This is a genomic window from Streptomyces sp. BK340 (assembly GCF_007827595.1).
GTDB lineage: Bacteria > Actinomycetota > Actinomycetes > Streptomycetales > Streptomycetaceae > Streptomyces.
On sequence record NZ_VISR01000026.1, the window covers coordinates 56899 to 167294 of the forward strand.

General features: G+C 71.5%; 99 protein-coding genes, 1 tRNA gene and 3 pseudogenes (1 of these 103 running past the window's edge). 62 read left to right on the forward strand and 41 right to left on the reverse strand.

Annotation, left to right across the window (positions count from 1 at the left end):
* A protein-coding gene (locus FB157_RS34815) for a DUF6158 family protein (protein ID WP_145884680.1) crosses the window boundary here: on the forward strand, window positions 1-35 show its 3' end. The gene continues 253 nt to the left of window position 1, outside the view; 35 of the gene's 288 nt are visible here — the last part of the coding sequence; its start codon lies off the left edge, out of view; it ends in the stop codon at window positions 33-35.
* Between the two features lie 75 nt (window positions 36-110).
* On the opposite strand, the gene FB157_RS34820 is transcribed toward FB157_RS34815, so the two are convergent.
* The gene (locus tag FB157_RS34820; protein ID WP_145884681.1) at window positions 111-485 is read right to left on the reverse strand and encodes a DUF2795 domain-containing protein; all 375 of its coding nucleotides are present in this window, start codon (window positions 483-485) and stop codon (window positions 111-113) included.
* 226 nt (window positions 486-711) lie between these two features.
* On the opposite strand from FB157_RS34820, the gene FB157_RS47670 reads away from it, so the two are divergent.
* From FB157_RS47670 to FB157_RS34835, 3 genes are all read left to right on the forward strand, one after another.
* Window positions 712-1545 carry a hypothetical protein gene (locus tag FB157_RS47670; RefSeq protein WP_186581836.1) on the forward strand — a complete coding sequence of 278 codons (834 nt, stop codon included), beginning with the start codon at window positions 712-714 and terminating at the stop codon, window positions 1543-1545.
* 243 nt (window positions 1546-1788) lie between these two features.
* A complete protein-coding gene (locus FB157_RS34830) occupies window positions 1789-3045 on the forward strand; it encodes an aminotransferase class I/II-fold pyridoxal phosphate-dependent enzyme (RefSeq protein WP_145884682.1) in 1257 nt (418 codons plus the stop codon).
* Complete coding sequence (locus FB157_RS34835) at window positions 3042-4109, forward strand: MBL fold metallo-hydrolase (RefSeq protein WP_145884683.1); 1068 nt, start codon at window positions 3042-3044, stop codon at window positions 4107-4109. The genes FB157_RS34830 and FB157_RS34835 overlap by 4 nt, the downstream gene beginning before the upstream one ends.
* 202 nt (window positions 4110-4311) lie before the next feature.
* Here the strand turns inward: FB157_RS34835 and FB157_RS34840 are convergent, their stop codons facing one another.
* Complete coding sequence (locus tag FB157_RS34840) at window positions 4312-4944, reverse strand: DedA family protein (RefSeq protein WP_392282043.1); 633 nt, start codon at window positions 4942-4944, stop codon at window positions 4312-4314.
* On the reverse strand, window positions 4941-5714 hold the full coding sequence (locus FB157_RS34845) for an MBL fold metallo-hydrolase (RefSeq protein ID WP_145884684.1): 774 nt from the start codon (window positions 5712-5714) through the stop codon (window positions 4941-4943). The genes FB157_RS34840 and FB157_RS34845 overlap by 4 nt, the downstream gene beginning before the upstream one ends.
* An 85-nt stretch (window positions 5715-5799) precedes the next feature.
* Between FB157_RS34845 and FB157_RS34850 the strand changes: the two genes are divergently transcribed.
* The 6 genes from FB157_RS34850 to dnaK all read left to right on the forward strand — a co-directional run bounded on the left by FB157_RS34850 (window position 5800) and on the right by dnaK (window position 13879).
* Window positions 5800-6231, forward strand: coding sequence for a hypothetical protein (locus FB157_RS34850; RefSeq protein WP_145884685.1), 432 nt, complete (start codon window positions 5800-5802; stop codon window positions 6229-6231).
* A 95-nt stretch (window positions 6232-6326) separates the two neighbouring features.
* Window positions 6327-8444 carry a phage holin family protein gene (locus FB157_RS34855; protein ID WP_145884686.1) on the forward strand — a complete coding sequence of 706 codons (2118 nt, stop codon included), beginning with the start codon at window positions 6327-6329 and terminating at the stop codon, window positions 8442-8444.
* A gap of 79 nt (window positions 8445-8523) precedes the next feature.
* A complete protein-coding gene (locus tag FB157_RS34860; protein WP_145884801.1) occupies window positions 8524-9585 on the forward strand; it encodes an ATP-binding protein in 1062 nt (353 codons plus the stop codon).
* Window positions 9582-11384 carry a DUF2201 family putative metallopeptidase gene (locus FB157_RS34865; protein WP_145884687.1) on the forward strand — a complete coding sequence of 601 codons (1803 nt, stop codon included), beginning with the start codon at window positions 9582-9584 and terminating at the stop codon, window positions 11382-11384. Before FB157_RS34860 ends, FB157_RS34865 begins: the two co-directional genes overlap by 4 nt.
* A gap of 64 nt (window positions 11385-11448) precedes the next feature.
* Window positions 11449-11874, forward strand: coding sequence for an OsmC family protein (locus FB157_RS34870; RefSeq protein WP_145884688.1), 426 nt, complete (start codon window positions 11449-11451; stop codon window positions 11872-11874).
* Window positions 11875-12013: 139 nt separating this feature from the next.
* On the forward strand, window positions 12014-13879 hold the full coding sequence (gene dnaK, locus FB157_RS34875) for a molecular chaperone DnaK (protein ID WP_145884689.1): 1866 nt from the start codon (window positions 12014-12016) through the stop codon (window positions 13877-13879).
* Here dnaK and narI read toward each other — a convergent pair.
* From narI to FB157_RS34910, 7 genes are all read right to left on the reverse strand, one after another.
* Window positions 13876-14598 carry a respiratory nitrate reductase subunit gamma gene (gene narI / locus FB157_RS34880; protein ID WP_145884690.1) on the reverse strand — a complete coding sequence of 241 codons (723 nt, stop codon included), beginning with the start codon at window positions 14596-14598 and terminating at the stop codon, window positions 13876-13878. The genes dnaK and narI overlap by 4 nt on opposite strands.
* Window positions 14595-15089: a nitrate reductase molybdenum cofactor assembly chaperone gene (narJ, locus tag FB157_RS34885; protein ID WP_145884691.1), complete on the reverse strand. Its 495-nt coding sequence runs from the start codon at window positions 15087-15089 to the stop codon at window positions 14595-14597. The genes narI and narJ overlap by 4 nt, the downstream gene beginning before the upstream one ends.
* Before the next feature lie 9 nt (window positions 15090-15098).
* Window positions 15099-16694, reverse strand: a complete 1596-nt coding sequence (narH, locus tag FB157_RS34890) for a nitrate reductase subunit beta (RefSeq protein ID WP_145884692.1) — start codon at window positions 16692-16694, stop codon at window positions 15099-15101.
* Window positions 16694-20377, reverse strand: coding sequence for a nitrate reductase subunit alpha (locus FB157_RS34895; RefSeq protein WP_145884693.1), 3684 nt, complete (start codon window positions 20375-20377; stop codon window positions 16694-16696). Before FB157_RS34895 ends, narH begins: the two co-directional genes overlap by 1 nt.
* Before the next feature lie 108 nt (window positions 20378-20485).
* Window positions 20486-21307: an SAM-dependent methyltransferase gene (locus tag FB157_RS34900; RefSeq protein ID WP_145884694.1), complete on the reverse strand. Its 822-nt coding sequence runs from the start codon at window positions 21305-21307 to the stop codon at window positions 20486-20488.
* A gap of 52 nt (window positions 21308-21359) precedes the next feature.
* On the reverse strand, window positions 21360-22223 hold the full coding sequence (locus FB157_RS34905) for a helix-turn-helix transcriptional regulator (protein ID WP_145884695.1): 864 nt from the start codon (window positions 22221-22223) through the stop codon (window positions 21360-21362).
* Window positions 22224-22320: 97 nt separating this feature from the next.
* Complete coding sequence (locus tag FB157_RS34910) at window positions 22321-23169, reverse strand: helix-turn-helix domain-containing protein (RefSeq protein WP_145884696.1); 849 nt, start codon at window positions 23167-23169, stop codon at window positions 22321-22323.
* A 68-nt stretch (window positions 23170-23237) separates the two neighbouring features.
* Here FB157_RS34910 and FB157_RS34915 point away from each other — a divergent pair, with 68 nt between their 5' ends.
* Genes FB157_RS34915 through FB157_RS34930 form a run of 4 tightly spaced genes read left to right on the forward strand, consistent with a single transcriptional unit; the run spans window position 23238 to window position 26192 of the window.
* A complete protein-coding gene (locus FB157_RS34915) occupies window positions 23238-24332 on the forward strand; it encodes an ADP-ribosylglycohydrolase family protein (RefSeq protein WP_145884697.1) in 1095 nt (364 codons plus the stop codon).
* Between the two features lie 48 nt (window positions 24333-24380).
* On the forward strand, window positions 24381-24686 hold the full coding sequence (locus FB157_RS34920) for a 4a-hydroxytetrahydrobiopterin dehydratase (protein WP_145884698.1): 306 nt from the start codon (window positions 24381-24383) through the stop codon (window positions 24684-24686).
* A 5-nt stretch (window positions 24687-24691) separates the two neighbouring features.
* The gene (locus FB157_RS34925) at window positions 24692-25510 is read left to right on the forward strand and encodes a class I SAM-dependent methyltransferase (RefSeq protein ID WP_145884699.1); all 819 of its coding nucleotides are present in this window, start codon (window positions 24692-24694) and stop codon (window positions 25508-25510) included.
* Window positions 25511-25520: 10 nt separating this feature from the next.
* Window positions 25521-26192 carry a hypothetical protein gene (locus FB157_RS34930; protein WP_145884700.1) on the forward strand — a complete coding sequence of 224 codons (672 nt, stop codon included), beginning with the start codon at window positions 25521-25523 and terminating at the stop codon, window positions 26190-26192.
* A gap of 114 nt (window positions 26193-26306) precedes the next feature.
* Here the strand turns inward: FB157_RS34930 and FB157_RS34935 are convergent, their stop codons facing one another.
* The 3 genes from FB157_RS34935 to FB157_RS34945 form a co-directional block, all read right to left on the reverse strand.
* Entirely contained in the window at window positions 26307-27764 is a 1458-nt protein-coding gene (locus FB157_RS34935; protein WP_145884701.1) for a cell wall metabolism sensor histidine kinase WalK, read from the reverse strand.
* A gap of 172 nt (window positions 27765-27936) precedes the next feature.
* Entirely contained in the window at window positions 27937-28719 is a 783-nt protein-coding gene (locus FB157_RS34940) for a class I SAM-dependent methyltransferase (protein WP_145884702.1), read from the reverse strand.
* 102 nt (window positions 28720-28821) lie between these two features.
* Window positions 28822-29472, reverse strand: a complete 651-nt coding sequence (locus FB157_RS34945) for a DedA family protein (protein ID WP_261386724.1) — start codon at window positions 29470-29472, stop codon at window positions 28822-28824.
* Window positions 29473-29919: 447 nt separating this feature from the next.
* Between FB157_RS34945 and FB157_RS34950 the strand changes: the two genes are divergently transcribed.
* The 9 genes from FB157_RS34950 (at window position 29920) to FB157_RS34995 (ending at window position 39215) form a co-directional block, all read left to right on the forward strand.
* The gene (locus tag FB157_RS34950) at window positions 29920-30183 is read left to right on the forward strand and encodes a hypothetical protein (protein ID WP_145884703.1); all 264 of its coding nucleotides are present in this window, start codon (window positions 29920-29922) and stop codon (window positions 30181-30183) included.
* Window positions 30173-31924, forward strand: coding sequence for a ThiF family adenylyltransferase (locus tag FB157_RS34955; protein WP_145884704.1), 1752 nt, complete (start codon window positions 30173-30175; stop codon window positions 31922-31924). Before FB157_RS34950 ends, FB157_RS34955 begins: the two co-directional genes overlap by 11 nt.
* Before the next feature lie 10 nt (window positions 31925-31934).
* Window positions 31935-32363 carry a hypothetical protein gene (locus tag FB157_RS34960; RefSeq protein ID WP_145884705.1) on the forward strand — a complete coding sequence of 143 codons (429 nt, stop codon included), beginning with the start codon at window positions 31935-31937 and terminating at the stop codon, window positions 32361-32363.
* The gene (locus FB157_RS34965; protein ID WP_145884706.1) at window positions 32363-32851 is read left to right on the forward strand and encodes a hypothetical protein; all 489 of its coding nucleotides are present in this window, start codon (window positions 32363-32365) and stop codon (window positions 32849-32851) included. Before FB157_RS34960 ends, FB157_RS34965 begins: the two co-directional genes overlap by 1 nt.
* Window positions 32832-34328, forward strand: coding sequence for a hypothetical protein (locus FB157_RS47675; protein ID WP_186581830.1), 1497 nt, complete (start codon window positions 32832-32834; stop codon window positions 34326-34328). Before FB157_RS34965 ends, FB157_RS47675 begins: the two co-directional genes overlap by 20 nt.
* Window positions 34329-34363: 35 nt before the next feature.
* A complete protein-coding gene (locus tag FB157_RS34980) occupies window positions 34364-35008 on the forward strand; it encodes a Mov34/MPN/PAD-1 family protein (protein ID WP_145884709.1) in 645 nt (214 codons plus the stop codon).
* The gene (locus FB157_RS34985) at window positions 35005-37257 is read left to right on the forward strand and encodes an AAA family ATPase (protein WP_186581831.1); all 2253 of its coding nucleotides are present in this window, start codon (window positions 35005-35007) and stop codon (window positions 37255-37257) included. The genes FB157_RS34980 and FB157_RS34985 overlap by 4 nt, the downstream gene beginning before the upstream one ends.
* A 238-nt stretch (window positions 37258-37495) precedes the next feature.
* Window positions 37496-38398 carry a trans-aconitate 2-methyltransferase gene (locus FB157_RS34990; protein WP_145884711.1) on the forward strand — a complete coding sequence of 301 codons (903 nt, stop codon included), beginning with the start codon at window positions 37496-37498 and terminating at the stop codon, window positions 38396-38398.
* 115 nt (window positions 38399-38513) lie between these two features.
* Window positions 38514-39215 carry an SDR family oxidoreductase gene (locus FB157_RS34995; protein ID WP_145884712.1) on the forward strand — a complete coding sequence of 234 codons (702 nt, stop codon included), beginning with the start codon at window positions 38514-38516 and terminating at the stop codon, window positions 39213-39215.
* A 13-nt stretch (window positions 39216-39228) separates the two neighbouring features.
* Here the strand turns inward: FB157_RS34995 and FB157_RS35000 are convergent, their stop codons facing one another.
* Window positions 39229-39924, reverse strand: a complete 696-nt coding sequence (locus FB157_RS35000; RefSeq protein ID WP_145884713.1) for a glycoside hydrolase family 75 protein — start codon at window positions 39922-39924, stop codon at window positions 39229-39231.
* Between the two features lie 189 nt (window positions 39925-40113).
* Between FB157_RS35000 and FB157_RS35005 the strand changes: the two genes are divergently transcribed.
* Window positions 40114-40737 (forward strand): hypothetical protein, encoded by a 624-nt coding sequence (locus tag FB157_RS35005; RefSeq protein WP_145884714.1) that lies wholly within the window; start codon window positions 40114-40116, stop codon window positions 40735-40737.
* Between the two features lie 125 nt (window positions 40738-40862).
* Here FB157_RS35005 and FB157_RS35010 read toward each other — a convergent pair whose 3' ends face one another.
* Window positions 40863-41699 carry an aldo/keto reductase gene (locus FB157_RS35010; RefSeq protein ID WP_145884715.1) on the reverse strand — a complete coding sequence of 279 codons (837 nt, stop codon included), beginning with the start codon at window positions 41697-41699 and terminating at the stop codon, window positions 40863-40865.
* Between the two features lie 307 nt (window positions 41700-42006).
* Here FB157_RS35010 and pqqA point away from each other — a divergent pair, with 307 nt between their 5' ends.
* The 8 genes from pqqA to FB157_RS35050 are packed head-to-tail and all read left to right on the forward strand — an operon-like array spanning window position 42007 to window position 53830.
* On the forward strand, window positions 42007-42174 hold the full coding sequence (gene pqqA / locus FB157_RS35015) for a pyrroloquinoline quinone precursor peptide PqqA (RefSeq protein ID WP_145884716.1): 168 nt from the start codon (window positions 42007-42009) through the stop codon (window positions 42172-42174).
* Window positions 42171-42947, forward strand: coding sequence for a pyrroloquinoline-quinone synthase PqqC (pqqC, locus tag FB157_RS35020; protein WP_145884717.1), 777 nt, complete (start codon window positions 42171-42173; stop codon window positions 42945-42947). The genes pqqA and pqqC overlap by 4 nt, the downstream gene beginning before the upstream one ends.
* Window positions 42944-43276, forward strand: a complete 333-nt coding sequence (gene pqqD, locus FB157_RS35025; RefSeq protein WP_145884718.1) for a pyrroloquinoline quinone biosynthesis peptide chaperone PqqD — start codon at window positions 42944-42946, stop codon at window positions 43274-43276. Before pqqC ends, pqqD begins: the two co-directional genes overlap by 4 nt.
* Entirely contained in the window at window positions 43273-44409 is a 1137-nt protein-coding gene (gene pqqE, locus FB157_RS35030; protein WP_145884719.1) for a pyrroloquinoline quinone biosynthesis protein PqqE, read from the forward strand. Before pqqD ends, pqqE begins: the two co-directional genes overlap by 4 nt.
* Window positions 44406-45596, forward strand: a complete 1191-nt coding sequence (locus tag FB157_RS35035; protein WP_145884720.1) for a glycoside hydrolase family 105 protein — start codon at window positions 44406-44408, stop codon at window positions 45594-45596. Before pqqE ends, FB157_RS35035 begins: the two co-directional genes overlap by 4 nt.
* 4 nt (window positions 45597-45600) lie before the next feature.
* On the forward strand, window positions 45601-46383 hold the full coding sequence (locus tag FB157_RS35040; RefSeq protein WP_145884721.1) for a heparin lyase I family protein: 783 nt from the start codon (window positions 45601-45603) through the stop codon (window positions 46381-46383).
* A gap of 11 nt (window positions 46384-46394) precedes the next feature.
* Window positions 46395-51788, forward strand: a complete 5394-nt coding sequence (locus FB157_RS35045) for a glycosyl hydrolase family 28 protein (RefSeq protein ID WP_145884722.1) — start codon at window positions 46395-46397, stop codon at window positions 51786-51788.
* Window positions 51789-51799: 11 nt separating this feature from the next.
* Complete coding sequence (locus FB157_RS35050) at window positions 51800-53830, forward strand: PQQ-dependent sugar dehydrogenase (protein WP_145884723.1); 2031 nt, start codon at window positions 51800-51802, stop codon at window positions 53828-53830.
* Between the two features lie 7 nt (window positions 53831-53837).
* On the opposite strand, the gene FB157_RS35055 is transcribed toward FB157_RS35050, so the two are convergent.
* Window positions 53838-55664 carry a long-chain fatty acid--CoA ligase gene (locus tag FB157_RS35055; RefSeq protein WP_145884725.1) on the reverse strand — a complete coding sequence of 609 codons (1827 nt, stop codon included), beginning with the start codon at window positions 55662-55664 and terminating at the stop codon, window positions 53838-53840.
* 363 nt (window positions 55665-56027) lie between these two features.
* On the reverse strand, window positions 56028-56906 hold the full coding sequence (locus tag FB157_RS35060; RefSeq protein WP_145884727.1) for a LysR substrate-binding domain-containing protein: 879 nt from the start codon (window positions 56904-56906) through the stop codon (window positions 56028-56030).
* A 170-nt stretch (window positions 56907-57076) separates the two neighbouring features.
* Between FB157_RS35060 and FB157_RS35065 the strand changes: the two genes are divergently transcribed.
* Window positions 57077-58120, forward strand: coding sequence for a bile acid:sodium symporter family protein (locus FB157_RS35065; RefSeq protein ID WP_186581834.1), 1044 nt, complete (start codon window positions 57077-57079; stop codon window positions 58118-58120).
* On the opposite strand, the gene FB157_RS35070 is transcribed toward FB157_RS35065, so the two are convergent.
* Complete coding sequence (locus FB157_RS35070) at window positions 58061-59935, reverse strand: sialidase family protein (RefSeq protein WP_145884731.1); 1875 nt, start codon at window positions 59933-59935, stop codon at window positions 58061-58063. The genes FB157_RS35065 and FB157_RS35070 overlap by 60 nt on opposite strands.
* A 127-nt stretch (window positions 59936-60062) precedes the next feature.
* Entirely contained in the window at window positions 60063-60980 is a 918-nt protein-coding gene (locus FB157_RS35075) for a zinc-binding dehydrogenase (RefSeq protein ID WP_145884733.1), read from the reverse strand.
* 113 nt (window positions 60981-61093) lie between these two features.
* Here FB157_RS35075 and FB157_RS35080 point away from each other — a divergent pair, with 113 nt between their 5' ends.
* Together FB157_RS35080 and FB157_RS35085 are read left to right on the forward strand one after the other, a co-directional pair.
* Window positions 61094-61531 carry a MarR family winged helix-turn-helix transcriptional regulator gene (locus tag FB157_RS35080; protein ID WP_145884735.1) on the forward strand — a complete coding sequence of 146 codons (438 nt, stop codon included), beginning with the start codon at window positions 61094-61096 and terminating at the stop codon, window positions 61529-61531.
* A gap of 19 nt (window positions 61532-61550) precedes the next feature.
* Window positions 61551-62078, forward strand: coding sequence for an isochorismatase family protein (locus FB157_RS35085; protein ID WP_186581832.1), 528 nt, complete (start codon window positions 61551-61553; stop codon window positions 62076-62078).
* A gap of 4 nt (window positions 62079-62082) precedes the next feature.
* On the opposite strand, the gene FB157_RS35090 is transcribed toward FB157_RS35085, so the two are convergent.
* Window positions 62083-62802 carry an SDR family oxidoreductase gene (locus FB157_RS35090; RefSeq protein WP_145884736.1) on the reverse strand — a complete coding sequence of 240 codons (720 nt, stop codon included), beginning with the start codon at window positions 62800-62802 and terminating at the stop codon, window positions 62083-62085.
* Window positions 62803-62941: 139 nt separating this feature from the next.
* Here FB157_RS35090 and FB157_RS35095 point away from each other — a divergent pair, with 139 nt between their 5' ends.
* Window positions 62942-63769, forward strand: coding sequence for a LysR family transcriptional regulator (locus tag FB157_RS35095; protein WP_145884738.1), 828 nt, complete (start codon window positions 62942-62944; stop codon window positions 63767-63769).
* 71 nt (window positions 63770-63840) lie between these two features.
* Here FB157_RS35095 and fdhD read toward each other — a convergent pair whose 3' ends face one another.
* Together fdhD and FB157_RS35105 are read right to left on the reverse strand one after the other, a co-directional pair.
* The gene (fdhD, locus tag FB157_RS35100; protein ID WP_145884740.1) at window positions 63841-64689 is read right to left on the reverse strand and encodes a formate dehydrogenase accessory sulfurtransferase FdhD; all 849 of its coding nucleotides are present in this window, start codon (window positions 64687-64689) and stop codon (window positions 63841-63843) included.
* 7 nt (window positions 64690-64696) lie between these two features.
* Window positions 64697-64858, reverse strand: a pseudogene (locus FB157_RS35105) (Fe-S-binding domain-containing protein); the annotation flags it as partial.
* 141 nt (window positions 64859-64999) lie between these two features.
* Between FB157_RS35105 and FB157_RS35110 the strand changes: the two are divergent.
* The 3 genes from FB157_RS35110 (at window position 65000) to FB157_RS35120 (ending at window position 67348) form a co-directional block, all read left to right on the forward strand.
* The gene (locus FB157_RS35110) at window positions 65000-65947 is read left to right on the forward strand and encodes a beta-ketoacyl-ACP synthase III (protein WP_145884742.1); all 948 of its coding nucleotides are present in this window, start codon (window positions 65000-65002) and stop codon (window positions 65945-65947) included.
* Between the two features lie 142 nt (window positions 65948-66089).
* Complete coding sequence (locus tag FB157_RS35115) at window positions 66090-66767, forward strand: GntR family transcriptional regulator (RefSeq protein WP_145884744.1); 678 nt, start codon at window positions 66090-66092, stop codon at window positions 66765-66767.
* Between the two features lie 32 nt (window positions 66768-66799).
* Entirely contained in the window at window positions 66800-67348 is a 549-nt protein-coding gene (locus FB157_RS35120; protein WP_145884746.1) for a GNAT family N-acetyltransferase, read from the forward strand.
* A 41-nt stretch (window positions 67349-67389) separates the two neighbouring features.
* Here FB157_RS35120 and FB157_RS35125 read toward each other — a convergent pair whose 3' ends face one another.
* The gene (locus FB157_RS35125; protein WP_145884748.1) at window positions 67390-68607 is read right to left on the reverse strand and encodes a low temperature requirement protein A; all 1218 of its coding nucleotides are present in this window, start codon (window positions 68605-68607) and stop codon (window positions 67390-67392) included.
* 78 nt (window positions 68608-68685) lie between these two features.
* Window positions 68686-68859, reverse strand: a pseudogene (locus FB157_RS35130) (MFS transporter); the annotation flags it as partial.
* Window positions 68860-69218: 359 nt separating this feature from the next.
* Here FB157_RS35130 and FB157_RS35135 point away from each other — a divergent pair.
* Together FB157_RS35135 and FB157_RS35140 are read left to right on the forward strand one after the other, a co-directional pair.
* On the forward strand, window positions 69219-70760 hold the full coding sequence (locus FB157_RS35135) for an aldehyde dehydrogenase family protein (RefSeq protein ID WP_145884749.1): 1542 nt from the start codon (window positions 69219-69221) through the stop codon (window positions 70758-70760).
* Window positions 70761-70943: 183 nt separating this feature from the next.
* Window positions 70944-71031 (forward strand) — tRNA-Leu (locus FB157_RS35140).
* Here FB157_RS35140 and FB157_RS35145 read toward each other — a convergent pair.
* From FB157_RS35145 to FB157_RS35200, 10 genes are all read right to left on the reverse strand, one after another.
* A complete protein-coding gene (locus FB157_RS35145; protein ID WP_261386726.1) occupies window positions 71010-71570 on the reverse strand; it encodes an RNA polymerase sigma factor in 561 nt (186 codons plus the stop codon). The genes FB157_RS35140 and FB157_RS35145 overlap by 22 nt on opposite strands.
* Before the next feature lie 268 nt (window positions 71571-71838).
* A complete protein-coding gene (locus tag FB157_RS35150) occupies window positions 71839-72828 on the reverse strand; it encodes a cytochrome d ubiquinol oxidase subunit II (protein ID WP_145884753.1) in 990 nt (329 codons plus the stop codon).
* On the reverse strand, window positions 72825-74360 hold the full coding sequence (locus tag FB157_RS35155; RefSeq protein WP_261386727.1) for a cytochrome ubiquinol oxidase subunit I: 1536 nt from the start codon (window positions 74358-74360) through the stop codon (window positions 72825-72827). The genes FB157_RS35150 and FB157_RS35155 overlap by 4 nt, the downstream gene beginning before the upstream one ends.
* A 704-nt stretch (window positions 74361-75064) precedes the next feature.
* Window positions 75065-75679 (reverse strand): GAF domain-containing protein, encoded by a 615-nt coding sequence (locus FB157_RS35170; protein ID WP_145884755.1) that lies wholly within the window; start codon window positions 75677-75679, stop codon window positions 75065-75067.
* Window positions 75642-76265, reverse strand: coding sequence for an ATP/GTP-binding protein (locus FB157_RS35175; RefSeq protein ID WP_145884757.1), 624 nt, complete (start codon window positions 76263-76265; stop codon window positions 75642-75644). Before FB157_RS35175 ends, FB157_RS35170 begins: the two co-directional genes overlap by 38 nt.
* Window positions 76243-76629 carry a DUF742 domain-containing protein gene (locus tag FB157_RS35180; protein WP_145884759.1) on the reverse strand — a complete coding sequence of 129 codons (387 nt, stop codon included), beginning with the start codon at window positions 76627-76629 and terminating at the stop codon, window positions 76243-76245. The genes FB157_RS35175 and FB157_RS35180 overlap by 23 nt, the downstream gene beginning before the upstream one ends.
* A 3-nt stretch (window positions 76630-76632) precedes the next feature.
* A complete protein-coding gene (locus tag FB157_RS35185; protein WP_106960650.1) occupies window positions 76633-77025 on the reverse strand; it encodes a roadblock/LC7 domain-containing protein in 393 nt (130 codons plus the stop codon).
* Window positions 77026-77100: 75 nt separating this feature from the next.
* A complete protein-coding gene (locus FB157_RS35190) occupies window positions 77101-78585 on the reverse strand; it encodes a sensor histidine kinase KdpD (RefSeq protein ID WP_261386728.1) in 1485 nt (494 codons plus the stop codon).
* Window positions 78586-79102: 517 nt separating this feature from the next.
* On the reverse strand, window positions 79103-80017 hold the full coding sequence (locus FB157_RS35195; protein ID WP_145884808.1) for an RNA repair domain-containing protein: 915 nt from the start codon (window positions 80015-80017) through the stop codon (window positions 79103-79105).
* A 245-nt stretch (window positions 80018-80262) separates the two neighbouring features.
* Window positions 80263-81471 (reverse strand): Ig-like domain-containing protein, encoded by a 1209-nt coding sequence (locus tag FB157_RS35200; RefSeq protein ID WP_186581835.1) that lies wholly within the window; start codon window positions 81469-81471, stop codon window positions 80263-80265.
* A gap of 216 nt (window positions 81472-81687) precedes the next feature.
* Between FB157_RS35200 and FB157_RS35205 the strand changes: the two genes are divergently transcribed.
* The 4 genes from FB157_RS35205 to FB157_RS35220 all read left to right on the forward strand — a co-directional run bounded on the left by FB157_RS35205 (window position 81688) and on the right by FB157_RS35220 (window position 86569).
* The gene (locus tag FB157_RS35205; protein ID WP_261386730.1) at window positions 81688-82659 is read left to right on the forward strand and encodes a nucleotidyl transferase AbiEii/AbiGii toxin family protein; all 972 of its coding nucleotides are present in this window, start codon (window positions 81688-81690) and stop codon (window positions 82657-82659) included.
* Between the two features lie 361 nt (window positions 82660-83020).
* On the forward strand, window positions 83021-85078 hold the full coding sequence (gene fusA / locus FB157_RS35210) for an elongation factor G (RefSeq protein ID WP_145884762.1): 2058 nt from the start codon (window positions 83021-83023) through the stop codon (window positions 85076-85078).
* 271 nt (window positions 85079-85349) lie between these two features.
* On the forward strand, window positions 85350-85811 hold the full coding sequence (locus FB157_RS35215) for a carboxymuconolactone decarboxylase family protein (RefSeq protein WP_222440997.1): 462 nt from the start codon (window positions 85350-85352) through the stop codon (window positions 85809-85811).
* On the forward strand, window positions 85736-86569 hold the full coding sequence (locus tag FB157_RS35220; protein ID WP_145884764.1) for a class II glutamine amidotransferase: 834 nt from the start codon (window positions 85736-85738) through the stop codon (window positions 86567-86569). Before FB157_RS35215 ends, FB157_RS35220 begins: the two co-directional genes overlap by 76 nt.
* Before the next feature lie 377 nt (window positions 86570-86946).
* Here the strand turns inward: FB157_RS35220 and FB157_RS35225 are convergent, their stop codons facing one another.
* Window positions 86947-88236 carry an ROK family transcriptional regulator gene (locus FB157_RS35225; protein ID WP_145884765.1) on the reverse strand — a complete coding sequence of 430 codons (1290 nt, stop codon included), beginning with the start codon at window positions 88234-88236 and terminating at the stop codon, window positions 86947-86949.
* A 195-nt stretch (window positions 88237-88431) separates the two neighbouring features.
* On the opposite strand from FB157_RS35225, the gene FB157_RS35230 reads away from it, so the two are divergent.
* From FB157_RS35230 to FB157_RS35245, 4 genes are read left to right on the forward strand one after another with little or no spacing between them, the layout of a single operon-like run.
* Entirely contained in the window at window positions 88432-89748 is a 1317-nt protein-coding gene (locus FB157_RS35230) for a sugar ABC transporter substrate-binding protein (protein WP_145884767.1), read from the forward strand.
* Window positions 89749-89753: 5 nt separating this feature from the next.
* Window positions 89754-90740, forward strand: a complete 987-nt coding sequence (locus FB157_RS35235) for a carbohydrate ABC transporter permease (protein WP_145884768.1) — start codon at window positions 89754-89756, stop codon at window positions 90738-90740.
* Window positions 90741-90747: 7 nt separating this feature from the next.
* A complete protein-coding gene (locus tag FB157_RS35240) occupies window positions 90748-91587 on the forward strand; it encodes a carbohydrate ABC transporter permease (RefSeq protein ID WP_145884810.1) in 840 nt (279 codons plus the stop codon).
* A 38-nt stretch (window positions 91588-91625) separates the two neighbouring features.
* Window positions 91626-92990 carry a GH1 family beta-glucosidase gene (locus tag FB157_RS35245; RefSeq protein WP_145884770.1) on the forward strand — a complete coding sequence of 455 codons (1365 nt, stop codon included), beginning with the start codon at window positions 91626-91628 and terminating at the stop codon, window positions 92988-92990.
* 171 nt (window positions 92991-93161) lie between these two features.
* On the opposite strand, the gene FB157_RS35250 is transcribed toward FB157_RS35245, so the two are convergent.
* The gene (locus tag FB157_RS35250) at window positions 93162-94007 is read right to left on the reverse strand and encodes a hypothetical protein (RefSeq protein ID WP_145884771.1); all 846 of its coding nucleotides are present in this window, start codon (window positions 94005-94007) and stop codon (window positions 93162-93164) included.
* Window positions 94004-94324, reverse strand: a complete 321-nt coding sequence (locus tag FB157_RS35255; RefSeq protein WP_069782265.1) for a PadR family transcriptional regulator — start codon at window positions 94322-94324, stop codon at window positions 94004-94006. Before FB157_RS35255 ends, FB157_RS35250 begins: the two co-directional genes overlap by 4 nt.
* Window positions 94325-94937: 613 nt before the next feature.
* Between FB157_RS35255 and FB157_RS35260 the strand changes: the two genes are divergently transcribed.
* The 3 genes from FB157_RS35260 to FB157_RS35270 all read left to right on the forward strand — a co-directional run bounded on the left by FB157_RS35260 (window position 94938) and on the right by FB157_RS35270 (window position 96869).
* Window positions 94938-95363 (forward strand): hypothetical protein, encoded by a 426-nt coding sequence (locus tag FB157_RS35260; RefSeq protein WP_261386731.1) that lies wholly within the window; start codon window positions 94938-94940, stop codon window positions 95361-95363.
* 116 nt (window positions 95364-95479) lie between these two features.
* Window positions 95480-96094, forward strand: coding sequence for a hypothetical protein (locus FB157_RS35265; RefSeq protein ID WP_145884773.1), 615 nt, complete (start codon window positions 95480-95482; stop codon window positions 96092-96094).
* 58 nt (window positions 96095-96152) lie between these two features.
* Entirely contained in the window at window positions 96153-96869 is a 717-nt protein-coding gene (locus FB157_RS35270) for a YcnI family protein (RefSeq protein WP_145884811.1), read from the forward strand.
* 62 nt (window positions 96870-96931) lie between these two features.
* On the opposite strand, the gene FB157_RS35275 is transcribed toward FB157_RS35270, so the two are convergent.
* A complete protein-coding gene (locus tag FB157_RS35275; RefSeq protein WP_145884774.1) occupies window positions 96932-97696 on the reverse strand; it encodes a CDP-alcohol phosphatidyltransferase family protein in 765 nt (254 codons plus the stop codon).
* 108 nt (window positions 97697-97804) lie between these two features.
* Between FB157_RS35275 and FB157_RS35280 the strand changes: the two genes are divergently transcribed.
* The 5 genes and pseudogenes from FB157_RS35280 to FB157_RS35300 all read left to right on the forward strand — a co-directional run.
* On the forward strand, window positions 97805-98794 hold the full coding sequence (locus FB157_RS35280) for a zinc-binding alcohol dehydrogenase (RefSeq protein WP_145884776.1): 990 nt from the start codon (window positions 97805-97807) through the stop codon (window positions 98792-98794).
* Window positions 98795-98907: 113 nt separating this feature from the next.
* Window positions 98908-99306 carry a 6-carboxytetrahydropterin synthase gene (locus FB157_RS35285; protein WP_145884778.1) on the forward strand — a complete coding sequence of 133 codons (399 nt, stop codon included), beginning with the start codon at window positions 98908-98910 and terminating at the stop codon, window positions 99304-99306.
* Entirely contained in the window at window positions 99303-100484 is a 1182-nt protein-coding gene (locus tag FB157_RS35290) for a glycosyltransferase family 4 protein (RefSeq protein ID WP_145884780.1), read from the forward strand. The genes FB157_RS35285 and FB157_RS35290 overlap by 4 nt, the downstream gene beginning before the upstream one ends.
* Window positions 100481-101485: a class I SAM-dependent methyltransferase gene (locus FB157_RS35295; RefSeq protein ID WP_145884782.1), complete on the forward strand. Its 1005-nt coding sequence runs from the start codon at window positions 100481-100483 to the stop codon at window positions 101483-101485. Before FB157_RS35290 ends, FB157_RS35295 begins: the two co-directional genes overlap by 4 nt.
* Window positions 101482-102657: pseudogene (locus FB157_RS35300) on the forward strand (lysylphosphatidylglycerol synthase domain-containing protein); the annotation flags it as partial. The gene FB157_RS35295 and the pseudogene FB157_RS35300, both read left to right, overlap by 4 nt.
* A 101-nt stretch (window positions 102658-102758) precedes the next feature.
* Here the strand turns inward: FB157_RS35300 and FB157_RS35305 are convergent.
* The gene (locus tag FB157_RS35305; RefSeq protein ID WP_145884783.1) at window positions 102759-103535 is read right to left on the reverse strand and encodes a creatininase family protein; all 777 of its coding nucleotides are present in this window, start codon (window positions 103533-103535) and stop codon (window positions 102759-102761) included.
* A 38-nt stretch (window positions 103536-103573) separates the two neighbouring features.
* Between FB157_RS35305 and ribA the strand changes: the two genes are divergently transcribed.
* From ribA to FB157_RS35330, 5 genes are read left to right on the forward strand one after another with little or no spacing between them, the layout of a single operon-like run.
* Window positions 103574-104233 carry a GTP cyclohydrolase II gene (gene ribA / locus FB157_RS35310; RefSeq protein WP_145884785.1) on the forward strand — a complete coding sequence of 220 codons (660 nt, stop codon included), beginning with the start codon at window positions 103574-103576 and terminating at the stop codon, window positions 104231-104233.
* Between the two features lie 33 nt (window positions 104234-104266).
* Window positions 104267-105241, forward strand: coding sequence for an ornithine cyclodeaminase family protein (locus tag FB157_RS35315; protein ID WP_145884787.1), 975 nt, complete (start codon window positions 104267-104269; stop codon window positions 105239-105241).
* Complete coding sequence (locus FB157_RS35320) at window positions 105238-106383, forward strand: FAD-binding oxidoreductase (RefSeq protein WP_145884788.1); 1146 nt, start codon at window positions 105238-105240, stop codon at window positions 106381-106383. The genes FB157_RS35315 and FB157_RS35320 overlap by 4 nt, the downstream gene beginning before the upstream one ends.
* On the forward strand, window positions 106380-107444 hold the full coding sequence (locus FB157_RS35325) for a saccharopine dehydrogenase (protein ID WP_145884790.1): 1065 nt from the start codon (window positions 106380-106382) through the stop codon (window positions 107442-107444). The genes FB157_RS35320 and FB157_RS35325 overlap by 4 nt, the downstream gene beginning before the upstream one ends.
* Window positions 107437-108588, forward strand: coding sequence for a saccharopine dehydrogenase family protein (locus FB157_RS35330; protein WP_145884791.1), 1152 nt, complete (start codon window positions 107437-107439; stop codon window positions 108586-108588). Before FB157_RS35325 ends, FB157_RS35330 begins: the two co-directional genes overlap by 8 nt.
* Here the strand turns inward: FB157_RS35330 and FB157_RS35335 are convergent.
* The gene (locus FB157_RS35335; RefSeq protein ID WP_261386736.1) at window positions 108566-109267 is read right to left on the reverse strand and encodes an ATP-binding protein; all 702 of its coding nucleotides are present in this window, start codon (window positions 109265-109267) and stop codon (window positions 108566-108568) included. The two genes, FB157_RS35330 and FB157_RS35335, sit on opposite strands and share 23 nt — an antisense overlap.
* A 36-nt stretch (window positions 109268-109303) precedes the next feature.
* Window positions 109304-109639 (reverse strand): hypothetical protein, encoded by a 336-nt coding sequence (locus FB157_RS35340; protein ID WP_145884793.1) that lies wholly within the window; start codon window positions 109637-109639, stop codon window positions 109304-109306.
* Between the last annotated feature and the right edge of the window lie 757 nt (window positions 109640-110396).

Below are 110396 nucleotides of genomic sequence, written 5' to 3' on the forward strand. Positions count from 1 at the left end.
GCGAGGCGGTGACTCCGGGCACGTCCGGCACCTGAGGCGCTCCCCAGGTGCCGCCCGCGTTCGGCCGCACCTGCGATGCCCGGTGCGCTCACCGCTCCGGTCCCGGCTCGTCAGATGCCCACCAGCGCCTCGGCCAGCTGCTGCACGTTGGCGTACTGCCGCGAGCGCGGCAGCCCGGCCACCGCGTCGATCAGCGTGCCCGGTGCGTTGCCGCGGCGCAGGGCCCGGGCCAGCTCGTGCGCGTCGGCGGGGAAGGTGTGCCGGTTCAGGTTCCGGGCCAGGGCCAGCCGTACCCGTTCCAGCGACGCAGGGGATCCCAGACCGCCCACCGGCCCGCTCCAGACCTCGGGGTCGTCGTCGGCGACCGGCTCCGGATCGGCCCATTCCTCGGTGCGTGTCGGGTGCCCCGACCTGAGCAGTTCCTGCAGCTCGTGCTTCATCTCGTCGTCCCGGTGGACGCTCAGTCGGTCACTGCCTCGCTGCATGACTTCCTCCAGAGGGTCGAAGGTCAGCACCTACCGAGTCACCTGCGCCGGGGGCGGAAAACCTGTGCGGAGCCGTTCGGCCACAGCTGTCGTGGGGTCACCCGTCAGGCCGTTCGCGTCCCGCGAATGGGGCCCGGCCGCGCGCGCCGCGGCGCCGGGCGGGCTGTGATGGCAGCGAGGGCACGACCGCCGTGCCCCGTGGTCGTACCGCCGAGGAGCCAGCCCCATGCACCGCACCGTCCGTGCCCTGTCCGTCGCCGTCCTGGCCGGGGCCGCGCTCGTCATAGCGGGGCCGACCGTGTCCGCGGCCCCCGCTGACGGGGCGAGCCCCGGCACCGTCCGGCCCGGCGCCGGCCCCACCGCGTCCGTGCCCTGCGAAGCACTCACCGGACTGGTACCGGACATCCCCGACGACACACCGCCGGCCTTCGCGGACGGCACCGCGCAGTGTGACGAGGGGCAGGGCAAGGGGCAGGGGCAGGGGCAGGGACAGGGAGAGACACCGGGGCTGGCGCCGGGGCAGCGGGACGAGTCGGGGGCGGGGCAGGGGGAGCGGCAGGATTCGGGCGCCGGGCAGGAGACGGGGCAGTGGCAGGAGCCCGGGGCGGGGCAGGAGACGACGGGGCAGGGACGGGAACAAGGGCAGGGGCAGGGGCAGGGACAGCGGCCGGGGCAGGGGCAGGGACAGCGGCCGGGGCAGGGGCAGGGGCAGGGGCAGGGGCAGGGGCAGGAACAGGGACGGGAGTGCGAGGACTCCCATGGTTCGGCATGTTCCGGCGAACACGGCTGCCGCGACGAGGACGGCGGCAACGGCAACGGCAACGGCTACGACGGAGACAACGGCGGCAACGGCTACAACGGCGGGAACGGCTACAACGGCGGGAAGGGAGACGACGGCGACTGCGACCGGGCCACGGAACAGGGCGGGGTCGCGGCCGGGACGGGCGGCAGCTTCGACGACTCGGTTCCGGCGCTGGTCGCCGGCGGTGTGCTGATCGCTGCCTCCTGCGGAGGCGCCGTCTACCGGCTGTCCGGCCGCAGGAGGCCGGTGGACGGCTGACGCGGGGCGGCCCGGGCCGGGTCCGTGCCGGAGGGCAAATGCGGCCGACGGCCATGGAGGGCCGTCCGCCGGGTACACATCCCGAGGGCACCGACAGCAGAAACCGCACGCACCACCCACACACCCGGCACCACAGGAGCGGGCACGGGAACAGGCTCGAGAACAGGCAGCGGCACGGCCGACGAGGAGAGCACGGCCCCGACGGGAACACCACACGGCACCACGGACTGCGCGGAGGCGGACATGCGGCGGACGGACCCGGAGGGCCACGGGCCGGTCCGTTACGGGCCGCCCCTGCCCGGTGACGGCCTGCCCGTCCTCCCGGAGCTCTCCGCCGTCCTCGCCGCCGCGGCGGGCCGGGCCGACGCCCAGCCGGTCGGCGGCGCCCCCGCACTGCTGGAGGCCGCGTGCGGGTACTGGACCCGGCGCGGACTGCCCTGCGTCCCCGACCGGGTGGCCGCGGGACCCGGCGCCCCCGCGCTGCTGCTCGCGCTGACCGCCGCGCTCGCCGGTGACACCGGCGACGTGCTCGTGCCCCGCCCGTGCGCCGCCTGGTGGGCGCCCTGCGCCCGCCTCCTCGGCAGGCCCGTCTTCCACGTGCCGACCCCGGCCGAGGGCGGCGGTGTGCCCGATCCGTACGCCCTGCTGGAGACCGTCCGCAGGGTCCGTGCCGAGGGCGGCGATCCCCGGCTGCTGGTGCTGTCCGTCGCCGACGACCCCACCGCCACCGTCACGCCGCCCGAACTGCTGCACGAGACCGTCGAGGCGGCGGCCGCCGAGGGCCTGCACCTGGTCAGCGACGAGACCTGGCGCGACACCGTGCACGACCCGCGCGAGACGGTCCTGCTCAGCCCCGCCGAGATGGTGCCCGACGGGGTCACCGTCGTCACCGACCTGGCCGGCGCCCTGCTGCCGCCCGGCTGGCCCGCGGCCGTCGCCCGCTTCCCCTCGGGAGAGGCGGGGGAGCACCTCCACGCGCGCGTGCTCGACATCCTCACCGCGCTCGGCGCCCGGGTCGCCGCACCGGTCGCCGCGGCCGCCGGGTACGCCCTCGACGAACCCGCACCCGTCACCGAGCGCCGGGAGGCCGCCGTACTCCTGCACGCGCGCGTGGCGGCCGCCGCGCACGGCGCGGTCGTCGCGGCAGGCGCGCTCGCCCTGCCGCCGCGGGCCGGCCGCCATCTGTACGTCGACCTCGGCCCGTTGCGCGAGGTGCTCGCCGAGCAGGGCGTCGGGGACGCCCAGGAACTGGAGGACCTCCTCACCGCCCGGCTCGGCATGCCCACGCCCGGCGGCCACCGCTTCGGCGACGACCTCGGGGCGCTGCGGGTGCGGCTCGCCACGGCGTCCCTGCTGGGCGGCACGGACGAGGAACGCACGGAATGCCTCATGTCACCCTCACCGTTGGAACTGCCACAGGTGCAGCGCGCGTTGATCTCCTTGAGGTCGGCCTTCGAAGATCTCCGCGACGACGCTCAGCGACGGGAGCCTCCTCGATGACGCAGCAGACGCATGAGCCCGGGTCCGCCGGCCCTACGACGACCAGCGCAAAAGCCGGCGCCCCCACGGCCCCGGCCCCCCTCGCACCCCCGTTCCCGCCGCTGGCCGAGCCCCGTCCGCTGGGCGAACACCGGGTGTGGCCGCGGACCTTCCACGACCGGCTCACCGCGCCCCTGCCCGGTCTCAAGGCCCTCGCCCGCTTCGCCCGCGAGGGTTCCGTACGCCCCGGCCCCGAGAGCCTCGCCGACATCCCCCGGCTCCCCTACGCACCCGCCCCGCTGCCCCGCACGGGCGCCCGCACGCTCGCCGTCTCCTGGGCGGGACACGCCAGTTGGATCGTCCGGATCGGCGGGCTGACCGTCCTCACCGACCCCGTGTGGTCCCGCCGCATCCTCGGCACCCCGGCCCGCATCACCCCCGTCGGTGTCCCCTGGGAGGACCTGCCACGCGTCGACGCGGTCGTCATCAGCCACAACCACTTCGACCACCTCGACGCCCCCACCCTGCGCCGTCTCCCGCGCACCACACCCGTGTTCGTGCCCGCCGGGCTCGGCCGCTGGTTCCAGCGGCGCCGGTTCACCCGCGTCACCGAGCTGGACTGGTGGGAGGGTGCCGAACTGAACGGCGTCCGCTTCGACTTCGTGCCCGCCCACCACTGGTCCAAGCGCACCCTCACCGACACCTGCCACAGCCTGTGGGGCGGCTGGGTCCTCACCGATCGCGACGGACGGCGCCTCTACTTCGCCGGTGACACCGGCTACGGCCACTGGTTCTCCCGTATCGGCCGCCGCTACCCCGGTATCGACCTCGCCCTCATGCCCATTGGCGCCTACGATCCGCGCTGGTGGCTGAGCGACGTGCACTGCGACCCGGAGGAGGCGGTCCGGGCCACCCAGGACCTGGGCGCCCGAAGAATGGCTCCCATGCACTGGGGCACGTTCATCCTCTCGGCGGAGCCGGTCCTGGAACCGCTGACGCGAGTGCGGACGGCCTGGGAGAAGGCAGGCCTGGACCGGCAAGACCTGTGGGACATCCCGGTCGGCGGCTCGAGGACGCTGGACTGAACTCCCCGCTGCCGGCCGCCACCGGCGCTAGGTCCTGTCGTCAAATTCCCGTCGTCGCCCGAAGGGCGGCCTCGCGGCGTCTGGTGCGTGCTCTCGGCGTGCCGGGCGGAAGTCCTCGTACTGGACGTACTTGGGCTTTCGCCCGGTGCGGCGAGAGTGCGTGCCAGGCGTCGTGGGGCAGACGGGAATTTGACGACAGGACCTAGCGAGAAACGCGCCGCACCAAGCCCGGGACCACACTGATCAGGAGCGTCAGCCCCACCGCGGCCACCACCCCCTCCCACGGCTCCGCGAACAGCGAACCCCCGAGAATCCCGATCACCTGGTACGTCAACGCCCAGGCCAGACAAGCGGGCAGATTCCCCCGGCTGAACCGCCGCAGGGGCCAGTCGGCGACCAGACAGGCCAGCATCACCGGCAGCCGCCCGGCAGGCACCAGCCGGGACAGCACCAGCACAGTCACCCCGTGGTCGGCCAACTTCGTCTGCGCCTGCGCGAGCCGCTCCTCCGGCGCCCGGGCACGAATGGCCTCCAGCCACCGCGACCCGTTCCGCGACCGCATCCCCCGCCGCCCCAGCCAGTACAGCGTCGCGTCCCCGAGAAAGGCCGCCAGCGAGGCCGTGACGAACACCAGCGCCAGCGAGAACGGCTCCGTCTGATGAAACGCCACCACCGCGGCCGAACTGACCAGTGCCCCCGTAGGCACCACCGGCACCAACGCCCCGATCAGCACGAGCAGGAACAGGGACGGATACCCGAGCGCCCGCTGCGTGGACTCCGGAGGCGCAGTGGACGTGGAAGCAGCGGCCAGGACCACCGCGGCCGGCCATCTCACCGCGCGACCTCCAGGCGCACGCTCTCGCCGTGCCCGAGCTTGTGCACGGCCACCTGCGGCGCGGCCGCGGCCGCCAGGCGCACGAACTCGTCGCCCGGTGCGTGGAACTCGTGCGGGCGCACCGCGTCCATGCCGATCGGCCAGTACGTCCCGTAGTGCACCGGCACCGCGACCCGGGGTGCGAGCCGGGCCAGCGCCCGCGCCGCCCGCCCCGCGTCGAGGTGCCCCTCGCCGAGGTACGGACCCCAGCCGCCCACCGGCAGCAGGGCCACGTCCACCGGCCCGACCTGCTCCGCCATGTCGTCGAACAGCCCGGTGTCCCCGGCGAAGTAGGTCCGCGCCTCGCCCTCGACGACGTATCCCAGCGCGGGGGAGCGGTGCGGGCCCACCGGCAGCCGGCGCCCGTCGTGCCGAGCGGGCACCGCGCGGACCACGAGGTCCCCGATCCGGACGGCGTCCCCCGGGGCCACTTCGGTGATCTGCAGCTGTCGCAGCCGGCGCAGCCCGGGTACCGCCCGTGGTGCGCCCCGGGGCACGACCAGGCGCGTGCCCGGGGCGAGCGCGCCCAGCGAGGGGACGTGCAGATGGTCGACGTGCAGATGGGAGACGAGCGCCACGTCCGCGCGACGGGCCTCGGCGGGGGGCACCGCGCCCCGGCGGCGACGCAGATGCGCGAGCCTGTTCGCGAACAGGGGATCGGTAAGCACCCGTATGTTCGAATCCAGGAGCGCGCAGGTGGCGTGACCCCACCAGGTGATCTCCACCGGCACCTTCTTCGCCTCCTTCGCGCGACTCCCCCGAAGCCTACGGGCAGGAGTAGGGTCGGCGGCGAAACCCGGAGGTGAGGGGGACGCCATGGGACAGTCGCGGGGTGCCTCCGGCGGGCTCGCACAGGTGCGGGTCACCGCCATCGCGAGCCTGACGCCTCTGGAGGAACTGGAGGCCGACCCCTTCCTGGTCGACTCCCGCAGCCAGCACGCCATGTGCGCGCACTGGGCGGCGGAGCGCGGCTATGTGGTCGCGAGGGAACTTCTCGTCGGCGGGCTGCGTTTCGACCATTGCGCACTGTGGGACGGCGTCCGGCCCGGCGTGGACGTGTTCGTCGCACCCAGCCGGCGCGTGCTGGAGCGTGCGCTGTCCTCGGTGGAGGAGTTCACCGCCGAGTGCGCGCGGCGCGGGGTGCGGGTGGAGACGGTGGGGCGGGCCGAGCCCTCGTACGACGCGCAGATGAAGGCGCGGGTGCACCGCAGGCTGTCCATGCCGACGGCGGGCTACGACGGGCGCTGAGGGCCCGGCGCCCCGCCCGGCCCGGCTCCGCCCCGTGTGACAAGGTGGAACGAGGCCCGGTGATCGAGCGGGCCGGGACGCGAGGTGTACGGGGCGTGCGGGGCGTGCGGTGGCGGCGGATCGCCAGTCAGGTCGGACGGAGCGTCACGGTGTGGGCGGTCTCCACGCTCACCATGCTCCTGCTCGCCGGACTGCTGCCCGACTTCAGGCTCCAGTCCGCCGACGGCGACAGTGCCACGCGGATAGCCGTCACCGCCGCGCTGGGCGCCGGGGCCTTCGGTGTGCTCTCGGCCGTGGTGTGGCCGCTCCTCGTGCGGCTGCTGCTGCTCGTGCCCGCGTTCGTCCTCGGCCTGCTGGTCTTCTTCCTCAACGGCTCCCTGCTGCTGCTCGCCCTGCGCCTCAACCCCTCCGGGCAGGGCGAAGTCGCCCCGGAGACCGCCGTCATCGTGGCGGCCGTGATGTCCGCCGTCGCCTCGGCCACCGGCGCCGCCCTCGCCGTACGCGACGACGACGCCTACCGCCGTCGTCTGCTGCGCCTCGCCTACCGCCGCCGCAGAGCCGGCCCACCGTGCGCGGCCACGCCCGGACTGGTCTGCGTCCAGCTCGACGGCGTGGGCCACGACGTGCTCACGCACGCCGTCGGCAAGGGACTCATGCCGACCGTCGGCCGCTGGCTGGCGTCGGGCGACGGCGTACGGCCGACCCACCGGCTCGCCCCCTGGCGCACCGACTGGTCCAGCCAGACCGGCGCCAGCCAGCTCGGCATCCTGCACGGCAGCACCTTCGACGTGCCGGCCTTCCGCTGGTACGAGAAGGACCGGGGCGAGGTGATGGTGTGCAACCGCCCGACCAGCGCCGTCGAACTCCAACGCCGCGCCACGGCGCACACGGGCGACGGCGGACTGCTCACCGTCGACGGCGCCAGCCGCGGCAACCTGTTCGGCGGCGGCGCCGGAGAACTGGCCCTCGTGCTGTCCATCGCCACCCGCCGCCGCGGCCGGGACAACCGCTCCCGCGCCGGCTACTTCGCCTACTTCTCCGACCCCGCCAACGCGGTGCGCACCGCCCTGTCCTTCGTCGCCGAGGTCGCCCGCGAGATCGGCCAGTCCACCCGGGCCCGGATCCGGGGGCAGCGGCCACGGGTGAGCCGCGGCGGCCTCTACCCCTTCGTGCGCGCCTTCGCCACCGTCGTCGAACGGGACGTCGTGGTCGCCGCCGTGATGGGCGATCTGCTCGCGGGCCGCACCGCCGTCTACGCCGACCTCGTCGCCTACGACGAGGTCGCCCACCACTCCGGACCGTGCAGCCGGGACGCCGAGAAGGTCCTGCAGCGCCTCGACCGGTCCCTCGCGCTCATCGAGAAGGCCACGGAACACGCCCCGCGCCCCTACCGGATCGTCGTCCTGTCCGACCACGGCCAGAGCCCCGGCGAGACCTTCCGCGCCCGCTACGGCCTCACCCTCGCCGACCTCGTCCGTGCCGGGTGCGGACTGCCCGTGCCACGCCGGGCCGAACGAACCCGCAGCGGTGCCGAGGCCCGCACCGCCGTCCGCGCGGCCCTGCGCCGGCCCGTTGAGGAGAAGGGCGAGCGGCACCGGCCCGCCCCCGCCCTTCGGGCGGGAGGACCCCCGTCCCGCTCCGCTCCGGACTCCGGGCCGATCGTGCTGGCCTCCGGCAACCTCGGCCTGGTCTCCTTCCCGGACGTGCCGCACCGCATGACCAAGGAGGAGATCGAGGCCCGTCACCCCGCCCTGCTCACCACCCTCGCCAACCACCCCGGCATCGGCTTCCTGCTGGTGCGCAGCGAGGAACACGACGGCGTGGTGCTCGGTCCCTACGGCACCGAGATCCCGCTCGCCGAGCTGGACCACGAGCCCGGCCCGCTCGCCCGGTTCGGCCCCGGCGCCGCCGACGCCGTCCGCCGCACCCACACCTTCCCGCACACGGCCGACATCATGGTCAACTCCTTCCACGACCCCGCCGACGGCGAAGTCCTCGCCTTCGAGGAGCAGATCGGCTCCCACGGCGGCCTCGGCGGCGCCCAGTCCCACCCCTTCCTGCTCTCCCCGCTCACCCTGTCCGCCCCGGTCGAGGAGGGCGCGGAGCTGACCGGCGCCGAGCACGTGCACCGCGTCCTGCGCCGCTGGCTGCGCGAGGCGAACGGCCCCCAGGTGCCGATCGGCACGGAGGCCGAGGAGGAGCGGGCCGCCTGAAAATCGGCTGCGCGCCCGGGGACGTAGACCCACACTGTTCGAGTCGCACATCCTCGAACATCCCCAAGGAGCCTTGGCTTTGCAGGCTGCCGTCACGGTCACCCCGGCCCTTCTCCCCGAGCTGCTGCTCGGTCTCGCCACCGTCCGGCCCGTCTTCGTCTGGGGTGCCCCCGGCATCGGGAAGTCCTCCCTGGTGCGGGAGTTCGCCGCCTCGCTGGGCCTGGAGTGCGTGAGCCTGCTCGGCACCCAGCTCGCCCCCGAGGACCTGATCGGCGTGCCGCAGATCCGCGAGGGGCGCTCCGTCTTCTGCCCGCCGGAGACCATCGCCCGCGACGAGCCGTACTGCCTGTTCCTGGACGAGCTGAACGCGGCCACCCCGGATGTGCAGAAGGCCTTCTACTCGCTCATCCTCGACCGCCGCATCGGCAGCTACGAGCTGCCCGAGGGGTCCATCGTCATCGGTGCCGGCAACCGCGCCACCGACAACGCGCTCGCCCGGCCCATCGCCTCCGCCCTGGTCAACCGGCTGGCCCACGTCCACCTGGAGGCGTCCCCGAAGGACTGGCTCGCCTGGGCGACGGGCCACGGCATCCACCCGTGGATCCTGGACCACCTCACCGACCGGCCCGACCACCTGTGGTCCAAGCCGCCGAAGACCGAGGAGCCGTTCTCCACGCCCCGCTCCTGGCACATGCTCTCCGACGCCCTGCACTCCTTCGGAGCCGACCTCGACGAAGCGACCCTGAGCGTCCTCGCGCACGGCACCCTCACCCCGGCGCACGCCGGCGCCTTCTGCGGCTACGTCAAGATCGTCCGCAGCCGGTTCGGCATCGAGGCCATCCTCAAGGGCGACGCCCGCTGGCCGCACCGCCCGGAGGACCGCGACCTGCTGTACTACCTCGCCGAGTCCTTCCGCGGCCGCCTGGTCAAGGAGCTGCCGGTCGCCAAGGAGCACATGTCGGCGAACGGCCGGCAGACCGCCTACCGGGCCAAGTCCCTGCTGGTGCAGCTCGCCGAGATCTCCGTCGAGGTCGCGCAGAGCGTCATCGCCTCCGACACCGACGGCAACCCCGTCCTGCCCGCCTGGTTCCTCATCGAGGCCGCCCGGGACATGCCCCGGCTGGTCGAGGCCCGGCGATGAGCGGCCGCGGCGCGAAGAACAGGAAAAAGCCGGATCCGGCCGCCGAGGACTGCGCCAAGGGCGTCCAGCTGGTGTGGGCCAACCCGGCGCTCGCCGCGATCGAGGCCGACATGTGCCGCCGCGAGGACTGCTCCGCCTCGCCCCGCCAGGGCCTGGTCCGCATCGACTCCGGCGGCCGCGTCCACCTGCACCCCACCCGCCGGGCGGAGCCCGCCGAGTGGGCCTGGGCCATCGCCCACGGCCTGATCCACCTCGGCTTCGGACACGTACCCGCCGCCAAGGGCGAACGCGTACAGCCGGACCGCTACGACCTCGCCGCACGCTGCGCGGTCGTCAACCGCTTCCTGCTCACCTTCCCCGTCGGCCGCACCCCCGACGACCTGCCCGCGTCCTACCCCGGCGGCGACGAGGAACAGATCGCCGCCGGCTGGCGCCGCGACGAGCACATCCCGGCCGTGTACGAGCACTGCGGCACGGCCGGCAGCGAACCCGACCAGCTGCTCGTGCCCTGGACCGGCTACCTGAACAAGCCCCCCGACTGGCAGCTCGCCTTCGCCCACGGCCTCACCCGCACCATGGCCACCGCCATGGACCTGGCCGGCGGCCGCCGCGACGCCATGACCGGCGGCCCCACCCGGCTGCGCCCCTGGGAACGCGCCCTGAGCTGGTTCGTCTCCTCCTACCCGCTGCTCGGCGGCATCGCGGCCGGCATCAGACTCGTCGCCGACGCCGAACTCGCCCGCGCCCACGACATCGCCGTCGCAGCCGTCGACGCCGAGGCCGGCGAGATCTACGTCAACCCGCTGCGCACCTTCGAGGACGAGGAGTGGCGCTTCATCCTCGCCCACGAGATGCTGCACGCCGCCCTGCGCCACGGCGACCGCTGCGGCACCCGCGACCCGTACCTGTTCAACGTCGCCTGCGACTACGTCATCAACGGCTGGCTCGCCGAGATGCAGGTCGGCACCATGCCCGACGGGCTGCTGCACGACCCGCAGCTGGCGGGGCTGTCCGCCGAGGAGGTCTACGACCGCATCGCCGGCGACCTGCGCCGCATGCGCCGCCTCGCCACCCTGCGCGGCAAGGGCCTCGGTGACGTCCTGGGCGGCCCGCTCGGCCCGCCCGGCACCCCCGTGGACCTGGACGAGTTCTACCGCCGCGGCCTGGTCCGGGGCCTGGACCTGCACCAGGGGCAGCAGCGCGGTTTCCTGCCCGGCGGGCTGGTCGAGGAGATCCGCGCGCTCAGCCACCCGCCGCTGCCCTGGGACGCCCGACTGGCCCGCTGGTTCGACGAGTTCGTGCCGAGCCCGCAGGCCGTGCGCACCTACGCCCGTCCCTCGCGCCGCCAGTCCGCCACCCCCGGCATCCCGCGCGCGGGCCGCTGCTTCCCGCCGGAGGAGATCGCCCGCTGCACCTTCGGCGTCGTCCTCGACACCTCCGGCTCGATGGACCGCACCCTGCTCGGCAAGGCCCTCGGCGCGATCGCCTCGTACGCCGGGGCCCGCGACGTACCGGCCGCCCGCGTGGTGTTCTGCGACGCCGCCCCGCACGACGCGGGCTATGTGCCGGTCACCGAGATCGCCGGCCGGGTACGGGTGCACGGGCGCGGCGGCACCGTTCTGCAGCCCGGCGTCGACCTGCTGCACCGCGCACCGGACTTCCCGCCGGGCGCGCCGGTGCTGGTCATCACCGACGGCTGGTGCGACGTCCTGCGGGTGCGGCGCGAGCACGCCTATCTGATCCCGGAGGGCGGTCGCCTTCCGTTCACCCCGCGTGGCCCGGTCTTCAGGGTGCAGTGAGCCCGGATGTGATCGGATGGGTGCGCAGGACTTGGACACGGGACCACATGCGAAAGGAACCACCGTGGCTACCACGCGCACCGCACACACGGTCTGGGAAGGCAACCTGATCGAGGGCACCGGCCTCGTCACCTTCGACTCCTCCGGCATCGGCCAGCAGCCGGTGTCGTGGCCGTCGCGCGCCGAGAAGGCCAACGGCAAGACCAGCCCCGAGGAGCTGATCGCCGCCGCCCACTCCAGCTGCTTCTCGATGGCCCTCTCGCACGGCCTCGCCGGCGCCGGCACCCCGCCCACCCGCCTGGAGACCAAGGCCGACGTCACCTTCCAGCCCGGCGAGGGCATCACCGGCATCCACCTCACCGTCCGCGGCGAGGTGCCGGGCCTGGACGCGGAGGGCTTCGCCTCGGCGGCCGAGGACGCCAAGAAGAACTGCCCGGTCAGCCAGGCCCTGACCGGTACGACCATCACCCTGACGGCCGAGCTGGCCTGACCGTCGTACGACCGCCACGGTGCCGCGCTCCCGGGCAGGGGCGCGGCATCGCCGTTTCCGGGTATTCGTACATTGACAGCGCCGTACGCGCGTTTTGTGCTGGAAGGGTGCGAGGCGCCCTGACGGAAGGGAACGGACCATGGCACGTGCGGTCGGGATCGATCTCGGGACGACGAACTCGGTGGTGGCCGTCCTGGAGGGCGGCGAGCCCACCGTCGTCACCAACGCGGAGGGCGCGCGGACCACCCCCTCCGTGGTGGCGTTCGCGAAGAACGGCGAGGTACTGGTCGGCGAGGTCGCCAAACGGCAGGCCGTGACGAACGTGGACCGCACGGCCCGCTCGGTGAAGCGGCACATGGGCGACGCCGGCTGGCGCTTCCCCGAGCAGGGCACGGTGGACGGTGCCCGGCTGCGCGCCCAGGAGCTGTCGGCGCGGGTGCTGCAGAAGCTCAAGCGGGACGCGGAGGCCTACCTCGGCGAGGACGTCACGGACGCGGTGATCACCGTGCCCGCGTACTTCGACGACGCCCAGCGGCAGGCGACCAAGGAGGCCGGGGAGATCGCCGGCCTGAAGGTGCTCAGGATCATCAACGAGCCCACGGCCGCCGCCCTCGCCTACGGCCTGGACCGCGGCGAGGAGCAGACCGTCCTCGTCTTCGACCTGGGCGGCGGCACCTTCGACGTGTCCCTGCTGGACATCGGCGAGGGCGTCATCGAGGTGAAGGCCACCAACGGCGACACCCACCTCGGCGGCGACGACTGGGACCAGCGGGTCGTCGACCACCTGGTCAAGCGGTTCAAGGGGCAGTACGGCATCGACCTCGCGGGCGACAAGATGGCGGTGCAACGGCTGCGCGAGGCCGCCGAGAAGGCCAAGATCGAGCTGTCCTCGTCCTCCGAGACCTCGATCAACCTGCCCTACATCACCGCCTCCGCCGAGGGCCCGCTGCACCTGGACGAGAAGCTGACCCGGGCCCAGTTCCAGGAGCTGACCGCGGACCTGCTGGACCGCTGCAAGACCCCCTTCCACCAGGCGGTCAAGGACGCCGGCGTGAAGCTCTCCGCCATCGACCACGTCATCCTCGTCGGCGGTTCGACCCGGATGCCCGCGGTCACCGACCTGGTCAAGGAGCTGACCGGCAAGGACCCGCACAAGGGCGTCAACCCCGACGAGGTGGTGGCGGTCGGCGCCACCCTCCAGGCGGGCGTGCTCCGCGGCGACGTCAAGGACGTCCTTCTCCTGGACGTCACCCCGCTGTCCCTGGGCATCGAGACCAAGGGCGGCATCATGACCAAGCTGATCGAGCGGAACACCACGATCCCGACCCGCCGTTCGGAGATCTTCACCACCGCCACCGACCACCAGCCCTCGGTCGGCATCCAGGTCTACCAGGGCGAACGCGAGATCGCCGCCTACAACAAGAAGCTCGGCGTCTTCGACCTCACCGGCCTGCCGCCCGCCCCGCGCGGCGTCCCGCAGATCGAGGTCGCCTTCGACATCGACGCCAACGGCATCATGCACGTCTCCGCGAAGGACCTCGCGACCGGACGGGAACAGAAGATGACCGTCACCGGCGGTTCCGCCCTCCCCAAGGACGACATCGACCGCATGATGCGGGAGGCCGAGCAGTACGCCGAGGAGGACCGGCAGCGCAAGGAGGCAGCCGAGACCCGCAACCAGGCCGAACAACTCGTCTACCAGACCGAGAAGTTCATCCGCGACAACCAGGACCGCGTGCCCGCCGACACCCGCACCGAGGTCGAGGCGGCGGCCGCCGAGCTGAAGGCCCTGCTGGAGCAGAACGCCGAGACCGCCGTCCTGCGCACGGGAGTCGAGAAGCTCGCCACGGTCAGCCAGAAGATGGGGCAGGCCATGTACAGCCAGGCCCAGCCCTCGGCCTCCGGTGCTCCGGCCGGGGAACAGAGCGCGCCGTCCGACGAGGAGGCGGTGGTGGACGCGGAGATCGTCGACGACGAGCGGGAGCAGAAGGGCGAAACCCCCTAACCGCCCAGCCGCTGCCGGCCCCGCCGCTCCGGCCGCGGTCCGAGCTGCCTCGGGTCCCGTGTCCGGTAGACGACGTACGGCCGGAACAGGTACTGCACCGGTGCGCTGAACATGTGCACCAGGCGGCTGTAGGGCACGAACGCGATCAGCAGCATGCCGACGACCGCGTGCACCTGGTACAGCACCGGCACGCCCTCCATCAGGTGGGTCTTCGGCTGGAGCGTGAACAGACTGCGCGCCCAGGGGGCGATCGTCCCGCGGTAGTCGTAGCCGTCGCCGGAGGTGTGGGCGAGCTTGGCGACCGTGCCCAGGACGATCGCCCCGAGCAGGACCACGTACATGATCTTGTCGTTGACCGTGGTGGCCCGGTACACGGGGGACCGGGTCCGCCGACGGTAGACCAGCAACAGGATCCCGACGACCGTCAGCACTCCGGCCGCCGTGCCGCCGTACAGCGAGAACAGGTGGTACGTGTGCTCGCCGACGCCGAGCGCGCGCGTCCAGGACGCGGGCACGAACAGCCCGATCAGATGCCCGGCCAGCACGAACAGGATGCCGTAGTGGAAGCAGGGCGAGGCGATGTTCAGCAGCTTCGACTCGTACACCTGCGACGAGCGCGTGGTCCAGCCGTACTTGTCGTAGCGGTAGCGCCAGACGAGGCCGGCGACCAGCAGGGCGAAGGCGATGTAGGGCAGGGCGCCCCACAGGAGTGTGGTCATGACCGCACCCCGGTGCGTGCGGTCGGCAGAGCAGCGCACACGGCCTCCAGGACGGCCGCGTACGGTGTGCCGTGATCGGTCAGCCGGGACCGCAGCTGTTCCAGGGCGTCACGGTGCCCGGTCAGCAGATCGGTGTTGCCGGTACGGGCGGTGAACTCCAGCACCGCGGGCAGGAAGTCCGGCAGCTCCTCGCCGCTGAACTCCAGCCCGTGCTGCCGGTAGACGTCCTTGAAGCGGACCAGGGACATGCCCCGCCGCCGGGTGTCGCCGTCCAGCCACCAGCTCAGGTACAGGCTGTGCCGGTTCCTGAGGTCGAAGACCTGCACATAGTGCATGGCCAGCTCCTGCGGCTCGGTGACGGCCGCGTGGTCGGTGAACGCGCGCAGCTGCGGGGCGGCTTCGCGCAGCAGCGGCAGCCGGGCGAAGAAGTCGTCGTCCGGGTAGGTCAGGCAGAGCGCCGCCGCCTGGTACAGCACCGCGTCCGAGGGCATCAGGGTCTCCTAGGCGTCGTCCGCGTGGTCCGAGGTCTGCCGCCTGCGCAGCAGATTGAAGTTCTCGACGGACACCAGCGGCAGCCGCCTGCGGCCGGAGTCCTGGCCGAAGGGGCCGTCGCCGCCCATGCCCGGCCCGCCTTCGTAGTCGAGGCTGCATCCCCCGGGCAGCGCCGACTCCTCCAGCCGGCGGGCGTCGCCCACGGCGGCGGTCGGGATGACGTACCGGTCCTCGTACGTGGCGATCGCCAGCAGCCGGTACATCTCCTCGATCTCCTGCGGCCCCATCCCGACCGCGCAGGCGATCGCCGGGTCGGGCTGCTCGCCGAGGTTGAGCGCGCGCATGTGGGAGCGCATCGCCGCGAGCCGTTCCAGCGAGGCCCGCACCGGCCGGGTGTCGCCCGCCGTGAACATCTCCGCCAGGTACTCCAGCGGGATGCGCAGCGTGTCGATCGCGCCGAACAGGTTCCGCGCGTCCTCGCCGTCGTGCCCGGTCCCGGCCAGCGCGTCCACCACCGGCGACAGCGGCGGGATGTACCAGACCATCGGCATCGTCCGGTACTCGGGATGCAGCGGCAGCGCCACCCGGTACCTGCTGATCAGCGCGTGCACGGGGGAGCGGCGGGCGGCCTCGGTCCAGTCGTGCGGGACGCCCGCCTCCTCGCAGGCCTGCCGCACCGCGGGGTCCTCCGGGTCGAGGAAGACGCCCAGCTGGGCCTCGTACAGCTCCTTCTCCTCCCGCACGGACGCGGCAGCGGTCACCCGGTCGGCGTCGTAGAGGATCACTCCCAGGTAGCGCAGCCGGCCCACGCAGGTCTCGGAACAGACCGTCGGCAGCCCGACCTCGATCCGCGGGTAGCACAGCGTGCACTTCTCGGCCTTGCCGGTGGCGTGGTTGAAGTACACCTTCTTGTACGGGCATCCGGTCACGCACATCCGCCAGCCCCGGCACTGGTCCTGGTCGACCAGCACGATGCCGTCCTCGGCCCGCTTGTACATCGCCCCCGACGGGCAGGAGGCCACGCACGACGGGTTCAGGCAGTGCTCGCAGATCCGTGGCAGATAGAACATGAAGGTCTGCTCGAACGCGAACTTCACTTTGTCCGAGGCCTGTTGGCGCACCCGCTCCACCATCGGGTCGAGGTCGCCGTGGGCCGGGGCGCCCGCCAGGTTGTCGTCCCAGTTCGAGGACCACTCGATCTTCATCGGCTTGCCGTCGAGGGACGACACCGGCCGGGCGGCCGGGAAGTCCTCGCCGAGCGGGGCGTCGGTGAGGTTGCGGTAGTCGTACGTCCAGGGCTCGTAGTAGTCCTTGATCTCCGGCAGCCTGGGGTCGGAGAAGATGCCGGCGAGCTTGTGCAGCCGGCCGCCCGCCTTGAGTTTCAGGGCTCCGCGCCGGTTCAGCTCCCAGCCGCCGCGCCACTTCTCCTGGTCCTCGTAGCGGCGCGGACAGCCCTGCCCGGGCCGGGTCTCGACGTTGTTGAACCAGACGTGCTCCATGCCCCGGCGGTTGGTCCACGCCTGTTTGCAGGTGACCGAACAGGTGTGACAGCCGATGCACTTGTCGAGGTTCATCACCATCGCGATCTGGGCCATCGGGCGCATCAGTACTCGACCTCCTGGCTGCGGCGACGCACCACCGTCACCTCGTCGCGCTGGTTGCCCGTCGGTCCCAGGTAGTTGAAGGCCCAGGACAACTGGGCGTAGCCGCCGATCAGATGGGACGGCTTGAGGATCAGCCGGGTGAGCGTGTGGTGGATGCCGCCGCGCATCCCGGTGGTCTCCGTCTTCGGTACGTTCATGGTGCGCTCCTGCGCGTGGTGCATGTAGACGGTGCCGGCCGGCATCCGGTGCGAGACGACCGCGCGGGCCACGACCACGCCGTTGCGGTCGACCGCCTCGATCCAGTCGTTGTCCTCGACCCCGATGGCCTCCGCGTCCTGCGGCGACATCCAGATGTTCTGGCCGCCCCGGGAGAGGGCCAGCATGAACAGGTTGTCCTGGTACTCGGAGTGGATCGACCACTTGTTGTGCGGGGTCAGGTGGCGGACCGTGACCTCCCGCTGCCCGTCGGGCCCGAGCCGCGGTTCGCCGAACAGCCGGTTCATGTCCAGCGGCGGCCGGTACACCGGCAGCCCCTCGCCGAGTTCGTGGATCCAGTCGTGGTCGAGGAAGAAGTGCTGGCGCCCGGTGAGGGTGTGCCACGGCTTGCCGTGCTCGGTGTTCAGCGTGAACGCGGTGTACCGGCGACCGCCGGACTCACTGCCCGACCACTCCGGCGAGGTGATCACCGGCACCGGTGCCGCCTGCGTGTCGGCGTACGTGACCCGCTTGCCCTCGTGCTCGGCGGCCAGATGCGCCATCTCCCGGCCCGTGCGCTGCTCCAGCCTGCGGAAACCCTGGGTGGCCAGGCGCCCGTTGGTGGTGCCGGACAGCGCCAGGACGGTGTTGGCCGCCTTCACCGCCGTGTCCAGGGAGGGGCGGCCGTCGGCCGGTCCGCCGCGCACCGGGCCGTTCAACTCCCGCAGGTGCGTGACCTCTTCGTCGGGTCGCAGGACGATCCCCTTGACGGGCAGCCCGAGTTGCTCCACCAGCGGGCCGAGCGCGCCGAACTTGGCTCCGACCGCCGGGTAGTCGCGCTCCACGACGGTCAGGTTGGGCAGTGTCCTCCCGGGCTCGGGGTCGCACTCCCCGCGCTTCCAGTCCAGGACCACCCCGCCGGGCTGGGCGGTCTCTTGGGGGGTGTCGTGCTGGAGCGGGGTCGCCACCAGGTCCTTGCGGACGCCCAGATGGTCCACGGCCAGCTCGCTCAGCTTCTCGGCGAGCGCCTTGAACGCGTCGAAATCGGTGCGCGCCTGCCAGGGCGGGTCCACGGCCGGGGTGAAGGAGTGCACATAGGGGTGCATGTCGGTGGAGGACAGGTCGTGCTTCTCGTACCAGGTGGCCGCCGGCAGCACCACGTCCGACAGCAGGGTGGAGGAGGTCTGCCGGAAGTCCAGCGACAGCAGCAGGTCGAGCTTGCCCTCGGGTGCCTCCTCCCGCCAGACCACGTCCCGGGGCCGTTCGCCGGGCGCGGCCTGCTCGGCGCGCAGCGAGGACTGGGTGCCGAGCAGATGCCGGGTGAAGTACTCGGCACCCTTCGCGGACGAGCCCAGCAGGTTGGCCCGCCACAGGGTGAGCACACGCGGCCAGTTCTCCGGTGCGTCCGGGTCCTCGCAGGCGAACCTGAGCGTGCCCGCCCGGAGTTCGGCCACCGCCCGCGCCACCGGGTCGCCGAACACCTCGCCCAGATCGAGCGGGTTGCGGTCGAAGGTCGGGTACGACGGCATCCAGCCGGCGCGGGCCGACAGGGCGAGGCAGTCGGCCGCCGTCATCCCCGCGAACCTGCCCTCGCCGAGCGGCGAGGCCAGCGCATCGGCGCCGAAGCGGTCGTAGCGCCACTGGTCCGTGTTGAGGAACCAGTACGCGGTGCCGATCATCTGCCGCGGCGGCCGCGCCCAGTCGGAGGCGGCGGCAAGCGTCGCCCAGCCGGTCACCGGCCGGCACTTCTCCTGGCCGACGTAGTGCGCCCAGCCGCCGCCGTTGCGGCCCTGGCAGCCGGTGAGCTGGAGCAGGGCGAGGAAGGCGCGGTAGATCGTCTCGGAGTGGAACCAGTGGTTGGTGCCGGCGCCCATGAGGATCATGCAGCGGCCCCGGGACCGCTCGGCGGTCCGCGCGAACTCACGGGCGATCTTCACGCACCGGGCGGCCGGGACGGAGGTGTGCCGTTCCTGCCAGGCGGGCGTCGCCGGGGAGCGGGCGTCCTCGTAGGAGGCGGGCCAGTCGCCCGGCATGCCGGGCCGCCACACACCGTACTGCGCCAGCAGGAGATCGTGGACGGTCGTCACCAGCGGGCCGCCCGAACCGCCCAGCCGCGTCGCCGGCACACTGCGCCGCAGTACGTCCCCGCGCCCCTGGCCGTGCTCCCCGCCCTCGGTGTCGAACCGCGGCAGCAGCACCTCGACGTTGGCCGCCGCCTCATGGCCGTACAGGCTCAGCTCCGGCTGCACGGAGCCGAGTTCGAGGTTCCAGCTGCCCTTGCCCGACTCGGTCCAGCGAAAGCCCAGGGAGCCGTTCGGGACGACCGCGCGGCCGCTCGTCCGGTCCAGGACGACCGTCTTCCACTCCGCGCCCTCGCCGCCCTGGCCGAGATCGGCGGCGCGCAGGAACTTGTCCGGTACGTGTGCCCCGTCCCGCTCGCCCAGCGTCACCAGGAACGGCAGGTCGGTGAACTTCCGTACGTAGTCCGCGAAGAACGGTGTCTCCCGGTCGACGAAGAACTCCTTGAGGATCACATGCCCCATGGCGAGCGCCAGCGCGCCGTCGGTGCCGGGGTGCGGGTGCAGCCACTCGTCGGCGAACTTGGCGTTGTCCGCGTAGTCCGGCGCCACCACCACGACCTTCTGGCCGCGGTAGCGGGCCTCCGCCATCCAGTGCGCGTCCGGGGTCCGCGTCACGGGCACGTTCGAGCCCCACATCACCAGATAGGCGGCGTCCCACCAGTCGCCCGACTCCGGCACGTCCGTCTGGTCGCCGAAGACCTGCGGGGAGGCCACCGGAAGGTTCGCGTACCAGTCGTAGAACGACAGCATCGACGCGCCGATCAGCGAGTGGTAGCGGGCGCCGGCCGCGTGCGACACCATCGACATCGCCGGGATCGGCGAGAAGCCGGCGATGCGGTCGGGCCCGTACGCCTTGATGGTGTGGACCTGGGCGGCCGCGACGATCTCCACGGCCTCGTCCCAACTCGCCCGCACCAGGCCGCCCTTGCCGCGGGCCCGCTGGTAACGGCCGCGCCGCTCGGGGTCGTTCTGCAGGTCCGCCCACGCCAGCACCGGGTCGCCGAGCCGCTGCTTCGCCTCCCGGTACAGCTCCAGCAGCACGCCCCGGACGTACGGGTAGCGCACCCGGGTGGGGGAGTAGGTGTACCAGGAGAACGCGGCGCCGCGCGGCTCGTACTCGGGGCGGTCCGGGCCCACCGACGGGTAGTCCGTCTCCTGGGTCTCCCAGGTGATGATCCCGTCCTTGACGTAGACCTTCCAACGGCAGGAGCCGGTGCAGTTCACCCCGTGCGTGGAGTTCACCACCTTGTCGTGGCTCCACCGGTCCCGGTAGAAGGCGTCCGCCTCCCGGCCGCCGGTGAGCGTGACGCTGTGCAGGCCGGACGCGGGCGTGCCGTGCCGGAAGAACCGCCCGGCGCTCAGCAGCGCCGCGCCGGGCTCCCCCGGTGGTGTCCGCGTGTCCGTCACGTGTGCTCCCTTGCTCACCCCATGGTTCAGAACCTAGGGGCGGGCAGGGACACCCACCTGTTCAGACCGCCGTACGGGTCACCCGGCGCGGGCGGTCACCCGTCCGGGTCAGGGCTTGCGCGCCACCCCCGCGTACACCGGCACCACACCCTCCGCCTGCGCCGCCACGTCCTCGGGCTCCGGGCGCCACCCGTGCACGGGGATCACGCCCGGACCGAGGAGTTCCAGACCGTCGAAGAACCGCCGGAACTCGGGCAGCGTGCGCGGGTGGAAGGGCGTGCCGCTCCTGCGGAACAGCTCGGCGGCCCGGGCCACCCCGTCCGGGCTGAGGTCCTGCGTGACCTGGGACAGGATCAGGAAGCTGCCCGGCGCGAGCCGTGCGACATAGCGCTCGACCAGGTCGTACACGTCGTCACCGGCATCGGCCCCGTCGCCCAGGTAGTGGGTCAGCGCGATCAGGGACAGCGCCACCGGCCGGCCGAGGTCGAGGCTCTCCCCGGCCCGCCGCAGGATCGTCCGGGGGTCCCGGACGTCGGCGTGGATGTACTGCGTGCTGCCCTCGGCGGAGCCACGCAGCAGCGCCTCGGCGTGCCGCAGCACGATCGGGTCGTTGTCCGCGTACACCACCCGGGACTCCGGGGCCGCTCCCTGCGCCACCTGGTGCAGATTGGGCTCGGTGGGGATGCCGGTGCCGATGTCCAGGAACTGCCGGATCCCGGCCTCGGCCGCCGCCCGCACGGCGCGGTGCATGAACCGGCGGTTGGCGCGCGCACCGCGCACCGCCGTGCCGTCCGCGGCCAGGATCTTCCGGGCCAGCTCCTCGTCCACCGGGTAGTTGTCCTTGCCGCCCAGCCACCAGTCGTACACCCGCGCCGGATGCGGCCTGCTGGTGTCGATCGCGGTGGGCGGCGCGGCGTCCGGTCCGGTCATGCGGTGCGCTCCTCAGCTGCTCACAGGGGTGTCGGAGGGTTCGCAGGGGAAGTCAGAAGCTCTCGCGGTACTCCCGGAGCAGCTTCCTCGTGCGCTGCGCGGAGGCGGCCCGGGCCGTCATGTGGTCCAGCACCTCCAGATGGGCCGAGACCTCACGGCGCGAGTCCAGGTACAGGGCGCCGGTCAGGTACTCGGTGAACACCATGTCCGGCAGTTCCGGCTCGGCGAACCGGAACAGCGTGAACGGGGCGTACGTCCCCGGGTGCGGGCCGGCCGCGAACTCGGCGAGCTGCAGGGTGACCCGGTCCCGCTCGGCGTACTCCAGCAGCCGGTCCAGCTGGTCGCGCATCACCTCGGGCCGGATGCTCACCGGACGCCGCAGCACCGTCTCGTCCATGATCACCCACAGGTGGGGCGGATCGTCCCGCTCCAGCAGCCGCTGCCGCTCCATGCGCAGCGACACATGCCGCTCGATCGTCTCCGGGCCGGTCTGCCCTATCGTCCCGGCCTCCATCACCTCACGCGCGTACTCCTCGGTCTGCAGCAGGCCGGGTACGAAGTGCGGCTCGTAGGAGCGGATGATCCGGGCGGCGCCCTCCAGGCTCACGTACAGGCTGAACCAGTCGGGCAGCACGTCGTGGAAGCGCTGCCACCAGCCCGGCTGGTTCGCCTCCTCGGCCAGCCGCACGAACGCGGCCGACTCCTCCTCGGGCACCCCGTAGGTGGTCAGCAGCACCTGCACGTACGGGATCTTCAGCGAGACGTCGGCCATCTCCATCCGCCGTACGGTCGCCGACGCCACCCGGAGCACCCGGGCGGCCTCCTCGCGGCTGAGGCCGGCCGCCTCCCGCAGCTCCTGCAACCGCTTGCCGAGCACCACCTGGCCCACGGTGGGCGCAGCCCGCCGCTCACTCACGCCACGCCCTCCCCTACGCGCCGAAGTACGCGGGCAGTCTGTCAGACGACGGCGTTTCGCACACGCGGTCGAGGGGAGTCGGCCCCGGGCGAGTTCGTCAACCAGCCAGTGTGTGAAGGTACTTGGTGGTCGCCGGGTCCGCGGGCAGGAACGTCTCGATGGCGAGTTCGGCGACCGTGACGTCCATGGGCGTGTTGAAGGTGGAGATGGACGACACGAAGGACAGGATCCGGCCGTCGTGCTCGATCTGCATCGGCAGCGCGAAGTACGGCACCGGCTCGGCCGGTTCGTCCCCGGGCGCGCCCTCGGGCACCGGGTAGGCGGCCACCTCCTCGTACAGGGCGCGCAGTTGGTCCGAGCGGTGCAGGGCGATCTCCCGCTCCATCTGTGCCAGCAGATGTCCGCGCCATTCGCGCAGGTTGCGGATGCGGGGCGCGAGTCCCTCCGGGTGCAGGGTCAGCCGCATCGCGTTCGGCGCGGGCGTCAGCAGCTTCTCGGGGACGCCCTCCAGCAGCATCGTGATGCCCCGGTTGGCGGCCACCACGGTGTACCCGGCATCGACCACCAGCGCCGGATACGGCTCGTATCCCTGGATGAGGCGCTCCATGCCGTCGCGCAGCGCGTCCAGCGCCGGGTCGTCCAGCGGGGTCTCCGGGTAGTGCGGGGCGTAACCGGCCGCCAGCAGCAGGGCGTTGCGCTCGCGCACCGGCACGTCCAGGTGCTCGGCCAGCCGCAGCACCATCTCCTCGCTGGGACGGGAGCGGCCGGTCTCGATGAAGCTGATGTGCCGGGCGGAGGAGTCGGCGCGCAGCGCCAGCTCCAGCTGCGAGATCCTGCGCCGCTCCCGCCAGGCGCGCAGCAGCGGGCCGATGCCCTTGTCGGCCTTGTCGGTCCTGTCGACGGGGGTGGCGGCGGATGCGTTCGGGCCGGTCGCGACAATGGTCATACGCACGACCGTAGTCGAGGAGCCGGCCGGCCGGCCGCAGCCGGGCGCCGGAGTCGAGGAGCACCCGCATGAACCAGCCGTGGAAGCGGTCCTGGGAGGCCGAGGCGGTCTACCGGTCCAGGGTCCGTGGCTGTCTGCTCGGCGGAGCCGTCGGTGACGCCCTCGGCTTCCCCGTCGAGTTCGCCTCCTTCGACCGGATCCGCGTCTCCCACGGCGAGCGCGGGGTGACCGGCCTCGTCCCCGGTGCGCGCGGGGTGGTCGGCCGGATCAGCGACGACACGCAGATGACCCTGTTCACCGTCGAGGCCCTCGTCCAGGCCCACGCCCGGGAACGGGAGAAGGGGATCGGCGGCGCCTGGGCGTTGCTGCTGCGCCAGGCGTACGAGCGGTGGCTGCAGACCCAGTCGAAGGCGGGCCCCGAGGAGGCCGGACCACAGCCCGCCGGTGGCCTGCTCGCCGAGGCCTGGCTGTACTCCCCCGGAGGGGGCACCCCCAGTCGCGCCCCCGGCAACGCCTGCCTGTCGGGAGTCGCCCAGATGTACGCGCCCGACCCCCAGCTCCCGCTCGACGGCAGCCCGGGGGAGGTCAACCCGGACTCCAAGGGCTGCGGCGCGGTGATGCGCTCGGCCCCCTTCGGCCTGGTCAACACGCCCGACGCGGCCTTCGCCATGGCCGCCCGCGGCGCCCAGATCACCCACGGCCACCCCACCGGCTACTACGCGGCGGGCGCCCTGGCCGCGATCGTGGCCCACCTCGTCGCCGGGGACTCCCTGGAGGGCGCGGTGCTGCGTACCCAGCGGCTGCTGGCGCGCCACCCCGGCCACGAGGAGACCTCGGCGGCCCTGCGCGAGGCCCTCGACCTGGCCGCGGACGGGGCGCCGACCGCCGAGAAGGTCGAGTCACTGGGTGCGGGCTGGGTCGCCGAGGAGGCCCTCGCCCTCGGCGTGTACTGCGCCCTGGCGCAGCCCCGGGTGAAGGACGCCCTGCTGCTGTCCGTCAACCACTCGGGTGACAGCGACTCCACCGGTTCGATCTGCGGCAACCTGCTCGGCGCCCGGCACGGCGACGTCGGCCTGCCGCACGCCTGGGTCGAGCGGATCGAGGGCCGCGCCCGCATCGCCGCGCTGGCGGACGACCTCGCCGCGGAGCGCGTACGCGGTTGAACGTGGCAGGCTGAACGCGTACCAGCCCGCCCCGAAGGGAGACCGGTCATGGCCGTCGAACCGCTGTCGCAGAAGGAGATCGAGGACCGGCTGGCCGAGCTGCCCGGCTGGTCGGTGGAGGGCGACCGGCTCACCCGCACCTACCGGCTGGGCTCGCACTTCGCCGCCACGGCGCTGGTCGTGCACATCGCCCGGATCCAGGACGAGCTGGACCACCACTCCGACCTGACCCTCGGATACAACACCGTCTCCCTCAGCGTGAACACCCACAGCGCGGGCGGCGCCGTCACCGGGAAGGACTTCGAACTCGCCCACAGGGTGGAGGACATCGCCCCAGGTCACGGGTCACACTGAGCGGTGTGCTCGACTACGACAAGGAAGCCGGGGCCTACGACGCGTCCCGCGGCGGCGAGCCGCGCGCCGAAGCCGCCGCACACGCCGTCCTCGGCCTGATCCCCGACCGGCCGGGCCGTCTCCTCGACGTCGCCTGCGGCACCGGCATCGTCACCCGGCGCCTGGCCGCCTCCCGCCCGGGAATGTGGGTGGCGGGCGCGGACCTCTCCCCCAACATGGTCCGTACGGCCGCGGCCCGACTGCCCGGCGCGGTCCTGCTGGCCGACACCCGCCGGCTGCCCTTCGCCGACGCCACCTTCGACGCGGTCACCAGCATCTGGCTGCTGCACCTGCTGTCCGACCCCGCAGACGTCCGCGCCGTCGTGGCCGAGTGCGCCCGCGTGCTGCGGCCCGGCGGCGTCTACGTCACCACCGTCGACAAGGCCGCCGCGCACGACGTCGGCAGCGACATCGACACCGTCCTCGCCCCGCGCCCCCGCCGCCCCGCCCGGGACGCCGCCGACGTCCTCACCGCCCACGCTGCCGAGCACGGGCTGCAGCCCGCCGGACAGGCCGCCTTCGCAGGCCTCGGACAGGGCCGCAGCCCCCGCTCCACCATCGCCGACCTGCGGCGTGGCTGGTTCACCGCGCTGCCGCCCGACGACCCGCGCGTCGACGGTTTCGCCGAGCGGCTGGCGGCCCTGCCCGACCAGGACCGCCGCCGCCCCGACCCCCGGTTCGGCCTGCGCTCGTACCGGAAGCAGCCGGCAACTCGCGGGCAGGCGGCGGGAACTGATGGACAGCAGCAGGTCAGGGGGCAGTTGAGCGGCGGACGTCCCGGCTAGGGTGAGCGGCATGCGTGAGATCGCCGGCGTCAGAGCCACACCCGGGGGACGTGTATGCGTTCAATTCCATGACCACGGTTTCGTCGTCAGGCGCGACCGGCTCGCCGGCCGTGTCGCCGAAGCGTTCCTCGGCGACACGGCCGGCTGGGTCACGGCCTTGGTCCTGCTCGCTTCGGTCGGCCTCCACAGCCTGTCGGACAAGGCGGGTGCGCCGCACGCCGTCCAGGTGGGCTGCCTCTGGGTGTTCATCGTCTCGGCCTGCTACGCGGCGCTCCTCGCGCTGGTCCGGTGGGCGGCCGGGGTGGTGGGGGGCATCGTGTTCTTCCTCCTCGTCGTGGTGACGCTCCCTGGTCTGCTGATCCCGGGCTATCGGCGCAAGGTGCTGCGCCGTCGGCGCGCGGGCGGCCCGGAGTCCGAGCCGGGGTGGGTACCTGCCACCGCCCTCGGCGGAGTGTGGCCGGGGCAGGCGGATCCGAGCACCGGCGCCGTGGTGACGACACAGTGCGTCGACGGATCCGTCGTCGCCTACACCGCCCGGCCCGACAAGGCACGGGAACTGCGGGACGGGTTCGAGGCACTGCTGCGCACCCACCGCCCAGCACCCACGGCGATGCCGCACCAGCAATCCGCGTCAGGAGCCGCGCCGTACCGGTCCTGGAATCCGGGGCCGCCCCGCGGCTGACGACGACCGGTGTGGCCGCGCCCGCGACCCGTCACCACCGGTGTCCGCCGGGAGTCCGTCGCACATATGCCCCGGCGCGGGGTGCGCCGAGGGCGGCCGGGCCGGTTCTGCCGGTCAGCGGCACGTGGTGGCGGAGTGGGCCGTCGGTGCCGTACGAGGGTGTTCGCCGAAGGCGGGCGGGGCGGTGGTGAAGCCGATGACCGCGCCGCCGCCGGGGCGGTTGCGGGCGAAGGCCGTTCCGCCGTGGGTGAGGGCGACGGCGTGCACGATCGCCAGTCCCAGCCCGGAGCCGGGCAGGCTGCGGGCGCTGTCGGCGCGGTAGAAGCGGTCGAAGACACGGGGCAGGTCGGCGTCGGCCAGGCCCGGCCCGCGGTCGCGCACCTCCACGCGCGTGCCCCTGATGACGACTTCTATCGGCTCGCTTCCGTCCCGGTCGAACTTGGCCGCGTTCTCCAGCAGGTTGGACAGCGCCCGCTGCACCGCGGACGGCCGGACCCGTACGACGGTGTCGTCGGCGTCGACGACGATCTCCCGGCCGGTACGGCGCCGGGCGAGGGCGGCCGCGTCCTCGGCAACGGCGCCCAGGGTCACCTCCGTGAGCTGCTCCGCGTCCCGGTCCCCGGCGGCCAGCTCGACCAGCTCGTTGACCAGGTTGACCAGTTCGCGGGTCTCGCTCTTCATGTCCGCGATCAGGTCCGCCTTCGCCTGCGGCGGCAGCCGGTCGATGCGGTCCAGAAGTGCCGCGTTGGCTTGCAGCGAGGTCAGCGGGGTGCGCAGTTCGTGCCCGGCGTCCTGGACGAGGCGACGCTGGATCTCCTCCGAGGCGGCGAGCCGCCCGAGCATGCCGTCGAACGCCCGCCCGAGCCTGCCGACCTCGTCCTGCCCGGCGACGGGGACCTCGGTGTCCAGCCGGCCGGTGCGCGCCACGTCCTCGGCGACCCGGGTCAGCCGCACCAGCCGCCCGGCGATCCTGCGCGCCAGCCACCAGCCCGCCAGGCCGGCCACCACGATGACGACGGCGCTCAGCTCGACGGTGCGCTCCTTGAGCTCCCGGAGCAGGTCCTCGGTGTCGCTGTACTGCTGCGCCACCTGTACGGCGCCCCGGCCGCCGCCGAGTGCGACGGTGGCGACCCGATAGCGGTCACCCTCGATCTCGGTCCTGTAGTAGACGGTGTGGCCGGCCCTGGAGTGTGAGGCGGCGGCGCGGTCGGCGGCGCGGACCTTCAGCGCCGGGTAGCCGTGTTCCTCGACGCGGCCCGCGGCACCGAGGACCTGGACGTCGGTGCGGATGCGGCGCGAAAGGTCGTCGCGGGGGCTGTCGCGGTCGGGGCTGACGCTGAAGTAGTCCGGCGGCGACAGAGGCTGCTGGACGACCTGTTGGTGAAGGTCTCCCACCACGCCGCGGAAGACGTCGTCCTGGTCGACCCGCACCATCCGCGCCGCCACGCTGTAGCTGACGAAGCCGCCGAGCAGGGTGGTGGCAGCGGTGACGCAGGCGAAGGAGAGGGCGAACACGGTGCCCAGGCTGCGACGGGGGTGCAGGATCGCGAGCCGCTGTCGTGTGCTGTCCATGGGCGGGGCTTCCTCCGGGCGGGTCGGCGCAGCCAGTGTGCCTGGCCGACACCGCCGACGGCAGCGCCCGAGGGCTGTCGGCGACTCCTCTTACTGGGCTCTCACCAGCTCTGACGCATCTGCTTGTCAAGCCGGGCGAACCCCCTGGAGACCGATTCGTGTCGCCGGACGCCTACTCTGCCGCCGCGTGCGTGACCCGGATCTTCGACTGGCCGTGCGGACGCCGCTCCCAGTCGTCCATGAAACGAGCCGTCAGGCCGTGCCGCTCGGCCAGCGCGAGGAGGGTCTCGGTGCGGTAGTAGAAGTCCTCGTGGAGCACCTGGTGCTCGGGACCCTCCGTGCGGTCGTAGGTGAAGTCGAAGAAGCCGCCCGGGGCCAGCACCCGCCCGACGTTGGCCAGGCACTCGTCGATCACCTCCGGCGGCGAGTGCGAGAACACGCTGTGGGCGTGCACCACGGTGAACCGGCCCGGGGGCAGGAAGTCGAGCGTCAGGTTCTCGACGAGGGCCAGGTGGGCGAGGCGGCTCTGCAGGCCACGGTGGACGAGGGTGCGCTGCGCAGCCAGGAGGATGTCCGGCGAGATGTCGATGCCGTAGTAGTGACCGGGATCGAGGTAGTCGATGAACCGCCACCCCGCGCGGAGGTTCCCGCAGCCGATCTCCAGCATGCGGTCCTGCGGCTTCAGGCCGTGTTCGACCAGGTAGTCGAACTGCATCTGCCCGAGCGCCAGCCAGCGGGCCGCCGAGGCGCTGCCGACGGCACGCTCGGGGCTCCGCGCGGTGTCGGAGGCCATGACGGCGCGGTAGTACGCGACGTGGTCACGGTGGCGGAAGCCCAGCCAGGTGTCCCGCGCGGCGCGGCGCAGATAGATAGGCATACGCCCGGGGTGCCGTACGGCATAGCGGAGCTTGTGCCTGAGAGACGACCGGTTCCTCGACAGCTCGGGCTTCGGCATGGCTGACTCCGTGATCCACGACAGCCCCCGTCGGCAGCGTAGCCCGGGGCGAGCGGGACGGCCTCTCCGCAGAGCGGCGGGGAGCCGCTGCGAGAGCCGACGTCACTGGCCGGCGGCTCGGCGGGAGCGGATCACCTCGACCAGCACGGGCAGCAGTGACAGCGCGATGATCAGCCCGATCGCGGGCAGCAGGTACGAGTCGATGCTGCCCTTGAGGGAGTCCCCGAGCCGGTGGCCGAGCAGGATCACCCCGGTCGTCCACACGACGCCGCCGACCACGTTCCACAGCAGGAACGCGCCCGCCCGCATACCCAGGACACCGGCGACGGGATTGAGGAACGTACGCACGATGGGCATGAACCGTGCCAGTACGACCGCCTTGCCCGCGCCGTAGCGGGTGAAGTATGCCTCCGCCTTGTCGACGTACTCCTGCCTGAACAGCCGCGAGTCCGGCCGGGTGAACAGCTTCGGCCCCAGCCGTGCGCCCAGCAGGTGGCCGAGCTGAGCCCCGGCGATCGCGCACAGGGGCGCACCGACCAGCAGCCCCGGCAGTGACAGGTGGAAGCCGGGTCGGTCGAAGACCTGGTCCGCCGCTCCGGAGGCGCCCACCCCGGCCAGGAACAGCAGTGAATCGCCGGGCAGGAAAAAGCCGACGAGCAGTCCGGTCTCGGCGAACACGATCACCAGGATGCCGGCCAGCCCGAAGGCGGTGATCATCGACTGGGCATTCAGCACGTTGACGGCGAGCTCCAACGCGGGCTCCTCGGGGATGGTCGGCGTACGGACGGTTGTCGTACCCGGTGAACGACGAGCGGATGAAACTGTTGTGGGAGATGTGCTTTCGCGGATCGAAGAATTCAGCTCTCCCTTTTGGAACACCCGTCCCAATACTGCGCCACTTGCGTCACATCATCGAATGAATAATCGATCCGGGGGGATCGGGGGCGGAATATGCTGCTGACTTTTTCGCATTGTCTTCACGAAACCCTGCCCCCGGTTCATACTTGTCGACCCGAGGGGTGACAGGGGGGTCTGGCCGAATCCGGGGGGATTCTTCGACGGGGGAACACCCATTCCGTCGCGTTCGCGTCCGCGTCCGCGACGAAAGGCGTGGGCACGGCATCCGATGGCCCATCAACACGTGTTCTCTCCATGTCTTCGCGACTCGACGCCGATCTCCACGAAGAGAAAGAGATCACCATGAGCACGACGACGGTTACCTTGCGCAACGCGATCTCCAACGCACGCCAGGACGTCACCATCCAGCCGGGCCAGACCGTGCGTCAGGCGGTCGACGACAGCGGGTTCATCGCGGCGGGCAGCCGCTTCAGCGTGCGGGACAAGAACGGGCAGGTGGTCGACGACCGGCCGGTGGAGGAATACGCCAACACCGTGCTGTCCGTGGGACTGCCCGGCGACGGTGTCGTCGGCGGTGGCACGGCAGAGGTCCGCCATGCCCGTTGAGCGCTACGCCCGGCAGAGCGGACTCCTGGTCCAGGAGCTGGTCGCCGACGCGCGGATCGCCGTACTCGGCACCGGACCGGCCCTGACCCATCTGCTGCAGTGTCTGGCCATGATGGGCGCCGGAAGCCGGCACGGACACATCCGACTCGTCGGGATGGACCGGCCCGTGACGGAGCGGGACATCGCCGACCAGTTCCTGCTCTGCCGCGACGACCTGGACCAGCCGCTCGACCAGGCCCTCGCCCTGCGCGCCCAGGAGACGAACCGGTCGGTGCGCGTGCTCGGCGACAACCGGCCCCCGGACGGCCGCGAACTGACTCTGGCCGTGCCACGGGCAGCCGAGACGAAGGCGGTCGCGGGCTGGGGCGCGGTGGACGTGTGGGGGCAGGTGCTGCCCGCGGCCGTCAGGGTGGGACCCGATGCGATGCCGGACGCGAAGGACGAGTCGGGCCTGCTGACCGCTGCGCTGGGCGCCGTGTGCGGGGGACTGCTGGCGCAGGCGGCGCTGGTCGAGCTCGGCGCACTGGTGGACGGCCCCGCCGTCGTGTCCCAGTGGGCGGAGGAGCGGCTCATGCTGCATGCCCCCGGCGCCGGCGCGGCGGCGGAACACCTGATGCGCAACGGCAATCCGCAGCCGGACCTGCAGGGTGTGCTGGAGCAGGTGGCGGGGGCGGAGCAGCTCGGCGACTTCTCGGTTCAGCTGGACGGGCTGCCCGTGCGGCCCAGGGTGACGGCGGTGGTCGACGAGGACCACGTGCTGGCGTCCGTCATGGTGCGGGAACCGGGCCGGACCCGCACGCCCCTGGTCATCGTACCCGCCCGGCGGCCGCCCCGGCGTGCACCGGTCTGCTTCTGGTCTCCGCTGGAGGGCGTGGTCCCGGAGGACGGGGGTGGACTGCCCGAGTCCTGGCAGCAGTTGCCGCGCCGTGACGCCCGGGTCCTGGTGTGCGGCGCCGGGGCGCTCGGCGGCTGGGCGGCCGGGGTGCTGGCCGCGAGCGGCGCCGTGGCGCACCTGACCGTCGTCGACATGGACGACAGGGTCGAGCTGCACAACCTCAACCGGCAGATCCTCTTCAGGGACAGCGACATCGGAGCCCCCAAGGCCGAGCGCACCGCCGCGCGACTGCGGGAGATCGACCCGGAACTGGAGGTCGAGGCCCTGGCGACGGTGATCGGTCCCGAACTCCTCGGGGCGCCGGCCGCCGTCGACACGGCCGCGCTCGGCGGCCCGCCGGAGCTGCGCGCCCGGCTGGCCGAGGTCGCCCGGTCACGTGCCCGGCTGGAGGAGGAGCTGGCCGCGGCGACGGCGGTGCTGTCCTGCCCGGACAACCAGCAGACCCGGTGGACGCTGAACGTGCTGGCCGAGCGGCACAAGCTGCCCCTCGTCAACGGAGCGGTGGACGGCGTGATCGGCCGCGTGCACGTGTGCGACCCGAGTACGTCGAGCATGTGCCTCGTGTGCTGGCTCGGCACCTCCATCGCCGACGATCCCGTCCGCCGGTCCTGCACGGACGTGGTCGACGGCATACCCGTCCAGGCCCTCGTCACCAGCGCGGCGGTCGTCGGCGCCGCCCAGGCCGCGGCGCTCATCGCGACGCTGGCCGGGGCGGCGGACCGGGTCCGGCGCTTCCACGTCTGGGACGGCACCGAGGTCTCCTTCAGCGGCCACTTGGCCGGCGAACGGGACCCGGCGGAGTGTCCGGCCCACCTGGGCGACCCGCTGCTCGGCACGAGTGACTAGGAGTGAGGCCGTGGCTGTTGCACCGCATGAGTTCCTCCAGGCGAAGGCCCAGTTCTTCGACCTCGAGCCCCTGGTGACGGACCAGGACAACTGGGTCACCAGTGTCGCGGTGACGCTGCGCGGAATTCTCGGTTCCGCGAACATGTCCCTGCGCGCACGGCCCCAGGACTACCGGCTGCTGGTCGATGTGGCCCGGCTGCGCGACGAGTTGCCGGTCGTCTGGATCTTCTCGCCCTCGGACGCCGAGATCCAGCACGTCAACATCTTCCGGCCCAGGGAGGCCTGTCCCTTCACCGGGGACCGGCGGCCGACCCTGTGCTGGGGGACCACGGGTGCGGCCTGGCAGCACATACCCCAGGAGAACCGCTCCCTGTCGAACTTCCTGGAGGCCGCCCGCCAGGTTCTCGCCAACACCAACATGAAGAGCCGGGCGCGCTGATGCCCGTCACCGAAGCGGAAGTGTGGGCTCTGCGAACCGACTTCCCCGGCATCGGCGTCCTGGCCCGCGAGACCCGGCAGAGCGCGCTGCTGATGGCGCGATGGCGGACGCTGCTCTCGCCCTACCCGGCGGTCGGGCCGCCCGATGTGCGCGCCGTCAGCGCCCGGGTGAGAGGCGTCGTCGGCGGCGGTTCCCGGATCCGGCAGGACTACCAACTCGTCATGGACGTGGGCATGTTGCACCAGCGGCTGCCCACGGTCTGGATCACCGCCCCGGCGAATGCCCAGATCCGGCACGTGAACATCTGGCCACCGAAGGGCGATGCCGCGTGGTGCCCGTGGCTCGGCCTGCGGCTGCCCCACGTGTGCTGGTTCACGTACACGGACGCCTGGTCCGACGCCCAGCTGTCGAGCCGCACGCTTGGCGCCGCCCTCGAATACGTCAAGCAGCTTCTGAACACGGAGAATCATGACAGTCCGGCACGTTGAACACCGGGCGCCGAGTCTGCGCCTCGCCCTGCCCCTCGCCCTGGTCGGCCCCGCCTTCTTCCTCGTCCTCTACCTCCTGTCCGTCGGCTGGGCGGTGCCGAGCGGCCGCCGGGCGGCGGTGGTCGGGCTCGCGGCGACGGCCGCCGCCTGGCTCGGCTCCTCCGAGTGGCTCACCAGCCGTCCGTCCGTCCGCCCCGCCGGCCCCGACATGAGTGCGGCCCTGTTCGCGGCGGTGCTGCCCTGCGCGGTACTGACCGCCCTGTCGGTGGCCCTGCTGCGGAGCGGGGACTCCGCTGGTGTCTGGGCCGTCATCCCGGTGGTCGCACTCGCCCAGGCCGGTGTCCTGCTCCACGCGGTCCGGCACATCCAGGACGCGGAGTCCGGCAGCACGGTGCAGGACGCGGCGTCAGGCAGCCCGGCAAAGGACGCGGAGTCAGGCAGCCCGGTAATGGACGCGGAGTCAGGCGGCCCGGCAAAGGACGCGGAGTCACGCGGCCCGGTGCAGGCCGATGGCCACTCGGCCGCTGTCCCGGACGGCACACCCCGTGGCGAGCCGTCACCTGCCGCGCAAGCGGCAGCGGACCCGCCGGGGGAGAACCCGTCGGGCAGCCCGGGCAAGGAGGCGGACGTCAGCACCGAGACGGCCGACCAGGACCCGGCGGCGGCCGGTACCGCCACCGGTACGGGCCCCGACGATCAGGCAGGGGACGTGGACCCGGACGCGGCCCCGACACCCGGTGCCGAATCCACGGGGCCGTCGGACACGCCGGACCCGGTGGACACAGCGGACACGCCGGACACGCCGGACCCGGTGGACACTGCGGACACGCCGGACACGCCGGACCCGGTGGACGCGGCCGAGGAACAGGGCGGGGACGAGGACACCGGACCGGCCTCGAGGAAACCGCGGGCCCCGGAGGTCGGCATCGACGCCGAACTCTGGCGCAACCTCGCTGACGCACTCAGCGAACCCGCCGACCACCGCAGGGAACAGGGCGGTGTCGCCCTCACCGCGCGGACGGACGACGGACTGTGGACGATCGTCGGCGTCGTCCTGCCGCAGCAGACCTGGGCGAGCTCGGTCCGGTGCGAGTTCTCCGTCCTGGAGGTCGAACGGGTGCGGGACGCACTGGACTCCCTCGGCCCCGACCACCACGACGTCGTGAACATCACCTGGCTGCACACCCATCCCGGTCTGTCGGTGTTCCTGTCGGCCACCGACCACGCCACCTCGGCGAGCTGGCGGGCGCTCGACCCCGAGTTCCGCCCCGTGGTGGTCGACGTCACCAAGGACGGACTCGACGACCAGATCGGTGTGTTCGACGAACGCGGCAAGGCGCTGCGCATCGGGCTGGTCGACGGTGTGCTCCCCACCGAGACGGCGGAGGCCGTGCGCGACGCCGTCCTGGACCGTTACCGCCGGTCGGGCAGCCCGCTGCCCCTGGTACTCGTAGGAGCGGAGCCGTGCGCGGCGTGACCGAGCCACACTCACCGCCATCGGCGCAGGGACGGATGATGCCGAGGTCACTGATCCGCGGAAACCCCGGAGACGACATAGCCCTGGACCGGGCATGGGGCAACACCCTGCTCGCGTACTTCGCCCGCTTCGCCACCGAGCGCGGCGGCGTGCTGGTCGGCAGGCGGTCGGAGGGCCTGGTCGAGATCACGGCCGCGGTCTTCCCGCCGCAGCAGGTCTCCACCCCGACGCGCTGTTCGTTCGACACCGGTGTGATCGAAGGGGTGCACGACACCCTGAAGACCGTACGGCGGACCCCGCTGGGCGACTGCGTGGCGACGGTGCTCGGCTGGGTGCACAGCCACCCGCACATGGGCGTGTTCCTCTCCGAGCAGGACCAGCACACGCTCACGACCTGGACCGACCTGGACGCGTCCGCCGTCGCCGTCGTCGCCGATCCGTTCACCCGCGGCCACAGCATCCAGGCCTGGGGGCGAAAGTGCGCGCGCCGTGCCCTGCGCATCCGTGACGAGCCCGTGGGGCTCATGCTCGACGAAGGGGCCCGGCTGGCCGACGCGTTGAGCGGCGCGGCGGACCCGGGGCTGCGCGGCCTGTGGGACGTCGTGGGCTCCGGCGGGATCGTCTCCGTCCATGTCTCCGGGCGGACGTCCGCCGCACGACGAACGGAGGAGGAACGGTGAACGACGGCGTCACGGTCCGGGCACTCACGGACGACGAGGTCATCCACGGCCACTGCTTCACCAACGCGCCGGGCTCGGCGGCCGGCGACCTGTTGCGGGTGGCCACGCCCGACGCCGCCATCTACTGCCGTGTCGTATGGGACCTCGCCGACCGCTTCGGCCCGGAGCCCGAGATCGCCCTCGACCGCTGGCAACGCGGGGCGCTCGGCTGCGCCGCCGGGACCGAGGTCCGGGTCGAGCCGGAGCACGGGCCCGTCCCCACCGCCGACGAGGTGCGGCTGAACCTGCTGCGCGGCAGCACGGCCTCCGGTCCCGAGCTGCGTGACTTTCTCGCCGCCGGACGCTATCCGCTCTATCCGGGCCTGCGTTTCTGCCACCGCCCGCTGGGCGCGGCCGGAGACGGTGCCGACGGGTACGGGGAGTACGTCGTGGACCGTGTCGTCGCCGAGGGCACGGAAGTCCCCGTAGCCGCCGTCGATCCCCTGCTGCGGGTCACCGTCCAGCGTTCCCCCGCGCTGCGCGCCGTCTGGCCCGGTTACGAGGACCTCGGCGGCATCGACGACGTGGTGGCGCTGCTGCGCCGGGAGATCGAGGTGCCGCTCAGACGGGCCGAGGAACTGCGCAGCCTCGGCGTGTACGCCCCGGCGGGCATCCTGTTGCACGGTCCGCCGGGCACGGGCAAGACGACACTGGCGCGCGCGGTGAGCATGCGGTGCGCCCAGGACGGCGTGGAGACGGTCATGCTGCGCGGGTCGGCGCTCGTCACCCAGCAGCGGGAGGAGGCGGAAGCCGAGCTGCGCGACGCGTTCCGTCCGGTCGCCGACGGCGAAGGGACCCGCCTGGTCGTCCTGGAGGACGTCGACTACCTGGCACCGGCCCGTGACACCCCCGTCGTGGGCGGCTCCCTGCTGGGGCTGCTGCACGAACTGCTGGACCGGCCGGACCGGCCGGTGATCATCGCCACGACCAGCCGCCCGGACGACGTGGACGCCGCGATCCGCCGCCTGGGCCGGCTCGGCCAGGGCATCCGGATGCCCCTTCCCTCGGAGGCGGACCGCCGCGCGATCCTGGCGATCCACACCCGGGACCTCTCCCTCGCCACCGACGACGAGACGGCACGGACCGCCCTGCTGCGGGATCTGGCGGCTCGTACCTCCGGCTTCGTGGGTGCCGACCTGGCGGCCCTGTGCCACGAGGCGGGCCGCGTCGCGCTGCGCCGGGCCTTCCCGCTGGACATGCTGGAGCACGAGGACGCGGCGCACGGCACCGAGTCCGAGGACCCGGAGGCCGCGTACGAGAGGGAGGGGACAGCCTCGCCCGGCGAGGCGCTCGAACCGGTCTGTGCCCTGCGTATCCAGGAGGCGGACTGGACGGCCGCCCTGACCCTGGTCACCCCGTCCGTGATCGGTGGCGTCGTCCCGGAACTGCCGACAACCGGGTTCGCCGACGTGGTCGGTCTCGACGACACGGTCACCCAGTTGCGCGAACGCCTGATCCTCCCGCTGCGCAACCCGGCGCTGTTCGCGGAAGCCGGGGTGCGCGTGGAGCGGGGCGTGCTCTTCCACGGCCCGCCCGGCACCGGCAAGACACTGCTCGCCCGCGCGCTCGCCCACGAGTGCGGCAGCCGCTTCCTGTCCGTACGCGGGCCGGAGCTGCTCGACAAGTGGTTCGGCGAGTCGGAGCGCGCGGTGCGCGACCTGTTCCAACGGGCCCGGAACCTCGCCCCGAGCATCCTCTTCTTCGACGAGGTCGACGCCCTGGCACCGCGGCGCAACAGCGGCGGCGGGGACGGCGGTGCGGCCAACCGGGTGGTCAACCAGCTTCTCGCGGAACTGGACGGGCTGGAGGACCTGGGCCATGTCACGGTGGTCGGCGCCACCAACAACCACGAGCGCATCGACCCCGCGTTGCTGCGGCCCGGCCGGCTCGGCCTGCACATCGAGGTGCCGCTGCCCGATGAGGCGGGGCGGGCGGCCCTGTTCGCGCTCTACCTGCCGCAGGGCGCGGTGGCGGACCGCATCCCGGAGTACGCGCGACGGTCGGACGGCATGTCGGGAGCCGGCATCGCGATGGTCGCCCGGGAGGCACGGCTGGCCGCGCTGCGCCGAGGCCGGTTCGAGGAACTCCTGCCGGTCTCCCACGACGACGTTCTCCAGGGCCTGGCCGCGGTCCGCGCAGGCACCCGCGCGCACACCGCGGGCACGAACGGGCGTCCGCGGGCGCAGCTCCCCTACGACCGCCCCACCTGACGTGTCGCCGCCGGGGGCGCCCGCCCGTTCGACCGGGTGAGCGCCCGCCGGGGCCGGTTCCGAGGGGACGGGCCCCGGCGGATCGTCCCCGCCACCGGGGCAGCTCGTCGTCCAGCGGCCCGGCGTCAGGGGACCCTTTGCCGGGGTGCATCCGGTTTTTGCCGGACCGGCAACGCCGCTGGCCCTCGGCCGGTGTGCCGTCGCACGCTGACCGCACACCGACGAGAGGCTGGGCACCATGGCGCACGACCACCACCGCGAGCACGGCCGCGACCACCGGCACGGGCACGCACACGACACCGACATCGACTGGGCCGAGATGGCTGCGCACCTCGAGACGCAGGCGGAGCTGTTCACCCCCGTCTACGAGCGGGCCATGGCCTGGCTGGCGAAGGAGGTGACCGAGCCGGGGCTGATCGTCGACGCGGGCAGCGGCCCCGGTGTCGTCGCCTGCCTGTTCGCCGAGGCCTTCCCCGGGGCCCGGATCGTGGCCGTCGACAGCACCGAGCCGCTGCTGGAGCAGGCCCGTGACCGCGCCGTACGACAGGGCGTGGCGGACCGGTTCGACATCCTCGCCGGGGAACTTCCGGGTGTGCTGGACGAGTTGGAGTACCCGGCCGACCTGCTGTGGGCCAGCCGCAGCCTGCACCACCTCGGCGACCAGCGGGCCGCGCTCGCCGCGTTCGCCGCCCGGGTCGCCCCCGGCGGCACCCTGGCCCTCCTCGAAGGCGGACTCCCCTCCCGCTTCCTGCCCCGTGACTTCGGTATCGGACGCCCCGGACTCCAGGAGCGGCTGGACGTGGTGCAGGCGGAGTGGTTCGCGCGGATGCGGGCCGACCTGCCCGGTTCGGTCGCCGTGACCGAGGACTGGTCGGCCCTGCTGACCTCCGTCGGTCTGAAGCACACCCGCACCCGCAGCTTCCTGCTCGACCTCCCGGCCCCGGCGACCGACCGGGCCCGGGACCATGTCGCCGCCTCCCTGGCCCGGCTGCGCGAAGCGGGCGCCGAGAGCCTGGACGCAGAGGACCTGGCCACCCTGGACCGTCTGCTCGACCCGGCCGATCCGGCGAGTGTGCACCGCAGGCCGGACGTGTTCGTCCTGGGCGCGTACACGGTCCACACGGCGGTACGGCCGCTCTGAGCACCCGCCGCCCACCTCCCCTCGGTGCCGTACTGCCTTACCTGTGACGGGACTTGACTTGGAGAACGCTCCAAGTGATGGACTTCGGGCCTTCACCGAGACACAGGGGGAAACCATGAACGACGCTCCGGTCGCACTCATCACCGGTGGCGGCAGCGGTATCGGCGCCGCCGTTGCCCGGCAGCTGCTCGACACCGGGTACCGGGTGACGGTCACCGGGCGCGGGGAGCAGCGGCTGCGGGACTTCGCCGACAGCCTGGGCAATCCCGACGAACTGCTGACGGTCGCCGGCAGCGCGTCGGCCTTCGACGACGTGCGGGACGCGGTCGACCGCACGCTCAAGGCGTACGGCCGGCTGGACACCGTCGTCGCCAACGCCGGCTTCGCCACGCATGACTCCGTCGCCGACGGCGACCCGTCGGGGTGGACCGAGATGGTCCTCACCAACGTCCTCGGTCCCGCCCTGCTCGTCCGTGCCTCCGTCGACGCGCTGAAGGAGACGGGCGGCCGGATCGTCCTCATCGGCAGTGTCGCCGGGTTCGTGAACACGCCGGGCAACCTCTACGGCGCCACCAAGTGGGCCGTCACCGGGCTCGCCGAGAACACCCGGCGCCAGGTCACGGAGTTCGGTGTGGGCGTCACGCTGGTCGCCCCCGGCCGGGTGGAGACCCCGTTCTGGGACGGGCTCGGCAGCCTGCCCCCGGGGCATCTCCTGACCGCGGACCAGATCGCCGACTCGGTGGTCTGGGCGATCCGGCAGCCGGCCGGGGTCGACGTCAACACCGTGGTCGTGCGTCCGCTGGGGCAGCCCAACTGACGTACAGGCGGCCTCAGTTGTTCGCGAGGAACTGTTTGGCCAGCTGGTCCCCGAGGGAGACGGCCGCGCTGTGGCTCTCGATGGGGGAGACCTTGGAGTTCTTGAACAGGATGTAGGTCACGCCGGAGTCGGCCCCGCCGGTGGCCGGGTCGGGGTCGATGCCGAGCGCCTTGGCGGTGGCGTACGAGGCCTCGCCGATGATCTTCGTGGGGCCGGTGTCACCGACGACGGCGTACTCGACCTTGTTGTTGTAGATGACGGCGACGACACCGCCGCCCTTGATGCCGGCGCCGGAGTAGTTCCAGATGCTGCTGGAGCTGGGCACCACGACGTACGGCAGGGACTCCGCCTTCAGCGGCTTGCCGTCGGACTGGTGGAAGGCGGTGTCGTCCTGGTACCAGGGGTCGCGGTTCTCGTTGCAGTTGGTGGTGCGCTGGCCGTCGCAGTCGATGTCCATGTCGGCCTTCCAGAACACCGCGCCGTTCTTGCCGCACACGGGGACCGTGGCCGAGGTCTCGTCGTCGGTCTTGTACTTGCCGTTCGAGATCTGCGAACAGGACGTCACCTTGGCCAGCAGGTCGGCCGCGCTCACCGAGCCCTCCTGGGCGGAGGCGGGTGCCGGGTTGCCCGAGGCGTTGGCGGGCAGCACTCCGGCGGCGAGGAGGGCGGCCCCGGAGGCCGCGGCGAGGGTCAGTGTTCGAAGACGCACTGTGGGGGACCCTTCTGTTAGGAAAGTTTCCTTACCAGGTGCCGTACAAGGTGGCCCCTCCTGCATGTCCTCGTCAAGCCCCTGCGGGGAAGTCGCGCAGGCTGGGCCGTTTGCGGCGACTTCGCCACCGGATGCAGTGAATTGCCCCCCGGGGAACACTGGTCATGTCGAACTGGGAGGCGAATCGTCATGTTCGTACGCACCATCTATGTGACCGGCGACCCCGCGAGGATCGACACGGCCATCAAGGCGCTGAACACGGAAGGGCGCGAGCTGCTCCAGGAACGTCCGGGCTACTGCGGAGCAGGGGTCTTCGTGGACCGGGACCTCGGCAAGCTGCTGGGCGTGAGCTGGTGGGACACGGCCGAGGCGCGGCACAACAGCGACGAGGTCATGCGGTCGCGCAGGCAGGCCATGCTCGGGCCGTTCGCCGGCACGCTGACGGTGGAGAACTTCGAGGCGGTGGTCTACCACCCCCTCCAGCCACCACGTATGGGCGGCGGCCTGCGCATCACGCGGGTGGAGTTCGACCCCGCGGACATCGACCTGGTCACCGACACGTTCCTGTCGACCGTGGCTCCGCGCCTGGAGGCGCTGCCGGGCCTGGCCGCGGACGGCCTGCTCGTCGACCGGGAACGCGGCACGGGCCAGGTCGGCGCCCTCTTCGTCGACCGCGACGCGATGGTGGCCTCGCGGGCCGACCAGGCGGCGGCCCGGCACGAAGGTGTCGCCAAGGCGCATGTGGACGTCGTCGGCCTGGAGGAGTTCGAGGTCGTGCACACGGACGTGCACACGGTCGTGCACGTGGGCTGACCGGTCCGGTGGGCCGACCGGTTCCACGCCGGCGTCCGAACAGCTCCCTCCTGCGGAGGAGTTCACGCGAACGGCCGTCCGCCCTGCTGCTTCAGCGGGGCGAACGGCCGTTCGGCGGGCGGGTGTCAGCCCATGTCGAAGGTGGCCGGGTCCGGGCCGAGACGGCGGTCCTCGTTCAGGGCGCTGATCGCCGCGAGGTCCTCGTCGTCCAGGCTGAAGTCGAACACCTCGATGTTCTCCTTGATCCGCGACGGCGTCACGGACTTCGGGATCACGACGTTGCCCAGCTGGATGTGCCAGCGCAGCACGACCTGGGCCGGTGTGCGGTTGTGCTTCTGGCCGATGGCGACGACGGCAGGCACCTCCAGCAGGCCCTTGCCCTGGCCGAGGGGCGACCAGGCCTCGGTCCTGATGCCCTGCTCCGAGTGGAACGAGCGCGCCGCACGCTGCTGCAGGTGCGGGTGCAGTTCGATCTGGTTGACCGCCGGGATGACCGAGGTCTCCGCGATCAGCCGCTGCAGGTGCTCGGGGAGGAAGTTGGAGACGCCGATCGCCTTGACCCGGCCTTCGGCGTAGAGCTTCTCGAACGCCTTGTAGGTGTCGAGGTACTTGTCCCGGGACGGCAGCGGCCAGTGGATCAGGTACAGGTCCAGATAGTCGAGACCCAGCTTCTCCAGCGACACGTCGAACGCGCGCAGCGTGGAGTCGTACCCCTGGTCGCTGTTCCAGAGCTTGGTGGTGACGAAGATGTCCTCGCGGGGCAGGCCGGACGCGGCGATGGCCTTGCCGGTGCCCTCTTCGTTGCCGTAGATCGCGGCTGTGTCGATGCTGCGGTACCCGGCCTCGAGCGCCGTGGCGACGGCCCGCTCGGCCTCGTCGTCCGGCACCTGCCAGACGCCGTAGCCCAGCTGGGGCATCTCGACGCCGTTGTTGAGGATGATCGGGGGGACCTTGCTGCTCACGAGCTTCTTGATCCTTCGGTTGTCGACAGGTGGTACTCCCATCGTCAACGATCACGGGCCGACCTGCATTCCTGACCGCGGAATCCGTGCGGACTGACCGGTGAGTCAGTCCGCGGAACCGCGGATTGGCCGGAAACGCATCCGACGTTATCGGTTCGGACCATTGACCGCGGCCCTTCATACCGGGACTCTGTATCGCGCCACCGGACGTGTCGCTGAACCCGGTGCATGCATGTGAACGGCCTCTGACCATGGCCGCTGTCTGCCCTCTGAGATCCCCCACCCTCAGGAAAGCGGGTACGCGCACATGAACAAAACCCTGCCCATGACCCCCCGTACGGTGCCCCAGGAGCCGGAGACATCGGATGACAAGGTCTGGCGGAGCCCGGGCTACCGGATTGTGGAAACCGCGCTCGAAGTGACCGCCTACGCGCTCGCCGACCGCCGCGCCCCCGAGCCGCCGCAAGCCTCATGAGCACGACCGTTCCGCCCCTCCGGGACGCCTCGGCCGTCCCCCGTTCCGACGTCCCCGGCACCGCCCCGCCCACCGGTGCCCTCTGGCCGGCCGCCGAGTTCACCGAGCGCCTGCGGGCCGTCACCGCGGCCCGCTACCACGACCGGCACCCCTTCAACCTGCGGATGCATCACGGCGAGCTGACCCCCGCCGAACTGCGCCGCTGGATCGCCGCACGCTTCCACTACCAGCGGCACATCCCCGTCAAGGACGCCCTGATCCTCGCCGGGCTCGACCGGCCCGAGCAGCGCCGCCGCTGGCTGCGCCGCATCCGCGACCACGACGGCACGGGGGACGGCGGCCCGGGGAGCGAGGGAGGCATCGAACGCTGGCTGCGGCTCGGCGAGGCGGCCGGCCTCCCCCGTGAGGAGCTGTGGGACGCCTCCCGGGTGCCGTCCGGCGTGCGGTTCGCGGTCGAGGCCTACGTCACCTTCTGCCGGCTGCGCCCCACGCTGGACGCCGTCGCCGCCTCCCTGACCGAGCTGTCCGCGCCGGATCTGATGCGCACCCGCATCGCCGCCTTCGAACGCCACTATCCGTGGATCGACCCGGCCGGTCTCGCCTACTTCCGCACCCGTGTCACCCAGGGCGCCCGCGACGGGGAGGAGGCCCTCGCCCTGGTCCTCGCCACCGCCCGCACCCGTGCGCAGCAGGAACGGGCGGTGGCCGCGCTCACCTTCAAGTGCGAGGTGCTGTGGGCGCTGCTGGACGCGGTGGACGGGGGCACCTCGTGAACTCCACGCGTCCCGCGGCGCGCCGGTCGCAACCCGCAGCCGTCCAGCCGCTTCCCGCAGCCCGCCGGACCCCGGCAGCCTGGCGCCCCGCCCTCGCCCGGGGCGTCCTGCTGCGGCACGACCCGGTGCGGGACACGCACCTGTTGCTGGTGCCGGAACGGGTGGTCGTCCTGCACGGCCGCGCGGGCGCCGTCCTCGGGCGCTGCGACGGCAGCCGGACCGTGGCCGGCATCGTCGCCGAACTGTCCGCCGAGTACCCAGGCGCACCCGTCGCCGTCGAAGTCCCGGAGTTCCTGGCCGGGTTGCGCAAGGAGGGCTGGCTGACATGACGGCCGTCGCTTCGCCCTGGGCCCTGCTCGCAGAACTCACCCATGCCTGCCCGCTGCGCTGCGGATATTGCTCCAACCCCGTCGAACTGGTCGGTCGGTCAGCTGAGTTGACCACGGAACAGTGGTCCGGGGTGTTCCGGCAGGCGGGTGACCTCGGGGTCGTCCACACCCATCTGTCCGGCGGCGAGCCACTGCTGCGCCGAGACCTGCCCGAGCTGGTGACGGCCGCGGACACGGCGGGCCTGTACACCCAGCTCGTCACCAGCGGCGTGGGCCTGGGCGAGCGGCGGCTGGCCGGGCTGGTCGAGTCCGGGCTGCGCAGTGTCCAGCTGTCCGTGCAGCACGCGGACCCGGACACAGCCGAACGCATCGCGGGGGCAAAGGCGTTCGCCGTGAAGGAGCGTGCGGCCCGGCTGGTCCGCGAGGCGGGACTGCCGCTCGGCATCAACGCCGTCCTGCACCGCGGCAACCTCGACGCCCTGGACGGGCTGATCCGGCTCGCCGTGGACTGGGGCGCGGACCGGCTCGAACTGGCCCACACCCAGTACCACGGCTGGGCGCTGCGCAACCGGGCCGCGCTGCTCCCCACACCCGGCCAGGTCGAGCGGGCCCGCTCGACCGTCGCGCGCTGGCGCGAACAACTGGGCCGCACACCGGAGTTGGTGTGGGGGGCGCCCGATCTGCTGGACGCCACCCCGAAACCGTGCATGGGCGGCTGGGGGCGCATCTCGCTGACCGTCGCCCCCGACGGCACGGTTCTGCCCTGCCCGGCCGCGAGCAGCCTGCCGGGTCTGGACCCGCCGAACGTCCGGGAGCACCGACTGGACCGGATCTGGCGGGAGTCGAAGGCCTTCAACGCCTTCCGGGGCGAGTCCTGGATGCCCGAGCCCTGCCGCGGCTGCGCCCTGCGCACCACCGACCACGGCGGCTGCCGCTGCCAGGCCCACGCCCTCACCGGTGACCCCGCCCGCACCGATCCGGCCTGCCGGCACGCCCCGGACCACTCCCTCGTACGCGACCTCGTGCGCGCGCCCAGGCGGCTCGCGTACGCCTACCGCGAAGCCCTGCGAGAAGCCCCGCGAGAAGCCCCGCGAGAAGTCCAGCGAGAAGTTCAGCGAGAGGAAGGAACATGAGACGCCGACGCCTGCGCGCGGCCCTGACGGCACTCGCGCTCACCACCGCCGGCCTGGCCGCGCTCCCCGCGGCCGTACCCCCGGCCGCCGCCGCCCCGGCTCCGGCCCTGCCCCGCCCGGCCACCGCCCCCGACTGGTCCACGGCCGTGGTCGACTCCACCATGGCCCGCTACACGCCGACCGGGATCGGCGGCTGGTCGTACCCGGTCGGCCTGTACCTCTACGGCCAGTACCTCACCTACCGGCGCACCCACGAAGCGCGCTACCTCACCTACATCAAGAGCTATGTCGACCGCTTCGTGAAGAGCGACGGCTCCATCGGCCAGTCCTTCGACAACCTGGACAGCATGCAGGCCGGCCGCCTCCTGGTGATCCTGCACCACGAGACCGGCCAGGACCGCTACCGCAAGGCGGCGAAGAAGATCCGCGACCGCCTCGCCACCTACCCGCGCACCGGCGACGGCGGTTTCTGGCACGCGGACAACAGCAGCCGCGCCCACCAGCTCTGGGCGGACGGCGTCTACATGGTGAACCCGTTCCTCGTCGAGTACGGCAGGGAGTTCGGCGACAGTGCGTACACGAACGACGAGGCGGCCAGGCAGCTCGCCGTCTACGGCGGCCATCTCCAGGCCGGCGACGGCCTGTTGAAGCACGCCTACGACGAGTCGAGGACCGCGAGCTGGGCCGACCCGCAGACCGGGCTCGCGCCCGAGCACTGGTGCCGCGCGGTCGGCTGGTACTCGATGGCGATCGTCGGTGTCCTCGACGCGATCCCGGCGAGCCACTCCCGGCGACCCCAACTCCTCGGCATCTTCCGGCGGCTGGCGGCAGGCCTGGAGCGGTACCAGGACCCGGCCAGCGGCCGCTGGTTCCAGGTCATGGACAAGGGGGGCAGAAGCGACGACTGGACCGAGACGTCCTGCTCCAGCATGTTCACCTACGCCCTCTCGCGCGGTGTCCAGCAGGGCTATCTCGACCCGCACTACGCGGCCGTCGCCCGGCGCGGCTACGAGGGCGTGCTGGCGAAGATCTCGGTCGGTGCCGACGGCCGCACCAACCTCGCCGACATCTCCGTCGGCACCAACGTCGGCGACTACGCGTACTACGCCGCCCGTACCCGGGCCGTCAACGACTTCCACGGCCTGGGCGCCTTCCTGATCATGAACGAGCAACTGCGAGGTGAATAGTGTCATGAGCACGTCCAGAAGGGCGGTGCTCGGCGCCGCGCTGGGCGGCGCGGCCGGAGCCGCCGTCGGCCTGCCGACCCCGGCCCGGGCCGCGTCCTGGCAGCTCAAGTGGTCCCCGTCCGCGAGCGCCGACGGACTGGGCGCCTTCGAGACCGTCGAGGACGACCGCGCCGACTCGCACCCTGCGGCGCACCCGCACATCCGCACCACGGGCGACGACTGGCGCTTCACCATGCACACGGTCGATCGCGACACGTCGACCGACCGCCAGCGCCAGGAGGTCACCGGCCTGCGCACGAGCGGCAGCAGCTACCTCAAGTGGACCGAGGGCCAGACCTGGCGGATCACGTACTCGATGTACATCCCCGGCTCCCTGAAGGCCACCACCACCTTCACGCACATCATGCAGATGAAGCAGCCCGGCAACGGCACCTCGCCGATCGTCGTGCAGTCCCTGCGCCGAGTGAACGGTAAACAGACCATCGAGCTGCGGCTCGCCGTCGACGACATCCTGGTCGGCCGCACCGACCTGGACCCCCTGCACGACAAGTGGACGGACGTCGACTTCCAGATCAAGGTCGGCAACGGCTCGGCAGGCTCGGTCCGCTGGATCCTCAGGAGCGGCTCGACGACCGTGATCGACAAGGCGAGGACCGGCGTCGACACCTTCCTCGCCGACCGCGTCCGCCCGAAGTGGGGCATCTACCGCTCCCTCGGCGACACCTCCGGCTCCCTGCAGAACACCTATCTCCTGCTCACCGACCTCCGCGGATACCAACTCGTCTGAGGAGCCGTCCCATGCGTTCCAGCCCCCCGCGCGCCAGAGGTGCCGCGGCGATCGTCCTGTTCGTCGTCGCCGTCGTCCTCGGCCTCACCCACCCCACCGCCCTCGCGGCCCCCGAGCCCGCGCCCCGCGCCGCCGTCTTCGACGTACGCGACTACGGCGCCAAGGGCGACGGTTCCACCAACGACACCCCCGCCGTCAACAAGGCCGTAAACGCCGCGAGTTCGGCCGGCGGCGGCACCGTCCGCTTCCCGGCCGGCACCTACAAGTCCAAGAACACCATCCACATGAAGAGCAACGTGACGCTCCAGGTCGACACGGGCGCCACGATCCAGGGCTCCTCGGCGGACACCTACGACCCGCCCGAGTCCAACCCCTACGACAAGTACCAGGACTACGGGCACAGCCACTTCCACAACGCGATGATCTACGGCGACCGGCTCACGAACATCGGCTTCGTCGGCGGCGGGGTCATCGACGGCGGCGGCAACCTGATCACCGGCAACCCGAAGCCGGGCGAAGCCGACAAGATCCTCTCGCTGACCCGCTGCGACGGACTGCGGATCGGCGACGGCCTCACCCTGCGCCGGGGCGGCCACTTTGCAGCCCTCGTCAACGGCTGCAAGAACGTGACGTCGGACCACCTGACCATCGACACCGCGAGCGACCGCGACGGCTGGAACATCATCTCCACGACCGACGTCACGGTCACCAACGCGAACATCAAGGCCAACGACGACGCGCTCGTCTTCAAGAGCGACTACGCCCTCGGCGCCAAGCTCCCCAACGGTCATGTCCGGGTGAGCGATTCGTACCTCTCGGCGCGGTGCTGCAACGCCCTGATGTTCGGCTCCGAGACCTGCGGCGACTTCTCCGACTACCGGTTCGAGAAGATCCGTATCGAAGGCGCCGACAAGTCCGGCCTCGGCATGGTGTCCATGGACGGCGCGAAGATCTCCGACGTCCACTACCGCGACATCACCATGAGGAACGTCCACTCGCCGGTCATGCAGAAGATCGGCACGCGCAGGCGCTGCGGCAACAGCCCGGGTGTCGGCTCGATCAGCGACGTGACGTACGACGACATCACGGCCACCGGCAACAGCCCGTCCTTCAGCCCCACCCTGTGGGGCGAGACCGGCCACCGGATCAGCGGCGTCACCTTCAACCACGTCGACATCACCGTGCCCGGCGGCAACGGCACCATGTCCACCGCCGTGCCGAGCAACGACCCGAACGACTACAACCCCAAGAGCATCGGCACCCGGCCGGCCTACGGCTGGTATCTGCACAACGCCGACCACGTGCGGTTCACCGACAGCTCCGTGAAGTTCGCCGCCGCCGACGGTCGTCCCGCGCTCATCGCCGACGCGGCGAGCGACATCCGCCTCACCCGCTTCACCGCCCAGCGCGGCGCCGACTCCCCGCACGACGTCGGCTTCCAGAACGTCACCGGCTACTGCCTGACGGACAGCCGCACCACCTCCGGCGGCGCCCTGCGGGTCTCGTCCACCGGGTCCACGGAGAACTGCGGCGGTACGGCGGCCAGGACCCTCGATGTGGAGAACCCCCGCCAGGACTTCCTCCGAAGCTCGGTCGGCGGCCTCTTCCTGCACTGGGGCCTGCGCACCGCCCCCGCCCACACCAGCTGCGGCGCCTGGGAGCACGACGTCACCAGCGGCGGCTGGACGCCGGACTACTGGGTGAACGAAGCCCGCAAGCTGCACACGCAGTACCTCGTCCTGGCCACGTTCCACAGCCGACTGGGCTACGCCCGCCCCTGGCCGTCGAAGATCCCCGGCTCCTGCTCCACCGAGCGGGACTTCCTCGGCGAGCTGATCACCGCCGCCAAGGCCAAGGGCATGAAGGTCATCCTCTACATGACCGACGACCCCCAGTGGCACGCCGAGGGCGGCCACGAGTGGCTCGACTCGGCCGCCTACTCCGCCTACAAGGGCAAGAACGTCGACCTGACCACCCGCGACGGCTTCGGGCAGTTCAGCTACGACAACTTCTTCGAGGTCATGGACCGCTACCCCGACCTCGGCGGCTTCTGGATCGACAACGACAACGCGTACTGGGAGAGCCACAACCTCTACGCGCAGATCTACCAGAAGCGCCCGAACTACACGCTCAGCAACAACAACGAAGACACGCCGATCATGGACATGATCAGCAATGAGCAGAAGACGGGCATGACGCCCGCCTACGACTACCCCCAGGCCCTCTACACGGCCCAACCCCGCCTGACCGAGGCGGACTTCAAGCTGCCCTCGACCGGCGCCTGGTGGTACGACGGCTCCGACCCGTCGGTCGACCGTCGGCTCACCCTCGGCCGCCTCGTCACCAATGCCGGCTCCTCGGTCAAGGCGCTGATGGCCGAGACCGCCCAGGTCAACGGCAAGTTCCCGGCCAACCAGGCCGCCTTCAACAACTTCGCCGACAGCTACCTCGACCCCATCGGGGAGTCCCTGCACGGCACCGAGGGCGGCGGCTACATGTACGGAGGCCTCAAACCAGGCTTCTGGAACGACGGCGCCCACGGCGTGACCACGATCAGCAGGACGGACCCGAACCGCCAGTACATCCACGTCCTGACCCCGCCCGGCACCAGCACGCTGCGCATCCGCGACAACGGCTGGCGCATCGCGTCCGTCGTCAACCTCCGTACGGGCAAAGCGGTCTCCTGGTCGCAGTCCGGCGGTGTGCTGACGCTGACCGGGCTCGGCGACTGGGACCCGTACGACACCGTCTTCAAGGTCACCGGCGCCGGCCGTCAGGGCATCCTCACCGGGGTCAAGGTGACCGCGAGCTCCTCGGCGAGCGGTCACACCGGCTCCGCCGCCGGCGACGGCGACCACCTCACCTACTGGGACAACGACAAGACCCTCCCGGTCAGCCTCACCTTCGACCTCGGCTCGACCAAGAAGGTCCAGTACATCGGCCTCAACCAGCGCGAGGACTCCGTCGCCTACGCCCGCTCGGACACCGAGCAGTCGGCGCGGATCAAGGACTACAAGGTGTACCTCAGCAACGACGGATCGACCTGGGGGAGCGCCGTCAGGACCGGCCGGCTGCCGAGCCGCCGTGGAATCCAGGGCATCGACCTCACCGCGGCCGACGCCCGCTACGTCCGCCTGGAGGTCGACACCACCTGGGCGGCCGCCTCCGACTCCACCCGCTACAAGCGGCTGCGGATCGAGGAGGCGTGGATCGGCACCTCGTACGCGACACCGTCGGCCTTCACCACCAGGTCGGACAACGGTCAGTCCCTCCGCCCCGCCATGGGCTGGAGCAGCTGGAGCTTCGTGCGCCGCCGGCCGACCGAGGCGAAGATCAGGGCCCAGGCCGACGCGCTGGCGTCGAGCGGCCTGAAGGACCACGGCTTCGTGTACGTCAACCTCGACGACTTCTGGCAGAAGTGCGACTCCAACGGCTTCGTCGTCGACTCCTACGGCCGCTGGGCCGTCGACACCGACAAGTTCCCCGGCGGTATCAAGGCGCTCGCCGACTACGTCCACTCCAAGGGCCTGAAGTTCGGTTTCTACGTCACTCCCGGCATCGCGAAGAACGCCGTCACCAGGAACACCCCGGTCGAGGGCACGTCGTACTACGCGAAGGACATCGCGGACACCTCGAAGACGGAGAAGAACTACAACTGCAAGAACATGTACTACATCGACTACTCCAGGCCGGGCGCGCAGGAGTTCGTGAACTCGTGGGCGAAGCAGTTCGCGTCCTGGGGAGTCGACTACCTGAAGATCGACGGCGTGGGCAGCCAGGACATCCCCGACGTCCAGGCATGGGACAAGGCCCTGCGCGCCACCGGACGACCCATCACCTTGGCCCTCTCCAACAACCTGCCGATCGCGAACGCCTCCACCTGGCGGCAGCTGGCCAACAGCTGGCGCACCCAGGGCGACGTGGAGTGCTACTGCGGGTCTGGTTCCGACCGCAGCGGCTATCCGCTCACCGACTGGTCCCACGTCTCGGCCCGCTTCACCTCGGCGGCCAACTGGCAGCCGTACGCCGGACCCGGCGGCTGGAACGACCTGGACTCCCTGGAGATCGGCAACGGCGACCAGGCGGGGCTCACCGCCGACCAGCGGCGCTCGCACTTCACCCTGTGGGCGATGGCGGGCGCGCCCCTGCTGCTCGGCACCGATCTCACCCACCTCGACCCCGTCGACGAGGCGATGCTGGCCAACGACCGGCTGATCGACGTCGACCAGGACGGCGTGGCCGCGAAACGCCTTGTGAACAGTGGTGTCAAGCAGGTCTGGAGCAAACGCGAGCACAGCGGCGACTACGTGGTGGCGTTGTTCAACACCGGAACCTCCGGCAACGCCACGGTCGGTGTGAACTGGTCCCAGGTCGGCTTCACCGGCTCCGGCGATGTCACCGACCTCTGGTCCGGCTCCCACAAGGGCGTGATCGCCGACTCCTACAGCGCGACCCTGCGCCCCGGCGAGACCCGGCTGATCCGGGTGAAGCCGGTCGACTCCACGAAGGCCGCGGCTTCCCCGGGCTTCGCCGTCGCCCCCTACGAGTACCTCGGCTGGGGCAACCCGCAGAGCCCCACCTCGGTCATGTCCGCGACCGGCGTCAAGTGGTTCACGCTCGCGTTCATCCTCTCCGACGGCAGCTGCAACCCGAAGTGGGACGGCTCGCGACCGCTGACCGGCGGCACCGACCAGTCGACGATCAACGCCATCAGAAACGCCGGCGGTGACGTGATGGTCTCCGTCGGCGGCTGGAGCGGAGCCAAACTCGGCGAGAAGTGCTCCAGCGCCTCCGCGCTCGCGGGCGCCTACCAGAAGGTCGTCAACGCCTACAGGCTGAAGGCCCTCGACATCGACATCGAGAACACCGAGTGGTCCAACGCCACCGTCCGCCAGCGTGTGGTCGACGCGCTGAAGACCGTCAAGGCCGCCAACCCCGGCCTGAAGACCGTCATCACCTTCGGCACGACGACCGGCGGGCCCGACTCCACCGGCGTCGACATGATCAAGCGGGCGGCCGACTCCGGTCTGGCGAACGACGTGTGGTGCATCATGCCGTTCGACTTCGGCGGCGGCACCACCGACATGGGCACCCTCACCACCCGGGCCATGGACGGACTCAAGGGCCGGGTCAAGGCGGCCTACGGCTACAGCGACGCCACCGCCTACGCCCACATCGGGCTCTCGTCCATGAACGGGAAGACGGACGACTCCGGGGAGCGTGTCCGCCTCGCCGATTTCAGGACCATGCTCGCCTACGCCCAGCAGCATCACATCGGACGCCTCACCTACTGGTCCGTCAACCGCGACCGCCCCTGTGGCTCCGGCACCGACGGCGACTCCTGCAGCGGCGTGACACAGCAGCCGTACGACTACCTGAAGGTCTTCGCCCAGTACACGGGCTGAGGGGAACCCCCATGCATCTCAAGAGAGTTCTGCCGTACGGCCTGGCCGCGGCCCTCGCACTGCCCCTGGCCGGCCTGAGCCAGGCAACCGCCCTCGCGGCCACCGACTACCAGGCCGAGGACGCCCGGATCTCCCAGGGCACCGTGGCCACCAACCACACCGGATACACGGGCACCGGCTTCGTCGACTACACCAACGTCAAGGGCTCCTATGTGGAGTTCACGGTGAACGCGGCCGCCGCCGGCACCGCGGCGGTCACCCTCCGCTACGCCAACGGCACCTCCGCCGACCGCCCGATGGACATCTCCGTCGGCGGCACGGTCGCCGCGCCCGCGGTCTCCTTCCCGGCCACCGCCGACTGGAACACCTGGGCCACCAGAACCGTCGACGTGCCGCTCACGGCCGGGTCCAACACGATCCGCGCGACCGCCACCACCGCCGACGGCGGCCCCAACCTGGACCGCATCGGCGTCGGCGCCGCGACCGACACCCAGGCCCCGACCCGGCCCGGCCAACCCGGCTGCTCCGACATCGGCGAGAGCGGCCTCACCCTGGGCTGGGGCGCGTCCACCGACAACGTCGGCGTGGCGGCGTACGACATCTACGAGCACGGCAACAAGATCAGCGAGGCGCCCGGGAGCGCGACCGGCAAGGCACTGACCGGGCTCACCCCCGACACCACTTACAACCTCACCGTCATCGCCCGGGACGCGGCCGGCAACACCTCCCCGGCCAGCCCCGTCGTCGACTGCACGACGAAGCCCAGCTCCGACGGCACACCGCCGACCGCTCCCGGCACCCTGTCCGCGGCCGGCATCACTGCGAACACGGCCGACCTCAGCTGGGGCGCGTCGACGGACGACCGTGCCGTCGTCGCCTACGACGTCCGCAGCGGCACCACCGTCTACAAGACCGTCACCGGCGGCACGTCGACCACCCTCACCGGTCTCGCCTGCAACAGCCCGTACTCCCTGAACGTCGTCGCCCGCGACGCGGCCGGGAACGTCTCGCAGCCGAGCAACACCGTCACCTTCACCACCAAGGCCTGCGCCACCGACGGCGGTGTCCCCTCCTCCGTCGCCACGCTGTCGACGGGCTGGACGATCCCGTGGGGCACCTACTGGATGCCCGACGGCAAGACCGCGCTGGTCACCGAGAGGGACGACTTCAGGGTCTGGAAGGCCACCAAGGACGGCACCAGGACCCAGGTGGGCACCGTCCCGAACGCCGTCACCACCAACGGCGAGGGCGGGCTGCTCGGGGTCGCCGTCGACCCCAGGTGGGACACCGACCACTACGTCTACTTCATGCACACCGCGTCCGAAGGCAACCGCGTCGTCCGCATGACCTACGACGGCACCACCCTCACCGACTACAAGGTGCTGCTCCAGGGCATCAAGAAGAACCGCTACCACAACGGCGGCCGCCTCGCCTTCGGCCCCGACGGCTATCTGTACGTCTCCACCGGCGAGGCCCAGACGCCCGACCTCGCACAGGACAAGAACTCCCTCAACGGCAAGATCCTGCGCATGACGACCGACGGCAAGCCGGCCCCCGGCAACCCCTTCGGCAACTACGTCTACTCCCTGGGCCACCGCAATCCGCAGGGCCTCGCCTTCGACCGCAACGGGCGGCTGTGGGAGGCCGAGTTCGGCAACAGCTCCAAGGACGAGCTGAACCTCATCAAGCCCGGTGCCAACTACGGCTGGCCGACCTGCGAGGGCAACTGCTCCGTCGCCGGCATGACCAACCCCAAGGCCACCTGGAACGTCTCCGAGGCCTCGCCCAGCGGCATCGCCATCGTCCGCAACGTCGTCTACATGGCGTCCCTGCGCGGCGAACGGCTGTGGCGCATCCCGATCAGCGGGGACACCGAGAAGGTCGGCACCCCGACCGCCTACTACGTCGGGACCTACGGACGGCTGCGTACCGTCACCAAGGTGCCCGGCGCCGACCAGCTGTGGCTGTCCACCACCAACTGCGACAACAACGGGGGAGCGGCGGACGGATCCGACAAGATCTTCAAGGTGACGATCAGCTGACCGCGGGTCAGGCCCGGTAGAGGGCCTCGACCTCGCCCTCGTACGCCTTCTCGATCGCCTTCCGCTTCAGTTTCAGCGACGGTGTCAGCAGCCCGTGTTCCTCGGTGAACGGCTGCGCCAGTATGCGGAAGGTACGGATGGACTCGGCCTGCGAGACGAGGGTGTTGGCGGCGACCACCGCCCGCCGCACCTCCGTCTCCAGGTCCGGGTCCCGCACCAGCTGGGCGGGCGTCAGCTTCGGCTTGTTGCGCATCTGCAGCCAGTGCTCCACGGCCTCCTGGTCGAGCGTGACCAGGGCGGCGATGTAGGGGCGGTCGTTGCCGACGACGATGCACTGGTTGACCAGCGGATGGTCGCGGACCCGCTCCTCCAGGACACCGGGGGAGACGCTCTTGCCGCCGGAGGTCACCAGGATCTCCTTCTTGCGGCCGGTGATGGTCAGATAGCCGTCCTCGTCGAGCGAGCCGAGGTCGCCAGTGGCGAGCCAGCCGTCGTGCAGGGTCTCGTCGCTGGCCTTCTGGTTGTTGAGGTAGCCCTGGAAGACGTTGCCGCCGTGCAGCCAGATCTCCCCGTCGTCCGCGATGTGCACGGTGACGCCCGGGATGGCCTGACCGACGGTGCCGTAGCGGGTGCGCTCGGGCGGGTTGGCGGTGGCCGCCGCCGTCGACTCGGTCAGCCCGTAGCCCTCGTAGATCTGCACACCCGCGCCCGCGAAGAACAGCCCCAGCCGGCGGTCCATCGCCGAGCCGCCGGACATCGCGTTGCGGATCCGCCCGCCCATCGCCGCCCGGACCTTCGCGTACACGAGCTTGTCGAAGAGCTGGTGCTGCATCCTGAGGGCCGCCGAGGGCCCCGGACCGGTGCCCCAGGCCTTGGCCTCGACGGCGTCCGCGTACTTGACGGCGATCTCGACCGCCTTCTCGAACGGACCCGACTTGCCGTCCTTCTCCGCCTTGCGCCGGGCCGCGTTGAACACCTTCTCGAAGATGTACGGCACCGCGAGGATGAACGTCGGCCGGAACGCGGCCAGGTCCGGCAGCAGCGCGGCCGCGTGCAGCTGCGGCTGGTGCCCGAAGCGCACCCGTCCGCGGAACGCCGCGACCTCCACCATCCGGCCGAAGACGTGCGCCAGCGGCAGGAACAGCAGCGTGGACGCCTCGTCGTCCTTCTTGGTGTGGAAGACCGGCTGCCACCGCTCGATCATCGTGTCCGCTTCGTACATGAAGTTCCCGTGCGACAGGACACAGCCCTTGGGGCGGCCGGTGGTGCCCGAGGTGTAGATGATCGTGGCGACGGAGTCCGGGGTGACCGCCTGCCGGTGCCGGTGCACCACCTCGTCGTCCAGATGCGCGCCGGCGTCGTACAGCTCCTGTACACAGCCCGCGTCCAGCTGCCACAGGTCGCGCAGCTGCGGCAGCCGGTCGATGACCGTGGCGATGGTCATCGCCTGGTCCTCGTGCTCCACGACCGCAGCCGACACCTCGGCGTCGTACAGCATCCAGAAGCACTGCTCGGCCGAGGACGTCGGGTAGATCGGGACCACCTGTGCGCCGATCGTCCACAGCGCGAAGTCGAACAGGGTCCACTCGTAGCGGGTGCGGGACATGATCGCGACCCGGTCGCCGAACCGGACTCCACGGGCGAGGAGCCCCTTGGCCAGGGCGAGGACCTCGTCGCGGAACTCGGCGGAGGTCACGTCCCGCCACTGGCCCGACTCGTCCTTGCGGCCCAGCGCGATGTGCAGAGGGTCGGTCCGGGCATGCTCGAAGACGGCATCGGCCAGGCCGCCCACCGGCGGCGCCGACGCCAACGGAGGGGTGGTGAACTCGCGCAAACCCTCGCTCCCCGTGTCTATGACGCTCCGCACAGCGCCGTGAAAGCTACCCCACCCACAGTCGAGGCGGGAGGGGGTGCGAAATCGACCAATGCTCACCAACGCCGCGGGCGGTGCCCGGAAAATACGCTCACATGCGGAAGGGTCGGACAGAATACTTACGGTTCAGTAAGTTTCGGCGCCGTAATCTCCACCGAATCTGTACGACCCGGTTACGGCCCACCGCCGCCGGAGGACTCAGGTGCGGGGCACCGTCGTCTTCTCCTTCAGCGTAGCGGGAGCGGATTCCGTCACTCCGGTCTGCTGTGCCCCGGGTGTCCTGACCAGGGCCAGGACCAGCGCGCCGGCCGGGCGGCCGACGTGTCAGCGCCCGCCGCGCTGACCCCGGTGCAGCCGGTCCCCGCCCGCCAGGACCGCCGCCGCCAGCGCGTTCGCCGCGGCATCGGCCGCACCCCGCCGTCGGCCGTGCACCAGGACGAAGTCCACCTTGCCCAGCTCCGGCAGGCCCGAACGCTCCGGGACGCGGAACAGCCCCGGCGGGATCAGCCGCCGCGAGTGGGCCATGACACCGAGCCCCGCGCGGGCGGCGGCGATCAGGCCGTTGAGACTGCCGCTGGTGCACGCGATCCGCCAGTCGCGCCCCTGCTCCTCCAGCGCCTCCAGGGCGCGGGCGCGGGTGATGCCGGGCGGCGGATAGACGATCAGTGGGAGGGGCCGGTCGGGCTCCAGACGGACGTGTTCGGAGCCGATCCACACCAGGTCGTCGCGCCACACCAGCTCGCCGCGCGGATCCTGTGGGCGCCGCTTGGCCAGCACCAGGTCCAGCTTCCCCGCCGCCAGCTGCTCGTGCAGGGTGCCGGACAGCTCCACCGTCAGCTCCAGGTCGACCTCCGGGTGGTCGTGGCGGAAGCCCTCCAGGATCTCCGGCAGCCGGGTGAGGACGAAGTCCTCCGAGGCGCCGAAGCGCAGCCGGCCCCGCACCCGGGTGCCGGTGAAGAAGGCCGCGGCCTGCTCGTGCACCTCCAGCAGCCGGCGGGCGAAGCCCAGCATCGCCTCGCCGTCCTCGGTCAGATCCACGGAGTGGGTGTCCCGGGAGAACAGCTGGCGGCCGGTGGCCTCCTCCAGCCGGCGCACGTGCTGGCTGACCGTGGACTGGCGCAGCCCGAGCCGCCGGGCGGCCTGCGTGAAGCTGAGCGTCTGCGCCACCGCCAGGAACGTACGCAGCTGGGTGGGTTCGTACACGAGGTAAGCGTAGCGCCGGTTATCACGGACCACGATGGCAGTCAGAGTGGTATGCGGGATTCCCGATCGGTGCCCGGGAGGGGACGATGGAGAGGGGCCCTCCGGGCTCCTGCCCGTACGTGACGACCTGCAAGTGGAGCACCGTGAAACGCCTGCGCTGGCCGAGCTGGATGCCGATCGACCCGTACATCGTGCTGCTGCTCGGCACGGTGGGCCTCGCGGCGCTCCTCCCGGCCCGCGGCACCGGCGCCGACGTGGCCTCCGGGGCGTCCACGGCCGCGATCGCCTTCCTGTTCTTCCTCTACGGCGCCCGGCTCTCCACCCGCGAGGCACTGGACGGCCTGCGCCACTGGCGGCTCCACGTCACCGTCCTGGCCTGCACCTTCGTCATCTTCCCGGTGCTCGGTGTGGCCGCACGCGGGCTGGTGCCGGTGGTGCTGACCCAGCCGCTGTACCAGGGGCTGCTCTTCCTCACCCTGGTGCCGTCCACGATCCAGTCGTCGATCGCGTTCACCTCGATCGCCCGCGGAAACGTGCCTGCCGCCATCTGCGCGGGCTCGTTCTCCTCGCTGGTCGGCATCCTCGTCACCCCGCTGCTGGCGGCCGGGCTGCTGGGCAACGACGGCGGCGGGTTCTCCGCGGACTCCGTGGTGAAGATCGTGCTCCAGCTGCTGGTGCCGTTCCTCGCCGGACAGGTGATGCGCCCCTGGATCGGGGGGTTCGTCGCCCGGCACAAGAAGGTCCTCGGTCTGGTCGACCGCGGCTCGATCCTGCTGGTCGTCTACACCGCGTTCAGCGAGGGCATGACCCGGGGCATCTGGCACCAGGTCAGCCCCGTCCGGCTGGCCGCGCTGCTCGGCGTCGAAGCCGCCCTGCTGGCCGTCATGCTGGTCCTGACCTGGTACGGCGGCCGGGCGCTCGGCTTCGGCCGGGAGGACCGGATCGCCATCCAGTTCGCCGGGTCGAAGAAGTCCCTCGCCGCCGGACTGCCGATGGCGAGCGTCCTGTTCGGTGCCCACGCCTCCCTGGCCGTGCTGCCGCTGATGCTCTTCCACCAGATGCAGCTGATGGTGTGCGCGGTCATCGCCAAGCGGCGCTCCCACGACCTGGAGGAACCCACCCAGGGGTCCCAGGGGTCCCAGGGGTCCCAGGGGTCAGGAGTCTCCTCCGCTGACGCTGTCCAGGGGAAGCCACAGGACCGTGTCCTTCGGTGACCGCAGCACCTTCGGGTCGGACAGCTCCTCGTCGGTCAGGGCACGGTTCCAGACGTGGACCTCGTCGAGCGCTCCGGTGAAGAAGGCCCGGCTGTCCATTCGCTGACCGATGTGCACGCCGAACGGCGAATTGCGGCTGACCGAACCCGGCACGTCGGCCACGGCGGACTGCGCGCCGTCGACGGACAGTGACAGCCGGCCTCCGCCGCGCCTGAGGACGGCGTGGTGCCACTGGCCGTCGTTGTACGCGGTGTCCGTGCGCACGAAGGCGGTCTGCGGGGCCGCCGCACCGTTGCGTACGGTGATCAGTCCCTGCACACGGTGGTTGGCGGGCTCGCCGCGCACCCACACCTGCGGCTGGGTGGTGCCGATGCCCCCCATCCAGAGCAGCGGCTGCTCGCCGGTGGTGGCCGTGTACCGGAACCACAGGGACGCGGTGAAGTCCCCGGAGCCGAGCGGAAGCCCGGAGCGGTACGGCAGGCGTACGGCGTCGTCGGTGCCGTCGAACTCCAGCGCGCCGTCGAACACGCCGTCGGTCTCCTCGGCGTCGCCGAGCACGGCGGCCGGGCGGGCGCGCGGGGCGAGGTCGGCGGTGTGCGGGTCGGGGCCGCGGTGCGGGGCGAGCCAGTCCTCGCTGAAGCGGGCGAAGCGGATCTCGTCGCGCGCGTCGACCGCCCCGCCCTCGTACAGCAGGCCCACCGTGTCGTGGTCGACGCGCACCAGGTCGGAGTAGCCGGACCAGTCCGTGGTGACGACCGTGCCGCGGTCCACGCTGTCCCAGGTGCGGCCGCCGTCGTAGGAGGAGCGGACCGTCATCGTGCGGCGCCGGTCGGGGTCGGCGGGGCAGGCCAGCAGGATGCGGTCGCCGACGCGCAGCATCGAGCCCTGCACCTGCGGGGTGTAGAGGTCCGGGAGGTCGCGGAAGGGCGCGGCGAAGCTGCCGCCGCCGTCCCGGCTGACGGCCTGGGTGCGGTGGCCGAGGTCGGTGCCGTCCTGCTCCCGGCCGCTGACCAGGACCGAGCCGTCCGTGCGTTCGGCGAGGGTGAGCTCGGAGGGCTTCTGCCGGAAGGTGCCGTCGGCGGCGATCGGCCAGGTGTCGGTGGCGCCGATCCGCCAGTGGCCGCCGTGGTCGTCGCTGACGATGAGCGCGGCGTGGTTGGCGCTGACCCGGCTGCCGTCCCACGTCTCGGTGTTGACGCCGAAGACCAGCCGGCCGGCGTAGCGGCCGTGGGTGAGCTGGATGCCGTGCACGGGGCCGGTCGCGTACCAGGAGTTCCAGTCGGCGGGCAGGATCTCGGGGCTCAGATCACGCGGCTCGGACCAGGTCTTCCCGTCGTCGTCGCTGTACTGCAGATGCGGGCTGCGGTCACAGGGCACCGAGCAGCTGGCGCTGTCCTTGCGGCCGGTGTTGTACGTCTCCGCGAGCCAGATGCGGCCGGTGTCGCGGTCCACGATCGGCGCCGGATTGCCGTGGGTGTCGCCCGCGCCCTCATTGACCACCTGCAGCGGGCCCCAGGTGCGGCCGCCGTCGGTGGAGCGCTTGACCACCAGGTCGATGTCGGCCGCGTCCCCACAGTTGAGGACCCGACCCTCGGCGAACGCCAGCAGCGTGCCGTCGGCCGTCCGCACGATCGCCGGTATCCGGAAGCAGGCGTAGCCGGGGTCCTGCGCCGCCTTGAAGAGGATCTGCTGCTCGAACTCGGGTGGATCTGCGGCGGGTTGGGCGTGTGCCGGGTGCGGCAGCACCAGCAGCGCGGCCGCCGTGAGGGCGGCGGCCAGGCAGTTTCTCAGACGGGTGCGGATTCCTGACGGCATGGCGCGACCTGCCCTTCATGCGTCGAGACATCTGGACATCCGGACATCCGACGTCCAACATGCGCGTATCAGACGGTAGTTGGGGCCTCCGGTGCCTCACAAGAAGCGTGCAGCTACTTCAGCGGGCTCATGGCCGCAGCACCACCTTGCCGAGGTTGCTCCGCGACTCGATCACCTGGTGCGCCTTCGCCGCATCCTCCAGGGCGAACTCGCCGTGCACGGCGGGCTCCAGGGTGCCGTCGGTGAACAGCTGCCACAGCTCCTGCCGCCACCGCTCGTACAGCTCCGGCCGGCCGCGGGCGATCAGTGCCATCTGGAAACCGATCACCGACTTGGCGCCGACCAGCAGGTCGTAGGCCTGGATCGTGCCGCCGCCCGAGCTGTAGGCGACCAGTCGGCCGTGCGGGGCGAGTGCGGCGAGGGCGGGGGTGAGCAGATCGCCGCCGACCGCGTCCAGGACGCAGTCGACGGGCTCGCCCCAGCTGTCGTCGCCGTACCGGACGCAGTCGTCCGCGCCCAGCGCGCGGACGAAGTCCGCCTTGGCCGGGTCGGACACGGCGCCCACCACCCGGCCCGCACCCCGTGCCCGTGCCAGCTGAACCGCGAGATGCCCGGCCCCGCTCGCCGCGGCCGTGACCAGTACCGCCTCTCCCCGTACCGGGCGAGCCGATTCCAGTGCGCCGAGCGCCACCAGTCCGCTGCGCACCAGCGCGACCGCGTCGACGCAGGTGGCACCGTCGGGTATGGCGGAGGTCATGGCTTCGTGCAGCAGGGCGAAGTCGGCGTACCCGTGGCCGAAGCACAGCCCGGTGACCCGGTCGCCCGGGCGGAAGCGGGTCACGCCCTCGCCCACGGCGGTCACCTCACCGGCGATCTCGCCGCCCAGCGGGACCGGCTCGGCGGCCTCGGTGACCTTGCGGACGACGGGCAGGGTGACGCCGACCGCCTCGCAGCGCACCAGCAGTTCCCCGGGGCCGGGCTCGGGGGCGGGTGCCTCCTCCAGGAACAGGGGGCCGCCGGTGGACTCGTACCGGACGCGACGCATCGCAACCTCCAGGAGCCGGGGTGGTCGTTGGGAACACCCATGAATTCGTTGGGAGGCCCAACGATAGCTAGCGATCGTTGGGAAGTCCAATGATTCTTCGGTAGGGTGCACGTATGGCCGAAGCCCCCCTCCCCGCGATCCGCGCCCTGCCCAGCTGGCTCCTCGGCCGGGCCGCCGCCCGCGGCCGCTCCCTGGTCGCCGACGCCCTCGCGGCCGAGGGTATGAAGATGTGGCACCACGTGGTGCTCTCCGCCGTCCGCGACCTCGCCCCCGTCGCCCAGGCCGACCTCGGCCGCAGCGTGGGCCTCGACCCCAAGGACCTGGTCGGCGTCCTCAACGACCTGCAGGCCGCCGGCCTCGTCGTACGCGCCCCCGACCCCAAGGACCGGCGCAAGAACGCCGTGTCCCTCACCGACGACGGCACCCGCCTGCTCACCCGCTGCGAGAAGGCCGCCCGCGAGGCCAACGACGAACTGCTCGCCCCGCTGTCGACGGCAGAACGCGATCAGTTCATGGGCCTGTTGATCCGGATTTCCGGCACGGACGGCTGATGGCGGCTAACGTTCCGTCATGACCGCAGCTCCCGTGCTCGATCCGCAGCGCACCGCCCTCGTCCTCGTCGACCTGATGGACCGCATCGTCGCGCTGCCCCTGGAACCCCGCAAGGGCACCGAAGTGCTCGCCACCGCCGAGGAGTTGGCGGCCGCCTTCCGTGCCGCCGGCGCACTCGTCGTGCTGATCCGGGTCGAACGCCCCGCCGTCGCCGAACAGCCGCCCGGCAGCGGGCTGGCGGCCGGGCTGCCCAGGGACGGCGACCTCGAGATCGTCAAACGCACCATCGGCGGCTTCCAGGGCACGGGCCTGGACGAGCGGCTGCGCGAACGCGGCATCCGCACCCTGCTGTTCGGCGGCATCGCCACCAACCTCGGCGTCGAGTCCACCGCCCGCGCCGCCGCCGACCTCGGCTACGACCTCGTCTTCGTCGAGGACGCCATGGCCGCGTTCACCGCCGCCGAGCACGACGCCTCGGTCAGGCTCGACTTCCCGAGGCTCGGCACGGTCGTGACCGCCGCCCAGGTGCGCCTCGAGCCCCGCTGACCCCTCACACCAGCAGCCCGCCCCCGTCCACGGTCACCACCGACCCGGTGCTGTAACCGCCGCGCATCAGGTACAGGTACGCCTCCGCGACATCCGCCGGCTCGCCGACCCGCCCCACCGGCAGCGACTCGGCGGACGACCGGAACAGCCCCTCCCGCCCGGTCTCCGGCAGCTCCCGCCACAGCTCCGTACGCACCACCCCCGGCGAGACCACGTTGACCCGGAGCGGCGCCAGCTCCAGGGCCAGCGCCCGGGTCAGCGACTCCATCGCCCCGCACAGCGCGGCCGCGGCCGTCGTCCCCGGCATCGGCCGCCGCCCGGCGGTCCCGGTGGTCAGCACCACCGAACCGCCCTCGCGGATCGAGCCGGCGCCGTACTTCACCGCCGTGTACGCACCCCACAGCCGTGTGTCCAGGAACCGCCGTGCCCGCGCGACGGACGTCTCGGCCAGGTTCTCCAGCAGCAGCGGCTCACCGGCCGTGTACACCAGATGGTCGAAACCCCCGATCCCCTCGAAGAAGCCGCGCACCGCCGCCTCGTGCGTCGCGTCCAGCACATGGCCCTCGGCGCTCCCGGGCAGCCGCTCCAGTGCCGCGTCCACACTCGCCTGCCGGCGCGAGGCGACCACCACCACGGCACCCTCCCGTGCCGCGCCCTCGGCGACCGCGAGCCCGATGCCCGACGTACCCCCGATGACGACGACGCGCTGTCCCCGCAGATCCATGACGTGTTCCTTCCGGTCCCAGGACTTGTCCCACTGATGCGTCCAGCCTGCGATCGCGCCCACCTCGCCGTCCAAGACCTCTTTCGTCCCTGGCGATACCCTGAAGGCATCGCCACCGGGTACGACGGAAGGGGCGGCCATGGACCTGGACCTGCGGAAGGTCCGCTACTTCGTGGCGGTCGCCGAACTGCTCCACTTCGGCCGCGCCGCCGAGCAACTGCACATCGCGCAGCCCGTTCTCAGCCGCCAGATCCGCGCACTGGAGAAGGACTTGGACGCGGAGCTGTTCGTACGCGACAGCCACGGCGTGACGTTGACACCGGCCGGCCGCCAACTCCTGGACGACGCAGGTCATCTGCTCGCGAGTGCGGACGCCGCACGCCGTCGGGTGCGGCGGGCCGCCCACGGCTCGGGGCGCTTCGTCGTCGGGTTCCGCGCCGGGGTGGTCGTCACCCGCGCGCTGCGGGACTTCGGGGCCGCCCACCCGGACGTCGACGTGCACGCGCGCAGAGTCGAGTGGGACGACCAGGAGGAGCTGATCCTCGACGGCACCGTCGACATCGCCTTCGTACGGCGGCCGGTCCGGGAGCGGGGGCTGAGGCTGCTGCCGCTGTACAGCGAGGCACGCGTGGCGATGCTGCCCGCCGACCACCGGCTCGCCGGCAAACAGGAGCTGTGCCTCGCCGACCTCGTGGACGAGCCGAGGCTCAGCTACGCCCACCCGGGCCCCGACGACCTGCCGATCCGCACGATCGAGGAGAAGTTCGAGTGCGTGGCGAGCGGAGCCGGCATCACGCTCGTACCGGAGTCCGTCGCCCTGCACTACTCCCGCCCGGACATCACGTACGTGCCGGTGTCGGACGCGGAACCCGACGAGGTGCTCCTTGCCTGGGAGGCGCGCCGACGCTCACCGCTGATCGCCGGCTTCGTCAGCGCCGCCCATTTGCGGGCGCAGGCGTCCGGCTGAGGCGGGGCCCCTGCGGCGCAGGGGGCGCTCCCCGCCGGTCGGGGCCGCGCCGCCGTGCCGCGGGGGACCGGTCAGCCCTGGGCGGTCGCGGCCCGCAGGGCGACGCGGTCCTCGCCCGCGTACACGTTCATCGAGGTGCCCCGCAGGAAACCCACCAGGGTCAGACCCGTCTCGGCGGCCAGGTCCACCGCCAGCGACGAGGGCGCCGACACCGCCGCCAGCACCGGGATCCCCGCCATCACCGCCTTCTGCGCCAGCTCGAACGAGGCCCGGCCCGAGACCAGCAGGATCGTCCGCGACAGGGGCAGACCGCCGTTCTGGAGCGCCCGGCCGACCAGCTTGTCGACCGCGTTGTGCCGGCCCACGTCCTCCCGTATGTCCAGCAGCTCCCCGTCCTCGGTGAACAGGGCGGCCGCGTGCAGCCCCCCGGTCCGGTCGAAGACCCGCTGGGCCGCCCGCAGCCGGTCGGGGAGGCTCGCCAGCAGCTCGGGGGTGACCCGGACCGGGGGAGTGTCGGCGATCGGCCAGCGCGCGGTCGTGCGCACGGCGTCCAGGCTGGCCTTGCCGCACAGCCCGCACGAGGACGAGGTGTAGACGTTCCGTTCCAGGGTGAAGTCGGGCAGGGCGACGTCCGGGGCGGTCCGCACGTCGACCACGTTGTAGGTGTTCGAGCCGTCCACGGTCGCGCCGGCGCAGTAGACGATGTTCTGCAGATCGGACGCCGTGGCCAGCACCCCCTCGCTCACCAGGAACCCGGCCGCCAGCGCGAAGTCGTCGCCCGGGGTGCGCATGGTGATCGCGAGCGGCTTCCCGTTCAGCCGGATCTCCAGGGGTTCCTCGGCGACGAGCGTGTCCGGCCGGGTCGAGACCGCGCCGTCCCGGATGCGGAGGACCTTGCGTCGTTCCGTGACTCGTCCCATGTTCTGATCAGCCCCGGTTCTGTACGTGCTGGTAGCCGAAACGGCCCTTGATGCAGAGATTGCCGTGGGTCACCGGGTTGTCGTGCGGTGAGGTGACCCTCACGATCTCATTGTCCTGCACATGGAGCGTGAGGTTGCAGCCCACTCCTGCGCAGTACGCGCACACCGTGAGTGATCGGGCGTCCGAGGGTCTGAGGGAAGCCGACAACGCGGGGGCGCGATTCCTGTGGCTTCACCTGCCGTCGTACTCGTGAGTCACTGATCAGACTGGTGGATCCCGCTACCCACGGCAACGAGGGGAATCCCCGACATGCACGGCTCGCGCATCGCCGCCATCGGCCACTACCAGCCCGCGAAGGTACTCACCAACGAGGACCTGGCGAGCATGGTCGACACCAGTGACGAGTGGATCCGCAGCCGTGTGGGCATCCGGACCCGGCACATCGCGGGCCCGGACGAACCGGTCGACGAACTCGCCGCGCACGCCGCCGCCAAGGCCCTGGCCGCCGCCGGGCTCACGGCCCAGGACATCGACCTGGTGCTGGTGGCCACGTCCACCGCGATCGACCGTTCCCCGAACACCGCCGCCCGGGTGGCCGCCCGGCTCGGCATCCCGCAGCCGGCCGCGATGGACGTCAACGTCGTCTGCGCCGGCTTCACCCACGCGCTGGCCACCGCCGACCACACGGTACGAGCGGGCGCCGCGACCCGGGCGCTGGTGATCGGCGCCGACAAGATGTCCGAGATCACCGACTGGAGCGACCGCACCACCTGCGTCCTGGTCGGCGACGGGGCCGGGGCGGCCGTGGTCGAGGCGTGCGCGCCGGGCCAGGAGGCGGGGATCGGGCCGGTGCTGTGGGGATCGGTGCCGGAGATGGGCAACGCGGTGCGCATCGAGGGCACGCCGCCGCGGTTCGCGCAGGAGGGGCAGAGCGTCTACCGCTGGGCCACCACCCAGCTGCCGCCCATCGCCCGTCGCGCCTGCGAGAAGGCCGGTGTCGCACCCGCCGATCTCGCGGCGGTCGTGCTGCACCAGGCCAATCTGCGCATCATCGAGCCGCTCGCGGAGAAGCTCGGCGCCGTCAACGCGGTGATCGCGCGCGACGTCACCGAATCGGGCAACACGTCCGCCGCCAGCATCCCGCTCGCCCTGTCCAAGCTGCTCGAGCAGGGTGCCGTCCGCAGCGGCGACCCGGCGCTGCTGTTCGGCTTCGGCGGCAACCTGTCGTACGCGGGGCAGGTCGTACGGTGCCCGTGACACCGTCCGCGGGGGCGCACGGGGCGGTGTGACCCGCTCGACTCCCTCTCCTCATGGCTTTTGTGCACCGTAGACTGTAGACGAAAGACAATCCATGGTGGGCAGTCCATCGCGCGCTGCAAACAGCCTGGAGGGGACCGCGATGTTGCCGACCGGACTGCCGCAGGGAGCCGTACCCAGGCTGGAACGGCCCGGCCCGTTGCGCGACCGTGTCTACGAGGCACTGCTGGAGCTGATCACCACCCGCGCCCTGAGGCCCGGCCAGCACCTCGTGGAGAGCGAACTCGCCGGACACCTGGGTGTCTCCCGCCAGCCGGTCCGCGAGGCGCTGCAGCGGCTCAACACCGAGGGCTGGGTCGATCTGCGTCCCGCGCAGGGCGCGTTCGTCCACGAGCCCACCCAGGACGAGGCCGACCAACTCCTGACGGTCCGCACCCTCCTGGAGGCGGAGGCGGCCCGACTGGCCGCCCAGAACGCCGACAAGGCAGGGATCCAAGCACTGCAGGAGCTGTGCGCCGAGGGTGAGAAGGCGGTCGCGGCCGAGGACGTGGACCGCTCGGTCGCCCTCAACGCGGCCTTCCACACCAAGGTGATGGAGCTGGCGGGCAACACCGTCCTCGCCGGACTGGCCGGCCAGGTCGACCGCCGGGTCCGCTGGTACTACACGCCGGTGGCCAGGCAGCGCGGAAAGCAGTCCTGGATCGAACACCGCGAGCTGACAACTGCGATCACCGCCCGCGACGAACAGCGCGCCACCCACCTGATGCGCGAACACACGGAGCACACCCGCCGCTCGTACCACGAACAGAACGCGTCCTGAGCGCAGTCGGCGACGCGTGCGAGAATCCCCGGATGGGACCGACCACTGACTCCGCGCCCGTCACACTCCTCCCCGCCACTGCCGAACTGCGGCCCGTCATCGAGCAGTTGACGCAGCTGTACCGTCACGACATGTCGGAGTTCCTCGGCCATCTCCCCGCGGCCGACGGGAGATTCGGGTTCCGCGGCCTCCCGCTGTTCTTCGACGAGCCGGAGCGGGAGGCCCTGCTGATCCGGTACGGCACGGCCCCGGGCGGTTTCGTCCTGACCTGTCCCCTGCCCGAGGGCTCGACCTCGATCTCCGCGTTCTTCGTCGTACGGGCCCTGCGCAGGCGCGGCGTCGGCCGACAGGCCGCTCTCCAGCTCCTGAGCTCCCGCCCGGGCGCATGGGCCATCGCCTTCCAGGAGGCCAACAGTGGCGCCGCCCGCTTCTGGCGTGGCATCGCCACCGCCGCCGTGGGCTCCGCCTGGCACGAGGAAACCCGCCCGGTACCCCCACCGGCGCCCGCCGGCCTGCCGGACGACCACTGGATCTTCCTGGACACGGCGGCCCAGGGGCATCGTCCTGCGCACCCGCGGTAGGGGGCGTCCAGCTCCAGGCGGTGCCGGCGGCCGCGGGTGGCTCACCGTGCGATCCGAGCCGGATCCGGAGCAGGCGATGCGTCTTCGCCCGTCGCCGTGCAGCAACGTGCCTCCACCGCCAGCATCGCCGTCAACACCCCTACCAGGAGCAGTAGTCCGACATAGGCCGGGAGACGGGCGGCCGGCAGGGACGTCAGCAGGGCGAGGGGGGACGCGGCGGCGCGGAAACGGATCGGGCGGAGGTTCAGGGTGGCGCGGAAGGCCGCGTCGCCGGCCAGGAACAGGGCCACACCGCCCGCCAGGGCCAGGGCCGGGCCCCAGTGCGGGTGTTCGGTGAGGTGGCCGAGGGTCTTCTTCACGCCGGCCGCGAGGAAGGCGATGCCCAGCAGCATGGGCAGGAACGCGTAGTAGTACGCGTTCATCGCCAGCCGCCACCGCTGCGGTGCCGGTGTGGCGCGGAACGCGGCCTCCGCGCCCTCCTCGTCGCGTACGAAGTACGTCCACCACAGCGCGATGGCGAGGGCCAGCGCCAGGAACGCCCCGCCGAACAGGCCCGGCGTGAGCGGCAGATCACCGATGCCGACGCCGATGGAGATCACGGACTCGCCGAAGGCGATGATCAGCAGCAGCCCGTGCCGTTCCACGAAGTGTGCCGGGTCCAGGGTGCCCAGCTGCACCCGGAGCGTCGCCGCGCTGCGGCCGTCCCTGCGGCCCGGTCCGTGCTCGGCGACGAACGGGGTCACGAACTGCAGCGCGATCGCCAGCAGCCAGAGACCGTCCGCCGTCAGGCCGTCGGTGCCGCCCGCGGCCGTCACGGAGAGAGCGGCCAGCGCGTTCGGGACGCCGTACCAGATGGAGTCCCAGCCGTGGCTGCGTGTGTACAGCGCCGTGTGCACGACCACCACCAGCAGGAAGCCCAGTCCGAAGACCACGCCGGTGTCGTCGAAGACCCGGGGGATCGCCAGCGCGCAGATCAGGAACGCGGCCATGCCCAGCATCAGCAGCAGCCGCCGCGACGGGCGGTCGGGCGGCACCTGGTTGGTGAGGTAGGCGTAGGCGCCGTACATCCAGAACAGCACGACCAGGATCAGCGCGACACGGGCGGCCGTGGCGAACGACAGGTCGTGTGCCAGCAGCACGGTGAGCTGGGTCAGTGTGAAGACGAAGACGAGGTCGAAGAAGAGTTCCAGGCTGCTGACCCGGCGTCCTCGTTCCTCGGTGCCTCTGGGCGCGGGCGTGGTGTCCGTGTCCCTGTCCATGGTGCGATGTTCCCCCTCCGAAGATCGGTGAGCAGATCGTAGAGGGGGAACACCGGTTGGGAGGAGCGGAGTTGGCCGTCAGGGGGCTGTCCGCGGTCGTGCTGCCGGGGCCGTCGTGCCGCCGGTCCGGCGCGGCTGCCGGAGCAGCAGGACGATGGTCGCCGTCACCGTCGGCACACAACCGGCGAGCGCATAGGCCCCGTCGTAGCCCCACGCACCGACCGCCATCGAGCCGAGGCCGCCGCCGAACAGCAGGAGGCGCTGGAGGCGGCCGGCGTCCAGGTGGGCAGGACCCCGAACGGGACGGCGGCACTCGTCCTCGCGCGGCTGACCGGAGCGCAGTGACTTCACTCATAGTCGGCGCACGGTGACTGTCGGCATCCCGGGCCCGTCGGTAGCTTCTTCGGGCACTGCCGCGGCTCCCGCGCAATCCTCGGGCACTGCCGCGGCTCCCGCGCAAGACGTCCGGCGTTACGACGGTGCGAGCCGTGCGCCGGACGGCCCCGCACCTCCTGCACCCCCGCCACCACCCTTCCAAGGAAGGCCCACGGGTCCCCGGAAGGTCCCGCGGCCCTTTCCTCTCGACCGTGCACCGAGAGCGGAGTATGCGAATGGCACCCACCCTCACCCTCAAGGCCGGAACGTCCTGGGCCGAGGCCTGGCAGCGCTGCCTCGCCGCCGCGCCCGAGGCGTTCCGGGACGACCGCGTCCTCAACCTCTGGAACGCCGCCTGGCACGCGGACGGCCGGGCGCTGCCCGCCATCAGCCCGGTCGACGGCACCCCCATCGCGGGTCCGCCACGGCTGGACCGGGCCGCCGCCCGGCAGGCCGTGCGCGCCTCGCTCGACCAGCACCGCGCCTGGCGGCACATCCCGCCGGCCGAACGCCGGGCCCGGGTCGCCGCCACCCTCGACGCGCTCACGCACCACCGTGAACTCCTCGCACTGCTGCTCGTCTGGGAGATCGGCAAGCCGTGGCGGCTCGCCCAGGCGGACGTCGACCGGGCCATCGACGGGGTGCGTTGGTACGTGGACGGCATCGAGCCGATGATCGCCGGCCGGGCACCGCTGGACGGCCCGGTGTCCAACATCGCGAGCTGGAACTACCCGATGAGCGTCCTCGCCCACGCCCTGCTGGTCCAGGCACTCGCGGGCAACGCCGTCATCGCCAAGACCCCGACCGACGGCGGGGTCGCCTGCCTGACCCTCGCCTGCGCGCTCGCCGCCCGCGAGGGAATCCCCGTCACCCTGGTCAGCGGCAGCGGGGGCGAACTGTCGCAAGCGCTGGTGCGCGCGCCCGAGATCGGCTGCGTCTCCTTCGTCGGCGGCCGCGACACCGGCGCCGCCGTCGCCACGGCCGTCACCGACCTCGGCAAACGGCACGTACTGGAGCAGGAGGGCCTGAACACCTGGGGCATCTGGAACCACTCGGACTGGGACGCGTTCACCGCGGTCGTCCCCAAACTCTTCGAATACGGCAAACAGCGCTGCACGGCCTACCCGCGCTTCGTCGTCCAGCGTGACCTCTTCGACCAGTTCCTCTCCGCGTACCTGCCGGCCGTCCGCAGGGTCAGGGTCGGCCACCCCCTGGCCGTGCAGCGAAGCGACGACCCCTGCCCGGAACTGGACTTCGGCCCGGTGATCAACGCGGCCAAGGCCAAGGAGCTGCGTGACCAGGTCACGGAGGCCATCGACCGCGGCGCCGTCCCCCTGTACCGCGGCAAGGAGGCCGATGCCCGCTTCCTGCCCGGCCAGGACACCTCGGCCTACGTCCACCCGGTCACCCTGCTCAACCCGCCCCGCTCCTCCCCGCTCCACCACGCGGAACCCTTCGGCCCGGTCGACACCATCGTCCTGGTCGACACGGAGGCGGAGTTGCTGGCCGCGATGAACGCCTCCAACGGCGCCCTGGTCGCGACGCTCTCCACCGACGACAGGGCCACGTTCGAGAGGCTGGCGCCGCAGATCCGAGCCTTCAAGGTCGGCCACGGCACGCCCCGCTCCCGCGGGGACCGCGACGAACTGTTCGGCGGGTTCGGCGCCTCCTGGCGCGGCGCATTCGTCGGCGGTGAACTGCTCGTGCGTGCCGTCACCCGCGGCCCGGCCAGCGAGCGGCTGCCCGGGAACTTCCCCGACTACCAGCTCATGCCCTGACCACCACGTCCTGTCGCTCCGCGCACGTCTGATCACTCTGCGTACACCCCGTCAGCCGGGGCGCACAGTCGCGCCCCGGCCACCGCTCACCACACGGATACGCAGGTGAAACGCACTCCGAAACCTTGGTATTGTTGTCCATGTCGCCGCGGGGAACAGCCCCCGCAAGGCGACAGACACCTGGTCCGGGTGGCGGAATGGCAGACGCGCTAGCTTGAGGTGCTAGTGCCCTTTATCGGGCGTGGGGGTTCAAGTCCCCCCTCGGACACCAGCACTCCTTATAGCGATACGGAATCGAGGGCCTCGACCTAACGGTCGCGGTCCTCGTTGCGTTGTCGTACGTGATCGTGATGCCCAGGGCCTCGCAGAGGGGCTCCTTCTTCTCGACGTCGGCGGCTCGGATACGTTGAGCGTTGTCTCCGAGGCGGCGTCCCGGTCCGTGAGGCCCTCCCGGACATGGAGCGCCGGTACTTCCCGGTCGGCGGCCGACAGCCGCCGCCAGGCGGTCACCAGGTCCATCCGCTCCTCGCCCTGGGCCAGACCGTCGTAGCTGTCCTCGCCGCCGTTCTCCATGACACGGACCGCGACAGCCGTCTGGCGGCGATGCCCGCGGTGGGCGTCGAGCGTCGCGTTGCGCGCGGTGCCGAAGAGCCACGGGCGTGGGTCCTCGGGCAGCCCGCCGCGACGACGCCACGCGGCGAGGAACGTCTCACCGACGATGTCGTCCACGTTCATCGGGTGAGCACGCCGGCGGACGAAGCGCAGCCCGTCCTCGTACTGAGCGCGGTAGACATCGGTGAACGTGTCCACCACCCGCGAAGGTGCAACGCGAGAGTTCGAAGAAGTTTTTGTGCCGGCCCTCAGCAGCTCGGGCAGGGTACGCGGCAGCGCTGAACGAGAGAGGTCGTCGCGGGTCACCACAGGTCGCCGCGTGTGACAGCGCAAGGCTTGTGACCCCGGCCGTCTGCCGCTCGGCGAGCGCACTCGGGGTCTCGAACCGGTCGGAGGCGTGCCAGGACACGACGTCGATGATGACATCAGCCCGGCGAGGACTTACTGGTCCGAAGCAGGGACCCTCTCAGCCGAGCTTCCGGCGCAGTTGCAGGACATACAGCACCAGCAGCGAGGGGGCGATCAGTGCGGCCGCGACGCAGGAGATCACAAACAGCACCCACAAGGCGGCCGACGGGGCCGCCGCTTGCTGGATGACCAGATGGGTGCCCAGGAGGTAGGGGTACTGCGCCACGCCCCACCCTGCTACGACAGTGGCGACCGCGATCACGGCCATGCCGCGTACGACGACGGTGCGGGCCCTGCGCAGCAGCAGGAGTGCGGTGAGACCGCAGAGGACGGAGACGGCCAGGAGCGGTGCGCCCACCGTGGCCAGCTGGTGGAACAGGCGCGGCGAGTCCGAGTGCAGCACGAAGACTCCCGCCACGGCCACCAGTCCGGCTGCGACGGCCGCTGCGAAGGCCCGCTCACGGAACGCCTTCTCCAACGGCTCGTCCCCACGGCGCTGTGCCTGTCCCGTGAGGAAGACGGCCGCGAGATACGCACAGACCACGACGGCGAGGACACCGCCGAGGACGGATGTCGGGTTGACCCAGCTCGACAGGGGGTCACCGTGGCCGTCCGTGGGTACGCGGCCGGAGGCGATGCCGCCGGCCACGGTGCCGAAGAAGAACGGTGTGAGCACGGATGAACAGGCGAAAGCAGCGCTGCTCAGCTGTTCTGCCCGGCCCTCGGGCAGTGCGTGGCGGAAGGCGAACCCCGCTCCTCTGGTGACGATGCCCAGCGCGGCCAGTCCCAAAGGGATGTAGAGCGTCGTGGTGATTGCAGCGAAGGCTTGAGGGAAGCCCGTCCAGAGCGTGACGAGACAGAAGATGAGCCACGTGTGGTTGGCCTCCCACACCGGGCTCAGCGAGAGATTGATCAGCTCACGTGTGCGGCGCCCCCGTTCGGGGCCGCCGGCCGTCAGGTCCCAGAAGCCGGCGCCGTAGTCCGCTCCGCCGAAGAGGGCGTAGGCGATGACGCCGATGAAGAGGATGGCGGCGATCAGGGTGCTCACCGCCCATCAGCTCCGTCCGCGTGGTCCGTCGACGCCGGTGCCGGATAAGGTCCGTACGGCACCGCGACGGTCTCGGGGTCGTGTTCGGACCACTTTCTGCGCATGGTGCGCAGGACGAGGAGTGCGCCGATGCCGACGCAGAGGTAGATGGCCAGGACGCTTGCGAACAACGGCCACAGGTTGCCCTGTGTCGCCACCGCGTCCCGGGTCAGCAGGACACCCACGACGGTCCAGGGCTGGCGGCCGACCTCGGTCACCACCCATCCGCTCTCCAAGGAGGCCAGGGCGACCAGCCCGGCCACGCCGGCACCGCGCAGGAACCAGCGGTTCGCGGGCACCTCGCGCCGCCGCCACCAGAACCACGCGAACCACAGGGACAGCAGGAGCAGCAGCGAGGCGGTTCCCACCATGACGTCGAAGGCCAGATGCACGACATTGACCACCGCGTCGTCGGGACGCACCGGCGCGGGGATGGCGTCGAGGCCACGGATCGTGATGGACGGCCTGAAACCGGCCAGCAGTGATGCCACATCGGGAATGGGAAGGCCGAAGCGTACCGCTCCGTTGACAATGACACCGCCGAGTGTCTCCGGGACGTGGTCGGCGGTGGACGGCACGAGTTCGAAGGCGGCGAACTTGGCCGGTTCCCGGTCGAACACCTGACGGGCGATCGTGTCACCCACCAGGAACTGGAGCGGCATAGAGATCGACGCCACGGTGAAGGGCACCAAAAAGCCCAGTCGGTGGTAGCGGTCCCGACGCCCCTTGAGCAGACCCCAGGCGTACACCCCGGCGACCATGAAGCCCGCGACGATGTACGCCGCGACCAGCATGTGCACCATCTCCCACCAAAAGGCGCCGTTGAAGAAGACCTTGGACGGAACCACATCGGTGACGCGTCCGTTCCTGACGGTGAACCCCCCTGGCTGGTTCATCCAACTGTTCGCCGCGATGACGGCCGCCGTCCCGCCGACGCCGGACAGCGTGACCACCACGCCAGTGAAGAAATGCGGCCACGGCGGCAGCCTTGTCCAGCCGTAGATATAGATGGCCATGAAGATGGCCTCGAGGAAGAAGAACAGTCCCTCGATGGCGAAGGGAAACCCGAACGCCGCGCCGTACGCACCCATCAGCCCGGGCCAGAGCAGACCCAGCTCGAACGTCAGAACAGTGCCCGAGACGGCCCCGACCGCGAACAGCACGGCAGCCACCCGCGACCAGCGTTGCGCCAGGAGCAATGCCTGCTGATCGCCGTACCGCAATGCGCGGAAGTGGCAGATCAGCATCATGAATGTGAACGCGACTCCGAAGGGCACGATGATGATGTGGAAGCCCAGGGTGAAGGCCATCTGCTCACGCGCGGGGAGGAGCTGCGGCGGGTCGGCGACCCCGAGCAGAGAGGGCACTAGCATGGGTTCTCTTTTCAGCCCGGACGGAAAAAGCCGGCTCGCGAGTCGTCGTGGTCGGGGTGTCGAGCGTGACGCGTACGGCGAGATGCGGTCTCTCTGGGCCATGACGATCCGACTCGCCATGCGTTCACGTCGGAACGCTAATGAGCGGGTTGGCCACGGTCCTCTTCAACGACTGACGACCTCGCGCTTTTGCACCGATAGGGCCAATGGTTCGAGCGCCATCCAGCCGAATCGGTCACGACCATGGGGACACCGGCGTCAGTCCTCGTTGACCCCCTCCAAAATGAGACTGCAGGCGCTCGCGCGGCCTCGAAGATGCCGAAACGCTGCAGCACACTGCCCGCCAGCGGCGATGTCCTGTGATCGGGGACCGGTCAGCTCATAGATCCGGCCGATGTGCCGGGGCGGATCGGCCAGAATCTCCTCGACGACCGCCTGTACGAGAGCTGCCTGGAGACCACCGCATGACCACCACCGGCGGCTCCGACGAGAGCCCTTCCGTGGCGCTGCGCACCGAGGCACTCGAACAACTGCTCACCGTGCGCGGCCTGATCGACCCGAAGGCCATGGACGCGCTCATCACCCGCTACGAGACACCAGCTCACCGTTGGAGCGGGGGAGGGTGCTGTCGGGCCCTCGGTGTCCAGCGGCGTGCTGCGCCGGGTCACGGGGAAGCCAGGAGGGCGGAGGAGCCGGCGATGAGCACGGGCCGACCGCACCCGGCTCCCCGATGGCCCACCGAAGGGCCCCCGCAAGCGGTGGGGCACGGGACGGCCGCGCCGGGGGCGCTCCGGGGCGGCCGCGTTCGAGTCCGGCTGCGCCGGTCAGCTGCGGCGGTGCGCCGACTCCTCCAGCCGCCCGACCAGTTCGGCAGCCATGGCCTTGATGGTTTCCAGCCCCTTGCGCCCCCACGGCTGTGGGTCCTGGTCGACCACGCAGATCGTGCCCAGCACCACGCCGGTGCTGTCTATCAGCGGTGCGCCCAGGTAGGAGTGGACGCCGATCGCGTCGACCACCGGGTTGCCGGCGAACCGTGGGAAGTCCCGGATGTCCTCCAGCACCAGCGCCCGGCGGCGCTTGACCACGTGCGGGCAGATGCCCATGTCGATGTCGCGGGGCATGACGCGGCCGGGCACCGGGTCCTCCAGCAACGGCGGCCCCACGTGGGCCGTGGTGTCCTGCGCGGCGCTGTACAACCCCGCGAAGTACTGGCGATCGGCGTCGAGGAAGAAGTTGACCCCGGCGTAGCAGCCGCCGGTACGGTGTGCCAGCTCCCGTGCGAAGGCGTCGAGTTCGGCATCCGGACGGGCAACGATGCCCAGCTCGCGCAGCCGCTCGGATCGGGCACGCACCTGTGGATCCTCCGGGGGGAGGAGCAGATGGCGCAGGGCGATCCCGGACTCAGGCCCGGACGGAGAGTTGGTCGGTGTCGCTGCCATGGGAACTCCTTGTCGTGATCAGATGCTGAATCAGATCGAGCAGCACGCGTATGCCCGAGTTCTGGACGCGGGCGTCGCACAGCACCACCGGCACCTCCTGCCTGAGGTCGAGCGCGGTCCGCACCTCCTCCCCGCGGTAGCGGTGAGCCCCGTCGAACTCGTTGACGGCGACGACGAAGGGAATGCCGCGCCGCTCGAAGAAGTCCACCGCCGCGAATGAGTGCTCCAGCCTGCGGGTGTCGGCGAGAACCACCGCCCCGAGCGCTCCTTCGGAGAGTTCGTCCCACATGAACCAGAAGCGCTCCTGCCCGGGCGTGCCGAACAAGTACAGGACAAGGGACGGACTGAGCGTGATCCGGCCGAAGTCCAGGGCCACCGTGGTGGTGGCCTTGTTCTCCACTCCGTCCAGCCGGTCCGTGGCCGCGCTGACGGCGGTCAGCATCTCCTCGGTGCTCAGCGGCTCGATCTCACTGAGCGCGTTGACGAAGGTGGTCTTTCCCACGCCGAACCCGCCGGCGATCAGCACCTTGACTCCCACCGGCAGGACTTCGGCGGGCAGCGGGTCACAGTCGTTTGAGGAGGCCATCGCGTACCGCTTCCAAGAGGTCTCGATCAGGTCGTGCGGAGTGGCCCGTGGGCGCCGGGGGCGTATCACCTGCGACCACCGCGCCTCCTTCGGCCAGATCGGACAGCAGTACCTTGACCACGGCGGCGGGCACCTGCATCCGGGCCGCGACCTCGGCAACGCTCACCGGCTGTTCGCACAGCGCCAGCACCTGCGCATGCTCCAGGCCGAAAGCGCCCTGCGTCTGGGCGCCCGTGGCCCGCACCGTGGTCACCAGCGTGAAGTGGGACGTGGCCCTGGTCCGGCCGTCGCTCAGGGTGTAGGGACGGACCAGCCGCCCGGCCGCTTCGTCGAGCTGTGGGCCGTCCGGGAGGACCGGCGTCATCGGTCACCCCACCGGGTGCCGGGGCGGTGTGGCCAGGTGCGGGCGCACGCTCTTCACCATCATCCCCATCTCGTAGCCCAGTACCGCCGCGTCCGCGTCGCGTCCGGCCAGCACCGCCAGCACCGCGCCGTGCCCGGCGGACGAGACGAACAGCAGCGAGGTGCTGAGCTCAGTCACGATCTGTCGCACGTCACCGCCGTCGTCGAAGTGCCGGCCCGCGCTGCGCGCCAACGAGTACAGCCCACTGGCGAGGGCGGCCAACTGGTCCGCGGCGTCCTTGTCGAGCCCCTCCGCTGCCTTCACCAGCCCGTCCGAGGACAGCAACAACGCGCTTCGGGTGTGCGGCACCCGGTTCACCAGACCCGTCAACAGCCAGGAAAGGTCTTCGCTCGCCACGATCGTGTACTCCACTTCGGCAGAAGGAAACGTTTTGCTGCACGGACACCGGGCCTTCAGGGCGGCCTCGGCCATTCAGGGCGTCTCCGCTTCCTCGGCCCTGCGTAGTCCGGTCTGGAATGCGGCCATCAGGCCCGGGTCGTGTGCGGTGTCCTCGGAAGCACCGGTGCCGCGGACCGGCTGCGGCGGTTCGGCGGCGTGGTCCTGGCGGCGGCGCTGAGGCAGCCGCGGACGGTCGGCCTCGCCCTCGGAGCGGACCGGGGCCGGCTCGGGTCCGGAATCGGACACGCCCGGATCCGTAACGACGGTCGTCTCCGCCGCCCGGGGGTCCGCCGCCTCGGGCTCCACGAGGTGGTGCGGCTCCGCGTCAGGGGTCGGGACGGTGTGGAGCGCCGGCGCGGGAGCCGCCGGCTGCGGACCGAGCAGTGCCTCGGGCAGCACCATGACGGCCTGAGTGCCGCCGTACACGTTGCTCAGCAACTGCACGGCGATGTCGTGCCGCTGAGCCAGCACGGAGACCACGTACAGGCCGATCCGGCCGTCTTGCAGCAGCTCGCCGAGGGCGACCTTGTCGGGTGCACTCAAAACGGTGTTCATCTGGCTGCGCTCGGCCGGGGACATGCCCAGGCCCCGGTCCTCGACCTCGATCGCCACCCCCGCGGCGACGGGCTCGACCCGTACGTGCACGGTGGTCTGCGGCGGTGAGAAGACCGTCGCGTTCTCCAACAGCTCGGCCAGCAGATGGACGACGTCGACCACGGCGTGGCCGCTGACCGATCCATCGACGGGCGGGACCAGCTTGACCCGGGCGTACTGGTCGATCTCGGCGACGGCGGAACGCAGCACGTCGGTCAGGCTGACGGGGCGGGTCCACTGACGATGGGTGTTCGCGCCGCCGAGCACGGCCAGGTTCTCGGCGTAGCGGCGGATCCGGGTGGACAGGTGGTCCACCCGGAACAGCCCCTTGAGCAGGTCGGGGTCCTCGACCTCGTTCTCCAGGTTGTCCAGCAGGCCGATCTCGCGGTGCACCAGGGACTCCAGACGGCGCGCCAGGTTGGCGAACACCTCGAACTGCTCCAGCCGTGAGTTGTGTTCCGCACCGACCGCAGAGGCGGCGGTCTCCAGCAGGGCTGCCTCCGCCTCGTGCCGGGCCACAGCGATCTCGAATCCGAGGCGGGAGAGGGCGTCCGGGCCGGTCTGCGGCGGCAGTTCCGGCCGGCGCCGCACAGGCCGCTCCCCGGCGCGCAACCGACGGCACAGCGAATCCAGTTCGGCCCTGCCCTCAGCTGCGGTACGGGTCAGCTCGGCCAGCTCGGCACGGTTTCGGTCGGCTGCGCGGGACAGCTCCGCCCAGTGCTTGGTGACGGCTCGTGCCTCCGCCGAAGCCCGTATGCCCGCGATCGCGGCCGCCATGGTGCCGATGAGCACCACCCCGCCGAACACCACGCCCTGGTACGCCTGGTCCAGGTGGCCATCGGTGACCAGCGCGGTGGCCACCGCACCGGTCACGGCGACCACGCCCGGCGGCAGCACGGACGACAGCACCAGACGCCGTCTCAAGGACCCGGCTCGCGACTCGGCTGTCACACGGGGCGTCACGGGCGACGCCGGCCGGTCGTCCGGCGGCATGGAAGGATCAGGCATAACAGTCCCTGGACAGTGCGATGATCGGGCCGAGCGCGCACGTTATCGCGCACCAGTACCCCGGTGTCAGTCCCTGATGCCTACAGAAATCGAACCGTTGTCCTTTGCAGTCATTCCGAAGTGCGCGTCGCAGGCCTGCGAGTGGGGACAGAGCCACCAGCACTGGGGGCAGCATGGTGCCCGCGGCCGTCACCGGCAGGCTGGTGCGTAATCGCCACGCCTCCACGAGGAGTTCCGTCGAGCCGCGAGTCGAGCGGGGTCAGCCCCATCGGTGTTGAGGCGGTGCGCGCCCGAAGCTCACGGGCAGGACAACTGCGCGGCGAGCCCGGACTGGTGGAGTGGATCCGCACTGCCTGCTCGTCAACGGCAGCTCAAACACTCCACCCGTGCGACCTGAATGCCTGGCGGCGCTTTGCCCCACCTGACCATGGCCTCACCTGTCGGTGATCTCGGACAGCCATGCCGTGTCCTCCGGGCCTGGCGTTTCGAGGCCGGGTGCGGGCAGCCGGCGGACCTCGCCCGTGCGCAGGGCGACCGTGGCCCGTGGCCGCATAGGCCCGGTGCCCCTGCGTGAGAGCAGGACGAGCTCCCAGACTGTCGCCGTCATGGCGTCGAGCCGGGTGGCGCAGTCGGCGCTGACCCGCCGCGGATCCCGGGTCCGGCCCAGGGGCAGGTGCGGGGTGAAGTCCTCGTTGGGCCCACGACAGCGAGGGAACCGCTGCTGCAGTACGCGGTGCAGCTCGGCCCAGGGGCCCTTGCCGGCTGCTGTCGGGTCGAGCCACACGGTGAAGTACGCCCTGTGCCGGAAGGTGCGCACCCCGTCCAGCCGGGCGGTGAAGACCGGCATCTCGCCCGTCGCCGCGGCGAGCAGTGGGGCGGCCCGCTCGAAGTCGGGCTCCGGCACGAAGCCGAAGAGGACATTGACGTGCGGCGGCCAGCGGTGGATCTGCGGATCGTAGTCCCGGCGGATGTCCTGGATCGACGGCCACAGCTCCGCCGGCGGGATCCAGGCCACCGCTGTGCGGGCGGTCGGGGACACTCCGAGGACGTCGGCGGGGTCACCCCTGCCGAAGCGCATCTCGAAACTCGGTTCCGCTTGTGGGTCCGGCACCCGGCCGGCGCCCGAGGCGTCGATGCGGTCCACGCCCGTGGCCCGGTCCCAGATCACCTCGCCGTCCGCCTCGATGAACACCACCCGGTGCCACGGGATGTCGCCGCCGGGCACGAAGGACGTCAGGGAAACGCGTTGGACGGCACCTCCGCGCTGGCGGATCCCCAGCACGAACCGGGCCGGGTCGAACCGGGGGTCCCAGCGGATCCGGTGATAGATCTCGTCGCTGGTTCGCATCACGCCTCCCCTCCTGTCGGCACACCTTCTCCTCCAGGGTGCCGCCCACCCGCCACCCTGTCCTCGACGGCTGTTTCCCGCTCACCGTGATCAATTGGATGCGGTGCGTGAGGGGGGCTGGTATGTGCCGAGGCGGCGTCTCGTCAGGGCCGGCGATCGGCTCTGATGCCGCAGCGGCGGCCGACATGGTGTCGGCCGCCGCCCGGCGGGAGCGATTCAGGTTCCGTGCGCGGAGCGACGTGCCGTCAGCCGGTCGCGCTGCCCGCGACCCACTCGGTCCACGGCATGTTCCAGTCGCCGAGGCCGTTGCCCGGGGCCACCGTGGCCTTGTCCGGGGAGTTCTTGACGATCACGACGTCGCCGATCAGCGAGTTGTCGAAGAACCACGCGGCGGGCAGCGTGTCGTTGCCGCCGCCCCTGACGTCCTTCAGGCCCACGCAGCCGTGGCTGGTGTTGACCTTGCCGAAGGTCGAGTCGGCAGCCCAGTAGTTGCCGTGGATGAACGTGCCCGAGTCGGTCAGACGCATGGCGTGCGGTACGGCGCTGATGTCGTACGAGGGCTTGCCGTCCTTCTCCGTGAGGCCGACGGTCGAACCGTTCATGTGGACGTGCCTGAACTTCTCGGAGATGACCATCTGGCCGTTGTACGTCGGGTGCTCGGGGCTGCCGGACGAGACCGGGACGGTCCTGATCGTCCTGCCGTCCCGTACGACGGTCATCTGCTTCGTCTTTGCGTCGACGGTGCTGATCTGGCTCCGGCCGATCTTGAACGTGACCGTCTTCCGGATGCCGTTCGCGTTGAGCCCGACGGTGACGGTGGAGCCGGGCTTCCAGTAGTTCTCGGGGCGGAAGTCCAGGCGGTTGTCATTGAACCAGTGACCGACGACCCGCTGACCGCTGCTGGAGCTGACCTGGATCGCCGACTCCACGGCGGCCTTGTCGACGACCGCCTTGCCGAAGTTGACCGTCACCGGCATGCCCACGCCGACGGTCGAGCCGTTCTCGGGGGAGACGTGCCCGATGAAGTTGTTGGCCGGGGAGACCGTGGTGATCGTCGCGTTCCCGCTGACGGGGACGTTCTTGGCGTCCACGGCATCTGCGGCGACCTGATACCGGGTAGCCGGGGCCAGCGGGCCGTTCGGCTTCCACGACGTGCCGTCCGCGGACACGGTGCCCGGCATCTCGGCACCGGTCGCGGTGGCCGTCATGGTCACCTTGGTGAGCTTGCCGTCGCTGACGGTGACCTGGACGGGGTCGTTGATCCCGACGTTGTAGGAACCCTCACCGGACGTGATCTTTATTCGGGCGTCGGAGACGTCCTGGGTGCCCGTCCGATCGGCCTGCGTCTGCGGTTTCGGGGGATTCCCGGGGTTGTTGTCGCTGGTGGCAGCGTTGCTGGTACCGCCGAGCGCCGTGAGTGCGAGTACGCCGCCGAGTACGCCGGCCGTAGCCATCAGCCCGTTGCGTCGCTTACGTACCGTGATCAAACGCTTCTCCCATGCCACTGGTCGTCGATTCCCTGGAGCTGGTTACGGAGGAGTGCAACCACCTGCAAAGAACCACTTTTACGCATTCATCCCTCCTTAAGGGAGGGAATTGTGGCGCAGTCCACGCAGATCGGGCGCGCCCCTCACGCACCGTTGTCAGTGGTGGACGCTACGGTCTGCCCCGTGAACGGGGAGCGAAGCGACGAGTCGGTGGGCCGGCGTGCGGGTCTGGATCATGTGCTGGGGCTGATCGCGGACGCTCCCTGGAGCGGAAGCCTGGTCCTGCGCGGAAGCATGGTCATGCCGGCCTGGGTGGGAGCCGCGGCGCGCCAGCCCGCCGATCTCGACTGGGTGGTCCTGGAAGACGCCACCGGGGCCGATCCGCTGGACCCGTATCCGTACGTCGACGCGCTCGGCACCGTGCAGCAGTGGCCGGAGGCCGCAGACGGCGCGGCGGGGTACGAGATCTGGACGTACGAGGAGTTCGACACCGCCGGACAGCGGCCCGTTCTCCCGCCCGAGGGCCTGCACTGGCTGCCCGACGAGGACGTCGTGGAATCCGGCCCCCCGTACCTGGATCTGCTCGAACGTGTGGCGCAGCGGCCGTGGGCGGCCCCGGGTGTGCTCCTCGACGCGGAGAAGGCGCGCGTGGACGGCACGTGGACGTACACGGAGTACGACACACCAGGGGTACGGCTGCTCATCCCCTGGCGCAGGGAAGGGGTGCCCGCGGGCGAGCTGCGGCTGGACTTCGCCCGCGACGAACTGCTTCCCGAGCCCCCGGTGTGGACCCTGATACCGCGCGGCGACGGGGGAGCGCCCAGCGCGGTGCGGACCGCGAGCCGGGAGCTGTCCCTGGCCTGGAAGCTGCTGTGGCTGCACACCGACAGCCGGGACGACGGCCGGGCGCAGGGCAAGGACCTGTACGACGCGGTGCTCCTCGCCGAGGGGGAGGGGGCGTCCCTCACGCCGCGTCTGCTGAGGTCGGTCTTCCGTCGTGCGGCGTGCGCGGAGACGGACGCTCTGCGCCCGGCCGCGGTGGTGCGGTGGGACGTGGACTGGGCCGTGTTCCAGCAGACGCATCCGTGGGTGCGCGGCACGGCGCAGGAGTGGCTGCTGCGGCTCGCCCGGGCGCTGGGACCGGTCGGCGCGTAAGAAAATCGGTACTCGGTTCCTGATCGCTTTCCCTAGACTCACCCTGCATCGCGCGGCGCCGACACATCTCGGCCGCGCGTTTCGTGACCACTGACACCGAGGGGAGCCGGCCGTGCGTGACCGTACCGCCGTCGTCGTCCCCCCGTCGCGGTCCGAGGTGATCCTGGTGTCCTCGTCCGTCCGGTGCCCGCTGCGCGGCCGGCACCGGATGCCCGTGACGACGTTCTGACCCGGTTCACCACCAGCTCACACGGCACAGCCCACACCCGCCCGGTGGTGGGCGGCCGGGCCGGGTCCGGCCGCTCCTGACACGGGAAATCGCGCTGCCCCAGTTTCCTGATCCGCAGAAAGGCCATGGGCCGTGCGTACCAACCTCAGCACCCTCGCCACCGTCCGCAACCTCGGCATCCTCGCCCACGTCGACGCCGGCAAGACCACCGTCACCGAGCGCTTCCTGTACGCGACGGGGACCACCCACAAGCGCGGCGAGGTCCACGACGGCACCACCGTCACCGACTTCGACCCGCAGGAACGCGACCGTGGCATCACCATCTTCGCCGCCGCCGTCAGCTGCGGCTGGGACGGCCACCGCATCAACCTCATCGACACCCCGGGCCACGTCGACTTCGCCGACGAGGTCGAACGTTCGCTGCGTGTCCTCGACGGGGCGATCGCCGTCTTCGACGCGGTCGCCGGCGTCGAGCCGCAGAGCGAGTCGGTGTGGCGGCAGGCCGACCGGCACGGCGTGCCGAGAATCGCCTTCGTCAACAAGCTGGACCGCGCGGGTGCCGACCTCGACCGGGCCGTCGCCTCCATCCGGGAACGCCTGCATCCTGCCCCGCTCGTCGTCCAGTTGCCGATCGGGGCCGAGGACGGCTTCACCGGCGTGGTCGACCTGGTGCGCATGCGCTCCCTGCTCTGGGACGGCGGCGGAGGTGCGGCGGTGGAGGGACCGGTTCCCGAGACGCTGACGGAGGAGGCCCTGCGGCGACGCCGGGTGCTGGAGGAGGCGGTGGCCGAGCTGCATCCGGCCGCGCTGGAGGAGTTCTGCGCAGGGTCCGCTCTGAGCGAGCAGACCCTGGTCGCAGCCCTCCGGGACCTCACCCGCACCGGTGACGGCGTGGTCGTGCTGTGCGGCTCCGCCTACCGCAACCGCGGCATCGAACCACTGCTGGACGCGGTGGTGGCCTACCTGCCGTCGCCGCTGGACGTGCCCGCCGTACGCGGTGTCCACGGCGACACCGAACAGCGTCGGTCCGCCGACCCCGAAGCGCCTTTCGCTGCGCTCGCGTTCAAGGTGAACGCGGCCGGCATCGGGCGCCTGACCTGTGTGCGTGTCTACTCGGGCACGATCGGGAAGGGAGACACCGTGTGGGACCCCAGCACCGGGCGCACCGAGCGGGTGGCGCGGATCCTGCGGGTCATGGCGGACCGGCACGTCCAGCTGGACAGGGCGGTCGCCGGTGACATCGTCGCGCTCGCGGGCCTGAAGTCGGCGCGGGCCGGCTCGACACTGTGCGATCCCGGTGCCCCGCTGCTCCTGGAGGCGCCCGTGGTCGCCGAGCCCGTGGTGTCCGTCGCCGTGGAGGCGCGCCGCAGCACCGACACCGGGCGGCTGGCGAGCGCGCTCGCGCGGCTGGCGGAGGAGGACCCCTCGCTGGTGGTGCGCACCGACGACGAGACCGGGCAGACCGTGCTGTCCGGGATGGGCGAGCTGCATCTGGAGGTCGCGGTGGAGAAGATCCGCCGTGACGGCGGACCGGAAGTCGTCGTGGGGCGTCCGCGGGTCGCGCACCGGGAGACCGTCGTGCGCGGGGTGAGCGGGCTGGTCTTCCGGCATGTCAAACAGGACGGCGGGGCGGGGCAGTTCGCGCATGTCGTCCTCGACGTCGAGCCGCTCGGGGCCGAAGCCGGCGCCACCGGCTTCGAGTTCCGGTCCGTCGTGGTCGGCGGGCGGGTGCCGCAGGAGTACGTGCGGGCCGTCGAGGCCGGCTGCCGGGACGCCCTGGCCGAGGGGCCGTTGGGCGGGCATCCGGTGACCGGTCTGCGGGTCACACTGAGCGACGGCTCCACCCATGTGAAGGACTCCTCCGAGATGGCCTTCCGGACCGCCGGCCGGCTGGGCCTGCGCGAGGCGCTGCGGGCCTGCGCGGTGGCCCTGCTGGAACCGGTGGCCGAGGTCACGGTCACCGTGCCGGAGGACGCGGTCGGCGGCGTGCTCGGTGATCTGGCCGCCCGGCGTGGGCGGGTCAACGGGTCCGAGAGCAGGAACGGCTCGGCGGTGCTGACCGCGACCGTGCCGCTGGCCGAACTGTTCGGCTATGCGACTCGGTTGCGCAGCCGGACCCAGGGGCGGGGCACGTTCACCACCCGGCCGGCAGGTTACGCGCCGGCGCCGCAGCCGGCAGCGGCTCGGTAGCCCTGCCCCACCGTGCGGTGGGCTGCCCCCCGTGCGGTGGGCCGCACCGGCACGAGGGGCGCGCCACGCGCCCCTCGTGCCCGCACCGGCCGGCCCGCGACCTCGGCAGCGGAACGACGGGCGCCCGGGGACCGAGGACACAGTGGCGGTCCTCGGTCCCCGGGCTGCCACCGGACGGCCGGAAAATCACCCTCGCCGGGCGATGCGCTCACTCGGGGAGCCGGATGAGGTGGAACATGGACACCGGTGGCCCGGAAGGCGTGAGGCGAAGATGACCGAGGACATCACGGGCGCGATCGGCGCGGCCGCGCTCGCCGAGGCGAACGCTCCTGTGTTCGAAACGATCGTCCGGATGACGCTCGACACCTTAGAACGGTCCGGACTCGATGCCGAGAGCCGTCTGCTCGCCCGCATCGCCGCCCTGGTGACCCTGGACGCCGCACCGGCCTCCTACCTGCTCGACATCGGCACGGCGCAACAGCTCGGCCTCCCAATCGAGAAGATCCAGGGCACGGTCGTGGCGGTCGCCCCCGTCGTGGGCAGCGCCCGTGCGGTGTCCGCGGCCCAGAACATCGGGGTGGGCTTCGGGCTGGACCTGCCGGGAACGGACGCGGCACGACCGTCGGCCGCCGCGATCACCTGCGAAGGGCGTGAACCATGTGCCGCTGGCTCGCCTACTCGGGAACTCCTCTGGTCATGGACGAGGTCCTGTACCGCCCGAAACACTCGCTGATCGACCAGAGCCTGCACGCGCGGATGGGCGTCGAGACGACCAACGGCGACGGTTTCGGCATCGGCTGGTACGAGGAACACGCCCGCACCCCGGCCGTGTTCCACGACATCGGCCCGGCCTGGAGCAACCGCAACCTACGGGAGATCGCCGGACACGTCCGCGCCCCCCTGTTCTTCGCGCACGTCCGGGCCTCCACCGGTACGGCGGTGCAGCAGACCAACTGCCACCCGTTCCGATACGACCGCTGGATGTGGATGCACAACGGCTCCATCGCGGGCTTCCACACATTCCGCCGGGATCTCCTCCTCGCCGTCGCCCCGGAGCTCTTCGCGTCGATCGAAGGCACCACGGACTCCGAGGCGATGTTCTACCTGGCCCTCACGTTCGGACTCGAGGAGGACCCGCCCGGTGCCGTCGCCCGTATGACGGGCTTCGTCGAGCGGATCGCCCGGGAGCACGGGGTGCAGGCCCCGCTGCAGATGACGATCGCGGTGGCCGACGGGGAACGGCTCCTGGCCTTCCGGTACGCCAGCGAGGGCACGCCGAGGTCGCTGTACTACAGCGCCGGCGTCGAGGACCTACGAGCCCTGCACCCGGAGACCGACTTCTTGAGAGACGTCTCCGACGAGACCCGCCTGGTGGTCTCGGAACCCCTCGGCGACCTGCCCGGCGCCTGGATCGAGGTCCCGGCGGACAGCTACGGAATCGTCCAGCCGGGCGGGGACGTACTACAGGACTTCCGGCCGGAGGAGCCCTGACAGGTGTCCGGTGGAGTACGCGCCACCGCCGGGCGACGCGATGCGAAGCAGCCGACTCGCGCTGCCGCGCGCTCGGCACTGTCTTACGGGTGCCGCGGGCCGGGGCCGCCGTCCGGGAAGGCCGTGCATCCCCTGGTGCCGAGGCGGCGCCGGCAGCGCGCCTGACCTCGCCGGGCCGGCGGCGCGCCGGGCCCTCTGCCGGTCGACGGCGCGGCGCATTGCTCACTTGGCGGTCGTACGACGCCGCCTTGCTGCGGCGGTGAGACGCGCTCCACCGGCTCCCACCGGGCTGACCGTCCACGCCGGCCGACGCGGAAACCCTGACCGGTGCCGACTCGGCCGGGAGCGCGATGCCTGCTCAACCCCCGGAGGGACCCTCACACCAGCCGTCCGTCCACCGCCGCCCGCCAGGCCGGTGCCTTCACCGGGCGCGCCGCGGGCCTCGGCCGTTGCCCGCCCCGGGCGAAGAACGCCGCCAGCGGGAGGACCGCCGCCCCCACGGTGACCGCGTCCGGTCCCAGTCGGCCGAGTCCGATGCCGACCCGGCCCGCCGGGAAGCGGAGTGCCTGCGCGAGGGCGTGGGTGCGGACCTCGTCCAGGAAGGCGCCGCCGAGCTGGAGGCCCGCCCAGCCGCCGATGAGGACGCGTTCGGGCTGGAAGAGGTTGATCAGGTCGGACAGGCCGGCGCCCAGGTACTCGGCGGTCTCGGCAAGGACGGCCGCCGCCACCGGGTCGGGCGTGCTGCCGTTCGAGGGGCGGGCCGCGGCGAGCAGTTCGGTGAGGGCCCGTTCTTCGCCCGCCCCGGGCGACGGTTGCCCGCCCGCCTCCCGCCAGCGTGCCACCAGCGCCTCCGCGCCCGCGTACGCCTCCAGACAGCCCCGGGCGCCGCACCGGCATCGGCGTCCGCCGACCCGTACCGTCAGATGTCCCCACTCCACCGCCCGTCCCTGGGCGGCCTCCTCGGTGACCACGCAGGCGCCGACTCCGGAGCCGAAGAGCACGACCACGGCATTGCGGGCGCCGCGGCCGGCACCGAACCACATCTCGGCCTGGCCCAGGGTCTTGGCGCCGTTGTCGATGAAGTAGGGGATGTGGGAAGGGAGTTGGCCGGTCAGACGAAGCCGTCGCTCCAATGGGACCGCGTCCCAGCCGATCGTCTGGCCGTGGACGACGGCGCCCTCGTCGCCTGCGTCCTCGATGATGCCGGGCACGCCGATGCCGACGCCGAGGAGGTCGTCGGGGGCGAGCGCGGACGTGCGGAGCATCTCGGCCATGCCCTCCTGCACGTGGCCGACGACGGCGTCGACGTCGTATCCGCGTGGACCCAACGGGACTTCCGCTCGAGCGAGTTCGCGCAGTCCGAGGTCGAACAGCTCCACGCGTACCCGGGTCTCGCCGACGTCGACCCCGATGAGCCGGCCGCTGTCCGGTCGTATCCGTAGCAGTCGGCGCGGGCGGCCGGCGTCGGAGCCGATCACGCCTGCCTCCTCCACCAGGCCGTCGGTGAGGAGTTCGGCGGCGACGTTGCTGACGGAGCCCGAACTCAGCCCGGTCGCCGGGCCGAGCGCCTGCCGGCTCATCGGGCCGTCGAAATACAACCGTTGCAGAACGGCGCTCCGGCTCTCCCGCCGCAGGTCACGCACCGTACGGCCGCCCAGCCCTGCCACCCGACCTCCCTGGTTCGCGCATATTTGTGGCCCGCCGGAGCGGATGCCGTTGCCGGATCCCTTGACGAGCGATTCTCTTGAGGTTTAACTCACATCCTAAATTAAGCCATGAGGGGCCTCGAGGGTCGGACGGGTGTCGGCTTCCGCGAGCGGCCTCTCGGGGTTCTCGACTCCCGGAAAGGGACACCTGGAGCCATGCGCAGCATCCGAGCCGCGGCCGTAGGCGCCGTCACCATGTCTCTCGCTCTCGCGGCCACGGCCTGCGGAGGCGGTTCGTCGAACGGCAGCGGGTCCGACGACTCGCCGAAGACGCTGACCTACTGGGCCTCCAACCAGGGCGCCAGTATCGCCGTCGACAAGAAGGTCCTCCAGCCCGAACTGGACAAGTTCGAGAGGCAGACCGGGATCAAGGTGAAGGTGGAGGTCGTGCCCTGGTCCGATCTGCTCAACCGGATTCTGACGGCGACCACCTCCGGCCAGGGCCCGGACGTGCTGAACATCGGCAACACCTGGAGCGCCTCCCTGCAGGCGACCGGCGCACTGCTGCCGTGGGACGCCAAGAACTTCGACAAGATCGGCGGCAGGGACCGGTTCGTCGACTCCGCGCTCGGATCCACGGGCGCCCAGGGCAAGGACCCGGCCGCCGTGCCGCTGTACTCGATGGCGTACGCGCTCTACTACAACAAGCAGATCTTCGCCGACGCCGGCATCTCCAAGCCCCCGGCCACCTGGGACGAGCTGATCGCCGACGGCAAGAAGATCAAGGCGAAGGGCAAGTCGGTCCTCGGCGCCGAGGGCTCGAACGTGTCGGAGAACATCCACCACGTCTTCGTCTTCGCCAAGCAGCACGATGCCGACTTCTTCACCGCCGACGGAAAGCCCGACTTCACCAACCCCAAGGTGGTCGACGCGGTCAAGCAGTACGTCGACCTGATGGCCAAGGACAAGGTCATCCCGACCGGCGACGCCGAGTACGCGCAGAACCAGTCCGTCAGCGACTTCGCCAAGGGCAAGCAGGCCATGCTGCTGTGGCAGACCGCCTCAGCCAACCTCAAGTCCCAGGGCATGAGCGAGGACGCCTACGGCATCGCCCCCGTGCCCGTGCAGTCCGGCACCCCCGGCGCCGGCGCCCAGACCAACTCGATGGTCGCCGGGATCAACATCGCGGTCTTCAAGAACAGTCACAACCTCGCCGGCGCCACGAAGTTCGTGAAGTTCATGACCAGCGATGACGAGCAGAAGACCCTCAACACGGCCTACAGCACCGTCCCGCCGGTCAAGGCCGCCCAGGAGGACGCGGCGTTCAACTCCCCGGCGACCGCGGTGCTGAAGAGCACCCTCGCCACCAGCGCCGCCGCGCTGCCGCAGGTCCCCGCCGAGTCGCAGTTCGAGACGACGGTCGGCACGGCCGTCAAGGAGCTGTTCGCCGACGCCGCCGCCGGACGCGCGGTGACCACCGACTCCGTCAAGGCCAAGCTGGAGAAGGCCCAGCAGCAGATGCCGGCGGCCTGAGCACGATGACCACCACCGCGCTGAAGGAGCCGGTGCGCGAGACCTCCCCCGGCGCGGCGCGCGAGAACCGCCGCCGCGCCGGGCGGATCCGTCGCATCGGACTGCCGTACCTGCTGCTCCTGCCCGCCCTGCTGCTCGAACTCCTCGTCCATCTGGTGCCGATGGTCATCGGCGTCGTGATGAGCTTCAAGGAACTCACCCAGTTCTACATCCGCGACTGGGGGACCGCCCCCTGGTCCGGCCTCGGCAACTACAAGCTGTCCGTGGACTTCGACGCGCCCGTCGGCGAGGCGCTGCTGCACTCGTTCCTCGTCACCGTCGGCTTCACCCTGCTGTCGGTCGGCCTGTGCTGGCTGATCGGCACCGCCGCCGCGGTCTTCATGCAGGACGCCTTCCGCGGCCGCGGTCTGCTGCGGGCCCTGTTCCTGGTGCCGTACGCGCTGCCCGTCTACGCGGCCGTCATCACCTGGGTGTTCATGTTCCAGCACGACAACGGCCTGGTGAACCACGTCCTGCACGACCAGCTGCACCTCACCGACAAGCCCTCCTTCTGGCTGATCGGCGACAACAGCTTCTACGCCCTGCTGACCGTGTCCGTGTGGAAGGGCTGGCCGTTCGCCTTCCTCATCGTGATGGCCGGACTGCAGAACATCCCGCGCGAGCTGTACGAGGCGGCCGCGCTGGACGGCGCCGGGATGTGGCAGCAGATCCGCCGCATCACCCTGCCCTCCCTGCGCCCGGTCAACCAGGTGCTGGTCCTGGTCCTGTTCCTGTGGACGTTCAACGACTTCAACACGCCGTACGTGATGTTCGGCAAGGCCGCCCCCGAGGCCGCCGACCTCATCTCGGTGCACATCTACCAGGCCTCGTTCGTCACCTGGAACTTCGGCACCGGATCCGCCATGTCCGTCCTGCTCCTGCTGTTCCTGCTGGTCGTGACGGGCCTGTACCTCCTGTTCACCTCGCGCGGACGGAGGGCCGCCGATGTCTGAGTCCCCGATGGCGCCGCCCCGTTCCTTCCTGTGGTCCCGGCGGATCTTCCTCACCCTGCTCACCGGCTTCGTGCTGCTGCCGGTGTACGTGATGGTCTCCAGCTCGCTGAAGCCGCTCGCGGACGTCACGGGCAAGTTCCGCTGGCTGCCCAGCGGGCTGACCGTCCGGCCGTACATCGACATCTGGTCGACGGTCCCGCTCGCCAAGTACTTCGTGAACTCGCTGATCGTGGCGGGCGCGGCGACCGTCTGCTCGGTGGTCATCGCGGTGTTCGCCGCCTACGCCGTCAGCCGCTACGAATTCCGCGGCAAGCGGGTCTTCACCGTCACCGTCCTGTCGACGCAGATGTTCCCGGGCATCCTCTTCCTCCTCCCTCTCTTCCTGATCTACGTCAACATCGGCAACGCCACCGGCATCGCCCTGTTCGGCTCCCGCGGCGGCCTGATCCTGACGTACCTCACCTTCTCCCTCCCGTTCTCGATCTGGATGCTGATCGGCTACTTCGACTCGGTGCCGCGCGACCTCGACGAGGCGGCGCTGGTGGACGGCTGCGGCCCGCTCGGCGCGCTGCTGAGGATCGTCGTGCCGGCCGCGGTCCCCGGCATCGTCGCGGTCGCCGTGTACGCCTTCATGACCGCGTGGGGCGAGGTGCTCTTCGCGTCCGTCATGACCAACGACACCACCCGCACCCTCGCCGTCGGCCTCCAGGGCTACTCGACCCTCAACGACGTGTACTGGAACCAGATCATGGCCGCCTCCCTCGTGGTGAGCGTGCCGGTGGTCGCCGGGTTCCTCCTCCTCCAGCGCTATCTCGTCGCCGGTCTGACGGCGGGCGCCGTCAAGTGAGCCGAGTGACCAACTCCCCGTATCCCGAAGGGACTTCCGTGTCCGAACGCATCGACCTCGCCGCACTCCCGCACGACTTCCTGTGGGGCACGGCCACAGCGGCGTACCAGATCGAGGGGGCCGTCGCCGAGGACGGCCGTTCGCCGTCGATCTGGGACACCTTCTCGCACACCCCGGGGAAGATCGCGAACGACGACAACGGCGACGTCGCGTGCGACCACTACCACCGCTGGCGCGACGACCTCGGCCTGATGCGGCAACTCGGCACCAACGCCTACCGGTTGTCCGTGGCCTGGCCACGGGTGATCCCGGACGGGACGGGTGCGCCGAACCCCAAGGGGCTGTCCTTCTACGACGAGTTGGTGGACGCCCTGCTGGAGGCGGGCATCACCCCGTCCGTCACCCTCTACCACTGGGACCTGCCGCAGGTGCTCCAGGACCGCGGCGGCTGGCCGGAGCGGGCGACCGCCCTCGCGTTCGCCGAGTACGCCTCGACCGTCGCCGAGCGCCTCGGTGACCGCGTGAAGTCGTGGGCGACCCTCAACGAGCCCTCCTGCTCGGCCTGGATCGGCCACCTGGAGGGCACGATGGCCCCCGGCTGGACCGAACTCACCGCGGCCGTACGCGCCTCCTACCACCTGCTCCTCGGCCACGGCCTCGCCACGCAGGCGATCCGCGCCGCCGCCCCCGACGCGCAGGTCGGCATCGTCAACAACCTCTCCACCGTGCACGCCTCCACCGACCGCCCCGAGGACCTGGCGGCCGCCCGCCGGCACGACGGCCATGTCAACCGCTGGTGGCTCGACCCGGTGCACGGCCGCGGCTTCCCGGCCGACATGGTCGAGACGTACGGCGTCGAACTCCCCCAGCAGCCGGGCGACCTGGAGACCATCGCGGCCCCGCTGGACTGGCTCGGCCTGAACTACTACTTCCCGGCGTACGTCGCCGACGACCCCGCCGGCCCGGCCCCGCGCGTCCGTGCCGTACACCGCCCGGACGTCCCGCGCACCGGCATGGACTGGGAGATCGACGCGAACGGCATCGAGACCCTGCTGCTGCGTCTCACCGAGGAGTACGGCGCACGGAAGATCTACGTCACGGAGAACGGCTCGGCCTTCCCGGACGTGGTCCGCTCCGACGGCGCCGTCGACGACCCGGAGCGCCAGGACTACCTGGAGCGGCACCTCGCCGCCTGCGCCTCGGCGGCCCGCAAGGGTGCCCCGCTCGCCGGGTACTTCGCCTGGTCGCTGCTGGACAACTTCGAGTGGGCGTACGGCTACGCCAAGCGCTTCGGCCTCGTCCACGTCGACTACCGCACCCAGGTGCGCACGATCAAGGGCAGCGGACACCGGTACGCGGACATCATCCGCACCCACCGCGCCCAGGCACGCCGGGCCGCCTGAGCCGGGGCCCGGACGGCCGGTGGACACGGGTGCGGGAGCCCGTGTCCACCGGCCCACTCTGCTTGCTGTGTGGACCGGGTTGCGGGTGGGGGAGTGCAGGCTGAGGTGGATTGGGTGCGGGTGGAGCAGAAGGGTCAGCCGTCTTCGATGCTCACCGCATCGCAGCGTCACTCACACGTCACCACCAAGATCCACCGGGTGCTCCCTGTGGAGTGCGGCCTTGGCGCCGCGACCGGAGCTGACCAGAGCTGCTGTGGAAGCGGCAACGGTGACGGCGAGTATGGGCATCGTGATCAGCCGGGCCGCGTCATCGGTACTCATGGTCAACGCCGCGACGCAGGCGATGCCTGTCGTCGTCACGGCGAACGCCACCGCAACGCCGGACAGGGCAAGCAGCCGCAGGACCTTGGCAGGTGGTCGGCACCGGGTGACGGCGACGGCCGGTGCCACCGCCATGGTGATGAGGAACGCTGCCGGCCCGAGCACCGCCAAGGCTCCGACCCAATAGGAGATCGGGTCGATGGAGGCGTACGCCAGGAGGAACGGCGCGATCAGCCACGTGGGCAGCGTCGGGACCAGAGCCGCCAGCGGGCGCAACGCGGCCCGGTTGCCGGTTCTGGAGGTTTCCGCGAGGAGGGCGAGGGCGCCGGCCAGCAGGATGAGCCCAGCGCCGAACATGGCGTACTGAGCAACGTCGAGCAGTCGGCGCACCAGGTCCGGAGTCAGCCCGGGTTCCTCGGACAGGATGAAGCCCACCATCGGCAGGGCATACATTGCGGCGCACCAGGTGACCCAGGTGGTGGCGACGCTTGCCTGCATGCGGCGCCGGCGCCGTTCGGCGGACTCTTCGGGCATCACCGGGCGAAGCCACGCCCGCAGCGCACCGACAAGAAGGTCCGCGACGACGCTCGGGCCGGCGCCGGTGTCCTCGACCAGTGCTTCAAGCTCGCCACCGTAGCGCTCCCGGAACGAGGGAGGATACGACCGCAAGGCCACCCGGGCCGCCATGTTGATCACGCGTTTGCCACCCCCAGTCGGGTCAACCCGGTGCGTGCGAAGCGAGCCATCGCCCGGAGCCTGTCGTCGAGCACGGTCTGGCCTTCCGCGGTGATGCGGTAGGGCCGCCGGCGCTCGTCCTCGTCCAGCGGCGCGACCAGGCCGCTTTCCTCCAGCCGCGCGATGGCGGCATACAACGTGCCCGGCCCCAGCCTGATGGACGTCTGCTCTTCGACATCCTTGGTGATCGCGTAGCCGTGCTTGGGGCCGTCGGCCAGACTGGCCAGGATCAGCAACGCGGGTTCCGCCCATCCGACACGGTCACGTTGACGCGGCATCAGGCACCTCCCTCATCCTTCCCGACTACTACGTTATACGATACTGCGTCGTACGTAGTACTGGTCGAGTCCGGCAGCGCCGGGCGCGATGACTCTCGCAGCGCCCCGCCCGCCGTGGAGGCCGCGCCGACCAGCGGCAGATCCACCTGGCCCCGGGCGTGCCGCCTCAGTGAAACCCTTCGCGTCCTGAGGTTCGAGGCTGATGGAGAAGGGCTGGTGAGGGTTCGTGACGTGGCAGGGCTCCTGGTCCACGGTCGTGCACTCCGTCCACTTCACCTGGGACGGCACCCGGTTGGCCGGCAGACGCACACGTCCCACCACATCACCACCACCTGGGACTGCGAGGGCCACCGCCCGCCGACCCAGCTCGAACGCCGCATTGGCCCCGGGCAGGAGCTGCAGGGCGAGGTCGACGCACGCTTCTATGCCAGCCGGCCTGCGACCCGCACCCAACCCGGTCGCCTACGTCACCAACCCGCACACCCGGATGGCCCCTTCGAGGGTCTGATCGCCAAGGGATGCACGGAGAAAGGCGGTTGGTACAGCGGCCTGAAGCCCGCGGACCTCGTGGACGACAACAAGGATCGCACCAAGATGGACATCGACGAGATCCGTGACCCGTGCGCTGCGGCGCCCGAGCCGGAACTCGGCGAAGGCCTCCTGGACCCTCGACCACGTCGGCGTGCAGGCCCTGGTCGAAGGCGGGACGCACGTCACCGCGATCGAGCTGTGGTGGCCCGGCGAGGGCCGCATCTCCAGCACGCGCGTCCTGCTGGAGGGGGACGAGGTCTTCACCACCCCGGCCCAGGACCTCTTCCGGCGCGCCGCCGAGCGGGGGTGGACGGTCGACACGTCACAGCCCGAGTACCCCGTGATCCCCGGCGTGTCGCTGGGCTTCACCCGGCAGACCTCGCAGAAGGTCGAACGGGACACCGGCGGCCTGCCGAGGTGTGTCACGTCGGTTCTGGTGGGCGGCAAGGACTACTACAACTACCGCTACGGAACGCGGTTGATCGCGTGCAGTCGGGCGTTCCCGTAGCTCCGCTCCGTGACGACGCGTCTTTGGTGCGCGCCGGACCCCGCCCTCCCGTGGACGTCCCCTGAACAAGGGATCGCCGCCCTCCGTACCCTCTTGCCGTGGGAAGATCCCTCACCATGACCGCATCTCCGGCAGTAAGGAGCCTGCGCGCCGCGATGTTCGCCGCGGTGTGCGTGCTGCTCGCTGCCGCCGGGCACGGGCTGGCCATGGGGGACATGCCGCCCCTGTGGGCCGACGCCGCCGCCTTCCTGGGGGTCTTCGCGCTCGGCTGGACGCTCGGGGGGCGGGAGCGGTCGCTGCCCGGCATCGGTGTGGCCATGCTTCTCACCCAGGCGGGTCTGCACTTCGCCTTCGGTGCGGCGCACCCGAGCGACGGTGCCGGGCGCGCGCACGCCATGCACATGGCATCAATGCCCGGTCAGTCCATCATGGCGATGCACGCCCACCCGACGCACCACGCCACCACCGCCCACGCCACCCTCGCCCACCTCCTCGCCGCCCTGGTCGCCTCCTGGTGGCTGAGGCGCGGCGAGGCCGCGCTGTGGGCGCTGCTGCGGCGTGCGGTCGCGTTCGTGCCGGGGCTTGTCGCCTGGTGGCGGGTCGCCCCGCTGCCCGACCCCGCCGGGCGCGTCCTGTGTCTCCCCGCCGGCCCCGAGCCGCCGCGTCGGCCGACACTGCGGCACGCCGTCAGCCGCCGTGGACCCCCCGCCCCGATCCCGTACCCGAGCTGACCGATCAACACCCCTCAGTCGTACGGAGATCCACTCACTCATGTCCATGTCCAAGCACATGACCTCGACACGCACCGCTCTGCGCCGCGCCGCGGCCGTCACCGCCCTCGCCGCCGCCGGAGTGCTCGCCGCGGCCGGTGTCGCCTCCGCGCACGTCACCGTCCACCCGGAGAGCTACGCCAAGGGAGCCACGGACGGCCTGCTCACCTTCCGTGTGCCCAACGAGGAGGACACCGCCTCCACCACCAAGGTGCAGGTCTTCCTGCCCACCGACCACCCCGTGCTCGGCGTACTGGTCCACCCGAGGGACGGCTGGACCGCCAAGGTGACCACCACCAAGCTCAAGACGCCGGTCAAGACCGACGACGGCACCATCACCGACGCGGTCTCCGCGATCACCTGGACCGGCGGGAAGATCGGCGCCGGACAGTACGAGGACTTCGACGTCGCCTTCGGCCAGCTGCCGGACAACACCGACCAGTTGACCTTCAAGACGCTGCAGACCTACTCCGACGGCAAGGTCGCCCGCTGGATCGAGGAGGCCGCGGCGGGCGGGGACGAGCCGGAGAACCCCGCCCCCGTCCTCAAGCTCACGACCGGTGCGGAGAAGACGGCGCCGGAGGCTTCGAAGAGCAGCTCGGGCAGCACGTCGAAGGCCGCCGACTCGAGCGACTCCACCGCCCGTGGTCTCGGCGTCGCCGGACTGGTGGTCGGCGTGCTCGGCCTCGCCGCCGCCGCGTTCGCGATCGTGCGCAGCCGGTCCGCCCGCTCCTGACCGCACGAAGCACGAAGAAGGGCCCGGACCGGCGAACGGTCCGGGCCCTTCCGTCTGCGCCCTCAGCGCCCTGCCAGCTCCAGCACCATGTGCTCCGCCGGCACCTCCGCGACCGTCGTACGCGAGTTCCGCCACAGCCACAGCACATCCCGGCCGAACGACCACACCAGCGAGCCCAGGGCCAGCAGCACGACCGTCAGGTTGGCCGCCCGCGGCAGCAGCTCGGCGCCCGCGAGCAGCAGGCAGATGCCCTGGAGCGCGGCGACCGTCTTGCGCGCGAAGGACGGCGGCAACGGGGCGTTCAGCCACGGGGCGACACGGGCCGCGGCGACGAACCCGTAGCGCATGCCGCCGATCAGCAGCACCCACGGGCCGAACTGCATGGACACGTACACGCTCAGCACCAGGATCAGGAACGCGTCCACCTCCATGTCGAAGCGGGCGCCGAGCGCGCTGGAGGTGCCGGTGCGGCGGGCCACCTTGCCGTCCACGCCGTCCAGGATGAGCGCGACCGCGGTCAGGCCGACCAGCAGCGTGACCGGCGGCGAACTCTCGAAGGAGTCCGCGACCAGCGCGGTGACCCCGCCGACCAGGGTGGCCCGGCCGAGGGTGACCCGGTTGGCGGGACCGAAGGAACTGAGCCGGGAGCGGTGCAGAGCGCGGGAGAGGACCGCCCAGGTGGCGAACGCGAAGGCGAGCCCGGTCAGCCAGCCGGCCGGCCCCATGCCGATCGCCGAGCCGAGCAGGGCCAGCAGCAGGATCTGGACGCCCGCTCCCACGGCGGTCTCCTGCTGAAGCCTTGCGTCAAACGTGTTGTTCAGGGCCACCGCGCATTCCTCCGGCCGAGTGACAGAGTCGATCAACGCCGCGTACTGTGCGCGGCCTGTGCACTTCTCGGTACGTGAACAAGTTCCCTATCGTTCAGGAGGATGCCGATGAACCACTCGGCCCGCGCGTTCTGGCTCCGCTCGCCGGGGCACGGCGAGATCCGTGACGTCACCCTCGCGGAGCCGGCCGAGGGCGAGGTACTGGTCCGCACGCTGTACTCCGGAGTCAGCCGCGGCACGGAGACCCTGGTCTTCCGCGGCGGGGTGCCCGAGTCCCAACACGCGGTGATGCGGGCGCCGTTCCAGGAAGGCGACTTCCCCGGACCGGTGAAGTACGGCTACCTGAACGTGGGCGTCGTCGAGGCGGGGCCGCGGGAGCTCGTCGGGCGCTCGGTGTTCTGCCTGTATCCGCACCAGAGCCGTTACGTCGTTCCGGTGAGCGCCGTCACCGTCGTACCCGAGGGAGTGCCCGCCGAGCGGGCCGTGCTCGCGGGGACCGTGGAGACCGCGGTCAACGCCGTCTGGGACGCGGGGCCCCAGATCGGCGACCGGATCGCGGTGGTCGGCGGCGGCATGGTCGGCTGCTCGGTGGCCGCGTTGCTCGCCCGCTTCCCCGGCGTACGGCTCCAGCTGGTCGACGCCGACCCGGCCCGCGCGAAGACCGCCGAGGCCCTCGGCGTGGACTTCGCCGCACCCGGCGACGCCCTCGGCGACTGCGACCTCGTCGTCCACGCCAGCGCCACCGAACAGGGCCTCACCCGCTCCCTCGAACTCCTCGCCGCCGAGGGCACGGTCGTCGAGCTGAGCTGGTACGGCGACCGGCGCGTAGCCCTGCCGCTCGGCGAGGCCTTCCACTCGCGCCGGCTCACCGTACGCAGCAGCCAGGTCGGCACCGTCTCCCCGGCCGCCCGCGCCGGGCGCGGCTACGCCGAACGGATGGCGCTCGCCCTCGACCTGCTCGCAGACCCGGCCCTGGACGCCCTCGTCACCGGCGAAAGCGCCTTCGAGGAGCTGCCCGAAGTGATGCCGAAGCTCGCCGCCGGCGAGATCCCCGCCCTGTGCCACCGCATCAACTACACCGGCAACGGCCTGACCTGAGAAAAGAGTGAGAGGAGGCTGAACAAGGGGAAGCGAAGAGCCGTACTACACGGCAATCCCCCGGCAGGGAACCGCAGGGGGCACCAGACGCGCCGCACCTGGAGGGTCGTCCGTTGTTCAGCATCACCGTCCGCGATCACATCATGATCGCCCACAGCTTCCGCGGCGAGGTGTTCGGGCCCGCGCAGAAACTGCACGGCGCCACGTTCCTCGTGGACGCCACCTTCCGCCGTGAACAGCTGGACGAGGACAACATCGTCGTGGACATCGGCCTGGCCACGCAGGAACTGGGCGCCGTCGTCGCCGAGCTGAACTATCGCAACCTCGACGACGAGCCCGAGTTCGCCGGGATCAACACGTCCACGGAGTTCCTGGCCAAGGTCATCGCCGACCGGCTCGCCGAACGCATCCACAAGGGCGCGCTGGGCGAGGGTGCCAAGGGCCTCAAGAACATCACCGTCACACTGCACGAGTCGCACATCGCCTGGGCGAGTTACGAGCGTGGCCTGTGACCGAGACGACCGTGGCGAAGGCACGGCTCGCCTACGTGCCCCAGCAGCCCGCCCCTTCCGAGAACGTCGGGATCATTCCCATGTCCCTGCGCACCGTGCACTTCGTCATGCCGGGCGGTGTCGACGACCCGGCCGCCCCGAGCGGCGGCAACGCCTACGACCGACGGGTCTGCCTCGACCTGCCCGGCTTCGGCTGGCAGGCCGTGCGGCACTCCGTGCCCGGCGGCTGGCCGCGCCCCGGCCGGTCCGACCGTGAGGTGCTCGCCCGCGTCCTGCGGGAACTGCCGGACGACACCGTCGTCCTGCTCGACGGCCTGGTCGCCTGCGGCGTCCCCGAGGTCGTCGTCCCCGAGGCCGAACGCCTGCGGATCGCCGTGCTGGTGCACCTGCCCCTCGGCGACGAGACCGGCCTGGACGCGGCCGTGGCCGCCGACCTCGACGCCCGCGAGCGGCAGGTGCTGCGGGCGGTGCCCGCGGTCATCGCCACCAGCGACTGGGCCGTCCGCCGCCTCGTCTCCCACCACGGTCTCGCCCCCGAACGGGTGCACGTCGCCGCCCCCGGCGCCGACATCGCGCCCCTCGCGCCCGGCACCGACGGCGTCTCCCAGCTGGTGTGCGTCGCCGCCGTCACCCCGCGCAAGGGCCAGCACCGGCTGGTGGAGGCGCTGGCCACGGTGACCGACCTGCCGTGGAACTGCGTCTGCGTCGGCGGGCTGACCAACGACCCGGAGTACGTCGCCCATCTGCGCGAGCTGATCCGGCGGCACGGCCTGCAGGACCGGCTGCGGCTCGCGGGACCGCAGGCCGGCGCCGAACTCGACGCCGCCTACGCGGCGGCCGACCTGATGGTCCTCACCTCGTACGCCGAGACGTACGGCATGGCGATCACCGAGGCCCTCGCCCGCGGCATCCCGGTGCTGGCGACCGACGTGGGCGGAGTCCCCGAAGCCGTCGGCCGCGCCCCCGACGGCGGCGTCCCCGGCATCCTCGTCCCGCCGGAGGACCCGGCCGCACTCGCCGCCGAACTGCGTGGCTGGTTCGGCGAACCCGACGTACGCCGTCGTCTGAAGGCCGCCGCCCGCAGCCGCCGCGCGGCCCTGGACGGCTGGGCGACCACCGCGCGCAGCCTGGCCGGCGTCCTCGGCCGGCTGCCCGAGGCACCTAGGAGGGCGGCATGAGCGACACCAGGACCGTGACCGGAGAGATCCCGGCCCAGCCCGGGCCGAGCGACGAGCGGGCGCCGGGTCCGGCACCCCGGCCCGACGACCCGTCCGGCGTGATCGCCGGCGCCGGGCCCGTCGCCCGCCCCGGCGAGCGAGCCACCGTACGGCTGCGGGACGGCGGGCAGGAGGAGCCGGCCCGCTACGCGCCCGAGTGGCTGCAGCTGCGTGAGCCGGCCGACGCCGCCGCCCGGGCGGAGGACCTGCTGGACCCGCTGCGGATCCGGCTGGCCAACCTGCCGGATCGCACCGGCAGCATCGTCGTGCACGACCTGGGTTGCGGCACCGGCTCGATGGGGCGCTGGCTCGCGCCCCGCCTCGACGGCGCCCAGCACTGGGTCCTGCACGACCGTGACCCGTACCTGCTGCACTTCGCCGCCGTGGCCTCCCCGCGCTCCGCCGCCGACGGCAGCCGGGTCTCGGTCGAGACGCGGCGCGGCGACGTCGCCCGGCTCACCCCGGACGCGCTGGCCGGGGCCTCCTTGGTGACGGCCTCGGCCCTGCTGGACGTCCTCACCCGCGAGGAGATCGACGCCCTCGCCGCCGCCTGCGTCGGAGCGGGCTGCCTGGCCCTGCTCACGCTGTCCGTCGCCGGACGCGTCGAACTCACCCCGTCCGACCCGCTGGACGCCGAGATCGCCGAGGCGTTCAACGCCCACCAGCGCCGTACCGGCCTGCTCGGGCCGGACGCGATCACGGTGGCCTGCGAGGCGTTCTCCGAGCGCGGGGCGACGGTGCGGGTGCATCCGAGCCCGTGGCGGCTCGGCCCCGAGGAGTCCGCACTGACCGCCCAGTGGCTGCGGGGCTGGGTGGGCGCGGCCGTCGAGCAGCGACCCGAACTGCGCGAGCCCGCCGAGCGCTATCTGCGCGAACGCCTGGCCGCCTGCGAGGCCGGTGAGTTGCGGGTGGTGCTCCACCACAGCGACCTGCTGGCGCTGCCGGCTGGAGGGGCCTCATGAGCGGGCGGGCGGGCGCGGTGTCGGCCCCGGAGGCCGTGACGGCCTTGCTGGAGCCGCCTGTCGAGGAGGCCGGACACGTCGTCTCCGAGGCCGGGGGGCGCGCTGTCCCGGAGCCCGCGGGACAGGTCGTCTCCGAGCCCGCCGGGCAGGCCGTCTCCGAGCCGGTGGGACACGTCGTCTCCGAGCCTGTGGGGCAGGCCGTCTTCGTGCCCGAGCGGCGCACTGCCCCGGAGTCCGAGCGGCGCGCAGCCCCCGTCGCCGAACAGCGCGCTGCCTCCCTGCCCGAGGGAGACAGCGCCCCCGAGGCAGCGGAGCGCCCCGCGACCGGGCCCGAGGAGCGCACCGCCCGCCGCTTCGACTCCCGTGCTCTGCGCACCCACTTCGGCACCGTCGCCGGGGTGGTCATCCTCGGCGCCCTCCTGTGGCGGCTGGGTACCGGTGTGCTGCTGGACGGGCTGCGGCGGATCGACACGGTGACCCTGCTGGTCGCGCTGGGCATCGGCGTGGTCACCACCGTGTTCAGCGCGTGGCGCTGGCAGTTGGTGGCCAAGGGACTGCGCATCCGGCTGCCCTTCGGCCCCGCGGTGGCCGACTACTACCGGGCGCTGTTCCTGAACGCGGCCCTGCCCGGCGGGGTCCTCGGCGATGTGCACCGGGCGGTCCGGCACGGGCAGAGCGCCGGTGACCTGCGGCGCGGGGTGAAGGCGGTCGTCCTGGAGCGGGTCGCCGGGCAGGTCGCGCTGACCGTGTTCGGCGCGGCGGTGCTGCTGACCCTGCCGTCACCCGTCCGCGACGACGTCCGCACCTTCGCCGCACCGACGGCCCTCGCCGCGGCGGGCACGCTCGCCGTGCTCCTCGCCGTACGGATGAACCGCGCGGCCTCCCGCCGCGGCGGCGCCCTGCGCAGGGGCCTCGGCGAGCTGCGGGAGGGGCTGCTGTCCCGTCAGGCCGGACCCGGTGTCGCCCTGTCCTCGGCGATCATCCTGGCCGGGCACGTCGCGATGTTCGTCGTCTCGGCCCGGGTCGCCGGCTCCGCCGCCTCCGTGGCGGTGCTGCTCCCGCTCGCGGTCCTCGCCCTGGTCGCCATGGGCCTGCCGCTGAACGTCGGCGGTTTCGGCCCCCGCGAGGGCGTCACCGCCTGGGCGTTCGGCGCCGCCGGGCTCGGCGCGAGCAGCGGGGTGGCCGTAGCCGTCGTGTACGGCGTGCTCAGCTTCGTGGCGAGCCTGCCCGGCGCCGTCGTCCTCGTCGCCCGCTGGTACAGCGGGCTGCGCGGCTACCCCCGTACGTCCTCGGAGCCGTCGGCGGACGTGAGCAGCGCGAAAATCGCGCCGAACGATTCCGTGAGGCTCGCCAGCAGTTCCTTCCCCTTTTCCGCCGAACCCAGGGAGGGACGGCCGATGACGCCCGACTCGGTGTAGGCGGACATTCCCACGGTGAGCAGATGACGGCGGTCGTCCGCGGTGAAATCGGCGGACTCGTATCCAGGACGGACGAATTCGGGATGAGCGTGCAGCAGAATGGAGGTCTCGATTTCCCCTGCGTGCATGTCGGTGAGCAGCGAGGTGCGCACTCCCGCCGCCTCCCGCGCCGCCTCCCAGTCCTCGGCAGCCGGGAACAGTCCCATCGTCTCGCCGCGCGCGGAGGCTTCCTGTACGACGTTGCCCAGCACATAGTTGCCGCCATGCCCGTTGACCACGACGAGCGCGTCGACACCGGAGCGGCGCAGCGACGCCGCGATGTCCCGGACCACCGCATGGAGGGTCACGGCGGAGATGCTGACGGTCCCCGGCCAGGCCGCGTGCTCGTGCGAGCAGGAGACCGTCACCGGAGGGAGGAGGTGTACCGGGTACGCGGCGGCGATCTCCCGCGCCACGGTACAGGCGATCAGCGTGTCGGTCGCCAGCGGAAGGAAGGGGCCATGCTGTTCGAAGCTGCCGACGGGAAGGACCGCGACCTGAGTTGAAACGCTCGCCCCCCGCATCCGTACGTCTTCCGTGGTGTCTGCCGGCACCACCCCGTATGCCGCCGAACGCGCGCCCGAACCACTCATCTTTTCCCGGCCTTTCGTCTCTGCTTAGGAATCAGATCATGACAGAAAACATCGGCATCCTCGGCAAGAAGTCCCCGCGGCGTTCGGGCGCGGAACGCGTTGTGAATACCCCGCTGCCCACCGTGTACGGGAAATTCCAGGCGATCGGCTACCTGGACCACGACCGCGGTGACGAGCAAGTCGCCCTGGTGTACGGGGAGATCGGCGCCGACAACGTTCTCGTCCGGCTGCACTCGGAGTGCCTGACCGGCGACGCGTTCGGCTCCCAGCACTGCGAGTGCGGCGACCAGCTGGCCGCGGCGCTGCGTGCGGTGGTCGCCGAAGGCAGCGGCGTCGTCGTGTACTTGAGGGGCCACGAGGGCCGTGGCATCGGTCTGCTGGCGAAGCTGCGCGCGATGGCCCTGCAGGCGGAGGGCCTGGACACGGTCGAGGCGAACCTGGCCCTCGGGCTGCCGGTCGACGCCCGTGACTACGGTGTCGCCGCGCAGATCCTGCAGGACCTCGGGGTGGGCTCGGTGCGGCTGATGTCCAACAACCCGCGCAAGCGGGAGGCGCTGGTGCGGCACGGCATCCAGGTCGCCGAGCAGGTCCCGCTGCTGATCGAACCGTGCGAGAGCAACATCACGTACCTGCGGACGAAGCGGGAGCGACTGGACCACCACCTGCCCCATCTGGACGCGGTCGCCCACGGCTCCTGATTCGGCGGGCGGCCGTACGGACAGGATCAGGGGGTGACCGACGACGACGTCCTCTTCCTCTCCGCGGCCGAGGTGACCCGGCTGCTCGGCGCGGACGCGGCGATCGCCTCGCAACGGGCGGCCTTCACCGCGCTCGGCACGGGCGAGGCCGACACGCCCGGCAAGATCATGCAGCCGAGCCGCTTCGACGACAGCGTGGTCTTCGCCTACGTCTCCCGGCTGTCCAAGGACACGGGGGCGGTGGCGAAGTTCGGCAGCGTCAACCCGGGCAACGCCGCCGCCGGGCTGCCCACCGTGCACGCGGTCGTCACCGCGCTCGACCCCGGCACCGGGCGGCTCGCGGCCGTCCTGGACGGTACGGCGGTGACCACGCTGCGTACGGCCGCGGGCAGCGCCGTGGCCGTGGACGCCCTCGCCGTGCCCGGCCGCACGGAGCTGGCGCTGCTCGGCTCCGGCACCCAGGCCCACGCCCACGCCCGCATGATCGCCCGGGTGCGCGAGGTGACGGCGGTACGGCTGTGGAGCCCGACCCCGGGCCGCCGCACCGCGGCCGCGGACACCCTCGCCGCCGGACTCGGCGTTCCCGTCCGGGCGGTGGACAGCGCCGAGGAGGCCGTGACCGGCGCCGGGGTGGTCGCCGCCTGCACGCTCAGCAGGACGCCCGTGGTGCGCGGCGCATGGCTGGCCCCGGGCTGCACGGTGGTCAGCGTCGGCTCCTTCGAGCCCACCCGCCACGAGGTCGACACCGACGTCGTACGACGTGCCGCGGCCGTCGTCGTGGACGACGCCGGTACCGCGGCCGGGCACGCCGGGCCGATCGTGGACGCCCTGCGCGACGGACTGCTCAGCCCCGACGCCCTGATCCCGCTGGGCGAGGTGCTCACCGGCCGCCGCGGCGCCCGTACCGCACCGCAGGACATCGTCTACTACAACAGCACCGGACTCGGCATCCAGGACGCCGCGGCGGCCTGGGCCGTGATCCGCGCCGCGAAGGAGACAGCCGAGTGACCCTTCAGGCCCGGGTGGTCATCGTCGGCGGCGGGGTGATGGGCACGAGCATCGCCTACCACCTGGCGCGCGCCGGAGTGCGTGACGTCGTCCTGGTCGAACGCGACGAACTGGCCGCCGGCTCCACCTCCAAGGCCGCGGGCGGCGTACGGGCGCAGTTCTCCGACGAGCTGAACATCCAGCTCGGCGCACGAAGCCTGGAGGCCTTCGGCCGGTTCGGGCGGGAGCTGGGGCAGGACATCGGACTGCACCGGGTCGGCTATCTGTTCCTGCTGTCCACGCCCGAGGAGGTCGCCTCCTTCGAGGCGGGGGTGCGGCTGCAGAACTCCCTCGGCGTGCCCAGCCGGATGCTCACCCCGCAGGAGGCCCGCCGGCTCTCCCCGCTGATCACCACCGACGGGCTGCTGGCCGCCGCCTACTCCCCGGACGACGGCCACTGCACACCCGAGACCGTCGTCCACGGCTACGCGGCCGCCGCCCGCGCCCACGGCGCCCGCATCCTGCGCCACACCGAACTGACCGGCATCGAACTGCACGGCGACACCGTCACCGCCGTCAGCACCACCCTCGGCCGCATCGCCACCGACACGGTGATCTGCGCGGCCGGCGCCTGGTCAAGGGCGGTGGGCGCGATGGTGGGCGTGGACCTGCCGGTGCAGCCGCTGCGCCGCCAGATCGCGGTCACCGAACCCGTACCCGGCCTGCCGCCGACGCTCCCCATGACCATCGACTTCACCACCAGCCTCTACTTCCACGCCGAGGGCCCCGGCCTGCTGCTCGGCATGTCCGATCCTGACGAGAAGCCCGGTTTCGCCACCGACACCCACGACCGCTGGATCCCCCGGCTGTACGAGGCGATGCAGCGCCGCGCCCCCGCCCTGCTCGACCTGCGCCGCACCGGCACCTGGGCGGGTCTGTACGAGAACACCCCCGACCACAACGCCCTGATCGGCGAGGCGCCTTCGGTGTCCCGCTTCCTGTACGCGACCGGCTTCTCCGGCCACGGCTTTCTGCAGGGACCCGCCGTGGGCGAGATCGTCCGCGATCTGTACCTGGGCCGCGTACCCTTCCTCGACGTCCGCCCCCTGAGCGCCGGCCGGTTCGCGGCCGACGCCCCGCGCCCGGAGGCCAACCTGGTATGACCGAGCTCCACCTGTGGCTGCGCCACGAGGCCCGTACCACCGAGCGGCGCACGCCGGTGGTCCCCGCCGACGCCCGCCGCCTGACCCGGAGCGGGGTACGGCTGACCGTGGAGGACTCCCCGCAGCGGATCTTCCCCGTCGAGGAGTACGAGGCGGCCGGCTGCCGCCGCGCCCCGGCGGGCTCCTGGCCGACGGCACCGCGCGACGCCGTGATCCTCGGCCTGAAGGAACTCCCCGACGAGCCGTCGTCGTTGCCGCACCGCCACATCTTCTTCGGGCACGCCTACAAGCAGCAGCCCGGGGCGACGGAGCTGCTGCGCCGGTTCGCCGCCGGGGGAGGAGCACTGCTGGACCTGGAGTACCTGGTGGACGACCAGGGCCGCAGGCTGGCCGCCTTCGGCTACTGGGCGGGCTACCTGGGCGCCGCGCTCGCCGTGCTCCAGCACCGGGGCCGCCTGGTGGCGCCCCTGCACCCGACCACCAAGGAGCACCTGGACGCGGCCCTCGAACCGACGCCCGCAGACGCGGACTTCACGGCACTCGTCGTCGGCGCGCTGGGCCGCAGCGGCCGGGGCGCCGCGGCCGCCTTCGACACCGCAGGCGTCACCGCGACCCACTGGGACCTCGCCGAGACCCGCACCCTCGACCGCCCGGCCCTGCTCGGCCACGACGTGATGGTGAACTGCGTCCTCGCCACCACCCCCGTCCCGCCCTTCCTGCGCGAGGCCGACCTGGACGTCCCGACCCGCCGCCTGCGCACCCTGTGCGACGTCACCTGCGACGTCGGCTCCCCGCTGAACGTCCTGCCCGTGTACGACCGCACCACCGACTGGACGGACCCCGTGCGCCCGCTGCGCAAGGAGCCGCCCCTGTCCCTGATCGCCATCGACAACCTGCCCTCGCTCCTGCCCCGCGAGTCCAGCTCCGACTTCTCGGCGGCCCTCGTGCTGCAACTGCTCGACTTCGGTGCCTCGGACGTGTGGCAGCGCTGCCTCGACCGCTTCCACCAGGCCTGCCGTGAGCTGGGAATCGTCGACGAAAGGGAGTTGCCCCATGACTGACCGAGTACCGGCGTCCGGCACCGTCCACTGGGTCGGCGCCGGCCTGTCCACCGGCAGCGGACTGGCCGCACTCTGCGACACGGCCGAACGAGTACGGCTGTGGCACCGCACCGAGGAACGCGCGGCCGGCGCCCTGGCCACCCTGGGCCTGACCGGCCGAGCCGAACCCCGCGCCTTCACGCTCCCCGCGCTCACCGCCGAACTGGCAGCCGGGGACGTCGTCGTATCGATGCTGCCCGCCCCGGAGCACGCCGCACTCCTGGCCGCGTGCGTAGCCGGACGAGCCCATTTCTCCTGCTCCAGCTACGTCTCGCCCGAGGTCCTGGACCAGGTGCCGACGGCAGCGGCGGCCGGCCTGGTCGTCCTCACCGAGGCGGGCCTGGACCCGGGCATCGACCACCTCTTCGCGCACAGCCTCATCGGCAGGGCGCGCACGGAGATCGGCGCTGACACCCCGGCGGCCTACCGCCTCACCTCCTACTGCGGCGGCGTCCCCGCGGTCCCGAACGACTTCCGGTACCGCTTCAGCTGGGCACCCCTCGGCGTCCTCAACGCCCTCCGCTCACCGGCCCGTTACCTGGAGAACGGCACCGAGACCACGGCCACCCGCCCCTGGGAGGCGACCCGGCCCCACACCCTCTCCGGGGAGACCTTCGAGGCCTACCCGAACAGGGACAGCATCCCCTTCATCGCCCAGTACGGCCTCCCGCCCGCCTGGACCCCCAGCACCTTCGTACGGGGAACCCTGCGCCTGGACGGCTGGCTGAAGGCATGGGAGCCGGTCTTCGAGGAGCTGAGGGCGGGCGACGACGAGACCATCGCCGCCCTGGCCCGAGAGCTGGCGGCGACCTACCCGACGACGGACGAGGACCGCGACCGCGTCGTCCTGTCGGTGTCCCTGGAGGTCGAGACCCCGGACCGCACCTGGACGGGCGGCTACCTCCTCGACCTCGTGGGCACCGCCGAGGAGTCGGCCATGGCCCGCTGCGTCTCCCGCCCCCTGGCCCTGGGCGTCCGCCACATCATGGACGGCAGCCTGCCGGCGGGACTGAACCGGGCGGCCGAGACGGCGGAGCGGGCGGACGTCTGGCTCGCCGAACTCGCGGAGGAGGGACTGGACTTCACTCTGCGACTCGGCCGGTAGGAGCGGATCCGCTCTCGCGCAGGTCGTCGATGCGGACCCGCAGGCCGGACCGGCGCGAGGTCCAACGCCGCAGGTCGTCCACGGCCGGCAACCCATGCGAGCGCAGCGCCCTGTCCGGCAGGAACCGGATGAGCGTCCCGGTCGTCCCGTCGGCCTGGAGGGGTTCCGGATCGGTCACCGGAACCCCGTGCTCATAGCGCTGGGTCCAGGCTCCGTCGAGGCGGCGATTGGTGTGGATCAGCCACTCGCTGAGCGCCGCCACGACGGACATGCCACGACGCGGGTGCCCGTCCGGAAGGCTCTCCGCGTCCGGAGAGTCGAAGAACCTCAGGTCCTTGGTGGCCATGACCGGCTTCTTCACGATCCGGCCGCGCTCATCGACGCGCGTGTCGGTGCCCCGGCCGTCATCGGCCACGGACACGGAGCCGTCGCGATGCAGAGTGATCGCGCATCGTCCCCCTGCACCGCTCGCCGCCTCGTCGGCGGCGTAGGCGACGACCTCGAGGACGAGGTGCCCCGGGCCACCGGGAGCGAACTCGGCCGGCGCACGACGAATCTGCGCAAGGTGGTGCAGATCCGAGACGCGGGCCCAGTCGTGGGTGGTATTGACCCAGGAATCCCTCGATCCGACTGCCCCATCTAACCCATCTGACCAATCCGACCCATCCGACTCATCCATCCAAGGAGTATGACGAGCTTCAGGGGCCGAACCACCTCACAGACAGCAGCGGCAGTAAAGATGGGCGCCCGCCGTCCGCGCACGGGAGGCCAGGGACTTGAACGTGTCGACCATGTCCTTGGCGTCGAGGTAGTCCGCGAAGTCGATCTCCTCGATCTCGTACCAGTGGGCCGCGACCATCGGGACGGCGTCCTCGGGCAGATCGGCGAGAACGTCCCGCCAGCGGTCGGGGATCTGCTCGAGGACCCGCCCTGTCTCCCAAGGGGAGTCGGGTTCGACGGACTCGCCCTGGGGGTAGGGCGGTTCGGGCCAGAACAGTTCCGGTCTGATGGCAGTGTGATGGAACCTCCTCGCCGGCGGCGCCGTCGGCAACCGTCACAGACCCTCAAATACTCCTCAGAATCGCCGGCTTGTGATCGTTGTGCTCATGACGGACGGGTAGCGTCAGGGTCTTGATCGCCAACCGGGTGATCCTGTGGAGCGGGCTGGGAAGACGAGCCTGCGAACGTCCGGGACAGGGTGGAAGTAGTGGGAGACATCGTCATGAGCCCTCCGATCGTTCGGCACGCCGTTCCGGCATGCGCGGCCGTTGCCGCATCGGTCCTGCTCCTTGCCTCCTGCAGCCAGGATTCCGATCAGCACGGCGCGGGGCGTTCCACGCCCCCTCCGCAAGCCACCGCCCACGCTCCGGCGTCAAGTTCGACACCGGAGACAGCATTGCTGAGGCAGGCGACATCCGTCGTGACCAGCGTGTCCGGAGGTGTGCTCCTGGAGGGCGGATCGGAGCGTGTCGGAGACGGGATTCATACTCGCCCGGTGCTGAACAAGGGGAAGACGTACCGACTGGTCCTGACGTGCGTCGGTGAGGGCAGTGCACGCCTGACCGTCGCCCCTGCGGCCTCGGGTTCCGACGCAACTGTTCCTTGCGACCGGTCCGTGGTCCAACAGCGGATCAACGGGAGCGGGACGGTCCGAATCGATGTTGTCGGGGCACAAGGGTCTACGGGCGCCCTTGCCTGGCGAATCGTCACGGTCTAGGTGTATTGATCACGAGCGTTGTTGACACTGGGTCTTGATCATGGCGAAGACCTCCGGTGTGGTGGAGCTGTCTAGGAACGCACCACACGGA

Bases quoted from the DNA above. Each gene is read 5' to 3' on its own strand.
- FB157_RS34820 (WP_145884681.1), bottom strand. From the start codon at position 485: ATGCAGCGAGGCAGTGACCGACTGAGCGTCCACCGGGACGACGAGATG.
- FB157_RS47670 (WP_186581836.1), top strand. From the start codon at position 712: ATGCACCGCACCGTCCGTGCCCTGTCCGTCGCCGTCCTGGCCGGGGCC.
- FB157_RS34830 (WP_145884682.1), top strand. From the start codon at position 1,789: ATGCGGCGGACGGACCCGGAGGGCCACGGGCCGGTCCGTTACGGGCCG.
- FB157_RS34835 (WP_145884683.1), top strand. From the start codon at position 3,042: ATGACGCAGCAGACGCATGAGCCCGGGTCCGCCGGCCCTACGACGACC.
- FB157_RS34850 (WP_145884685.1), top strand. From the start codon at position 5,800: ATGGGACAGTCGCGGGGTGCCTCCGGCGGGCTCGCACAGGTGCGGGTC.
- FB157_RS34865 (WP_145884687.1), top strand. From the start codon at position 9,582: ATGAGCGGCCGCGGCGCGAAGAACAGGAAAAAGCCGGATCCGGCCGCC.
- dnaK (WP_145884689.1), top strand. From the start codon at position 12,014: ATGGCACGTGCGGTCGGGATCGATCTCGGGACGACGAACTCGGTGGTG.
- narI (WP_145884690.1), bottom strand. From the start codon at position 14,598: ATGACCACACTCCTGTGGGGCGCCCTGCCCTACATCGCCTTCGCCCTG.
- narJ (WP_145884691.1), bottom strand. From the start codon at position 15,089: ATGCCCTCGGACGCGGTGCTGTACCAGGCGGCGGCGCTCTGCCTGACC.
- narH (WP_145884692.1), bottom strand. From the start codon at position 16,694: ATGCGCCCGATGGCCCAGATCGCGATGGTGATGAACCTCGACAAGTGC.
- FB157_RS34900 (WP_145884694.1), bottom strand. From the start codon at position 21,307: ATGACCGGACCGGACGCCGCGCCGCCCACCGCGATCGACACCAGCAGG.
- FB157_RS34910 (WP_145884696.1), bottom strand. From the start codon at position 23,169: ATGACCATTGTCGCGACCGGCCCGAACGCATCCGCCGCCACCCCCGTC.
- FB157_RS34915 (WP_145884697.1), top strand. From the start codon at position 23,238: ATGAACCAGCCGTGGAAGCGGTCCTGGGAGGCCGAGGCGGTCTACCGG.
- FB157_RS34920 (WP_145884698.1), top strand. From the start codon at position 24,381: ATGGCCGTCGAACCGCTGTCGCAGAAGGAGATCGAGGACCGGCTGGCC.
- FB157_RS34930 (WP_145884700.1), top strand. From the start codon at position 25,521: ATGCGTGAGATCGCCGGCGTCAGAGCCACACCCGGGGGACGTGTATGC.
- FB157_RS34935 (WP_145884701.1), bottom strand. From the start codon at position 27,764: ATGGACAGCACACGACAGCGGCTCGCGATCCTGCACCCCCGTCGCAGC.
- FB157_RS34940 (WP_145884702.1), bottom strand. From the start codon at position 28,719: ATGCCGAAGCCCGAGCTGTCGAGGAACCGGTCGTCTCTCAGGCACAAG.
- FB157_RS34950 (WP_145884703.1), top strand. From the start codon at position 29,920: ATGAGCACGACGACGGTTACCTTGCGCAACGCGATCTCCAACGCACGC.
- FB157_RS34955 (WP_145884704.1), top strand. From the start codon at position 30,173: ATGCCCGTTGAGCGCTACGCCCGGCAGAGCGGACTCCTGGTCCAGGAG.
- FB157_RS34965 (WP_145884706.1), top strand. From the start codon at position 32,363: ATGCCCGTCACCGAAGCGGAAGTGTGGGCTCTGCGAACCGACTTCCCC.
- FB157_RS47675 (WP_186581830.1), top strand. From the start codon at position 32,832: ATGACAGTCCGGCACGTTGAACACCGGGCGCCGAGTCTGCGCCTCGCC.
- FB157_RS34980 (WP_145884709.1), top strand. From the start codon at position 34,364: ATGATGCCGAGGTCACTGATCCGCGGAAACCCCGGAGACGACATAGCC.
- FB157_RS34990 (WP_145884711.1), top strand. From the start codon at position 37,496: ATGGCGCACGACCACCACCGCGAGCACGGCCGCGACCACCGGCACGGG.
- FB157_RS34995 (WP_145884712.1), top strand. From the start codon at position 38,514: ATGAACGACGCTCCGGTCGCACTCATCACCGGTGGCGGCAGCGGTATC.
- FB157_RS35005 (WP_145884714.1), top strand. From the start codon at position 40,114: ATGTTCGTACGCACCATCTATGTGACCGGCGACCCCGCGAGGATCGAC.
- pqqA (WP_145884716.1), top strand. From the start codon at position 42,007: ATGAACAAAACCCTGCCCATGACCCCCCGTACGGTGCCCCAGGAGCCG.
- pqqC (WP_145884717.1), top strand. From the start codon at position 42,171: ATGAGCACGACCGTTCCGCCCCTCCGGGACGCCTCGGCCGTCCCCCGT.
- pqqE (WP_145884719.1), top strand. From the start codon at position 43,273: ATGACGGCCGTCGCTTCGCCCTGGGCCCTGCTCGCAGAACTCACCCAT.
- FB157_RS35035 (WP_145884720.1), top strand. From the start codon at position 44,406: ATGAGACGCCGACGCCTGCGCGCGGCCCTGACGGCACTCGCGCTCACC.
- FB157_RS35040 (WP_145884721.1), top strand. From the start codon at position 45,601: ATGAGCACGTCCAGAAGGGCGGTGCTCGGCGCCGCGCTGGGCGGCGCG.
- FB157_RS35045 (WP_145884722.1), top strand. From the start codon at position 46,395: ATGCGTTCCAGCCCCCCGCGCGCCAGAGGTGCCGCGGCGATCGTCCTG.
- FB157_RS35050 (WP_145884723.1), top strand. From the start codon at position 51,800: ATGCATCTCAAGAGAGTTCTGCCGTACGGCCTGGCCGCGGCCCTCGCA.
- FB157_RS35065 (WP_186581834.1), top strand. From the start codon at position 57,077: ATGCCGATCGACCCGTACATCGTGCTGCTGCTCGGCACGGTGGGCCTC.
- FB157_RS35070 (WP_145884731.1), bottom strand. From the start codon at position 59,935: ATGCCGTCAGGAATCCGCACCCGTCTGAGAAACTGCCTGGCCGCCGCC.
- FB157_RS35075 (WP_145884733.1), bottom strand. From the start codon at position 60,980: ATGCGTCGCGTCCGGTACGAGTCCACCGGCGGCCCCCTGTTCCTGGAG.
- FB157_RS35080 (WP_145884735.1), top strand. From the start codon at position 61,094: ATGGCCGAAGCCCCCCTCCCCGCGATCCGCGCCCTGCCCAGCTGGCTC.
- FB157_RS35085 (WP_186581832.1), top strand. From the start codon at position 61,551: ATGACCGCAGCTCCCGTGCTCGATCCGCAGCGCACCGCCCTCGTCCTC.
- FB157_RS35090 (WP_145884736.1), bottom strand. From the start codon at position 62,802: ATGGATCTGCGGGGACAGCGCGTCGTCGTCATCGGGGGTACGTCGGGC.
- FB157_RS35095 (WP_145884738.1), top strand. From the start codon at position 62,942: ATGGACCTGGACCTGCGGAAGGTCCGCTACTTCGTGGCGGTCGCCGAA.
- fdhD (WP_145884740.1), bottom strand. From the start codon at position 64,689: ATGGGACGAGTCACGGAACGACGCAAGGTCCTCCGCATCCGGGACGGC.
- FB157_RS35110 (WP_145884742.1), top strand. From the start codon at position 65,000: ATGCACGGCTCGCGCATCGCCGCCATCGGCCACTACCAGCCCGCGAAG.
- FB157_RS35115 (WP_145884744.1), top strand. From the start codon at position 66,090: ATGTTGCCGACCGGACTGCCGCAGGGAGCCGTACCCAGGCTGGAACGG.
- FB157_RS35120 (WP_145884746.1), top strand. From the start codon at position 66,800: ATGGGACCGACCACTGACTCCGCGCCCGTCACACTCCTCCCCGCCACT.
- FB157_RS35125 (WP_145884748.1), bottom strand. From the start codon at position 68,607: ATGGACAGGGACACGGACACCACGCCCGCGCCCAGAGGCACCGAGGAA.
- FB157_RS35135 (WP_145884749.1), top strand. From the start codon at position 69,219: ATGGCACCCACCCTCACCCTCAAGGCCGGAACGTCCTGGGCCGAGGCC.
- FB157_RS35155 (WP_261386727.1), bottom strand. From the start codon at position 74,360: ATGGCGAGTCGGATCGTCATGGCCCAGAGAGACCGCATCTCGCCGTAC.
- FB157_RS35170 (WP_145884755.1), bottom strand. From the start codon at position 75,679: ATGGCAGCGACACCGACCAACTCTCCGTCCGGGCCTGAGTCCGGGATC.
- FB157_RS35175 (WP_145884757.1), bottom strand. From the start codon at position 76,265: ATGGCCTCCTCAAACGACTGTGACCCGCTGCCCGCCGAAGTCCTGCCG.
- FB157_RS35180 (WP_145884759.1), bottom strand. From the start codon at position 76,629: ATGACGCCGGTCCTCCCGGACGGCCCACAGCTCGACGAAGCGGCCGGG.
- FB157_RS35195 (WP_145884808.1), bottom strand. From the start codon at position 80,017: ATGCGAACCAGCGACGAGATCTATCACCGGATCCGCTGGGACCCCCGG.
- FB157_RS35200 (WP_186581835.1), bottom strand. From the start codon at position 81,471: ATGGCTACGGCCGGCGTACTCGGCGGCGTACTCGCACTCACGGCGCTC.
- FB157_RS35215 (WP_222440997.1), top strand. From the start codon at position 85,350: ATGACCGAGGACATCACGGGCGCGATCGGCGCGGCCGCGCTCGCCGAG.
- FB157_RS35220 (WP_145884764.1), top strand. From the start codon at position 85,736: ATGTGCCGCTGGCTCGCCTACTCGGGAACTCCTCTGGTCATGGACGAG.
- FB157_RS35230 (WP_145884767.1), top strand. From the start codon at position 88,432: ATGCGCAGCATCCGAGCCGCGGCCGTAGGCGCCGTCACCATGTCTCTC.
- FB157_RS35235 (WP_145884768.1), top strand. From the start codon at position 89,754: ATGACCACCACCGCGCTGAAGGAGCCGGTGCGCGAGACCTCCCCCGGC.
- FB157_RS35240 (WP_145884810.1), top strand. From the start codon at position 90,748: ATGGCGCCGCCCCGTTCCTTCCTGTGGTCCCGGCGGATCTTCCTCACC.
- FB157_RS35255 (WP_069782265.1), bottom strand. From the start codon at position 94,324: ATGCCGCGTCAACGTGACCGTGTCGGATGGGCGGAACCCGCGTTGCTG.
- FB157_RS35265 (WP_145884773.1), top strand. From the start codon at position 95,480: ATGACCGCATCTCCGGCAGTAAGGAGCCTGCGCGCCGCGATGTTCGCC.
- FB157_RS35270 (WP_145884811.1), top strand. From the start codon at position 96,153: ATGACCTCGACACGCACCGCTCTGCGCCGCGCCGCGGCCGTCACCGCC.
- FB157_RS35280 (WP_145884776.1), top strand. From the start codon at position 97,805: ATGAACCACTCGGCCCGCGCGTTCTGGCTCCGCTCGCCGGGGCACGGC.
- FB157_RS35295 (WP_145884782.1), top strand. From the start codon at position 100,481: ATGAGCGACACCAGGACCGTGACCGGAGAGATCCCGGCCCAGCCCGGG.
- FB157_RS35305 (WP_145884783.1), bottom strand. From the start codon at position 103,535: ATGAGTGGTTCGGGCGCGCGTTCGGCGGCATACGGGGTGGTGCCGGCA.
- ribA (WP_145884785.1), top strand. From the start codon at position 103,574: ATGACAGAAAACATCGGCATCCTCGGCAAGAAGTCCCCGCGGCGTTCG.
- FB157_RS35325 (WP_145884790.1), top strand. From the start codon at position 106,380: ATGACCGAGCTCCACCTGTGGCTGCGCCACGAGGCCCGTACCACCGAG.
- FB157_RS35330 (WP_145884791.1), top strand. From the start codon at position 107,437: ATGACTGACCGAGTACCGGCGTCCGGCACCGTCCACTGGGTCGGCGCC.
- FB157_RS35335 (WP_261386736.1), bottom strand. From the start codon at position 109,267: ATGGATGAGTCGGATGGGTCGGATTGGTCAGATGGGTTAGATGGGGCA.